We start from the raw sequence: 112,858 nt of genomic DNA, 5'->3' as shown, positions 1-112,858 counted from the left end.
TTCGAAGTGCGCAAAGGCGCGGTCAACGTGCTGGTCGGCGAAAACGGAGCCGGCAAATCGACGCTGATGAAGATCATCGCCGGCGTCGAGCAACCGACGCTCGGGCGCATCCTGCTGGACGGCGAGGAGGTTTCATTCTCGTCTTCCGGTGATGCCGTGAGCCGCGGCATCGGCATGGTTTTCCAGGAGCTGAATCTGTTCGGCAATCTGACTGTCGCCGAAAATATTTTCGCCACCCGCGAGATCACCAACCGCTTCCGCAAGATCGACCGCAAGGAGCAGGAGCGCCGCGCGGCGGAGTTCCTTGAACGCCTGGAAGCCGGCATCCGGCCCGACATGCTGGTCGAGGATCTGCGCATCGGCCAGCAGCAGTTGGTCGAGATCGCCAAGGCGGTTTCGCTCGATGCGCGCATCCTGATCATGGATGAACCGACCTCGGCGCTCAGCGCGGCGGAAGTCGAGATCCTGTTCAAGGTGATTGCCGACCTCAAGGCACGCGGCGTGGCAATCGTCTACATCTCGCACCGGCTCGAGGAGCTGATCCGCATCGGCGACACCATTACGGTGCTGCGCGACGGGCGCATCACCGGCCAGGCGGAGATGAAAGACGTCGACACCCAGTGGATCGTGCGGCAGATGATCGGCTCGGACGCCAAGGACTTCGCCAAGGCCGACGGCCATGTGCCGGGCGAGGAAATATTCCGCGCCGAGGACATCTGCCTGCCGCGCGTCACCGGCGGGCTTGCGGTCGATCACGTCTCGCTATCGCTGCGCGCCGGCGAAATTCTCGGCATCTATGGCCTGATGGGCGCCGGACGCAGCGAGCTGTTCGACTGCATCATGGGCCGCCACGGCCATTCGACGGGCACGATATTCATTGCCGGCAAGAAAGTGCACGAGCGCGACACGACGCGGCGCATCCGGCGCGGCCTGGCGCTGATCCCCGAAGACCGCCAGCGCGAAGGGCTGGTGTCAATCCTCTCCGTCGCCAGCAATCTGACGCTGGCCAGCCTGTCGCGGTTCGTGCGCCTGTTCCACATTCGTGGTGCCGCCGAAAGACAGGCGGTGGCCCGGACGGTGCGCGAACTGGCGATCAAGGTCGCCGATCCGGCGCAGGAAGTCTCGTCGCTGTCAGGCGGCAACCAGCAGAAGGTGGTGATCGGCAAGGCGCTGCTCACCGGGCCGAAGGTGCTGTTGATGGACGAGCCCAGCCGCGGCATCGACGTCGGCGCCAAGGCCGACGTGTTCCGCACCATGCGCAAGCTGTCGCGCGACGGCCTGGGGATTCTGTTTGCCACCTCCGATCTCGACGAAGTGATGGCGTTGTCCGACCGCATCGCGGTGATGAGCAATGGAAAACTGACCGGCATGTTCGACCGCGCCGAGGCGACGGAGGCCGCACTCGTCGCTGCCTCCGCCTTCGGCCACGGACCGGTCCCGCACGGAGAGCAAGACGCATGACTGACATCCCAGCCAAGGCGGCGGTCAACTCCATGTCGGGCGGCTCGGTCCTGCTGACGCTGATGAAGGCGAGGACGTTCATCGCGCTGATCGCCGTGCTGTTATTCTTCTCGATAGCCGCCCCCAATTTCCTATCGGCCGCCAATCTTATCCTGATGTCGAAGCATGTGGCGCTGAACGCATTCCTCGCAATGGGCATGACCTTCGTCATCATCACCGGCGGCATCGACCTGTCGGTCGGCTCGATCGTCGGCCTGTGCGGCATGGTGGCCGGCTATCTCGTGCTCAACGGCATCGACCTGCAGGTCGGCTATACCATCTATTTCAACGTCTTCGAGATCGCGCTGATCACGCTTGCCGTCGGCATATTGATCGGCGCCGTCAACGGCTTGCTGATCACCAGGCTCAACGTTGCGCCGTTCATCGCCACGCTCGGCGTGCTCTATGTCGCGCGCGGCCTGGCGCTGCTGTCGTCCGACGGCCGTACTTTCCCCAATCTCGTCGGCAAGCCGGAGCTCGGCACCACCGGATTCGGCTTTCTCGGCGCCGGCCGGTTGCTCGGCCTGCCGGTCGCGCTCTGGATTTTGCTCGTCGTTGCGCTAGGGGCGGCCTATCTCGCCAAATACACCCCGCTCGGCCGCCACATCTTCGCGGTTGGTGGCAATGAACGGGCGGCGCGGATTTCGGGCGTCCGCGTCAATATGGTGAAGATGTTCGTCTACATGTTCTCCGGCTTCTGCGCGGCGATCGTCGGGCTGATCATCTCGTCGGAGCTGATGGCGTCGCATCCGGCGACCGGAGAGAGCTTCGAGCTCAACGCCATTGCCGCGGCGGTGCTCGGCGGCACCTCGATGTCGGGCGGTCGCGGCACGATCGGCGGCACCATTGTCGGCGCCTTCGTAATCGGCATTCTTTCGGACGGGCTGGTGATGATGGGAGTGAGTTCGTTCTGGCAGATGGTGATCAAGGGCCTCGTCATCATCGTCGCCGTCGTCGTCGACCAGGCACAGCGCCGGCTGCAGAGCCGTGTCACGCTGATGCAGATGGCAAAGGCCGGCTGACATGGCGGAACTGCGTGGAGCGCTGATCGGCTGCGGCTTCTTTGCCATCAACCAGATGCATGCCTGGCGCGATATAGAGGGCGCCTCGATCACCGCCATCTGCGACCGCGATCCGGACCGGCTACGGATCATTGGCGACCAGTTCGGGGTCGCACGGCGCTATACCGACGCGGCAGCGCTGTTTGCCGGCGAAAGGCTGGATTTCGTCGACATCGCCACCACGGCACCAAGCCACAGAATGCTCGTGGAGATGGCGGCGCAGCACGGCGTTCCGGCAATCTGCCAAAAACCGTTTGCGCCGACGCTTGCCGACGCCAAGGCGATGGTAAAGGCCTGTGCTGACGCCGGCGTGCCGCTGATGGTGCATGAGAATTTTCGCTGGCAGTCGCCGATCCAGGCGGTGCGTACCGTGCTCGACAGCGGCGAAATCGGCACCCCCTTTTTCGGACGGATCTCGTTCCGCTCTGCCTATGACGTGTTTTCCGGCCAGCCTTATCTGGCGACGGGAAAGCGCTTCATCATCGAGGATCTGGGTATCCACATCCTCGACATAGCCCGCTTCCTGCTGGGCGACGTCTCGACCGTCACTGCGCGAACGGCGCGCATCAATCCAGGCATTGCCGGGGAGGACGTTGCGACGATGCTGATGGACCACACGGGCGGAGCCACTTCCGTGGTCGACTGCAGCTACGCCAGCAGGCTCGCGACAGAGCCGTTCCCCGAGACGCTGATCGAGATCGACGGCAGCGACGGCACGATCCGGCTGGCGCAGGGCTACCGCCTCACCGTCACCGGCAGGAGCGGGACAGCTGTGAGCGACGTCTCGCCGCCGCTGCTGGCCTGGGCATCACGGCCGTGGTACAACATCCAGGAAAGCGTCGTCGCCATTCAAAAGCATTGGGTCGACTGCCTGACCAAGGGAACCGAGCCCGCGACCTCGGGCGCGGACAACCTCAAGACACTAGCGCTGGTCGAGGCTGCGTACGCTGGCGCCGCAAGCCGGGAGCCGGTGCAACTCGACGCCTTGCTGAAATGACAGCCGACGCCTTCCTCCTCTACGGCACACGTGCCGTTGAAGCCGAACCGGTCAAGCTGCGCGCCGGCGCGCTGACGGCGGACTTCGTCAACGGCAATCTGCGCACCATCCGGCATGGCGGCACCGAGGTTCTGCGCGCCGTCGCCTTCATCGTCAGGGATCGCGACTGGGGCACCTACGAGCCGGCGCTCACCGATTTAATCATCGACCAGGGCGATGACGCTTTCTTCGTCAGCTATTCGGCAGGTTGTTTCGGACCAGAGGGAAGCCGGCTCGACTTCCGTGCGACCATCAAGGGCTCGGCCGATGGCCAGCTGATCTTCGACGTGAGCGCTCTTCCCGACAACGATTTCGAGACCAATCGCTGCGGCTTCTGCATCCTGCATCCAATTGCCGGGCTGGCCGGCAGCCCGGTCACGGTCGAGCATACCGATGGCAGCGTGGTCGCGACGCGGCTTCCAGAGCTGATCGATGCCTGGCAGCCTTTCAAGGATCTGCGGGCGATCACCCATGAGATCCGGCCGGGCGTCACCGCCGAATGCCGGATGCAAGGCGACACGTTCGAGATGGAGGACCAGCGCAACTGGTCGGATGCCTCCTACAAGACCTATGTCCGGCCGCTCGCGCTGCCATGGCCCTATGTGCTGCCTGCCGGCAAGACCTTCCGCCAGACCACTAGTTTGCGGATAGAGGGTCGCGGGAAAGTGCCGGCCGCTGCGGCAATCGCGGACCCAGTTCGCGTCACGCTCGGCCAAGCCGGACCGGCGCTGCCGGATGTTGGCGTGATCATCTACCCGGATGAGGTCGAGGCGGCGCTGGGCAAGCTGCCGATGCTGTGCGAGCTTGGTCCGCAGCAATTGATGTTCCACTACGACCCGACGCGTGGCCATGGGCTCGACGCCTTGCGATCCTACGCCCGGCTCGCCGCCGCCTATCCGGTCCGGACAACGCTCGAATGTGTCATTGCCGGCGACGGCGATCTCGACGCCGAGCTTTCAGGCGTCGCCGACAGGGTGCGCCAGGCCGGGCTCAAGCTTTCGGCCATTGCCGTCTCGCCTTCGGTCGACCGGCAGTCGACGCCACCGGGCAGCGCGTGGCCGCACTGCCCGCCGCTCGAAGACGTCTACGCCGCGGCGCGGCGCTCCTTTCCCGACAGCCGCCTCGGCGGCGGCATGTTCAGCTATTTCACCGAACTCAATCGCAAGCGTGTGCCGGCCGACCCGCTCGATTTCGTCACGCATTGCACCTGCCCGATCGTGCACGCCGCCGACGATCTCAGCGTCATGCAATCGCTGGAAGCATTGCCTTTCATCACGGCGTCAGTACGAACGATCTTCGGAACAATACCTTATCGGGTCGGGCCGTCGACCATTGCCATGCGCCAGAACCCTTATGGCGGCGCGACCAAGGCCAATCCCGACAATCAGCGCATTGCCATGGCCGACCGCGACCCTCGCCATGCCGGGCTGTTCGGGGCCGCATGGACGATCGGCTATGCGGCGCGCGTCGCGCCGGCCGGGCTCGAAATGCTGACGCTCTGCAGCTTCACCGGACCACTCGGCGTGCTGGCCTCGTCGGGCGAACCTGTCAAAGAAGGTACACCCCGGCCGATTTTCCACGCGGTGAAAGGACTTTGCGATCTGGCCGGCCATGCGCATGTGGCGGCGACAACGACCGATGAGACGCGGGTGCTGGCACTGGCCGGCCACTCCCAGACAGGCAAGATCATCGTCTGGCTGGCGAACCTTACTCCGGACGACCTTCCAGTCGATGTTTCCGGGCTCGGTTCCGATCAGGGTTTTCTGAATATCTGGGATGGACGAACGTCACGCCAGATTCAGCGCGACGCGTCGGGCCGAGACCGTCTTGTCATGACGCCCTACGCAATCGTCCGGATTGGCTGAAGTCACGCCGGGGTTCATGAATCGCCGCAGTTCCGCAGCGGTTGCCCGTAGCCGCAGCACTTCCGCTGCCGACTTGTCACCGGACTTGCTTTCGAAACTCGCCTGGTGCCATTCCAGTTGTCTTGGAAAAAAGACGGCTGAACGAAGCGACGTCCTGATATCCCACCCGATAGCAGATTTCTGAGACGCTCAGTTTCGTTTCCTCAAGCATGGACCTTGCCAACTCCAGCCGCCTTTCCTGGATCCATTTTCCCGGCGTTGTCTGGAGCTCGTCGAAAAACCTGCGAGACAGGGTTCGCGAAGACATTGCCAATTCGGTTGCAAGAAATTTCAAATCGATTTCTGACATCTTGTCGTTCGAGAGCTCGCGCAGCTTGTTCTCGAATGGGCTGGCGTCGTTCGAAATTTTGTCGAGAAGAAATTCGTAGGGACTCTGGAATTTGCGCGGCGGAGGAAGAACCAGAAGTTTTCGAATGATCCGCTCTTCCTTCTCGAAGCCCAGATCGATCAGCAAAGCCCTGGCGAGTTCGAGTCCGGAAAACCCGCCTCCACATGTGTAAAGGCGGTCCTGGCGAATGAGCAGGCGGGAAGCGTCCCATCGCACTTGCGGAAACCGGCGGCTTGCCTCGTTCTTCAGCCACCAGGATATCGTTGCGCGCTTGCCGTCCAACAATCCCGAAGTGGCGAGCAGATAACACGCGCCGCAATGTGCTGCGATGATTGCGTCCTGCTGCTGCGCGAGCGCGATCAGCGGTTTTGAATGCTCACTCTCCTCGTCGAGCGAGCGCAGAAGCTCCGGAATCTCGACACCCGGCATGGCAATGAGAATCAGGACATCCATTTTCCGGGATGGTTGAGCCTTTGTCGGGAAGGAAATTCCGGTGCTCGATGCCGACGGCGCGCTCCTTGAAACGAACTCACAGGAGAGAACCTGCGAACGGCAGACGTCATTCACAAGCTGAAACATTTCCACGAGCGTCGAGACGACGGCCGAATAGAAATTCGACGGCAGCCAGATCACAACGTGGAGGCCCCTGTCAGCCATTGCGGTACTCCAGTATCGTTCTCGGATGGCAAGCCTAGCATAGTCTTTGCAAGAATTGCCAATCCCAGAACAAGCGCGGCGCCTCCAGGAGGGCCTATGCGGGCTTGCTGACGAAAGCGGGCCGCGGAAATCCATGGCTGGGAAGATGCAAATGCTGAAATCGTTGAATGAAAACACGCGGCACATACATCGGATTCAGACGCAATAGAAAACTGCGTCGGTCCGGGCTCAGGCTGATCTGTGGTCAGTCAGTAGGCCGAGAGCAAGGTGCCGGCCGCTGCGGTCGGGACCTTGCTCTTGATTTTCAGCTGCCGGAGTTCATCACGTAAAGCGCACGCGAGCGTTCGAGGTGCTTGATCATCGCCTTCTCGGCGCCATCCGCATCCTTGGCCTCGATGCGTCCGATGATCTCTTCGTGCTCGGTCAGCGTGAACTTTTCCTTGCCGGTCCAGATCAGCATTTCGGTGTGGTATTCCTTTAGCCAGCCAAGCATTGCCTCGCTGACGGCGACATAGATCGGGTTGCCGGATATTGCCGCGATCTGGGTGTGGAATTTCATGTCGGCGGATATAAAGGCTTCCGAGTCGCCACGATGGCTGCGCTGCTCGGCAACCGTTGCGCGCAACCGCTGCACGTCCTCGGCGGTTGCCTTCTCTGCGGCTTCCCTGACCATGCCGCGCTCGAAGAAGATACGCGCGTTCTTGAGGTGCTCCAGCGTGTCCTTCGACGACGACAGGATGATCTTGGCGGCGCCGTCGACCTGTTTGATGATCGACTTGGCGGTCAGCTGCAGCACTTTCGCCCGCTCGCCATGCGAGATCGCGACGAGGCCCATATTGCTCAACGCCTGCATTGCCTCGCGGATCGCCGGCCTGCCGACCTCGAAGCGCTCCATCAATTCGCGCTCCGACGGCATGTCGTCACCCGGCAGCAATTCGCCGCTGGTGATCAGGCGCTTCAGTCTCAAGAATACTTCGTCGGAAAGCTTGCGCCGGACGATCGGCTCCGAACGGTTCATCGTCGCGAATCACTCCTTTGACCGGCCCCTATCTAGCATTTCCGCCGTGAATTCCGGAACGCCTGCTGCCGGCTCGCCCTTACCGCCAAGCCGGATAGGGCTTGCAAAGCTTATGTACTCATTATACCAGATTTCAAGGGCCAAGGAACCTTTTTCGAACCACCCGGCAGGCCGCGCGAATATGATTGTTCTCACCTATCGCATCGAAACGCCGGGCAATATCGAGGCGCTGGCGGCCAAGATCGCAAGCGACCAGTCGACCGGAACCTTCGTCGCGCTGGCCGGCGAGACCGAAGAGCTCAAGGCCAGGGTCGCAGCGCGAGTCCTGGCGATACGGCATCTGCCGGATGCGGATCGGCCGTCTCTTCCCGAAACCGGTCCCGAAGCGCGCAACGGCCCGGTCAAGCGCGCCGACGTCGACATCGCGTTTCCGCTGGACGCCATCGGTACCGACCTGTCGGCGTTGATGACCATCACCATCGGCGGCACCTTTTCGATCAAGGGCCTGTCCGGTATCCGGGTCGTCGACATGAGGCTACCAGAGGAGTACCGGCGCGCGCATCCGGGCCCGCAATTCGGCGTCACGGGCAGCCGCAGGCTGACCGGTGTCGCGGATCGTCCGATCATCGGGACCATCGTCAAGCCGGCGCTGGGGCTCCGCCCGCCCGAGACGGCCGCAATGGTGCAAGAGCTGATTGCGGCCGGCGTCGACTTCATCAAGGACGACGAGAAGCTGATGAGCCCGGCCTATTCGCCGCTGTCGGAGCGGGTGAGGGCAATCATGCCGCTGATCCTCGATCACGAGCAGAAGACCGGTAAGAAGGTCATGTATGCCTTCGGCATTTCACATGCCGATCCCGACGAGATGATGCGAAACCACGATCTGGTGGCAAAGGCCGGCGGCAATTGCGCGGTGGTCAATATCAATTCGATCGGTTTCGGCGGCATGGCTTACCTTCGAAAACGCTCCAGCCTTGTGCTCCATGCCCACCGCAATGGCTGGGACATTCTCACCCGTCATCCCGGCCTTGGCATGGATTTCAAGGTCTGGCAGCAGTTCTGGCGTCTGCTCGGCGTCGACCAGTTCCAGATCAACGGCATCGCCTCAAAATACTGGGAACCCGACTGGTCCTTCGTCGAATCCTTCAAGGCGGTGACCACGCCGATCTTTTCGCCGGCCGATTGCGCATTGCCGGTCGCCGGCTCCGGCCAGTGGGGCGGGCAGGCGCCTGAAACCTTCCAGCGAACCGGCCGGACGGTCGATCTTCTCTATCTCTGCGGCGGTGGCATCGTCAGCCACCCGGACGGGCCGGGCGCCGGCGTGCGCGCCGTGCAGCAGGCCTGGCAGGCGGCGGTCCAGGACATTTCGTTGGCGGATTATGCCTTGAGCCATGTCGAGCTGGCGCGGTCGATCGAGAAGTTCGGCGGCGGCGAGGCGGCCTGACGCCATGCAAAACCTGCTTCTGAGTTACTATGGCGACGACCTGACCGGCTCGACCGACGTTATGGAGGCGCTCGAGCTCGGCGGCGTGCCGACCGTCCTGTTCATGCGCCAGCCGGACGAAGCGCTGCTTTCGCAATTTGCGCATTGCCGCGCCCTTGGGCTGGCCGGCACCAGCCGCAGCGAGACGCCGCAGTGGATGGACACGCATCTGCGAGATGCCTTCGCCTGGCTGAAGACCGTCAACGCCGAGATCTGCCACTACAAGGTCTGCTCGACCTTCGATTCCAGCCCGGCAATCGGCAGCATCGGCCGGGCGATCGAAATCGGCCGCTCGGTTTTCCGGCAAGACGGCGTGCCGCTGGTGGTCGGCGCGCCGCAGCTGAAGCGCTACACCGCCTTCGGTCATCTGTTCGCGGCCTATCGCGAAAAATATTTCCGCATCGACCGCCATCCCGTGATGAGCCGCCATCCGACCACGCCGATGGACGAATCCGACCTGCTGATCCATCTGTCGCGCCAGACCAGCCTCGCCTCGGGCCTGGTCGACCTGGCGACGCTGCAGTCCGCGTCGCGGTCGAAAGCATTCGACCGGCTTGTGGAGAATGGCTCAGGTATCGTGCTTGTCGATGTCGATAGCCTGGAAACCCAGGCACTTGCCGGCAAGGAGATTTGGCGCGCTCGCAAGCCGGGCGGTTATTTCGTCGTCGGCTCTTCAGGCATCGAATATGCCTTGCTGGTCGAATGGGCATCGAACCGGATCGTGGATACCAAATCCGCCTTTTCGCCGCCGGGCGCTGCCGACAGGATCGCCGTGGTCTCGGGGAGCTGCTCGCCGACGACGGAACGACAGATCCGTCATGCTCTGGCCGACGGCTTCGACGGGATCGAGCTCGACCCAGTCCAACTGGTTTCTGAGGCTTCGAACGACGCGATTGCGCGCGCGGTGGCAACCGGCCGCTCCAGCCTACGGGCCGGGCGCAGCGTCGTCCTCTACACCGCGCTCGGGCCTGCGGCCGACCGCGGTGCAGAAATCGATCTCCGGGAAGGCGCCCGCCATAAGCTCGGCTACGGCCTTGGCGAGGTTCTCCGCGAACTGACGCTTCAAGAGAAGCTACTGCGCGTGGTCATCGCCGGCGGCGACACGTCGAGCCATGCACTTGGCCAGATGGGCGTAGACGCGCTGACTGTGCGAATGCCGCTGCCGGCATCGCCGGGCTCGCCACTTTGTGTGGCGCATTCAAGCATTAAGGCGATCGATGGGCTGGAAATTGCCCTCAAGGGTGGGCAGGTCGGAACCGACCGCTATTTCTCCGCTATTCGCGATGGGGTCGGCGGTTGAGAGCGGGGAATGTCAGGTCAAATCGGTGATGCTCGATCGGGATCGAGGATACTAGCCGGCAAACCAGAAATCTCAGGCGTTCAGATCAGCGGCAATGCCACTCATCACGCTATCTGCCCATTGTCCTGCCTGGATGATACTGACGGGCGTAGGCGACACAGGCGTCTACCGTGCTGACACAGAGCGCATCGCGGTTGTTCGGCAGGTTGTTGTCGCCGGCGTAGGCAACCTCGGCAACATGACCGTCAACCATTCGAATTTGCGTGTTGCAATAGCCGCCGGGGGCGACGTTGACGGAACCCCCCAGCGCCGGGACGGGGCCAATGGCGACGGTCGGAACGACAATGTTGAGATTGCCGCGTTGAACGACGCGCTGATAGGTCCAGATCTGGCCGGATTTGCCGACATCGGCAGTGGCGGTAGGAAAGCCGGCGCACATTCGAACGTCCGCCTCGCTAAGGCCGACCATCTCCCTGCGGGCTGCCGCCGCCGTGGCGTCTTCCTTCGCAGTGCTCGACGTGTCGTCGGGCATGACGCAGGAAGACAGGATGGCGGCGCTTGCCGATAGAAGGAGAAGGGCAAGCTTTCGGGTGTGGAAAGATGTCATACCAACTTCGGATTGCACGGGAGGCCCGAATGCAAACCTAGGAAGTGGGCCAATCGAGTCAACCGGCAGAAAATTCACGAAGTCGTTGGTCCGCCATTCCGCCGCACGCATCTGCTGGAAGAGGTTAGGCTGCCGCCGTGACCCTCGCGCCCTATCTTCCGCCTGGGCATCGGATTTCCAAATCCGACCCCTTCTTGTCAGATGTACTGGCGCACGGTGCTGTGACTTTGGTTCGGCCGACGGTGTGCTAGTTTCCAGCCAATTGCTCCGGAGACGTCATGCCTATCAAGCTGCAAGAAATCGCCCTCGCTCTTCTGCTGTTGGTTGCCGGAACTGGGTTCGGTCATGCGGAGACGGCCCAGCGGCCGCCGCCCACAGGCGGGGTTCTCTCGCTCCTGCCACCGCCGCAGACTTCCGATCATTCGATCGTCATTGCCGGACGCACGCTCGATTACGAGGCCAAGGCCGGCACGCTGTCATTGCCGTCCGGCAAAGGCGATATCACCGCCGAGATTTTCTATGTCGCCTATGCTCTGCACGCAGGGAAAGAAACGGGACCGGATCCGCGTCGCCCGATCACCTTCGTGTTCAATGGCGGTCCGGGAGCAGCTTCCGCCAATCTCCATCTCGGCGCGCTCGGTCCGCGGGTTCTGGCGACAGCGGCCGATGGAAGTTTCCTGCCGTCGCCGCAGAGGCTGTTCGATAACCCCGACACCTGGCTCGACATGACCGACCTGGTCTTTGTGGACCCTGTCGGAACCGGTTACAGCCGTGAAGCGCCCGGCACGGAAGCACACAGCTTCTGGGGCGTCAGCCAGGACGCCGCGTCGATAGGCGCGTTTATCCGACTCTATCTGGCGCAGACGAACCGTACGGCATCGCCTGTCTTCCTGGCTGGCGAAAGCTATGGCGGCTTTCGAGCAGCATTGCTCGCCAGGAAGCTTCAGGAAGACATCGGCATCAGCCCGAGTGGTGTCGTGCTGATTTCGCCGGCGCTCGAATTCACGCTGGTGCGCCCGGACGAGTTCCAGCCGCTCCACTGGGCGCTGGAACTGCCGTCGCTGGCGGCAGTGCGCCTACACAGCGAAGGCGTTTCCGGCCCGGCCCTGCAGGAGCGGCTGGCGGAAGTCGAACGCTATGCGCTCGGCGATTATCTGGCCGCGCTGGCCGGTGGGCTGGAGCAGGGTGGACGCCTGGCGAGCCAGCGTGTCGCCGCAATCACCGGTCTGCCGCTCGATCTCGTCCAGCGGCACTTTGCACGCATTCCCATAGGGCTGTTCGCCAAGGAGTTTGCACGGGCAAAGGGCAATGTTCTCAGCGCCTATGACGGCAACATCGCGACAGCGGACGTGGCGCCAGAGAGCCTGGGAGTCGAGGGTCCCGATCCGGTGCTCGACCGAAGCGTGCCGGCGCTCACCTCCGCTTTCGTCGGCTATGTGCGTGATGAATTGAACTTCCGCACGGATATCAGCTATCGGCTTCTCAACCGTGAAGTCAGCGGCAATTGGGACTATGGGACGAGCGCGACGCGTCAGGGCTATGCGGGTGTCATGGACGACCTTCAACAGGCGCGCGTGCTAAACCCCAGCCTCGGCGTGCTGATCGTCAACGGCTACAGCGACCTGGTGACGCCGTACATGGGCTCGCGCTACCTGCTTGGTCAAATTCCTTCGCTTGCCGGCGCAAAGCCCATTCGCACCGAGGTGCTGGAGGGCGGGCACATGATGTATCTGAGGCCGGATGGACGGGCGGCACTGAAGCAGGCCGCGTCCGAGCTTTACCGAACGACGCAATGAGACGGTTTGCCCAAAAAAGCGCCGGATACGCTGTTCGCCCTCTCATCAGGCCCTAGTTCCATCGCGATTGATCGGTTACACACCTAGGATGGCGTCTTTCAGCGACGTTCGACAACGGATTAGCCGGCTCTCCAGAATCGCGCCACTGGTGCGGCGTGCTGCCGAGCGGGCCATTCGGAACACCAAGCCACACAGGCTGACAAGCCTTGTTGACCGTTGGAATGCGCTGTCGCTGGCAACGCAGTTCCTGCTCGCGGGCGGTCTATTTTCCCTGTCAGCCATGGTGGTGGTCGGGATTTCCGTCACGAATCATATAGAAACCGTGGTCACGCAGAATTCGGCTTCCGCAACGGCTCTTTACGTGGACAGCGTCATCGCGCCGCTGCTTCCGGATATGCGCAAGAGCGAAGTGCTCGACGAGAGCGTCGCCCACGCGCTCGATGAAACGCTGGGACAAGGGGCACTCGGCACAAGGCTCGAATCCTTCAAGCTCTGGCGTCGCGACGGAACCATCCTGTATTCGACCGACAAGACATTGATCGGCAAGCGCTTTGAACCCAGCGACAATCTCCGGGCGGCATTCGCAGGCCAAATGGTCTCGGAGTTCGACAAGCTGGACGATTCGGACAGCGAGGCCGAAAGGGCCAGCGGCTTGCATCTTCTCGAGATCTACAATCCGGTGCTGCAGCCATGGTCGGGGGAAGTGGTGGCCGTTTCAGAATTCTACGAGGTCGCCACTGATTTTGAAAGAAACCTGCATCAGGCACTCATTCGAACCTGGCTGGACGTTGCCGCCGTCACAGCGGCCTTCTTTCTCGGGCTGTCGGCAATCGTGTTCCGTGGCAGCCGCATGATCAGTTCGCAGAGCCGCTCGTTGAAGCAGCGCATTGCCGAGCTTTCCGATCTGCTTGCGCAAAACAGACTGTTGAGGCTGCGGGTGCAGCGTGCCTCGCAGCGTGCCACCGCACTTAACGAACGCTATCTCAGGCGCATCGGTGCGGACTTGCACGATGGCCCGGCGCAATTGGTTGCTCTCGCGGCGCTGGGGATCGACAGCCCCGTCATTGCCGATCCCGCTACGTCGCAATCGAAGCGTGCACAGGAATTGCTGGCCATCAAAGCACATCTGGACGATGCCATGCGCGAGATCAGGAGCATCAGCAAGGGCCTTGTCCTGCCGCATATCGAGCATGCCGAACTGGGTGAAATTCTCCAGCTTGCCGTACGGGCGCACGAAGAACGAACCGGCGTCAAAGTGATGCTATCGATGACCGGCGGCCATGCGCCATTGTCGCCGGCGGCCAAGATCTGCATCTTCCGCTTCGTCCAGGAGGCGCTGAACAATGGATTCCGTCATGCCGGAGGTGAAGGTCAGTCGGTCGAGAAACATTTCGACGGCGAGCGCGTTTGTATCGAAGTGGCCGACGCCGGCGCCGGCTTTGACCCGCAAATCGTGCGTCCCGAGAGGCTGGGACTCGTAGGGCTGCGCGAGCGTGTGGAAAGCCTCGGGGGCCAGTTTACCGTGACTTCCTCACAGAGTGGCACAGTCGTAAGAATGGCCCTCAACATCGTTGAAATGGGGCAGACATGACAGTAGCCATCAAGCTCGCCATCGTCGACGACCACCCGCTGTTCAGGGAAGGCGTTGTGCGCACGCTCGATCAGATCGGCGGGTTCGAGATCGTCGGTGAAGGAAGCAGCAGAGACGATGCCCTGCGGATAATCGAAGACCAGCGGCCCGACATTCTGCTGATGGACATATCGGTTCCTGGAGGTGGCCTTGGCGTGATCGGACCGGCCCTTGAGCGGCATCCGGCACTGAAAATTGTGATGCTGACCGTTTCGGAAGAAAACCAGCACGTGATGACCGCGTTGCAGAGCGGGGCAAGGGGCTATGTTCTGAAGGGGGTCGGGTCGAGGACGTTGGCTGCGATCCTGCGCACGGTAGCGTCGGGCGAACGATATGTCTGTCCACAATTGTCGGCGCGCCTGTTGGCCGATCTCTCGGCTCAATCAAAAGAGCCGGCGAAAGCTGACGGACTTGCCGACCTCACCAGCCGCGAAAGGGAGATCCTGACGCTGGTTGCCGCGGGACTGAGCAACAAGCGGATCGGGCTTCGGCTGAACCTCCATGAAAAGACGATAAAGCACCACATGACGCGAATCCTGGCCAAGCTCAACGTCAGCAACAGGACCGAAGCTGCCATGACCTTGCGCGACGCGACTGAGCGCCGCCATCCGCCTGTTCGCGATCATGCTTGAGCCGAAATTGCCGCACTGCGCTGCCATGTGAACTGGCCCTCAGTTGATCATTCCAAGCAACCTGTCCCGATCGGAACGCGTCGCCAGGCGCCGAATGATGATGCGGCCCTCGGCATCCCGCATTTCATATTGGTCGCTGTCGATGCGTTCGCTGAGTCCGTTCGAATGCACCACGCCAATGCTCGGGCCGCTCACCTCGACCCGGTCTCCTGTGGATGCGTTGACAAAGAGTTTTGGCTTGCTATCGGGGTTTACCGCAGGGGCGGGATCAGGGAGATTGTCGTCCTGCGACTTTGCTTTGCCCTTGCCGGCACCAGCGTTCGAGTTCGAATTGCCGGAGTTTCCACCCGAATTGCCCGAATTGCCGTTCCCATTCCCGTTCCCGTTCCCGTTCCCGCCATTGCCGTTCCCGCCATCTTTGGCCCAGGCAGCCTGCGGGCCGAGCGGCTGCGATGATCCATCGAACACGACGCGATAGGGGCTTACGACGAGAATGAAGGTCAAGACGACTACAGAAATGCCGACACGACGTCCTCGTGAAGATCCGGTCCTTCGTTTCCGGGTCGTCATCAATGAACTTGCCAGTCGCATGTCGGAACTCCCCTTAATCATACGGCTCTGTCGTACTGCCTCCTGTTCGAATTCGTGTGATGCTTAAAACAATGGTTTGCGTCCGGAACGTCAAGGCCCACCAGTCCCACGATGGTAACTGGTGGGTCTCGCTAGCGCAGGAAGGGACTATTTACTGCGCAAGCCTTTTGCCTTCCCGTGGTTGCGTCTCTCCGCGATAGCGCCGAGTTCCCACTGTCAGCCAACAATAAATCCAATGGCCGCGACCCCGAAACACAGGCCAAATAACGGAAAAAGCAGCCAACGTGCCTGGTGAATGCTCGGGTCCATGGCGGCCTCCTATAACAGTCGGCATCGCAACGGGGCTCCTCGGAACTCAGTTCCTGAAACTCTCGCATTTCGGGCTTTTGCGATAGCAGCCTCGGACCAAAGTTTGGCTGTGCGGGTCCTTGGTCGATAGGCCTACAGACTGAAGTCCCTATGCCAGGAGCCACCCTGCATTCGGCGACCTTTGTGTCCAACTGGCAGCTGCGATCCACCGCCCCCTTCGAATGCTTTGCGTTTCTGGCTCTATGGCAGCAACGCCGTTGGTCTACTGCCGCATCGTTGAAACGCCACCAATACAGACCCATATGCGAATTGCGTCGGATGTCTCCTCCCATTGCGTCCGGCGCGTTCCCCTCTGGAGGTTATAGACCTTCACACTTGGCCGGGCTTAACAGTCCGGCCTTTTCTTTTGGCATTTTGCGCAATCCGCCTGATGGCCCTAATTTGCGAGACATCGGTAAAATCGATTTGCAAATGCATTCATGTGCTCATAACCTGTCACCATGAGCACGATTTCCAAAGTTGCCACGCGAGCGGGCGTGTCGCGCACGACCGTGTCGCATGTCATCAACCATGCGGACCGGGTATCGAAATCGCTGCGTGAGCGCGTACAAGCGGCGATCGACGAACTCGGCTACACCCCGAACCCGCAGGCGCAGAGCCTGCGCACCGGCCGTACCAACATTATCGCGATGCTGATCCCGGACATCCGCAACCCGTTCTATCCGGAGCTGGTGAAAACGGCGCAGTCGACGCTCGAAGTGGTCGGCCTCGACATGCTGATCTTCAACACCGACGTGCCGGGCGGACATTCACAGGATCACGGCCGCGAGTATTTGCGCCAGATCGGGCGCAAGCGGGTCGACGGCGTCATCGTTGCCGACTTCGCGCTGCACGGCATGCACAGCGAACTGCTCAGCCTCGATCTGCCCGCCGTCTTCATCGGCCATCTGCCGAACCATGCTGTCGACAGCGTCCAGCTGGACGATTTCGGCGGCGGCTATCTGATGGGCGAGTATCTGGCGAAGAGGGGCCATCGCCGCATCGCCCATGTCACCGGGCCATCCTTTTTCAAGGAGGCGATGGCGCGTGCCGCCGGTTTCGAAAAAGGGCTCGCCGACAATGGCGTGCCAATCTCCGCCGATCTGCGGTTCGAGGGAAGCTATCTTGCCCCGTCAGGGCGGGAAGCGGTCACCTGGCTCAGGGAGAAGCACGGCGGACACCTGCCGTCGGCGATGTTCTTCGCCAATTATCTGATGGCCTCCGGTGCGCTGACCGAATTCTACGACCATGGGATCAATATCCCTCAGGATATCGCCATCGCAGTCTTCGATGACCTGCCTCAACTGGAATATGTCAGGCCGAAGCTGACCTGTGTCGGCAACAGTCCGACAATGCTTGCCAAGCGCGCCACGGAAATGCTGCTCGAACGGCTGGGTGGCAAAGTCGAGGGCGCGCCGCGCACCGAAGTGATCCCATGCGCGTTGAGCCCATTCGACAGCGCGTGACGCAGATGCCGGCAAAGGGAACGGAGGTCCCTTCGCCAACGTTCGACCGAACAACATCCAAGGGAGGAATTGATGACTGACAAAACGACCCGCGACCGGCCATTGGCCAGCCTGAACCGCCGTCGGCTGATCCAGGGCGGCGCCACTTTCGCTGCCGCCGGCCTCACAGGCTTCCCGTTCATCAACAGGATGGCCGTGCGCGCTCAGGAAGCGCCGCTGAAATTCTGGCAGTTCTATGCGCCTGGGGGAGACGTGAAGCCGCAGGTCCAGTGGTTCGAGAAGCTGGTGGCCGACTGGAACGACGGCCACGACCAGAAGGTCGAGCTCGAATATGTCGTCAACAGCGAATACATCTCCGGTTCCAAGCTGGCAACGGCCTTCGCGTCGGGCGAGGGCCCTGACATCTTCCTCATCAGCCCCGGCGATTTCCTGCGTTATTACAATGGCGGCGTACTTGCCGACCTGACGCCGCATATCGAGGATGCCGCCAAGGCCGATTTCCCGGAAAGCGTCATCGCCAACCGCATGGTGGACGGCAAGATCTACGGTGTGCCGATGGAAGTCGAGCCGATGGCCTTCTACTATTCGGTCAAAGCGTTCGAGGATGCAAAGCTCAACGAGAACGACGTGCCGAAGACCTGGGACGAGCTGTTGGCGGTCGCCAAAAAGCTGACGACGCCCAGTCGCTACGGCGTGCTGTTCGAAACGACTCCCGGCTATTACCAGAACTTCACCTGGTATCCGTTCCTGTGGCAGGGCGGCGGCGAATTCCAGGGCAAGGACGGCAAGAGCGCCTTCGATTCGCCGGCCACCGTCCAGGCGCTGAAACTCTGGCAGGATGCCATCAATACCGGCGTGGCGCCGCGTCAGGTGGTCGGCGGCGGCTTCGACATAGTCGCCAATCTCGGGGCAGGGCTGTGCGCCATGCAGAACTGCGGCATCTGGGGTATTTCGGCGATGGACAACAACGCCAAGGACGTGCCCTACGGCATCTTCAAATTGCCGACACCGGCCAATGGCAAATACGTCACCGTCGGCGGTGGCTGGGCCTTTGTCGCCAATGCCGGAGGCAAGAACCCGGATGCTTCCGCCCAGTTCTGCGCCTGGGCGCTGGCCTCAATGGATCCGGCATCGATCGACCGGGTCGTCAACTGGTGCACTGTCGCCAAGAGCGACATGCCGCCGCGCAACAGCGCGCTGAAGGCCGGCGCCGATGTCTTCAGCACCGGCAAGTTCGGCACCTTCGCCAAGGAGATCCATCCGGGGACGCGCGCCGAGCCGCGGGTTCCGCCGGAGGCCTACAAGATCATCTCCGACGCCATCCAGTCGGCACAGCTTGGCGGGGTTGATGCCCAGCAGGCGGCGACGACGGCCAGTCAGCAACTCGATGCGTTCCTCGCTTCCTATTCCGGCGCGCCGATCCTTTAGGCCCTTTCCAGCATGGATCAGATGAAACCGCCAGCCGCGGGCGCGAATTCCGCCCGCGGCCTCACCGCCAAGCAAAGGGAGCGCTGCGCCGCATGGCTGTTCGTCCTGCCCGATGCGGTTGGCCTGCTGGTGTTCGTCGGCGTGCCGATGCTGCTGTCGCTCGCCGTCGGGTTCTTCGAGGTCAACGGCTTCGGCGGCTACAGGTTCGTCGGGTTCGGCAATTACAGGCGCATGTGGGGCGACCCGCTGTTCTGGTCGTCCGTGAAGGTGACGGTAGCTTATGCCGTCATGCTGGTGCCGGCGCTCTACGTCGCCGGACTGGGACTGGCGCTTCTGGTGCAGAAGACCAACCGCTTCAACGCGGTCATGCGCTCGATGTTCTTTGCGCCGCAGATGGTCAGCCTGGTCGTGGTGGCGCTCGTGTGGCAGCTCATGCTGGTCGAAAAGGTCGGCATCGTCAGCCGGCTGGCGCCGCGCGTCGGCCTCGGCGGAATTTCGCTGCTCGGCGATCCAAATCTGGCGCTGTTCACGCTGGTGCTGGTCAGCGTCTGGTTCCTGATGGGTTTCTACATGCTGATCTTCCTCGGCGGGCTCCAGGACATCCCGGCAGAGTACTACGAAGCCGCAAAGATCGACGGTGCCGGGCCGGTGACAAGCTTCTGGTACATTACTTTGCCCCTGCTCAAGCCGACCAGCTTCTTCGTCCTCCTGGTCTCGCTCGTCGCGGCTGTCGCCGGCGGCCAGGTCTTCGACCTGATCTATGTGATGACCAAAGGCGGTCCGGTCAATTCGACCTCGGTGCTGATCATCTACATCTACAAGCAGGCATTCCAGTTCGGCGCGTTCGGCTATGCATCGGCAATGGCATCGCTGCTGGTGCTGGCGCTGATGCTGGTCACGGTCTTCTTCTTCGTGCTGACGCGCGGCGGACGTTTCGAGCATGACTGACGGCCGAACTCCTTCCGGCCGTTCGCAGATACGAGCGGCGAGACTTGCCTGGATGCTGGCAACCGCCGCACTTGGCCTGATGACGGTATTCCCGCTTGTCTGGATGCTGGTCATCTCGCTCAAGCCGGCGAGCGACGTCTTCACGCCGAGCCTCATTCCGGAACGCCCGACGCTCGGCAATTTCCTCTATGTGCTGACCGAGGTGCCGTTCCTGCGCTATCTCTTCAATTCGTTCTTCGTGTCGGCGACGGTGACGGTCGCCGCGCTGTTCTTTCATTCGATGGCCGGCTATTCGCTCGCACGGCTGCGTTTTCCGGGCCGCGACACGCTGTTCCTCGCCATGTTCTCGACCTTTCTGGTGTCGCTGCCGGTAATCATCGTGCCGCTGTTCATCCTGACGCGGATGCTGCACATGCTGGACAGCTATGCCGGGCTGATCATTCCGGCGATCTTCAACGCGTTCGGCATCTTTCTGCTCAGGCAATACTACCTGTCGCTGCCCAGGGAACTGGAAGAAGCGGCGATCATGGATGGTGCCGGCTACTGGCGCATCTATTGGAGCATCATCCTGCCGCTCAGCCGGCCGATCCTGTCGGCACTGGCGATCCTGTTCTTCCTCGCCAACTGGAATGCTTTCCTGTGGCCGTTGACGATCACATCGGACCTCGATCTCTGGGTGGTGCAGGTAGCCATTGCGAACTTCAAGAGCCAGTACGCCGCCGCCTGGAACTACGTCATGGCCGCCTCGACCATCGTCGCCGTGCCGATGCTGGTTCTTTTCGTGATCTTCCAACGCCAGATCATGGAATCGATCAAGACAAGCGGCCTGAAATAACCGCTGAAGCAAGAGGAGAAACACATGGATAATGCCGGCTTGTCGCCGCTTCGCGGGCTCGCCAAATTGCGCGACGCCAAAACCCGCCGGTTCTCGAGCTACGACCGCACCGGCGGCAATGACGACCGGCTGCATGTTGAACCCGGCCAGACGGTGGTGATTGCCGAGCATGACGGTGCCGGCATTGTCACGCATATCTGGGCGACGCTCGCCTGCAAGAGTGAGGACTTCCTGCGCAAGATCGTGCTGCGCGCTTACTGGGATGGCGAGGAGTATCCGAGCATCGAAACGCCGATCGGTGATTTCTTCGGCATGGGGCATGCCCGCACCCGCAATTTTGCCAGCCTGCCGGTCCAGGCAAGCCCCGAGGATGGCAAGGCCTTCAACTGCTACTTTCCGATGCCGTTTGCCAGCCACATGCGCTTCACCGTCGCCAATGAAGCTGAGGACGACCTGCTTTTCTATTACTATGTCGATCTCGAACTGCATGAGGAACTCGAGGAAGGCCTGGGCCGCTTCCACGCCCAATACAGTCAGCAGCGACCTGACGGCATAGACGAGACGGGATTGGCCAACGAGCAGGTCCTGTTTGGCGGGGAAAACACCGACGGGAACGGCAACTACACCATCCTGGAGGCGGAAGGTCATGGCCACTATGTCGGCGTACTCTATTCCGTCTATTCGCGGCGGCGTTCCGCACTATGGGACTGGTATGGCGAGGGCGACGACATGATCTTCGTCGATGGCGAGCCGGGCATTTCCGTGCCGGATACAGTGCGCAAGCCCGATCCGCGCATCGGACCGAAGGCCGAACTGATCGACGATCGCGGCGAGACCGGCCCCGGCGCCAACGATGCCTGGCCGCCGACGCTGCACGGCACCGGCACGGAAGATTATTTCAATACGGCATGGTGCCCGACACAGGACTACAGCGCGCCCTATCACGGCATCATCGCCGCCGGCGGGCCGAACTGGACCGAGCCGGTTACGCTCTATCGCTGGCACATAGAGGACCCGGTCATCTTCCACAAACGCATCCGGGTGACCATCGAGCACGGTCACGCCAATCGCCGCTCGGACGACATTTCGTCGGTCGCCTTCTGGTATCAGGCCGAACCGCACAAACCGTTCGAAGCGCTTGTCGATGTCGAGGACCGCATCCCCACCTATCGCGCGCCTTATCACAATTGGAATGCCGCCTTCGACGAGAAGAGGCGTTAGGCCGGGATGCGTTCGAATTGAACCGTGCATCCCGCGCTATCTGTGTCGGGGCACGACCCTGCCGCAGCGTGCCGCCTCAGCTGCGAGGTGGAAGTTGCTGGACAGACCAGGTGTTGCCGTCGGGATCCTCAAAGAAGACAAATCTGCCCCAGGGAAAATCCTTGATATCGCTGACCTCGATACCTTGAGCGGCCAGGTACCGGTGAGCCTCATCGATATCGGGCACGACGAGTTGCAGGCCCCTTATGGATCCCGGGGGGCTGTCGACGAGGCCCTTGCCCATGGCAATCGAACAGGCCGAACCGGGCGGCGTCAATTGCACGAAACGTATCTCGTCGCTTACGGTGTGGTCGTGATCGAGATGAAAGCCGACCTTCCCAACATAAAAGGCAATTGCTCTATCGACGTCCGATACGGGGACCGGGACCAGCTCCAGCTTCCAATCCATGACAGCCCTTTCGCAGCTTGATCGCCAAGTGGTGCCGAACACCGTGGGCGCCATCCCGCCGTCTTCCCAATGCCATTGTCGGCGCGGGCCGCTCAGTCAGTCAAGAGATACCCGGGCTCGGGCAACGTGAGGACCGGTCTCATTGCTGAGACGGCGTTCGGAACCGATGAGCACAAGCTCAGTTCGGGGGAGGACAACCACCTTTCGGATCAGCAAGGACGACTTCAATGACGGGAACGCAGGGCGCCGAATACAACTGTGGGAAGGTTGAACGGGCGTGGTTGACGCGCGAAGGGGTTGCTTGGAAGCGACGCTCGCCGAAGCCGGCAAGATCCTCGGGCGGTGAAGCCGAAGCGCAATATGCCGCGAACGCCTACGATTCGGCCTGCCTTCTCCTTGCCGCGATCAAAGACGCCAGCACTGCATCCAAGGGATATCCGAGCCGGCGCGACGTTCTGGCGGCGGTGCGCGATATCCGTTTCAGGGGAATCGCCTATCGCGAGCCGGTGCGGTGGGATGAAAAGGGCGACAATCTGGCCGCTGTGACTGCACTCAACGGGGTGAAAACGGCCGCTTCAGATCGCCGAAATCCAGCAGATGCAGAGTGTCGAGCAGACCTGACGCCGACAGGCTCTCCGACCGAACCGGTTTCCGCCGCTTTGCCAGGACGATTTTCACAGGACCACGAAACAATAATCTCCGGTCGCCGTTTCGCCCGCAGAACCTTTCGAGGAGGCGACGATGAGCGCAACCGGCTTGGACGTTTTCGACAAAACGCTGCAAATAACAAACATCTGGCTTGACGAGATCATGGCGGATCTTGGTCCGGATCGACACGTCGCCTGGCATACATTGGGCGCCGTTCTGCGAACCCTTCGCGACAGGCTGCAGATCGGACTGGCGGCCAAATTGGGAGCGGAACTGCCGCTGCTCGTGCGCGGCGCCTACTATGATCGCTATCGGCCCGCCGACATGCCCGACAAGACACGCTCGCTCGAGAAATTCCTGCAACACATCGCCGATGAATTGAAATCGACCCGTCCTGTCGATCCCGAGGATGCGGCACGCTCTGTGCTGCGTGTGCTTGCACGGCATATCGACCTTGGCCAGTCGGCAAAGGTGCGGGATGCGCTGCCAAAGGAAATCCAGGTCCTCTGGCCTGAAAGCGTGGGCGTCAAATAGCGACGATCCTGCTCATGCGGACGCGCGACGGACCAACTGCCACGAAACGCTGAAAAGGGTAGGTATTGCGCCCGGTGTTGCCGAGATCAATGAGATCAGATGATCGGCAAGATGGTCGTAGTGGGCAGTTTCGGGGCCGATTGTCGTCAATGCCGGATGACTGAATTCGCCCTCGTCAATATTGCCGCAGCCGATGACTGCAATGTCGCCGGGCACGGAGAGGCCGGCCTCCTCGAATGCGTGCAGGGCGGTCACGGCGGCAAGATCGGATTCGACGAAAAGCGCGGTCGGCCGATCCGCGCGGGCGGCCAGCGCCGTAGCATTGGCAAACGCAGCCTTGCGCGCCTCTGCACCGCCGATCACCAGGTCGTCTCGCAGCGGAAGGCCGCGTGCTTGCAGGAAGCTGCGATAGGCGGCGAGACGGCTCCCGTCCACCGCTTGCTCATGCACCATATAGGCGATGCAGCGATGGCCGGCTCGGTAGAGGTAGTCGAGTGCCTCGAAAACGGCCCTGCCGGTATGCTGGCGCACAACCGAGAAGCCTGCCGGCTCGATGGTCGGATGGAAGATCACCGCTGGCCGGCCCGCGGCCGCCAGGCGCGCGGCCAAAAGCATCACCTCGGGCTCGGAGAGATGCTGCCAGTCGGCGATAATGCCGTCTGCCAGCCCGCTCTCGATTTCCCTCACGATCCGGTCGGTTCGTTCGAACGTGTCTCCCGCGGTGATAATTGTCGAAAATCCCCTCAGCGCCGCTCCAGATTGGATATCCTGCGCGATCCGGTCGCTGAACGGCACGCCGAGACGAGGCAGTACAAGGCAGATTCGCTCGGCCTGCTGGCGGCGCAGCTGCCGCGCGGTGCGGTTTTGCACATAGTTGAGCTCAGCGACGGCCTCGAGGATGCGCTGCCGCGCCTCCTTGCCGACGAACTTCAGGCGCGTGCTGTCGCCGCTGAGCAGGTACGACACGGCAGCGGTCGATACATTGGCGCGCCGGGCGACATCGGCCATGGTCGGCGCCTTTCTGCGATCGGAACTTCTCTCGTGCATTGTTGGATCCGCTGCGCGACGTGACATGATCAGCTGTCGCTCAGCCGGATTTCATTCCAGCTTCCATGCCCGGCGGCAAGGATCTCGGGCCTTGCCTCGCCGGCCTCCTCCATCAGGGCAACGATGCGGCCTCGCAGCCATGCACGCGTCGCTGCGTGATCGGGCGAAGCTATGAGATTGATTAGTTCGTTTGGATCGGCATCGAGGTCGTAGAGTCTCGCCTCGACATAGAAATCGCTGCCGGAATCCCGCCAGCCGTCTTTTCCCGGTGCCTCGACCTCATATTTCCACCGTCTGGTGCGCAAGGCGCGGCCGACATGGTGCTCGCTGATTTGAATGAATATCTCGTCGCGCGGCGGCCGTTCGCCCTGCAGTGCGTCGAGCAGCGAGACGCCCTGCATCGAATTGGGCACTTTCAGGCCGGCCGCGGCGAGCAGGGTCGGCGCGAGATCGACGAGGCTGACCAGGCCTTCATATGTGCCGATGCGCTGGAAGCCGGGGCCGTGGAATAGCGTCGGCACGCGGATCGACGCCTCATGACAGGAACGCTTGTATTCGTTGTTGCGAGTCTTGAAGTGACATCCGTGGTCGGAGGTGAAGAGGATGATCGTGTCGTCAAGCCGGCCAAGGCTGTAGAGCGCCTCGATCAGCCGTCCAAACGCCTCGTCGAGGCGTGCGACCATGCCCAGATAGCCGGGGAAATGTTCCGCTGTCGTGCCGCCAAGTGCGGCGAGATCGCCGGGAATGGCGAGCTTCTTGCGGATCCTGTCCTCGTATCCGAGCGGGGCAGGGTAGTTGTCCGTCTGGTTCTGGTGATGCGGCTCGAGGAAGGACAGGAATAGAAAGAACGGCTCGTCTTCCCTCGATGCGACATAGCGGATTGCAGCGTCGGTTAGGGCATCGACGCGGTATCCCGGCAGCTTCACCGCCTTGCCGTCATTGTCGTGGACGACGGTGTCGAAGGGGCCGGAAGTGAACTCCAGGATGTTGGAGGCCAGCCAGTAGCGATAGCCGCCGCGTTGTTCCTGGGTGACCGGCTCGGCGGACCCCAGGTGCCACTTGCCGATGTAGGCGGTGTCATAACCTGCCGCGGTGAAATGATGCGCGAGCGTGCGCTCGCTCTTCGGCAGTGGGATGTCGTTGCGGTAGCAGCCGGTGATGGTCGGGTACCGCCCCGTCTGGAATACGGAGCGGGCGGGTCCGCAAACGGGCTGGCAGGTAAACGAATTCGCCACGAACGTGCCGGTCCCGGCGAGGCGGTCGAAATTTGGCGTAAGCTCGAGCGGATTGCCATGGACGCCAACGGTGTCCCAACGCTGCTGGTCGGTGAAGAAGACGATTACGTTCGGTCGGCGGGACGTCATAGGGTGCAATGGCTCCGAATGGTCATTTCATGCCTGCCAGCATCACGCTGCGGACGAAGTAGCGCTGCGTGAAGAGGAACAGCAGCAGGCTCGGGATGAAGAGAATGATCCCGCCCGTCGCCGTCAGGTTCCACTGGGTGAAGAATTCCTGGTTGAAAAGCGTCAGTCCCGTCGTGATCGGCCGCATTTCGGTGGTGTTGACGGCGACCAGCGGCCAGAGGAATTCGTTCCACTGGAACACGAAGGTGAGGAGGGCCAGCGTCGCCAGTGCCGGACGGACCTGCGGCAGCACGATGCGCCAGTAAAGGCCGAGTTCCGAGCAGCCGTCCATCCGTGCAGCGTCAAGCAACTCGTCGGGAATCGGACGGATGAACTGCCGCATCAGGAAGATTCCATAGGCGCTCATGGCGAATGGAAGGATAAGGCCCTGATAGGTGTTGAGCCATCCCATCCGCGCGGTGAGCACATAGAGCGGGATCATGCGGATGAAGAATGGGATCATCAGCGTAGACAGCACCGCGACAAACATGACGCGCTTACCGGCGAATTCCATCTTCGCGAAGACGTAGCCGATCAACGGATCGAAGATCAGATGGAGGAAGGTAATCCCGCCGGCGATGATGAAGCTGTTGAGCGTGAAACGCGCGAACGGCGCCTTCTGCCAGATGTCGATGTAATTCGTGAATTGCCACGTCTCGGGGATCAGAATCGGAATGCCGCTGAAGACGTCGGCATCGCTCTGCAGCGACAGCGAAAGCATGTAGAGGAACGGAAAGATCGACAGCGCCACGCAGAAGAGCAGCAGTAGGTAGGACGGGAGCGTTTTTGCCAATGTCATGCCAACCTCAATAGGTGGTTTCGCGGTTGAGCAGGCGGAACTGAACGAAGGTGATGGCCAGGATCAGCAGGAACATCAGGAAAGACAGCGCCGAGGCGTAGCCGATGTTGAGCTCGAAGAAGGCTGCCTCGAACACGTGCAGGCTGAAGAACCGCGTCGCGTCGGCCGGTCCGCCCTTGGTTATCAGGTAGGCCGGCGCCAGCTCCTGCAGTTGGCTGATCGTGCTGACGACCGCGATGAACAGCGTGGTCGGCGTCAACAACGGCCAGGTCAGATAGCGGAATTGCTGCGTCGGCGTGGCGCCGTCGATGGATGCGGCATCATAGAAGTCGGACGGGATCGACTGCAACGCGGAGAGGTAGATCAGCATGGCATAGCCGACATCCTTCCAGACCGTGATGGCGATGAGGGTCGGCAACGCGGTCGAGGTGTCGCCGAGCCAATTCTGGGTCGGCAGCCCAAGCTCGGCAAGGAAGCTGTTCAAGATGCCAGTGTAGGGATCGAGAATTGCCTGCCACATCAACGCGACGATCACGAAGGAGGTGATGTAGGGAAAGAAGATGATTGCGCGGATCAGAGTGCGCCCCGGGATCGGCCGGTTGAGCACGACCGCCAGTCCGAGGCCAATGGCGATGCTGGCCGCGGTGACGCCTATCGCGAAGGCCAGCGTCACGAAGAGCGACTGCCGAACGCGCGCGTCGCCGAGCGCAGCAACGTAGTTGTCCAGTCCGGCGAATCGGCTCTCGCCGATCAGCGGCTGGCCGCTGTACAGGCTCGCCCAAAACTCCAGTCCTATCGGATAGAAGAAATAGACCGAGAAATAGAGGATTGCTGGCGACAGCAGCAGGTAAGCGAGAAGCGTTTGTCTGGTGCGCCGGCTGAAGCGGGCAGCTCGCCGGGTCGGCATCGCGCCGACGCGAATGTCCGTATCGGCCGTATCGGTGCTGCCGCTGATAAACATCGGCCTAGTTGTTGGCCAGGATGACGTTGGCCTCGGCCGCGAATTTCGGCATGATCTCGGCTGCTGGCTTCTGATTGTAGATGATATCCTCGAGCGCACTTTGCAGAAGCTTCTCGATTCGCGCGTGCTTGCCGGTGAGGCGCAGCTCGGCGGTGACGTCTTGCGCGTAAGGCAGGCATTTGCTGAAGCTGCCGATGACCGGATCGGCCTGAACCTCGGCGTTTTCGGCCCAGGATTTGCGCGGCATCGTCATGCCCGCTTCCTTGGTAGCCGCTAGTTCCGTGTCGAGCGCGACGAGCCGCTTCAACAACTCCCAGGCCTCCTTCGGGTGCTTGGCGTCCTTAGGGATCATCACGCTGACGCCGCCCGCGAACGTCGCCTGCACCTTGTGCTTGAGTGATGGCGCAACCGCCCAGTTGAGCTTCGGGTTGCCCGAGCGGATCGGCTTCACGTCCCACGGACCGGTTATGATCATTGCGACCCGGTTGGCCGTGAACAGCTTTTGCGGACCCTCATAGTCAGTACCCGCCGCCGGCTTGGTCGCTGCTTTTTCCTTGTGGATCAGGTCGGCGAGGAACTGGATCGCTTCGATCGCCTCAGGACTGTCGAGATTGACCTTGTTTGTCTTGGGATCGTAATAGCTTACGCCGTTCTGCAGCAGCCACGACGAATAATATCCGATGCTCGGGTTGGGAGCGAAGCCGAAGCGGGCGCCGGTCGTCGTCGCCTTGGCAACCTTCAGGAACTCCTCCCAGGTCGCAGGCGGCGCGTCGAAGCCCGCCTGCTTCAGCATATCGACGTTGTAGACGAGGGTGGCGCAGGTGAGGTGGATCTGGATGCCATAGTACTGGCCGCCGAGTTTGTTGCGCTCCACGGAATAGGCTTGCCAGTCGTCGGGATAGCCGATCGCCTTGCCGTCTTGTTCGATGAAGTCGTTCAGCGGCCGCAGCAGATTCCGCTGGCCGAATTCCTGCACCCAGCCGCCGGGTTCGGCGACGAGATCGGGCGGGCTCTTCGCAGCAAAATCCGCCACCAGCTTGGTGCGCATATCCGGCCACTGGAATTTCTCCCACTGCACCGACCATCCGGGATGATCGGCCTCGAACTTTGCTATTGCGTCGGCATAAGCTTGATACGCGTGGCCGGCGTTCCAATAGAGCGTCAGGGTCTCGGCATGGGCTGCACTCGCGGTCGTCAGGGCCACGCCTAAAACCACACCGTGCAGGAACCCGACTGACTTGTAGCGGCGCATCTTGGTCTCCTCCAGGTTTGCCACCGCCTTCCTCACAATGGATGGCGACATATTATTCGATTAATATACCCGCTATACCGCCGTTTTTGTCAAGCTCCGACTGTAATGCAGTGCATAGTTCTGGCCGAACTCGGGCGGAGCTATCTACAGCGCGCGATGCCGAAGTTGCTGGTCTGGACGATCGCGGCCTAACCTGGAAAGATCGTGAAACCGCCATCGACGCGGATTACCTGCCCGTTGATGAAGCGCGCGCGCGGACCGGCGAGGAAGGCAACCGCTTCGGCGATCTCTTCAGGCTCCGCATACCGGTTCAGCGATTTCTTGCTCGAATCCATGCGCTGTGGATCGACCACGCGGCTCGCCTGGAACCGTGCGGTCTTGGTGGCGCCGGGGCTCACCGCATTGACGCGTACGCCATCGTCGATCAGTTCCTTGGCGAGGCAGCGCGTATAATGGACGACAGCCGCCTTGAGCGTCGAGTAGACCACCTCGGGCGAGCAGCCGATATGCGCTGCCGCCGAGGCGATGTTGATCACCGAGCCCGAGCCACGCTTGACCATCGGCGGAACGAACGCCTGGCAGACCAGCATCGTGCCGATGAGGTTGTTCTCGGTTAGAACCTTGATGTCTTCGTAGTCGATGTCCAGTGCGTTGTTGGGATTGGGCTTTACGCCCTTGGCGCCGATGTCGCCGCCGGCGCAGTTTACCAAGACGTGCACGTCGCCGAGCTCCGCCTCGATCTTCCTCTTCATTTCCGCGACAGCTTGCTTGTCGCCGATGTTGCCGGTGACCGCGGTGATGCGCGTCCCGTGCTTCTCCAAGCCCCTGGCAGAGTCGCCGAGGTCCGCGAATTCGCCATATTGAGATGGCCGGGCCCAATCGAGGTCGTGGACCGCGACGTTTGCGCCAAGTTCGGCCAAGCGGTCGGCCATCACGCGGCCGAGGCCGCGTCCCGAGCCGGTGACGAAGGCGGTCAGGCCGCTGAGTTCTCGGGCAGTCATGCTGATTTCTCCATTGCAATGAAATCGAATTTCATCATGTTGGCGGCGCTGCGCCGGATCATGTCGAGCTCGTACGAAACGAGCGCACCGTCATCATTGCGCTCCCATGGCGTGCGGTAGTCGGCGTCGTCCCCAAGGCGGTTCAGGCGCGCAGCACTCAGGCAGGCCGCGAATTCGCGGGCGGTCTTCGGCGCATATCCGTTCCACCAGTCGTCGGTGAGACAGCGAACGTGACGAGCCTCCAGCGCGCCGGGCTCAAGCACCGCCGTCAGCGTGTCGTGGTGCTCGCCAAGGATGGCTGCCAGTTCGGCGAAAGGCACGGCGCCGTCGCCGATCGCGCAGCGGACCAGACGGTAGCCCTCATCCGTGAACTGGACGCGATAGTCCTTGAGGTGAACGTGGCGGACATGGGGCGCGATCCGGCGCGTGAAGGCAAGCGGCGCCTCGCCGACAGGAAAGGTGTTGCCGGTGTCGTAGGTGATGCCGACACCCGGTCCGCCAAGTTCGCAGAACGCAACCAGTTCGTCGCTGCCGAAGTCCTGATGGTTCTCGATGCCGAGCACGCGTCCCTCGGCCGCCGCACGCGGCCCCCATTCCGTCAAGGCAGCGCGAATCGTTGCGTTGAACTCGCTCCATTTCGGACCCCACGCATTGCGGTCGCCGCACAGGACAGGCGTCAGTGCGATACGGATCGTCGTCGCCTCGAGCAGGCGCGCAGCCCGGAAGGCGGTGTCCAGCGGACCTGCCACCACCAGTCCGCCGCTCACCACCGGGACGATGTCCAGCGCGGCAAGACGCCTGCGCAGCGCGACGATTTCGGCGTCAGTCAAGTCGGTCAACCAGGGTTCGTAGATCTCGAGCGTGCGTGCGCCCAGTTCCTGCCCCAGCGTGATGAAGCCTTCCAGCCCCGCGCCGTGCGGATTGTGCCGCGGCGTGCCGCGGCCCTGCAGTCCGAGATGATAGGTCAGTCCGTAGGGGTTGAGGCCGAGACGAAGCATCAGCTTGGCGGTTCCAATGGAGAGCGGAGAGGCGTCACTAGCGCAGACCGGCATCGACGGTAATGGACTGTTTGGTGATCATGCGGCTGTCGTCGGCTGCCAGGAAGAGCACCGTGCGTGCAATCTCCTCGCCCAGCAGGACGCGGCGGATCAATTGCCGCTGCACCGTCTGGTCGACTGCCTCCTGCGTCTTGAACCACAGCTCGCGCTGCCGCTCGGTCATGACGGCGCCGGGTTCGATCGCATTGACGCGGATGTTATCCGGTCCGAACGACCGCGCCAACGCACGCGTCAGCGCCACCACGGCCCCCTTGGCGGTGGCATAGGCCACCATCTGGTCCGCTCCGAACCGCCAGGCAATGGAGGAGAAGTTTATGATCGAGCCGAAGCCGAGTTCCTTCATATGCGGATGCACTGCCTGCGCGGCGAAGAAGTGATGCCTCAGATTGACATCGAAGCTGCGGTCCCAATAGTCGGCCGTTATCGCGTCGACGGGATGGCGCTGATCATTGGCTGCGTTATTCACCAGGACGGCGACCGGACCAAGCCGCGCGCGCACGCCTGCTACCGACGCCTTTAGCGCATCGACGTCGGTCACATCGCAATGGAGATATAACGGAGCCTGCCCGGCGGCACCAGCGAGCTCGCGCACCAACGCCTCCGCTGGTTCGTCCTGCACATCGAGAAAGGCTATCCGGGCGCCGTTCGCCACGAAGGCGCGGACCATATCGGCGCCAATACCGGAGGCGCCGCCGGAGATCAGCACGACCCGATCGGTCAAGCTCGGATAAGTCGCGAATTGTACGGACATCAAACTACAGAAGCGCCTTGGTTGTTGGATCGAACAGACAGGCGCGTGACATGTCGATGCCGAGCGTTATCGTCTCGCCCATGACGGGAGCGTCATCCGGCTCGAAACGGCCGGTGATCTCCAGGTCACCCAGCCTGAGCACGGCAAGCGTCTCGGCCCCGGTAGGCTCGACCAATTCGACCGGCGCCTGCATGGACGCTACAGCAGGTTTGCGCGACTTCAGATCGGTCGTGAAACGGTAGATGTGTTCCGGCCGGATACCGAGCACGACGTCCTTTGGCGCGCCGGCGGGCATCGGCGCGGCAAGGGCGAGGCTGACGTCGCTGCCGTCAGCGGCGCGTACCGAGATGCTGGTCGAGCCCGTAAGCCGGGCGGGAATGAAATTCATCGCCGGCGATCCCATGAAACCGGCAACGAACATGTTGGTCGGCCGGTCGTAGATCCGTTTCGGCGTGTCGAACTGCTGTACCGAGCCCTGGTTCATCACCGCAATGCGGGATGCAAGCGTCATCGCCTCGACCTGATCGTGGGTGACATACACCGTGGTCTTGCCGACGCGATGGTGAAGCTTCTTGATTTCGGTACGCATGTCGACGCGCAGCTTGGCGTCGAGGTTGGACAAGGGCTCGTCGAACAGAAACAGCTTCGGGTCGCGCACGAGGGCACGCCCCATCGCAACGCGCTGCCGCTGGCCTCCCGAGAGCTGGCCGGGCTTGCGTTTAAGCAGCTGTTCGATCTGCAGGAGTGCGGTAACCCGCTGGACAGCTTCCGCCTGCGCCGCTTTTGGCACGCCGCGGCTCTCCATGCCGAAGGTGATGTTCTGGCGCACCGTCATGGTGGGATAGAGGGCGTATGACTGGAACACCATCGCAATATCGCGGTCCTTGGGTTGCACCGAGTTCACCAGCCGGTCGCCGATCCATATCTCGCCCGACGTGACGGTTTCCAGTCCGGCGATCATGGCGAGCAAGGTTGACTTGCCGCAACCCGACGGGCCGACAAGGGCGACGAATTCTCCGGTCTTAGCCTCGAGATCGATGCCGGCAAGAATCTCGAGCGAGCCGTAGCTCTTGTGAAGGTTGCGGATCATCAACGCGGACATGGGCGACGCCTCATTTTATGGCGCCCTGGGTGAGGCCGCGCACGAAGTATTTTCCACCAAACAGATAGATCAGCAGCGGAGGCAACGCGCCGATCAGCACGGCTGCGCTCATCACATCGTAAGCACGCGCGGTCGTGCCGCCGGCCGTGAGCGCGACCAGTGCCGCTGTGATCGGCTGCTGCTGGCCCGATGTGAAGACGACGCCGAACAGATACTCGTTCCAGATGCCGGTGAACTGCCAGATGACGGTGACGATCAGGATGGGCGGCGACAGGGGCAGGATGATCTTGCGGAAGATCCGCCAGAACCCGGCGCCGTCGATGCGTGCCGCCTTGATCAGGTCGTCCGGTATGCTGACGTAGAAATTGCGGCAGAACAGGGTGGTGAACGAGATGCCCTGGACGACGTGGATCAACACCAGCCCGTATGTGGAATTGGTCAGGCCGAGCTTGCCGAGCAGGAACGCCCACGGCATCAACGAAATCTGGCCGGGCATGAATACGCCGAGCAGCATCAGATTGAAGATCAGTTCGGAGCCCCTGAAGCGCCATTTGGAGAGGATGTAGCCGTTCATGGCGCCGAGAATGGTCGAGATGATGGTGGCGGGGATCGTCATGGCCAGGGAGTTGAAGAAATTGCGCTTCATTCCCTCGCAGGTACCGCTGACGCAGTAGGATCCCCAGGCCTGCGCCCACGCATCGAACCGGAAGCTGCGCGGTACGGAGATGAGGCCGTTGCGGGCAATCTCCGACTGCTCGCGCAATGAGTTGAAGATCACCACCAGTAGCGGCACGAGATAGACGACCGCGAAAAGCGTCAGCACGGCATAGACAAGGAAGCGGCTCCAGAAATGCCGGCGCGTGGCAGCGGCTTCTTCCGGATCAAAACGGGCATTAGGGCCAATTTCAGCCATTGCGGCCCTCCGCCCGCCGGCGCCAGACGATCCACAAGGAGTACGGCACCAGCACCACCGCGACCGCCGCGAGCATCATCATCGCCGCGGCGGCACCCTCACCGATTTGGCCGCGCTGGAACATCAGGTCGTAGACATAGATGGCTGGGAAGGTGGTGGACACACCTGGCCCGCCCCGCGTCAACGCCGCCACCAGGTCGAAGGTCTTGATGGCGAATTGTATCTGAATGACCGCCACCGCCAGGAATATCGGGGCGATGGTTGGCAGGATGACCCTCCGATAGGTCCGGAAAACCGACGCGCCGTCGATTTGCGCGGCCTTGACGAGATCCGGATCGACCGACCGCAGACCGGCCAGGAAAAGTGCCATTGCGAAGCCGGACGACTGCCAGATACCGGTTATGATCACCGCATAGATCGCAGTGTTGCGGTTGGCCGTCAGGGCGAAGCTGAAGTCGGTCCAGCCAAGCCCGCGAACGAAGGCCTGGATACCGTCGACAGGATTATAGAGCCAACTCCACACCGTACCGGTGACGATGAAGGACACCGCCAACGGATAGAGGAAGATGGTGCGCCAAACCGCCTCGCCGCGGACGCGCTGGTCGATCGCGATCGCGAGCAGCAGGCCAACGGCCATCGAGCCAACGATATAGAAGCCGCTGAACAGGAAGAGATTGGTATAGGCGATGTTCCAGCGCCGGTTTGCCCAGAGCGAAGCGTAATTGTCCAGGCCGACGAACCCATAGGTCGGCAACAGCGACGAATTGGACAGCGAGATGTAGAGCGTCCAGAGCGTGAAGACGAAAACATAGATGAAACTCGCCGCTATCGACGGCGCCAGCACCAGAATGGGCACCATCGTGCCCAGGCGCTCGCGCCACGGACGGGCCGCGGCAGCTGCGGCTGGTACAATCAGATCATGGGTGGACATCGGGCTGCTCCGGCGAGGTCTGGCCGGGAGCTTCGCCCCCGGCCATCATCGGCAGCGTCACTTCTGCGCTTCGGCCGCATCCGCCATCGCATTGGCCGCGTCCTGCGCACTCATATCCGGCGTTGCTACAAACTCCGTGATGCTATCCATTATTGCGCCGCGGACCTTTTGCGGAACCGTCATGTTGTGCGCCATCGAACGCACGAGCGTGCCGGCGGCGATCGAGGCTTGCAAATCCTTTTGCGAGAGTTGCTGGCAGGGATTGAAGCCGTTCGAAAGATCGACATCGAGGCGCGCCGGAATGGACCCTTTGGTCTGATTGAAAATGGTCTGGAATTCGGGCGACAGGATGATGCTGGCAAGCAGCTTCTGTCCCTCGATATAGTCCGGGTCCTTCTGCTTGAAGAACACGACCGAATCTGAATTCAGGATGAAGCCCGGCTTGCCCCAATCGGTCGGCGCCTGGGCGCAGACATAGTCGGTGCCCTCCTTGAAGCCGCCGGCCGTCAGCAGGCCGATCGTCCAGTCGCCCATGATGTGAAAGGCGGCCTCGCCGCGGCCGACCAGATGCGACATGGTATCCCAGTCACGCCCGTTCATGCCGGGGTCCATGTACTTCGAGGTCATGGTGCGGAACTGCTCGAAGGCCTTGACCATGCCGTCGCTGCGCATGGCGTCGACGTCGCCCTCGACGAAGGCTTTCTTGTAGAGATCGAGGTCCTGACCGTACACGACCACTTCGAAGACGGTCGAGTCGGTCCAGTCGGCGGTCGAGTGCGAAATGCAGATCTTGCCGCTGGCCACAATCTTGTCGCAGGCGGCATTGAATTCCGCCCATGTCTTCGGCATCTCGGTGACGCCCGCGTCCTTCATGACCTTCGGCGATGCCCACAGCCAGTTGATGCGGTGGATGTTCATCGGCGCGGCCACCCAATTCCCGGTCGGCTTCATCACCGGCAGCAATTCGGGAGCGACGACCTTCTCCCAATTTTCCGCTTTCGCCAGGTCGTCGAGATTGGCTGTCATGCCCGTCTCGTTCCATTCGGCGATCTCGGGGCCCTTTAGCTGCACAGCGGGAGGGGCGTTGCCGGCGATCACATCGGCACGCAGTTTGGCCAGGGTATTGGCCGTATGGCCCGCGATGGAGGTCTGCTGCCAGGTGCCACCCTTGGCGGTAAACATCTCGCCGAGCTTGGCGATAGCCTGGGCGTCCGATCCGGTGGCCCATTGATGCAAGAGGTTGGTCTTCGGCTCCGCGAGGGCTGTTCCGGTAATCAAGGTGAGGGCGGTAGCGGCCGCAAAGGCCGTCCTCAGGTATTTCATCGTTTCACTCCCATATATGATGCACGGTTCGTATCGACCGCTTGTGGCCCGCGATTTGAGGTCGTGGCCGGCGAGATGCAGTAATCTCCGTTCTTTCCAAGATGACATATCTGGGCTATCAGTCAACGTGCTTTGTGCCCATCATGAACAAACCTTCGCTTAGAAATTGGCTAATCGACAGGCCGTCCGCGTCGCCGGAGAGCCTGATCGTCCGATGCCTGCGCGAGCGCGGCGTGCTTTCTGCGTCGCAAATTACCCGCATTACCGGTTTGGCGCGGTCGACGGTTTCAACCGCGCTCAATGGCTTGAGAAAGTCGGGGATGGTAATCGAATCCCCGGCCCATCATGACGCGGCGAGGGGTATTGGCAGGCCTGCCACGACATTGACGCTCAATCCCGCTGCGGGCACCTGCGTCGGCATCCATCTGGGCCTCGACGAGATGCGGTGTGTCGTCGCTGACGTCTCGCATTCTTTCGTTGCCGAACAAACCATCCCCATGGGTCTGGACTACCAGCCGCAACAAGCGGCCCAGCTCGCCAAGTCAGTAATTGCCCGATGCTATGAAGAGAACGGTCTGCCGATGGCGGGGCTCCTGGGGGTTGGGGTCTCCGTCTCGGGCCCAGTCAGCCGCGAAGGAGTGGTGCTGCGCGCGAGTATCGTTCCGACCTGGGCCGGGGTCAACATCCGCGATGTGTTCGGGCCGGTCCTCGAACAGCCGATCTTCGCCGACAATGAGAGCAACTGCTCGGCCATTGCGGAGCTGATGTGGGGTGCGGCCGTCGGCCAGGACGACTTCGTGCTGTTCAAGGTCGATCTGGGCGTCGGCGGGGCCATTGTCCAGCACGGTCGGCTGGTGAGCGGCATCGCCGGCGGCGCCGGCGAATTCGGGCACATCAGCATCGATCCCGGCGGCGACCTTTGCCGGTGCGGTAATCGAGGATGCCTGGAGCTCTATGCCAGCTTTGCCCGACCGCTCGAGCAGATTTCGCGCATCGTGCGGCGGCCGGTCACGATGGACGACGTGATCATGATGGCCGAGCAGGGCGACGTGAGGGCGCTGCGGATGATCGAGGACACCGCCGAGTTCGCCGGCCGTGGCCTTGGCCTGATCGGTTCGGTTCTCAATCCGCCGCTCATCATCATCGGCGGCCGCATGGCCTTGGCGGGCGACATTCTCCTGGCGCCACTGATCGCATCATATGAACGCCACACGCTCATCAAGTCCCGCGATGTGGCGCCTGCGCTGCGCACGCGGATAATCGTTGGCAAGCACACGGAGAACGACGCATTGCTCGGCGCGGTCGGCCTCGTGCTGCGTCACAACAGCCGACTTCAGTGACCCGGCTTGCTTCGGGTGGCGCTCTGATTTTGCGAGCTGCTCGCCGAAGCAGCGGAACTGATGTTTGCCTACGCGACACGCACCGTGCGCTGTCTCGGCTTGATCGCGGTGGCGAGCAGCAGGCCGGCGATGATGAAGGCGGCGCCGGCGAGATCGTAGTCGTGCAAGCTTTCGCCAAGGACCAGATAAGCGAGAACGGCGACGAAGGCGGTCTGGAGATAGAGCAGCATGCTGGCGCGCCCCGCACCAAGCGTCTCGACGCTACGGTTGTAGAGATAGTACATCAGAGCACCGCCGGGGCCGGCAACATAGGCGAGAGCCAGAAGGCCGTTCGCATGCAGCGCCGAACGATCCCCGGAAAACAGTTCCCAGAGATAGAAGGGCAGTGCGGCCAGCGCGCCGGCTCCCAGCAGCAGGACCACCATCGGCAGAAGCTCGATAGCGAATTTGGCGCGACGCAGCAGCACGGTGTAGAGGCCCCAACAAAACGCGCTGCCGACGATCCACAACTCGCCGGAATTGAACTGCAGCTGCATCAGCGCGGCAAGGTCGCCGCGCGCCACGATCACCACCATCCCGGCCAGAGCGACCAGCGCTCCAAGCGCTTTCCAGACACCGAGGGGCTCGCCGAGCACGAAGCGGGCAAGCACCATGGTCATGATCGGCGACAGCGCCATGATGATGCCGGCGGTTGTCGCGTTGGTGTAGTTGAGGCCTGTGTAGATCATGCCCTGACACAAGGTTAGCCCGATAGTGCCGATGACCAGCACCTCGATCACCCGGGATTGGATCAGCACGAGCATTGCCCCGTGATGACGATGGACGATCGGCAGCAGGATCGCGCACGCGAGCGTCAGCCGCCAGAAGCAGAGCGCCCAAGGCGGCATCTCGGGGGCAACCCACTTGGCGGCGATATAGACGCCGGCCGACAGGAGCCAGCAGAGCGTCGCGAGGGAATAGGCGAGCGGAAGTGATGCGCCGGGTGTCGCCTTCGCTACACTTGGATGTGCTATCGGCAGCGATTGGATATCCGTCTCCTCCCACCGCAGACTTTAGCAGATTGGCAGCGTCTTGCTAAGCAGCAACAACAGCTGTTTCACCAGCTGGCGCAATCGGTGGGTCATTGTGGGTCCCGCCGTTCACGGTCTCCTTCCATTCGAACGCATGTTGGCCCATGAGCAACTCGATACCGAAAAGCGCAAGCCGTATCGATTTCGCGCGACACGAATGTGAGATTCATATCGCGCGACAGATATTCGCGCGGTTGCCACAATCTTCTCGCGCCATATTTCTACCGAGAGCAGATCTGTCGCGAATTCCTGGTTCCTAGGATCACGAGCGCCGCTGTTTCGAAGCAATTGGAAGAATAAGCCACTGACTTCCGTTTGCACAAAGAGCGCGACACAGATCCATGCGGAGGACGTCCGATGCATGCCGGCTTCCGAGGAAGCGTACTCGTAGCGGTGTTGGGCACCGTCATGGCAAGCTGCGCTGGGATTCCGGCGCAAAAAACCGGGGCAATAACCGGCTATGGCCCCAACCCCACTTTACCGAAACCAAGACCGACGCTGATCCCGACTGTTAACATCGCCGAGGCGAAAGGCTGGCAGAAAGAAGGTATGCCGACCCCGGCGAAGGGGCTGACGGTGAACGCCTTCGCCACCGGCCTCGACCATCCGCGCTGGCTACATGTGCTTCCGAACGGCGACGTGCTGGTTGCTGAAACCAATGCCCCTGCCAAGCATGATGAAGGCTTCAGTCTTAGAAAGGTCTTCATGGACCTGGCTATGAAGCGGGCTGGCGCCGCGACCAAAAGCGCCAACCGCATCACGCTCCTGCGCGACACCGATGGCGACGGCATTGCGGATGTGCGCACGACGTTCGCGGAAGGCCTCAATTCGCCCTTCGGCATGACGCTGTCCAAAGGCAAACTCTTTGTCGCGAATACCGACGCGCTCGTCGCTTTCCCCTACTCCAATGGCCAGACCCGAGTCAGCACGTCGCCGGAAAAGATCATCGACTTGCCGGCCGGGGACCTCAACCATCATTGGACCAAGGACGTGATCGCAACTCCGGATGGACGCAAGCTCTATGTCACCGTTGGTTCCAACAGCAACGTTGGAGAAAACGGCATAGCCGCCGAGAAGAACCGCGCCGCTGTCCTTCAAGTGGATCGGTCTACCCGCCGCATTCGGGTCTTCGCCTCGGGCCTGCGCAACCCGAACGGGCTCTCCTGGAATCCTGAGACTGGCCAGCTTTGGGTCGCCGTGAACGAGCGTGACGAGATCGGCGACGACCTTGTGCCGGATTACATGACCTCGGTTCGTGACGGCGCTTTCTACGGTTGGCCCTACAGCTACTACGGACAGAACGTCGACGAACGCGTCAAGCCGCAGCGCCCCGATCTCGTGGCGGCAGCGATCAAGCCCGATTACGCCCTGGGCTCTCATACCGCCTCGCTGGGACTGACCTTCTCCAAAGGCGCGCGGCTCGGTCCGGCCTACGGCAACGGCGCCTTCGTCGGCCAGCACGGCTCGTGGAATAGAAGCGTGCATAGCGGCTACAAGGTCATCTTCGTGCCGTTCCATGGTGGCAAACCGAGCGGTCCTCCGGAAGACGTGCTCACTGGCTTCATCGGGCGTAATGACGAGGCGATGGGCAGGCCGGTCGGCGTCGCTATCGATCAGACTGGCGCACTGCTCGTCGCCGACGACGTCGGTAATGTCATCTGGCGGGTCCGCCGGGCGAATGGCCGTTGAGCGCAGGTGGCCTTTCTGATTCCGATCTCACCAGCCTTCGGCTACAGCGCCACGCCCGATATGGCTGCATTCGGCGGAGGCGGATATCCTAAACACTTAGCTAGCAGCACGCCCGAAGATAGTCGTGTCAAACATGCTTGCGCCCGCCTGCCTCGCGGAACCAGCTGTCAGGATAGGGATACCACCAGCCCTGAATCTCCGGTCTGTGGTCGATGATGACCATCTTCGAGCGGCGGAATGCATCCAGACCCTGGCGGCCGAGCTCGCGGCCGAGGCCCGAAGCCTTCCAGCCCCCGAACGGCAACGCGTCATTGTCTATCAGCGGATTGTTGACCCAGACCATGCCGGCCTCGAGCCGCTCCGCGGCCTCATGCGCTTCGGCAAGATCGGTGGTGAAGACCGAGGCGCCGAGACCGAAGGGGCTGTCGTTGGCAAGCTCTATCGCCTCGTTGAAATCCTTGACCCGGCAGATTGCGGCGACCGGCCCGAAACACTCTTCGCGCACGATTGCCATATCGGCGGTGATGCCGGTCAGGATGGTCGGCTCGTAGAACCAGCCTACATTATGTGCCGGCGGAATGCGTCCGCCGGTGATCGCTTTGGCACCGCTGCGGATCGCACCGTCGACCAGCCGGATGACCTTCGCACGCGCGGCCTCGCTGACCAGCGGTCCGATCTCGGTTTTGTCGAGGCCGTTGCCGATACGCAGCGCGCGCGTTTTCTCGGCAAACAGATCGACGAAGCGGTCGTGAACGGCATCAACCACGAAGAACCGTTCGGCCGAAGTGCAGACCTGGCCAGTGAGATGGAAGGCAGCCGTGACGCTGCCGGCAGCCGCCACGTCCAGTGGGGCGTGTTGGCTGATGATCAGGGGATCGCTGCCGCCGGCCTCGATGACGCAAGGCTTCATGCGCTCTGCACATGCGACGGCGACAGCCTTGCCGGCGGCGACCGAACCGGTGAAAGCAACCGCATGCGTGCGGTCCGAGGCGATCAGCGCCTGCGCCGTTGCTGCTCCGCCTGGCATGCAGGAAACCAGGCCCTCCGGCAGGGAGCGAAACACGGTTATATAATCCAGCGTCGACAATGTTGTCGCTTCGGCGGGCTTGATCACGCAGGCATTGCCGGCGGCAAGCGAGGCGGCGACGGTCCAGCACATCAACAGGATCGGAAAATTGTAAGGCATGATGTGCACCGACGTGCCGTAGGGCTCGTAGCGGGCATACTGGAACGAACCGGCCTGCGTCGTGCCGGCGATCTTGCCGGCGTCGTCACGCGCCATTTCGGCGTAATAGCGGAAGATCGGCGCGCAATTGGCGATCTCGCCGATCGCCTCCGGATAGGGTTTGCCCATCTCGTGCACCATCAGCTCGGCGCAGCGCGTGAAGTCGGCCGCTTCGATGGCGTTCGCGACGGCGTGCAGATGCCGGGCACGGCTCTTGGCGTCGAGCTTTTTCCAGGCCGTTTGCGCCTTGGTCGCTGCGGTGAGCACGGCGTCGATCTCGCCGTTGCTGGCTGCGGTGATCGCGCCGACGGTTTCGAGCGTCGCCGGATCGATCACCGGTTTTGCCGCACCGGTCATTGGCCGATAATCCGGATTGACGAAGAAGGTCGGCCGGTCAGGTGAAAAGTCCATTCTGTCCTCCCGTGTGCACGGAAACTTTTTGAGAATTCACCCTGCCGAGACAGGCGGCGTGGTTTTCGAGAACCGAAGCGGAGCGGACATTAAAGTCCGTGAGCATCGGAAGCGGAGAAAACGGCGTCAGGTGTCCGGTAGGGTAGAATTATCGAGAAGGTTCAGCGGATCATGTAAACTTTCTTGATGGTCTCGTGGACGGTGCAGACGCCCTTCCAGTCCTGCGGAAAGAACGCTGCGGTGTCCGGTTCGATCTCGATCACCTCGCCGGATTCGTGGACATAGGTGCAGCGTCCCTCGAGGAAATGGCAGAACTCGTCGCGGGTGACGTGGCAGCGCCATTTGCCCGGCGTGCAGACCCACAGTCCGCATTCGGAGCGGCCCTCCGGCCCCTTGTGCAGCAGCTTGCCGGAAGTGCGGGATTCGCCCTCGATCAGGGTGGGGATGACGCCCCAGTCGACCAGGTCGGTGAGGGCGAGCGGCGATTTCATGATCGGTGTCGGCATGTCGGGAGCTCCAGTGGCCGGCTTTAGGCCAGCATGTAAACGTTGCGGATGGTCTCGTGGACGGTGCATTCGCCGGTCCAACCGGCCGGGAACATGACAACCGTGGCGGCGGATACCTCGATCACCTCGCCGTCGTCCGATCTGTAGGTCGCGCGGCCGGCAACGAAATGGCACAATTCGTCGCGCGGAATCGCCAGCCGCCAGCGACCGGGTGTGCAGACCCAGATGCCGGATTCCGGCTGGTTGTTCGGCCCCTTGTGCACCAGCCTGCCGGTGGAGTGCGAAGCGCCTTCCAGCGCGTCGGGCTGGGTGCCCCAGTCGACGAGGTCGGTGCGGGTCGAGGCTTGCTGGAGGTGTGGGGCTGAGATCACAGTAATTTCTCCAGCAAAGCAGCCGCTTTCTCCGGGCCGTTCTGCGACTGCATCTGGGCCGACGTCTTGGCCAGCTTGGCCTTGATTGCCGGGTCGGTCAGGCAGGTTTCGATCCTGGCGATGAGCTCGGCGTCGCTCCAGTCGTAGCGCGGCATGCCGAAGCCGTGGCCGGTCTCCTCGACCCGCGTCGCATTGTCGTGGCCGTCCCAGACGTAGGGCATGATGATCGCCGGCTTGCCGAAATACAGGCACTCGGTGAACGAGTTGTTGCCGCCATGATGGATCACCGCATCGACCTGCGGGATGACCGAGGGCTGCGGGAACCAGCTCTCGACGATGACGTTTTCGGGCACTTGCGCGTACTGCTCCTTGTAGCCGCCGACATTGACCAGCGCCCGGTAGCGCGTCTTGCCCAACGTTGCGACGATGCGCTTCAGCAGATCGACATCGCCGGCGCCAAGGCTGCCGAAGGAAACATAGAGCAGCGGCCCGTCATTATTCTTCGCAAAAACCGGCACGGTGTAGGGCTTCTCCTGCCGCACGCAGCCTTCCAGATATTGGAATTTTGCCGGGTCGAGCGGATAGCGGCGCATGAACTTCGCCGCCTCGGGATAAAGCAGCAGATTGAGGTACGGCGAGGCCTCGAAAAACTGGCCGATCGGATACGGCGCTTCGTTGTTCGCTTTCAAAAACGCATTGAAGTTGTCATGGATCGGCTTGATGACGGCGTTGAAATGGTCGCGGTAACGCCGATGGCAGGCGTGGTCGTTCTCGCCGCAGCCGGACAGATGTGGCGGGATGTCCTCGTCCTCGATCTCGTTTTCCGAGCAGGAGATGACGCGCACCCAGGGCTTGCCATACTGCTTGATTGCCGGGAACAGGATGACGTTGTCGACGCAGATGACATCAGGCTTGATCGTCGCAAGCACGCCAGGCAGATCCTTCTCAGCCCATTTGGCGCTGTCGACGATCGCCGTCCAGCAATCCTTCACGTAATTGTCGACCTGGTCGTAGGGCGATTTGCGGAAGTTCGGGATGTGGCCGTTGATGAAGTCTTCCCAGAACTTGGCCATCTGTTCCGGCGGCATCGGCTCGGACAGGTTCACCGGATGAGCCTCGAAGCCGTAGCCCTTGTAGACGTCGACGAAACCGGGGTCCGACAGGAACACCGCTCTGTGGCCGCGCGCCTCGATCGCCTGGGCTATGCCGACGGAATTGAGCGCGGGGCCATAGGCGGCCTCCGGAAAGAACGCGATCGTCTTCTGCGTCATGAGAGGTTCTCCTTCGATCAATCCGCGAAAATTCTGACGTCAGCCGCATCCCAGCCGAGCTCGACTGTATCGCCCGACGAGACCGGGCGGCGGTCGGCGGCGTCGGCGGTGACGCGCACCAGGAACGGCTTTGGCGACAGGGCGGTGCGGACGTGCAGCTGCAGATCGAGTCCCTGATAGGCCAGCGCCTCGACCGCGCCGAAGATACGGTTGGCCGTTTCTGCCGATGGGAACAGCCGGATGCGTTCGGGCCGCACTGAAGCTAGCGCCGCAGCGCCGGGCGAAATTGTTGCGGGAACATCGCCGGCGATCCGCACGCCGTTGCTTGCCAGCACGCCGTCGCCGGCGGCTTTGCCCGGTACGAAATTCATGACGCCGATGAAGTCGGCGACGAAACGGTCCCCCGGGTGCTCGTAGACCGCATGGGGTGTATCGCATTGCAGCAGCTTGCCGTCCCTGAGCACTGCCATACGGTCGGCCATGACGAGCGATTCCTCCTGATCATGGGTGACGATGACGAAGGTGATGCCGACCTCGTGCTGCAGCCGCTTCAGCTCCAGTTGCATGGCCCCGCGCAATTTCTTGTCGAGTGCACCAAGCGGTTCGTCGAGCAGAAGCAGCCGTGGTCGCTTGACCAGCGCTCGGGCAAGCGCGACGCGCTGCTTCTGCCCGCCAGACAATTGCTCCGGCTTGCGGTCGGCGAAGGCAACGAGTTCGGTCGTCGCCAAAATGGCGTCGACACGGGAGCGGATTTCCTTTGCAGGCAAGCGTTCCATTTCGAGGCCGTAGGAAACATTCGCCCTGACGCTCATATGCGGAAACAGCGCATAGGACTGGAACATCAGATTGACCGGCCGCTTATTGGGCGGGGTCCTGGCGATGTCACGGCCGTCGAGCAGGATGCGCCCGTCATTGGGCGTCTCAAAGCCGGCCAACATGCGCAGCAGCGTTGTCTTGCCGCAGCCCGAAGGTCCAAGCAAGGCGAAGAACTCGTTCTCGCGGATATCCAGCGAAACGCCGTCGACCGCCGTCACCCGGCCGAACTTCTTCGACACGTTGTCGATCGCCAGCAGCGTGCGGGGCTCGTTCATTGGCCGATCACCCCACGGTTGAGCCGCTGCGACAGGGTCAGCGCGGTGATTGAGACCGCCATGACGATAGTCGCCAAGGCATTGATCTCCGGCGTGATGCCGAAGCGAATCATCGAATAGATCTGCATCGGCAGCGTGGTCGAGGCGCGGCCGGCGCCGGCGGTGAAGAAGGCGATGATGAATTCGTCGACCGAAAGGGTGAAGGCGAGCAGCGCGCCGGCGACGACGGCAGGCAGGATCACCGGCAACATCACCCGCCGAAATGTGGTGAGCGCGGAAGCACCGAGATCGGCAGAGGCCTCGACGATCGACCAGTCGAAGCTTTTCAGCCGCGCGCGCACCACGGAGCAGACGAAGGCGAGATTGAAGACGACATGGGCGAGGATGATGGTGTGCAGGCCCAAGGTGAGATCAAGCATCGAGAAGAAGCTGAGCAGCGCGATCGCCAGCACGATGTCGGGAATGATCATCGGCGCAAAGATCAGCGCCTCGAGACCTTTGCCGTATTGCCGGCGTATTTCGACGCCGATCGCCAGCAGCGTGCCGAGCAGCGTGGCGATGGCGGTCGAGACAAGCGCCACGATCAATGTGTTGAGCGCGGCAGAAAGGATTGCGGCGTTTCCGATTAGCGAGACATACCATTTCAGCGAAAAGCCCGACCAGACGGTCGGCAGCCCGCCTTGGTTGAACGACAGCGCCACCAGCACGGCGATCGGGATGTAGAGGAAGGCCAGGACCAGTGAAAGCACGAGCCAGAGCGCGCGCCTCGTGGCGAGGGAGCGCTCACCCATCGGCGCCTCCTCTCGCTTCGGCGGCACGGCCCGAGGCGCGATCAGCAGCCAGGGCCTGCGCCGTCAGCACCAGCAGCATGATGGCGATCAGCACCATTGCCAGTGCCGCACCGAAGGGCCAGTCATTGGCGGTCAGGAACTGCTCGTAGACGACATTGCCGATCATCTGGAAGCGCCCACCGCCGAGCAGAGCAGGGGTCACGAAATTGCCGATCGACAGCACGAAGACGAAAACAGCGCCGGCGGCGATACCCGGCACGGTCAGTGGCAGGATGACCCGGCGAAATGTGGTCACGGCCGACGCGCCGAGATCGCGCGAGGCCTCTGCGAGCTCCGGATTGAGCCGCGACAGCGGCGCGTAGCAGGCCAGGATGACGAAGGGCAGATAGTTGTAGACCAGACCGGCGATGACGGCGCCTTCGGTATAAAGCATCGACGGCGGCTCGCCGGTGTAGCCGAACCAGCGCAGCAGTTGTGTGATCAGCCCTTCGCGGTTGAGCAGCACGATCCAGGCATAGGTACGGATCAGGTAGTTGGACCAGAAGGGCAAGACGGCAAAGAACAGAAACACCGGCTGCAGTTGCCGGGGTGCTGCCGCGATCGCATAGGCGGCGGCATAGCCGATCACCACCGCGACCAGGGTTGCCGTGCCGGCAATGCGCGCCGAATTGAGGAAGATGCCGGCATAGAGCGGGTCGAACACCAGCCCGAAATTCTCCAGCGTGAAAGTGTAATCGATGCCGCCATAGATGCCGCGCCGGAAGAAGGCGAGCGCCAGCACCAGCGCGCATGGCACGACCATCAAGGCGGTGAGCCAGGCCAGCGCCGGCGTCATCAGCAAGAATGAGCGAAGTCTTGTTTGGGACAAGATTGCGGTACCGCATTCAACGGTCGGCGGCGAAACCCCGCCGTCGACCGGGATCTCTGATTTTGATGTCGGTTATTGCGCGGCCTTGATTTCGCTGACGATCTTCGAGTAGTCGCGTTGGGCATCGCCGACATCGCGCAACTGCTCGAACTTGACCAACTCTGCCACCGGCATGCTCATATTGGGAAATTTGGCGAGAAAATCCGCCGGCAGGCTTTCCATAGCCGGCTTGTTCGGTACCTTGTAGTCGATGTTCTGGGCCGCCCAGGCGTGGTTCTTGGCGTCCAGCATGAAGTTGATGAACTGGAAGGCGGCGTCCTTGTTGGCCGATGCCTTCATCACGACCATCGTATCGACCCAGAGATCCGAGCCTTCTTTCGGTATGGTGTATTTAATTTGTGGATTCTCGGCGATCCCGTAATTGCACCAGCCATCCCAGGCCTGAACCATCAGCGCCTCGCCCGAGACCAGCTTTGAATAAAAGGTCGTGTCGTCATAGGCCAGCAAGGTCTTCTTGGCCGAGATCAGCAGGTCCTTGACTTCGCCGAGCTTTGCCGGATCGGTCTCGTTCACCGAATAGCCCTTGGCGAGTTGGCCGGCGGCAAGCAGCCAGCGGTCGGTCGCCAGCATCGTCGTCTTGCCCTTGAGCGCATCGGACGGGGCGAGAAGGTCGTTCCAGCTGACCGGCTCCGCCTTCACCAGATCCGAACGGTAGCAAAGGCCGGTGGTGCCCCAAGTGTAGGGCACGGAAAAATTGTTGCCGGCGTCGTGCGGCAGCTTCGCCGCCTCGGGATAGAGATTAGCGAGGTTAGGGATCTTGGCATGGTCGATCGCCTCGATCAGGCCGAGCTTGTTCAACACTTCGGCGAAGGGCGAGGAGACGAAGACCACGTCATAGCCCTTGCCGCCGGACGCGACGAGCTTGCCCATGATCTCCTCGTTAGTGGCGTGAACCACGACTTCACCGGAGACACCGGTCGCCGCCTTGAAAGCTTTCATGGCATCCGGCGCCATGTAGCCGTCCCAGTTGGAGATAACGAGGTCGGAGGCAGCCGCCGGCGCTGACAGCGCCAGGCCAAGGCCAAGTGCGATCAAGGACTTCCTTAACGGACGGTGCCGCAGGTGGGTGGTGGTCATGACAGACTCCCATTCTGGTTGATCATCGAACTAGTCGTCGGACCAGCGCCTGCAGCCGTAGCCGCTTTGATCCTGTTCCCCGGTCTTTTTATTGCCGATTGATCTCACAGTACTATTGCAGAAAAAAGTACGTCAATCCATAATTTGTCAAACTACGGTGAATCCCGGCCGATCGCATCCGCAAGGGCAATCGGCCAAACCTCAGCCGCCAAATCCTTCACGAGAATTGCCATGCAAGTTGCAGCTCGACGTCCCCGCACCAACCATCTCGACCTTGCACAGCGCATTCTCGATGTGGCCCGGAAACGCGGCTTTGAACCCGGCGCTCATCTCCCGGAGCAGCAGATCGCTTCGCTCTGCAACGTATCCCGAACTCCGGTGCGGGCCGCGCTGCGTCTGCTCACTGAAAAAGGCGTGGTTCGATGGGAGGCTGAGTCCGGCTATCGCTTGGCGGTAGACCTCACGAGCCAGGCGACCGTCGCCGCCGACCTGCCGAGCGCCGAGGAGGATGAACTTGCCGACATGATCCTGCGAGACCGCTCGGCGCGCCGGCTGGACCAGACGGTCACCGTCGGAGCGCTGATGCGACGGTATAATGCCGAGCGCAGGACGGTACTAAAATCGCTGAAGAAACTGGCCGAGGAAAATCTTCTGGACCGCGCGCCGGGGCAGTCCTGGCTTTTCAGGAGAGCGCCGGACGATCTTGGCGCACAAGGGGAGAGCTATGAATTCCGGCTGTTGCTGGAACCCGCCGCCCTTCTGGAGCCTGGGTTCCGACTGGATGGGACGCGCGCGGCAGCCTTGCGACAGGGCATGGAAATGCTGCTGGCTCTTCCCGACGCGGCATTCGATTCCAGAGAGTTCCAACGGCTGGACATCGATTTTCACGGGATGATCGCCGGTGGCTCCGCCAACCGCTTCGTCGCCGAGGCGTTGGCCGATCATCTCCGGCTGCGCCGGCTGCCGGGAACGTATGCCGGCGTCAATGTCTTCCGGCTGAAGCAATCATTGCGCGAGCATCTGACCATACTCGACCATCTGGAGAGCCAGCAGTACGAGGTTGCAGCCGATCTGCTTCGGGTCCATCTGCGGCTTTCACGCAGCCAGCGACCGCAGGCGGCTAGTCGCGGGGCGCCCGCGCTGTTCGGCATGATCAGCCGGCCGGAATAACGTGGATCATGCGCAAAGGCAGCCCGACCATCGCACTGTTTCCGGAAGCGAGCTTCGGCGCTGCGCTGAATTGCGTTGGCATAGCGCAGGCCCTGCGCGCTCGTGGCGCCCGCCCGGTGTTCATCTGCCATGCCGGCTTTTCTGGCGTGTTCGCCGACTATGGGTTTCAGGAATACCAGTTGCCGACTGATGACCCGTTGACCGACCGCGAACGCCAGAGCTACTGGCAGGCCTTCGTGCGCCGTCATCTGCCGCATTTCAGGCTGAGCCCCATCGATCAGCTCGAAACCTACGTTGCCCCGACCTGGCAAGCAATTGTAGACACTGCGGTCAACGCCGAGGCGCCACTGCGCCAATTGCTGGCGCGGCTGAAGCCGGACGCCGTGGTGCTCGACAACGTCGTCATGTTCCCGGCATTGGCGACCGCCGGCTGCCCGTGGGTGCGCGTCGTCTCCTGCGCCGAAACTGAGCTTCCAGATGCCAATGTGCCACCCTATCTGTCCGGTCTCGCCGCCGACGACCCGAGCCGCGCGGCGTTCGAGGCGCGCTACCTGGCAGCGGTCGCTCCAGCCCATGACCGCTTCAATCGGCTTCGGACCGACGCCGGTCTTGCGCCCTTGCCGACGGGTCTTTTTCTGGAACCTTCGCCCGCCCTCAATCTGCTGCTGACCCCAACGATTGTGCGAAGGCAGCGCGCCGAGCCGCTCGACCCTGCCAGCTTCGTCTATCTCGAAGGCTGCGTTCGCTCGGAAGGGCCGTTCGACGTGCCGGTTTTTCCGCGCGATGGCGGACCGCTGGTTTATGTCAGTTTCGGTAGTCTTGGCGCCATGGATGTCGGCCTGATCCAGCGGATGCTCGCCGTTTTCGACAGGCTGCCGGCCCGCTTCATTGTCAACGCCGGAGGTCTGCGCGACAGCTATCGCGCCGTTCCGGACAATGTCTATCTCGATGCCTGGTTTCCACAGCCTTCGGTCGTGGCGAAATGCGACCTCTTCATTCATCATGGTGGCAACAACAGCTTTTGCGAAGCACTGCGTTTCGGTGTGCCGTCGCTGGTCATGCCCTATTGCTGGGACGGGCATGACAATGCGCAACGTGCCGAGGAAACCGGCGTCGGGCGCCACATCAGCCGCGATGGCTGGACGGAAGACGAATTGGAGCGAAGCATTCTCGGCCTGATGGCCGATGCTGCAATGCGCGCACGCCTCCGGGAGAATGCAGTGCATATGGCGCTGACACCCGGAACGGACGTGGCTGCCGAAGCCATTCTCGCTCTCGCAAGGACCCGACCTGATGCTTGACACCACAACAACGGATGCCTCGACCATGAACGGCACCAACGACCCGAAAGACTGGTTGGCCGCTCACGCTGTCAGCGAGGTCGAGTGCCTGGTGCCCGACATGAACGGCGTGCTGCGCGGCAAGGCCCTGCCAGCGGCCAAGTTCCTCAAGGCGATCGAGGACCGAGCACTCTATCTGCCGAGCAGCGCGTTCCTGGTCAGCATCGACGGCCGCTATTCCGGTTCCGTCGACGAGGGGTTCGCCTACCAGGACCCCGACATGCGGATGGTGCCGGATGTCGCAACACTCTGTCTGGCGCCCGGTGGCGGGCCAGGCAAGGCCTATGTCTTCGCCGATGCGTTCCACATGGACGACCGGCCGTGGATGGCTTCGCCGCGGCACGTGTTGCGGGCCGTGCTCGATCTATATCGCCAGCGCGGCTGGCGGGCGGTGGTGGCGCCGGAGCTTGAATTTTATCTCACCGCGCCCAATCCCGATCCCGACAGGCCGGTGATGGCGCCGGTCGGGCGCAATGGCCGCTCCGAAAGCGTGCAGCATCCCTATGACATGGCGGCACTGGAGCAATTCGAGCCGGTGATCCGGCGCCTGTATGGCTATGCTGCGGCAGCCGGACTGCCGCTCGACACGCTCATCCATGAATCGGGCACGGCCCAACTGGAGATCAATTTCCTGCATGGCGACGCGCTGCCGCTGGCAGACAAGGTGTTGCTGTTCAAGCGAATGACGCGCCAGGCCGCGCAGGAAGGTGGCATGCAGGCGACCTTCATGGCCAAACCGATAGCCGCACAAGCCGGCAGCTCAATGCATCTCCATATGTCTGTCGTCGACGAGGCCGGCAACACGCTGTTTGCCGGGCGTGACGGCGCCGACACCGAGATGTTCGGGCATTTCATCGGCGGCCTGCAGAAATACATTCCCGAGGTGATGCCGCTGTTTGCGCCGAACGTGAATTCGTTCCGCCGCATCCGGCCGAACCACAGTGCACCCGCCAACATCGAGTGGTCGCACGACAACCGCTCCTGCGGTCTGCGTGTGCCGGCCGGCGGGCGCACCGCGCGGCGCGTGGAAAATCGGCTGCCCGGCGCCGATGCCAACCCCTATCTGGCGATAGCCGGCTCGCTGCTTTGCGGTTATCTCGGCGTCGAGGAGAAGATCGCTCGTTCGACGGAAGCGCCGGGCAATGCCTATCGCAGCAGGAGCACGCTGCCCAAAACCATGGAAGAGGCGCTCGACCGCTTCGCTGCGTGCGATCCGGTTCGGGCGGTGCTCGGCGAGGATTTCTTCCAGACCTATTTGCGCGTCAAGAGCGTTGAGCTCGACCTGTTCCAGAGCGTCGTCACCTCTTGGGAACGCGACCATCTGCTGCTCAAGGTGTGATGATGGGCTTCAATTCTGGGGGCTTCAACTCCGGCCTGGATATCGGCAAATCCTACTATGTCGCGACGGCCAATCCGGCTCCGGACCATCCGGCGCTGCAGGGCGACGTCGACGCCGATCTGGTGGTGGTCGGCGGCGGTTGTACCGGCCTCTCCGCAGCCTTTCATGCAGCCGAACGCGGCCTGAAGGTGGTGCTGCTCGAAGGCGGCAAGATCGGCTGGGGGGCGTCGGGGCGCAATGGCGGCCAGATGATCCCCGGCCTGCGCAAGGGCGCCAAGGGGCTGGTCAACCTATATGGGCCGGAACGGGGGAGGGCGCTGTTCGATCTCGCCTTCGAGGCGCGGGCCCTCGTGCTCGGTCTGATCGAGCGCCATGCCATCGATTGCGACCTCAGGCTCACCGGCCATCTGGCCGGTGCGGTCAACGGTTCCGACCTGCGCGACCTCGAAGAAGAGGCCGAGTGCCTTTCTACGGTGATGAACTTTCATGATGTCGAGATGCTGTCGGCAGCGCAGGCGCGCGGAATGGTGAACACACCTTATCACGGCGCGATGTACGAGAAGCTCGGTGGCCATATGCATCCGCTGAACTACACGCTCGGTCTTGCTCGCGCCGCGGCTGCGGCGGGCGTCACCATCCACGAGAATTCGGTGGCGCTGCGGCTGGAGCGGGAACCTTCCCCCCGGGTTTCGACGGCCAAAGGCTCGGTCCGGGCCAGGCATGTCGTACTGGCCGGCGATGCGCTGCTCCACGGGCTTGAGCCGCGCGTCAACAGCCGCATCATGCCGGTCGGCAACTACATCATCGCCACCGAGCCGCTGGGCGACACGACCGACGTCGTCCCAAGCAATGTGGCCGTCTCCGACACGCGCTTCGTCGTCAATTACTACCGGCTGTCGGCGGATGGACGCCTGCTGTTCGGCGGCGGCGAGCGCTATACGCCGTCGCCGCCCGCCGACATTGCCGGCTTCGTGCGGCCGCACATGGAAGAGACCTTTCCGCAATTGCGCGGCCGCCGCATCGATCACGCCTGGGGCGGGCTGGTCTCGGTGACGACATCGCGCCTGCCGCATGTCGGTCGCTATGGCGACGTCTATTTTGCGCATGGCTATTCGGGCAAGGGGGTGATCCTGTCGACGTTGTCGGGCAAGCTGCTCGCTGAGGCGATCACCGCGGATGCTTCGCGGCTCGATCTGTTTTCGACCCTAAGCCCGCTGCCGTTCCCCGGCGGTACGGCGCTGCGCGGCCCGCTCTATGTGCTCGGCATGCTTTGGTACGCAATGCGTGACCGCATCAAACATTGAGCGCAGGCATGCGCAATGAGGCCGAGCGCCGCCACCAAGCGATTAACGGCTGATTTCGCGGCGGCGTCCGACTTGATCGATGCTTGAATATGGTCCGCAGGCAATGGTCGCGAGTCGGTTCGTGCCCTGCTCCCGAAGCCTGAGCGCCGATAGACCTGCCTGCTATTTCCTCAGCTAATAGATCGATATGATTGCAGGATTAACTGTTTCATAGCCCAGGCGCGGCTCCGATTTGTCTTTCGAAATCGCGCTGGAGACAGTTCCGGTTGAACTGCAATCCAATTTTGTTTCCCTGTTTTTCTTGATCGTGCTGCCCGACAGGTCGGCGCCGGCCGACGTTACTTCTGTACTGACCACTCTCTTTTTCTCGTGCGCAACGGCGGCGGTGGATACGGCAATCACAATTGCCGCGCAAACAATCGTCAATCTCATTGTTTCCCCCTTAGAGCACCGCAAAAATGTGGTCGACTGCCTTAAGACGCCGGCGAAGGCGGTATTCGCGCCTGGCCGGCCCATGCAGCTTCCGACTGCACAAGATTGTAACTACATTAGCTGCAGCGCAAGTAACCATTTCGGACTAGGGAACGGGTTCCCCTTCGATCGAAAGCGCTGGGCTGCCGGCGAAAAAGCAGGCGTTTTAGACTAGCCGTTCTCGCCGCCGAGCGCCTTCCAATTTTGGGACAGAGGTTGGCTGATGCCCTTAAACTCACGGCTACGCATTGGTTGGATCTATGCAGCGACAAGGCCAACCTTGGCAAAGCCTCTACATAGTCACCTTCGGGCAGCACCAGTCTTGGAATTCACGCCCTCAAGCAAGGCGAGCAGGCCTTTCAGAATTTCGATTGGCGGCGGCGGACAACCTGGAATGTGCAGATCGACAGGCAAGGCCTCGGACACTCCGCGCACCACCGCATAGCTGCCGGCGAAACAGCCGCCATTGCCTGCGCAATCTCCCAGTGCGACCACCCATTTTGGGTTGGGTGTTGCGTCGTAGGTCCGCTTCAATGCCTCGCGCATGTTTTTTGTGACCGGCCCGGTGACGAGCAGTACATCGGCATGGCGCGGTGATGCGACGAACCGGATCCCAAAACGCTCGATGTCATAGAAGGCGTTGTTCAGCGCGTGCATCTCAAGTTCGCAGCCGTTGCAGGAACCGGCATCGACCGCCCGGATCGACAGGCTTCGCCCCAATCGTTTGTGAGCAGCCCCATCGAGCGCGCGTGCGAGTTCGTCGACTGCCGTGCTGCTTGCCAACGGCGGACGCTCGGTGAGAGGGGGGCGTATCAGGCTTTCAAAAAGAAGCTTGCGCATGACAGCGTGCCTTCAGAGATCATGGCCCGAATAAGAGCAGTTGAACGATTTGTTGCACAGCGGAAAGTCGGCAACGATGTTTCCTTCGATCGCCGCTTCAAGGAGCGGCCATTGAAACCATGACGGATCACGGAGGTGACAGCGCTCGACCAAGCCGCCCTTGCCAATGCGCAGCCAGGCCAGAATGTCGCCGCGGAAACCTTCGACGAGCGCCATGCCTTCATGCGATCGGTTTGTCTGCGCGAAATCGACGCGGATCGGCCCCTCTGGCAGTTGTCGCAGGACTTGTTCGATCAGGGACAGGCTCTGTTCGACCTCGTGGATACGAATCCATACACGGGCGTTCACATCGCCTTCCTGGAGGAGAGGTACATCGAAGGCGAGTTCGCCATAGGGTGGATAAGCGAGATTGCGTCGGGCATCGAAGTCCCGACCGGAGGCCCGGCCAACGTAGCCTCCGGCGCGATATTGACGAGCGAGTTCCACCTTCAGCCGGCCAGTTGCGACAGTCCGATCCTGCAGCGACGCCGTGTTGTCGTAGAGCTCGACCAGCGCGGGAAACCGCTGCCTGATCTCTGCGATCAGGGACCTGAGCGCTGTCGTGCCCTCATCGCTCAGGAAGCTTGCCACGCCTCCGGGCACGATGCAGTCGCGCATCAAACGATGACCGAAGGCAGCATCGCTTGCCCGCAATACGCGCTCACGCAGCACCCCACAGTGGGCATGCATGAGCGCGAAGGCGGCATCATTGCAGATAGCGCCGATGTCGCCCAGATGATTGGCCAGGCGCTCCAACTCGGCCATGAGCGCTCGCAGCCAGACCGCGCGTGGGGGAACCTGGACACCCAGCGCCGCCTCGACCGCGCGGGCAAAAGCGAGGGAGTATGCCACGGTACTGTCGCCAGAGGTTCTGCCCGCCAATTTGGCTGCACGGTCGATGTCGGACCCCGCCATCAGGCCTTCTATACCCTTGTGCGCGTATCCGAGGCGCTGCTCCAGCCGGACGACCGTTTCACCGCTCGCCGTGAACCGGAAATGGCCCGGCTCGATGATGCCGGCATGCACGGGCCCGACCGGGATCTGATGCAGGCTCTCCCCCTCGGCAGGCAGGAAACTGTACGGGAAGGCTGTCGCGGCAGACGTCCGGACGCGGGTACTCAACGGATAGCTGACACCCCAATGGCCATGATCAAGCCACCGTCTCGTATCAGGCGCGCCTTGTGGCAGGAGCCCGAACAGGTCAGCAGCCGCACGTTCGAGCCGCAATGCGGGCGGATGCAGCCGGCCGACCGATGGGTAGCGGCCACTGGGGCATTCCAGGCTGACGACGCCGATGTCCCCGGCGCTTTCATCGAGAAGTGCCATGTGGACGGCGCCTGGCTCACCCCATAGGCCGAGCAAGCTCCAGTGGCCCTCGGCCAGTTGCTCGACGGCAAAGCCCCATTTTTTCGGAGTCACCACGGCGCGTGACCACGGGAAATGATTTTCGACACGTTGGCCAGCAAGGATGAGGTCGATCAGCGCGGGCATGCTCTTTCTCTCCTCTGCTCACCCCAGGATACTTGCGACGTGCTGGAACCATGTGACCAGCGGTGGCGGCAGATAGATGCCGGCGGCAAACACCAACGCCAAGTGGGAATACATTGGAATGTAGGACGCCTCGGCGGGTGCAGTGCTGCCGCGCGGTTCGCCGAAAGCGACGCCGGTCAGTCGAAGCAGCAGGGCGCCGAAAGCGAGCAGAATCCCGAAAACCAAGGGCATCGCCAAAAGAGGGTGTCTTGCAAATGTCGAACTCACGACCAGGAATTCGCTCATGAAGATACCGAGCGGAGGGAGGCCGGCAATGGCAACGACGCCGATGACGAGCGCCCAGCCAAGGGCAGGATGTGTTTCCGTCAGTCCCCGGATTTCGGCGATGTTCTGTGTCCCCTTGACCTGGGCAATGTGGCCGACCGTGAAAAAGATCGCCGACTTGGTCAGGCTGTGCATGACCATGTGCAGCAGCCCGGCAAAATTGGCGAGCGGGCCTCCTATGCCGAAGGCGAACACGATGATGCCCATGTGCTCGATCGAGGAGTACGCGAACAGGCGTTTGATGTCGCGGCGGCGGTAGAGCATGAAGGCCGCGAAGACAAGCGACGTCAGTCCCATCGTGATCATCAATGGCCCAGGAGCGATCGCTTCCGGGCTTGCCGCGAGCAATAGCTTGAAGCGCAGCACGGCATAGAGTGCGACGTTTAACAGCAAGCCCGACAGCACTGCGGAAATCGGCGTTGGACCCTCAGCATGCGCGTCTGGCAGCCAGGCATGTAAGGGCGCAAGGCCGACCTTCGTCCCGTAGCCGAGCAGCAGAAAGATGAAGGCGACATTGAGCAGAGCCGGATCGAAGCGCGCGGCGTGAGCGATGAGCACCGTCCAGACCATCGCATTCGTCCCCTCGCCAACAACCGGCTGTGCAGCCATGTAGACGAGGATGGTACCGAACAGTGCGAGCGCGATGCCGACGCTGCCCAGAATGAAATATTTCCAGGCTGCCTCCAGCGCTTCGTGCGTGCGGTAGATGCCGACCATGAGCACGGTGGTCAGCGTGGCAAGCTCCACCGCCACCCACATCAAGCCAATATTGTTCGACACGAACGCCAGGTTCATGCCGAACATCATGACCTGGTACATTGCGTGATAAAACCGCAAGTTCGGGACTGTCAGCCGCCCGCTCTCCAGTTCGTGGGCAATGTAGGAAGCGCTGAAGACGCTGGTGGTGAAGCCGACGAATGTGTTGAGCACGATGAAGACGATATTGAGATCGTCGACGAGCAGATACTGCCCAGGCTGCGGGCGGTCGGTGACAAGAAGCGACAGTGCGGCGAGCAAGGTCAGCAAGCTCGCCGCGACATTGACGCCCGCCGATATCCGGTATTTCGGCAGCGCCGCCAGAAGTGCGGCCGCGAAGACCGGTATCAGCAAAATGGCGGCCACCGCATCGAGGGAAAACGCGGTCAACGGTGTTCTCCCCTGTAGTCGTCGAGCGCGCCGACATCCACCGAGTCGAACCTCTCGCGGATGCGGAACAGGAAGACTCCGATGACGATGAAGGCGATAAGGATCGAGAAGGCGACACTGATCTCGACGACCAGAGGCATGCCCTTGGCCCCCGTGGCGGCGAGGACCAGACCGTTCTCGAGCGACATGAATCCGACAACTTGGCTGACGGCGTTGCGGCGGGTGACCATCACCAGCAGCCCCAGCAAAATGATGGACAGCGCGAAAGCCAGGTCCTCGCGGGCGAGGGGATCAGCCTCGGGAGTGACGCGCAGCATCAGGACCATGGACAAGGTCACCAGGCCTATCCCCGCAAGCATCGTCGTACCGATGCCGACGGCGGTCTCGACGTCACGATGGATGCCGAGCCGCTGAATGATGCGATGAAGCCCGACAGGAATGACGATCGCCTTGAAGACGAGGGCGATTGCCGCCGTGACGTAGAGATGATGCGCGTCCTGAATGTATGCCTGCCAAGCTACGGACAGGGCCAGCACGATTGCATGAAGCGCAAAAACGTTGATCAGAGCAAAGAGGCGATCCTGATACAGCATCATGAAACTGACCAGCACCAGGCCGCCGGCGAGCAGGTGAGCGATGTCGAAGGTGAGGCCGTTCATCAGAGGCTCCGCGAGACGAACAGCAGGAGCGTGCCGAGCAGGGCCAGCATCAGCGCTGCCCCGAGGAAATCCGGGACGCGGAAGACGCGCATCTTGGCGATGGCAGTCTCAAACACGGCGAGGAGAACGCCACAGACGGCAAGCTTGCCGACATAGGCGACGACACCCGGAGCAAGGGATTCCAGTCCTGCACCGGCGCTCGCCAGTCCCCAAGGTAGGAAGACGCAGGAAATCAGCGACACATAGAGCAGAAGCTTGAGGAAGGCGGCAAACTCGATCATCGCCAGATGGCGACCGGAATATTCCAGCACCATCGCCTCATGAACCATGGTGAGTTCCAGATGGGTCGATGGGTTGTCCACGGGTATGCGGGCGTTTTCGGCGATCGCCACCATCACGAGGGCGATGAGCGACATCCCGAGCGACACCCGCAAGCCAACCTCCGGTGACCCCATGAAGGCGGCGACCGTTGAGAGTTGCGTAGCACCCGCGACGAGCGCCAGGCTGAACACGATGAGCAGCATGGCGGGTTCGGCCAGCGAAGCGATCATCACCTCGCGGCTCGAGCCGATGCCGCCGAAGCTCGTGCCGACGTCCATGCCTGCCAGCGCCAGGAAGAACCGGGCGCTTCCCAGCAGTGCGACAATGGCTATGAGATCGGCGGTCCAACTGAATGTGAGGCCGGCGGCGAATGTCGGGATGAGCGCCGCGCCGACCCAGGTGGTGGCAAAGATCAGATAGGGCGTCACGCGAAACAGCCAGGATGCGTTGTCCGCCAGAACGACTTCCTTGCGCATCAGCCGCAAGAGATCGCGGTAAGGTTGGATCAGGGAAGGACCCTGGCGGCGCAAGAGCCGTGCCTTCACCTTGCGCACGAATCCGGTCAGGAGCGGCGCCAGCAAAAGCACCAGCGCCATCTGCGCGCCTTGAACGGCCAACTCGAGAATCACGGCCATAGTGCGAGCACCAGGAGCAGGACAATGAGAAAGAGAAAGACGAGGGTCAGGTAGCGCCTGATCGTCAGGAACTGCAGATGGTTGAGGTGGTCGGTCGCAAAGTCGAGGGCCCGGCCGATAGGCAGGTACAGCGTCTCCCAGATCACATCATGCATTTCGACATTCAGACGAGCCGGACCGGTCTCGCCAGGTGCCGGCATTTCGACGGTTTCCCTTGCACGGAATACGAACGTGCCGAAGACGCGGCGGATAGGCTGCGCGAAGCTGACGGCCGTGTACTGCGAGCTCGGGACCACATCCGGGAAGCCACAACCCCAGGCGGGACCCCGACGGAGTGCATGTGATGCAAAGCGATGGATCACATATGCCGCAGCGGATGCGGAAAAGGCGATGAACAGGAACACCAACAGGCCGTTGTAGGAACTGCGGCTCGCTGCAATCGGCACGATAGACAGCCAGGGCTGGGCCACCTGCACAGGCATCCGACTGCCGATCAGTGGCAGTGTCACCGATGAGAGGCCGTCTATCACAAGACCGGGCAGAATGCCGGCCAGGAGACAAAGGGCAGCGAGAATGAACATTGCCGCCAGCGAGTAGCGGTCGACCTCATGCGCCAGTTCCACCGCGGCCGAGCGTGGCCGGCCGAGGAATGCAATCCCGAACGCCTTTACAAAGCAGGCCGCGGCCAGTGCCGCTGACAGCGCCAGCAGACCGCCAACGGCGGGCACCATGACCTTCAGTCCCCATTGTGGCAGATCGGGGCTCTGCAATATGGCCTGAAAGGCCAGCCATTCGGAGACGAAGCCGTTGAAGGGTGGAAGTGCCGAGATCGCGACGCAACCGACGAGAAAGGCAAAACTTGTAAAGGGCATGCGGTGGATGAGACCGCCCAGCTTCTCCATATCCCGCTCTCCGGTTGCCGTCAGCACGGCGCCCGCGCCGAAAAACAGCAGGCTCTTGAAAAAGGAATGGTTGAGGACGTGGAACAGCGCGGCGGTGAGCGCCAGCGCTGCAGCCGATGGCATGGCGTTCGCCTTGAAAGCGAGCGCGAGACCAAGGCTTACGAAGATGACGCCGATGTTTTCAATGGTGCTATAGGCAAGCAGTCGCTTCAGGTCCTTTTCCATCAGCGCGTAGAGGATGCCGAGAACCGCCGTCAGCCCGCCAAGGAAAAGCACGGCAACGCCCGACCACCATGCCGGCTCACCGAGCAGATCGAAAATAACGCGTATGAAGCCATAGACTGCGACCTTGGTCATCACGCCGCTCATCAGAGCCGAGACGTGGCTTGGCGCGGCCGGATGGGCGAGTGGCAGCCAGACGTGCAGCGGGACGAGTCCGGCCTTGGAGCCGGCGCCCAGCAGCATGAGAACCAGGACGAAAGCAGCGGCGAACGGGGTGGGATCGGCGGCTCGCATCGCGTCGAATGTGTAGGTTCCATCGGATCCGGCGAGCAGGCCGAACGCAAGCAGCAGCGCGAGTGTGCCGAAGCTCGCCATCACGAGATAGATGTAGCCCGCCCGCGCATTGTCCTGCTTGCGATGGTGCGCCATGACGAGCGCCCAGGAGGCGAGCGACATGAATTCCCAGGAAAGCAGGAAAGTGAAGGCGTCGTCGGCCACCACGACAAGGTTCATTCCGGCTAGGAAAGCCGGGAAGAACGGCAGCACCCGATGCGGCGCAGACTCATGCCTGCCGTAGCCGAGGCCATAAAGACTGGCCATGGAGCCGCCGAAGTTGACGACGATGAGGAAGAAAGTCGACAGCGCATCCAAACGGAAATGAGCGCCAATCCATGGCAATCCAAGAGGCAACACCACAGTCGACGGGGTGACGGGATTGTCGGCGATGCGGCTCGCGAGAACCATGAGCACGGCCGCCGATATACCTAGCGTCAAGCCGTAGATCAGGCGTGTTCCCGAGTCGGATCTGCGGCTTTCCGCAATCGCAAGCACCGCAGTCCCCAGGAGCGCAGCGACGCCCCACAGGAGGACCGCGGCCCCCGAAATCACGCCACGCTCCTCACGGGGAGTTTGGCATCCGTATCGACTCCGCCAAGGATTTTGGCGGGGTCAAAATCCGCTTTCAGTCGCACGCCGCGCCCACCGATTTGGCTGGAGGCGCCTTCAGCGATCAATTCCACACCGGCGAGGTCAAGTGCCCCGATCAGCTTCATGAGAGAATCGACGTTACCCCGAATAATCGACTCGCTGGCTTCCATGCGTTGAATTGTCGGCACGGAAAGACCGGACAATTCGGCAAGCCTGCGCTGGTCGATGCCAAGGAGCGCCCTCGCGGCACGCAACTGTGGAGCAGTTATCACGGTCGCGTCCCCCTTTTGATCAGCTTTGAGATATTATCTCTACGTCTTGCAGCATATATTAAAATGCGGCGCATTCAATTAGTGATGCGTGACGCATCTGTCTTGAGGCTGTAGAAAACCGGGCGATACGCCCTGCCTCGAACCAAAGCCATGCGGCCATTCCCGTCACGGCCAGTCTTGTCGCCAGCCATCTCGGATTTGCGCGTGATGGGGCTGGCAATGGGCCCTTATCTCGGCCGGCCACTCGATTGGAGCCGCCGCGGGCGCGTCGGCTATCTCTTCGACCTCACTCTACGCTATGAGTGGGTATGGCTGAGTTCGCTTGCTCTTGTCGTTGGGCCGATCTCATCGTGTTCGTGCTTCAGGATCGGCCAAAACAGATAGCTGCCGAAATCCAGGAACAGCGCCTTCGCGAATGTGCTGCCAAATCTGGCATGCGGCAAAGCTCTGCAGCGCTACTGCCAAAGCCGCCTCATGCGAACGGAGACGTCCTCCAGGACTGGCATGGAGGCCAGCACGAGGAGAATGGCCGCCAGAAACAACGTCGCCGCGAAGCCGACATGCTTGAAACCCACAGCGCCGACGACGCCGCCGAGAAAGAACAATGCTGGTCGTCACGCTCTCGCTTTATGCCATCCAGAACGCCCTGCTCAGCCGCAGCGGCGCCGGTCTGCGAGGCCCGGATGTCCTCCCCGCGATCAACCACCACCAGCCGGCTTGGCCGCTTCGGCCTCGGGCTGACGGCCATGATGGTGCTGGCTTTCCTCATGGCGCCGCTGATCATCATCGTGCTGTTCTCGTTCAAGAGCAGCGGCGATTTCACCTTTCCCATCACCGGCTGGTCGCTGAAATGGTACCGCGAGTTCTTCTCGATGCAGACCTGGATGGATGCCCTGCGCAACAGCCTGGTTCTGGCTGTCTCGACGACACTTTTGGCGACGCCGCTAGGCACCATGGCCGCGCTCGGCCTCGCGGCGCCTAATCTGCCAGGTCGGCGCACGATCTCCGCCTTGCTGCTGGTGCCGATGATCGCGCCGGTGGTCATCGTCGGCGTCGGCATGTATTTCGTCTTCTCGATGGCCGGCCTGACCGCGACCCTTCCCGGCCTCATCCTCGGCCATACCTCGCTCGCCGTTCCCTTCGTCGTGGTGACCATGATTGCGTCCACAGCGCTCGGCCGCTCGAATCGATAGCGCCGGCCGTCCCGACAAGGAACCCCTCGGCTTCTGGCCACGGGTTTGTCGATCAAACGCATGTTGCCCAAAACTGCACAGCGGCTCGGGACAGCGGCTCGGATTGAAACAGGAGCACAAAAGCGCGTCAGCGGATCGTGGTCTATCGCGTAATAAAGCCTTTCAGGAACGCGGCTAGCGATGGAAGTCGAGTTAATCCTGATCGTCCAGCAAAGCGATGGCATCGAACGGTTGTTCGCGCGGCACCCGGATTTCGGCGCCGATACTTTGAAGGCTGGCAAGGAGTGCCGACACCCTTTCGGGCTCTTCCGGGTTCTGTTTCAGCACGCCGCCGGCAAGTCGGGTCAGCGGGCTATGGAGGAATTGCCGCTAGCGGGCAAAGGTGATGCGGATCGCTCCATAGGGTCCGAAATCGGCAGCGATAGTGTCACTGTGGCGACACTCCACGGGCCGGATGAACGAGCCCGACAGCACGGCCTGTCCGGCGGATATCTGCATGCCGTACTGATGCAGCCGGTTGGCCAGCCAGGCGATGCCCTTCGCCGGATGATCGAGCACCCCGGCGCCGAGCCCGGTCTCTTCGACCTCGCCATTGCGCGACAGGATGGCGCCGATCCAGCGCAGGTCGGCCTCGCGCGGTCCGGCACGACGGCCGCCGACGACGACGCCGGCATTGGCGGCATTGTCGGAGATGGTGTCGAAGAAGGTCCGTATCCTGCCGCTCTCCTTGTTGACGCGCTCGATACGGGTGTCGAGGATCTCCAGCGCCGGCGTGATGTAGTCGGTGGCGTCGAGCACGTCGTCGATCGACACGTCCGGACCGGCCAGCGACGCCTTCATGACGAAGGCGATCTCGGCCTCGATGCGCGGCTGGATGAAGCGGCCGGCTGGAACGGTGCCGCCGTCATCGAAGAACATGTCGTCGAACAGCACACCGGAATCCGGAATGTCGATGGCGAGCGCCGACTGCATCGCCTTGGAGGTCAGGCCGATCTTCCAGCCTTTGATCGTCAGGCCCGAGGCCACTTTTCGTTTCACCAGCGCCGCCTGGACGAGATAGGCGTCATCCATCGTCGCCCCGGGGAAATCAAGGCTGAGCAGCCTGATCTGGCGGCGGTCGCGCTCGGCCTCGAACAGCCTCGCGGCCGCGTCTTCGACCTGTTCTGGCGTCATCATCGGCCGGTCCCTTCGTCGACGACGCCGTTGCTGAGCAAGCCAATGCCGTCGGCCTCGACCTCGATCACGTCGCCCGGCTTCAGCCAGATTGGCGGGTCGAACCGGGCGCCAGCGCCGGTCGGCGTGCCGGTGACGATGACGTCGCCCGGCGCCAGCGTGGTGAAGGTCGAGATGTAGTTGATGATCTTGCGGAAGGAAAAGATCATGCGGCCGGTGCGGTCCTGCTGGCGAACCTCGCCATTGACGCGCGTGGTCAGCGCGATGTCAGCGATCTGTGCCTCGTCGGTGAACGGCACAAGCCAGGGGCCGATAGAGCCGGTCCGGTCGAAGTTCTTGCCCTGCGTGACGTTGAACTTGGCATGCCGCACCCAGTCGCGGATGGTCCCTTCGTTGCAGAGCGAAAGTGCTGCGATATGGCCCAGCGCATCCGCCTCGGCGATCCTGCGGCCGCCCTTGCCGATGACGATGACGATCTCGCCCTCATAATCGAGCTGCGGCGATTCCGACGGCCGCACCAGGGGCGTGCCATGGCCGACGAAGGAGCGCGGGAAGCGGATGAACAGCGACGGGTTCGAGGGTGCGGCCTGTCCGTCCTTGTACTCCTCGTTGCGGTCCGGATAGTTGACGCCGACGCAGATGATCTTTTCGGGCGAGGGGACGGGTATCTCGTAGGCGATGGCATCGAGCGGGAAATCGGCGGCGAAAGCGTCCGCCTCTTCCGCCAGCCGTCGCAGTGCGCCGGCCTCTATCACCTCGCGCAAACTCGGCCACTGTGCGTGTCGCGCCGACAGGTCGACGCCGCCCTTGTCGGTGATTGCGCCGTAGCGCGTTTTGCCGCCAACGGTGAAGGTGGCGAGACGTGCCGCGCTCATTTGTTTCCCCTGCAGTTAGCCGACGTCACGGCGCGACGATCGGCGAGGCCGCCAGATCGGACTTGCGCGGCTCGACGCCGGCAAAGGTGCTGCCTTCCTCGAACCAGCTCTTCGGCGCCGGTGCGCCCCACAGCGTCTGGCGCTGCGGGTCCTTGAGGTCCCATTTGATCGGCTCTAGGTCGGGATCTACCGTCTGGTAGTCCGAGCAATAGATCTCGATGCGGTGATTGTCGGGATCACGGATATAGAGGAAGAAGGCGTTGGAGATGCCGTGCCGGCCGGGGCCGCGCTCGATGTTCGGCAGCCAGCCGGTGGTGGCCATCAGGTCGAGCAGATCGATGATGTTGAGCGGTGTCGGCACCCAGAAGGCGACGTGGTGCAGGCGTGGGCCAATGCCGTTGGTGAAGGCGATGTCGTGGACACCGCCCTTGCGGTGCGTCCATGCCGCCCAAAGTCTTCCGGTCGCGGCATCCTCCGTGTACTCGGTCACGCGGAAGCCGAGCTCGTTGTAGAACGCCACCGATTCATCGACATTGGGCGAGAAGCAGTTGAAGTGGTCGATGCGCAGCGGCTTGACGCCCTTATACAGCGCATACTTCTGATGGATCGGCGGCAGCCGCTCCATTCTGGAATAGAATTCGAGCGGAATGCCGTGCGGGTCGCGGGTGCGGAAGGTACGCGACTGGTAGGGCCGCTCGACCCATTTCACAGGCAGGCCCCTGGCTTTGAAGAAGTGCTCGGCCTTGTCGAGATCGTCGTCGGAAAACAGCTTGAAGCCGAGGTCGCGGGCTTCCGGCGCGGCACCTTTCCTGAGCACGATGCAATGGTGGCCGCGCTCTTCCATGGCGCGCAGATAGATGGCGTCCTTGGTCTCGTCGGTCACCTGCAGGCCGAGCGTGTCGACATAGAACGCGCGCGACTTACCGAGGTCCGTAACAGCCAGCTCGACGTGGCTGAGCCGCACGATGTTGAATGCCGGGTAGAGATTGGGTGTGGGCAAGGGCATCGTTGGGGTCTCCGGTCAGCCGCCGAGCTTCTGGATGGAATGCGGCGCCGTGGCGAACGCGATGTTCTTGGTTTCCATGTAGAAATCGAACGACCAGTCGCCGCCGTCGCGGCCGATGCCTGAGTTCTTGGCGCCGCCGAACGGCGTCGGCAGGTGGCGCACATTCTCCGAATTGACCCAGATCATGCCGGCGTCGAGCGCGTCGGTGAAGCGGAAGGCGCGGGTGACGTCCGAGGTCCAGAGATAGCCGGTCAGGCCGTATTGCGTGTCGTTGGCCAGCGCCAGCGCCTCGGCCTCGTCCTTGAACGAGATGGCGGTCAGCACGGGTCCGAATATCTCTTCCTGGGCGATGCGCATCTTGTTGGTGGCGCCGACGAACAGCGTCGGGCTGACATAGCAGCCGCCGCCCGGACCGGCGAACTTGCCGCCGCCGGCGGCGACGACAGCGCCTTCCGACTTGCCGATCTCGATATAGGACAGCACCTTTTCCTCATGCACCGGATGGATCAGTGGGCCAACCACGGTTTCGGGGTCGAGCGGATGGCCTATCCTGATGCGCTTGGCCTTCTCCGCCACCAGCGCGGTGAACTTGTCGTAGATGCTTTCCTCGACCAGCAGGCGTGAGGACGAGGTGCAGCGCTCGCCGTTCAGCGAATAGATCATGAAGACGGCAGCGTCGGCCGCCCGCTCCAGATCGGCATCGGCAAAGACGATGACCGGGTTCTTGCCGCCGAGTTCGAAATGCACGCGCTTCAGCGTGTCGGCACCCTGCTTCATGATCATCGAGCCGGTGCGGCTTTCGCCGACGAAGCCGATCGCCTTGATGTCGGGGTGTTCGGTCAGCGCTCTGCCGGCGTCCTCGCCAAAGCCGTTGACGAGGTTCCACACGCCCTTCGGCAGGCCGGCCTCCTCGGCGATCTCGACCAAAAGCCGCGCGGTCAGCGGCGAGAACTCGGCTGGCTTGTGGACGATCGTACAGCCGGCGGCGAGCGCCGGCGCGATCTTCCAGGTCGAGAGCATGAAAGGTGTGTTCCACGGCGTGATCACGCCGACCGGGCCGACCGGCACGCGCGTCGTCATGTTGACCTGGTTCGGTGCGCGGATCGTGTGGCCGTCGCGGGCCTCCGGCGCGCGGTCGGCGTAGAAGCGGAAGTTCTCCGCGCCGCGCAGCGCTGCCTTGGCCATGAACTTCAATGACTGGCCGGTGTCCATGCATTCGACGAAAGCGATTTCCTCGGCCCGCGCGACGATGGCGTCGGCTATTTTGTGCAACTGCTTCTTGCGGGCGTCGCCTGATATCGCCGCCCAGTCGCGGAAGGCAGCCTTCGCCGCCTTGGCGGCGCGGTCGATGTCGGCGGCCTTGCCGCGTGCCACCTTGGCGATCGGCTTCAGGTCGATTGGCGACAGCGTCTCGTATGTCGAGCCGTCGGCGGCCGGCACGGTTTCGCCGCCGATCTGGTTGAGCACGCCAGCGCTTCTGAAGCGCTCGAGATAGGCCTCGGCCTTTCTCAGATTGTCGTCCAATGCCGCCATGATATGGGTTCCTGTCACTTGCCGCGCAGGCGCGGGTGGATGGCATTCTTCTTCCAGCTTAGTTCGGCATCGATCTCGCGGATCTCCAGCGACAGCGCGAAATGCGGCGTCGTGAACAGAGATGCGAGATGATCCGAAACAGTAGTGAAGATCGCCTCGCCGGTGCGTTTCTTTTCCTCGGCGCTGCGGCCCTTGCCGATGCGGAAGTTCATGTCGATGAACCCGTTCTCCGGGAGGCGATCGGCGATCGCGTATGCCTCGGCGCGAAAAGCGCGTACCCTCACCGCGCCATGTTCGAACAGGCCGGTTTCGAGGATGGTGCGAGCGACCAGCGTGCAAAGCGCGCTGATGTCGACCTTGGCGTCGAGATTCGCCGAATATTCGATCGCCATATGTGGCAAGGTTTCCTCCACCTTGTAATTAACATGTGAATTACATCTTGACGGCGGAATGTCAAGTGTCGTTCTCTATGCAGATACAGCTCTCGATGGTGGGATTGCCGCCCCCGGCGAAATCGCGGATATAGCTGCGATCCGAGTCTCATTGTGTGGTGCGAGTCGTACCGGAATTGGAATTTTTTGGAGACCTGACCTTGCTACCGCCCAGCACCCGCCGCTCCCTGCCCATGGCTCTGCTTCGCGCCCGCGAAGTGATCATGGCGCATTTCCGGCCGATGCTTGCCCGCCACGACATCACTGAGCAGCAGTGGCGCGTGCTGCGTGTGCTTGCCGAAGCCGGGCCGCTCGAGGCAACCGAACTTGCCCATCGCGCCTCGATCCTTCCGCCCAGCCTGACCCGCATCATCAAGGCGATGGAGGAACGGCAGTTCATCACCCGCAACAAGGTCAAGGATGACGGTCGCCGGGCGCTGCTCGCAATCAGCCCGGCCGGGCTGGCGCTGATCGAGGATTTGTCGCCCGAGCGCATCGCCATCTACGATGCGATCGAGCAGCGCTACGGCGCCGAACAGCATGAGCACCTGCTCGACCTGCTCGAAAGCCTGATCCAGTCGGAATCTTCCGAAAACCAGACTTGACAGCCTCTACCCGCCAAAACTGCCGAGTGCGCTCGGCTGCATGTAGTTGCGGCCGACATAGAGCAGCGCCGCCTCGTCGCTGCCGTGGCGGATGTCGACGACGCGGCCGAACATCACATTGTGCGTGCCAACCTTGTTCACGTCGCCGATCTCGCAATCGAAGCTGACGATGGCGTCGAGCAGCGCCGGCATGCCGGACGGCATGGTCTGCCATCTTGCCGCATTGTAGCGCTCGCCCATGTCGCGGATCGTACCGGCGAACTTTGCCGCCAGATGGGTGTGTAACTGCGTCAGCACGTTGACGCAGAAACGCTGGTTGGCGAGGAACAGACCGGTCTGCGCCGAGCGCTCGTTCATGCACACAAGCAGCGTCGGCGGATCGTCGGAAACGCTGCACATGGCGGTCGCAGTGAAGCCGCCGCGGCCGGCCGGACCATCAGTCGTGACGATGTTGACCGGCGCACAGACCCGCGCCATCGCCTCACGGAACTCCAGCCTTGCAACTTGTGGCTCCATGGCCGGGACCTCAGCTTGCGCCAGCCGGCAGCGGCGGCAGCCAGGTGTCGCCAGTCCAGCCCTTTTCGTCGTAGTCGGCCATGCAGGTGTCGACCAGTTCCTCCATCGCCCTCAGGCGCCCGCCGCGCTCAGCGCCCTTCAGCACCTGCAGCCGCACCTCTTCCGGCGCACCGGCATAGTTGAGCTCATAGAGCGCGTGGCGGCCGCCGAACTCGGTGCCGGTCGCATCCCACAGCAGCTTCATGATCTTGATGCGTTCGACATGGCCCATGTCATTGGAGCCGCGCACGTACTGGGCAAGGTACTTGTCGATCTCCGGATTGTCGAAATCCTTTGCCGAGGACGGCAGGTAGATCAGCCCCGAAGCGATGACTCGGCGCACCGTATCGATAACGCGCGGATAGGCCTCCGACATGAAAGTGCGATAGGCGAGCGCCGCTTCGAGATTGGGCAGCACGGCGCCGTTCGCCCATGGGATCGGGTTGTGCGCCATGGCGTTGGAAAAGCTCCAGAACATGTGGCGCAGCGCAATTACTTCGCCGAGGGCCGCCTGGTTGCCGCGGAAGGCATCCCCGCCCGTCGCGCGCAGCGCCTTCGCCAGCAGGCCTGCGAGGAAGTCGAGCTTGACGGCGAAGCGCGTGCAGCCCTGAAAACAATAGCCGTGCATGAAGCCCGACGCCGGGTGGAAGGAGAGGATCTTCTGCGCATCGCGCAGCACCAGCACGTCCTCCCAGGGGATGAAGACATTGTCCAGCACCAGGATCGCATCGTTCTCGTCGAAACGAGACGACAGCGGATAGTCGAAGGGATGGCCGACCGTGTTGGCCGTCTGCTCGTAAGAGACGCGGCAGAACATCTTTATCCCCGGCGCGTTCATAGGCACGATGAACATCACCGACAATGACGGGTCCTCGGTGACCGTCGCCGAGCTCTGCGCCAGGAAATTGTAATGGGTGAGCGCTGACGACGTCGCCACCACCTTGGCGCCGGACACCCAGATGCCGGCGTCGTTCTCCTTCGTGATGTGCACGAACACGTCCTTCACCTGCTCGGCCGGCTTGTGGCGGTCGATCGGCGGGTTGACGATGGCATGGTTCATGAACAGGGCCGCTTCCTGGGCGCGTTTGTGCCAGGCGAGTGCATTTCCCCTGAACGGGCCGTACCACTCGGCATTGGCGCCGAGCGTGTTCATAAGTGCTGCCTTGTAATCGGGCGTGCGCCCCATCCAGCCGTAGGACATGCGCGACCAGTCGGCGATGGCGGTCTGCTGTGCGGCGAGATCCGCGGCGGAATGGGCGACGCGGAAATATTTGTGCGTGTAGCCGCCAGAACCGGTGTCGGTCGGCGAGGTCAGCACCGCCTGCCGCGCCGGATCGTGCAAGGCATTGTAGAGGCGGGCCAGCGAGCGCGCCGAGTTGCGCATCGCCGGATGGGTGGTGACGTCGGCAATCCGCTCGCCATTGATATAGACCTCGCGCCCGTCGCGCAGGCTCTGCAAATATTCGGCACCGGTAAACGGCCGTTTCGTGTCGGCCCGGAAATCTTCCGATCGCATCATGATCCTCCTTTAACGCGTCAACTGTAGCGATCGTCGTGACAAAGGTTTATGGACGAAAGTATAGAACCACTTGGATTTTTTCGCCGTGATGAGCCAGACTGCCATTCTCGAATTCTTCGTCTACGGCGAACCGGCGCGTGCGCTCGACGTCGGATTCCTGCATGTCGAGACTGTTCTTGCGCGTGCCTCCGTGCATCGCGGCCAGGTTCTCGCGCACAAGCACCCGCAAATGGCGCAGATCACCTTCTGGACCGGCGGCAGCGGCATTTATCGGATCGAAGACGAGACCTGGAGTTTTTCGGCGCCGACGGTGAGCTTCATGCCGAGCGGCGTGGTCCACGGATTCAGCATCGAGACGGGCGCCGACGCCATCGTTGTCTCGGTCGCCGATGCTGCCCTTGCGGCGATCGCTGAGCAGTCCGCGCTGCCGCTCGACCAGCCGGTCTTCGTCACCGGACGCGGTGAAACGGCCCTCTGGGAAAGGTTGGGTGATACGGTTACGATGATCCAAGCGGAATATGCCGACAGGTTGCCCGGTATGGAGAAAATCCTGCCGCCGCTGATCGCCGTGGCATTGTCGGGCATCGCCCGCCTTGATGCGCAGTCGCATGCTGTCGCGGTGCCGGCGACGGTGGCGCTGGGCGGCCGGCTGCGGCGTCTGATCGACCGACACTTTCGCGACGACTGGCCGGTCGAGCGCTATGCCGCCGCGCTCGGCACCACGCGCCATCTGCTCGACAAGGCAGCGCGGCAGGTGCTCGGCGCGGGCGTACGCCAGGCGGTTGGTGAGCGGCGGCTGGTCGAGGCCAAGCGCCTGCTGCTGTTCACCGTGCGCCCGGTCGAGGACATCGCCTATGAGACCGGGTTCAACGACCCGGCTTATTTCTCGCGCTTCTTCCGCGCCGCCGTCGGCCTCTCGCCGGCGGCGTGGCGACGCCTGCGGCTCGGTCAGGACTGAGCGTCACCGTCGCTCAGGCGGCTGCCGTCAGTCCGGCGTCGAGAGCCTCGGCGATCTTTGCCACATCGGCGGACGAGATCACCAGCGGCGGCGACAGGATGATGGTGTTGCCGGAGACGCGCAGCATGACGCCGGCCTTGTAGGCGGCCTCTGCGGCGGCATTCATCGTCTTCTTGTCGGCCGGCTTCTTGGCGGCACGGTCGGAAACCAGTTCGAGCGCCGCCATCAGCCCTTGGTAGCGCACATCGCCAACCAAAGCGTGCTTCGCCTTCAGCGCCTCCAGCGCCTTGCCGAGCTCGACACCGCGCGCCGCCGCATTCTCGTTGACGGCAAGCCGCTTGGTCTCGGCGAGTGTGGCCAGCCCCGCCGCGCAGCCGACCGGATGGCCGGAATAGGTGTAGCCGTGCCCGATCGAGCCGAAGCTGGTCTTGTCGGCCTCGAAGACGTCGGCAACCTTGGCGCTGATCAGCGTGGCGCCGAGCGGGAAGTAGCCTGAGGTGATCGCCTTGGCGATGGTCATGAAATCCGGCTTCACTCCGGAGAGCCGCGAGCCCGACCAGGCGCCGGTGCGACCGAAGCCGGTCACCACCTCGTCGGCGATGAGCAGGATGTCGTGACGGTCGCAGATCGCCCGCACCATCGGCATGAAGCTCTCATGCGGAACGATCACACCGCCGGCGCCGAGCACTGGCTCCATGATGAAGGCGGCGATCGTGTCGGCGCCCTGGAAGGCGATCTCGTCTTCGATCGCCCGCGCGCAGAGTTTCGCCAGCTTCGCCGGATCGGTCTCGTCGAACGGATTGCGGTAGGTCCATGGCGCCGGTGTGTGGAAGACGCCGGGCAAAAGCGGCTCGTAGTTGCGCCGGAAATTGGCATTGCCGTTGACCGAGGCGCCGCCGAAATGCGTTCCGTGATAGCCCTTCTTCAGCGCCAGGAACTTCGTCCGGTCGCCCTGGCCCCTGATCTTCCAGTATTGCCGCGACAGCCGCAGTGCCGTCTCGACCGAGTCCGAGCCGCCGGAGGTGAAGAAGGTCCGTACCATGCCCTCGGGAGCGAACCAGTCGCACAGCTCATAGGCAAGCTCGATCGACGGTCCGGTCGAGGTGCCGCGAAAGCCGGAATAATAGGGCAGGGCGTCGAGTTGTGCTGCGATCGCCTTCTTGATCGGATCGCAGCTGTAGCCGAGGTTGACGTTCCACAGGCCCCCGACTGCATCGAGGACGGTGCGGCCTTCGGCATCGGTGACCGAGACGCCTTCGCCCTTCATGATGATCTTTGGCGGCGTCGCGCGCATCTCGGCCGGATGCGCCATCGGATGCCAGATCGGCTTGGCGTTGTTCTCGGTGAGGAAGTTGATGTCGCGCATCGGTGGGAACTCCGTTTCTTGAATTCTTAGGCCGCAACGCCGAAATGGCCGAGCGCCGCTGCATAGCCTTGCCCCGGTTGGGCGACGTCGAAATGCACGGCCAGCATGCCGGCGGCGACCGCGCCGTCGACGTTACGCTTCTGGTCGTCGACGAAGACGCAAGCCGCGGGCGGCAAGTGCAGTGCTTCGCTCACCATCGCATAAGCGCGCGGATCGGGTTTCAGGATGTGCGTGTAGGTGGCGTCGATGATGGTCTCGAACAGCGACAGCAGCGGCAGGCGCTCGCGAAAGCTGTTGCCGTAGAACAAGTCGAGCTCGTTGGAGAGGATGGCGAGCCGGATGCCAGCTTCATGCGCCGCACGGATCGCTCGTTCCGCCTCTGGCCGCACCACCGCTTGCGGGTCGGCGCCGCGCGCCCGCTGCACGAAAGTCGACATGTCGTCCCAGTCCTCGCCGACGAGACGGCCGACTTCACGCGTGCGCGTCTTCCAGTAGTCGCGCTCGCTGATCTCGTCGGCTTGCATGGAACGCCACAGCGGGTCGGATACCGGATCGAACGGCCCGCGCCAGCCGAGCATGCCGGGCGTCAAGTCCAATGCGCGTTCGGTCAACGCGTGCGTTTCGAACAGCGTGCGGGTGACGACGCCGCCGAAATCAAGCACCAGCGCCTTTGGCGATGGCCCGCTCATGCAGCTTGAGTTCCTTCCGGCGCGCCCAGCGGCACAATGCCTTCGGCGACCCAGCGGTCGAAGATCTCCAGTGCCTTGGCGCTGAAGGCGGCGTCGTTGATGTGCCCTGATATCTCGTGCAACTCGGCATTGCCGGGCACGCTCGAGCGCATCTCCTTGACAAAGGCCGACAGCGCCTCCGGTTCGTGCAGCGGCTCGCCCTCCTGGTCCCATTGCTGGATGCCGCCTGCCGGCAGGATGAAGGCGGTCGGCCCGGTTGCGGCGGCGAGCTTCTCGCCGATGGCGCGCGCGATCTCCTGGCGGGTTTCGCCGTCTGATGTCACCGAGGCGAGCAGGCGGTTGTGCGCATGGTACGGCCGTTCGAAGAAACGGGCAGGCACTGCTTGCCAGGTCGGAAAATCCACCATGTCGACGGCGCCAGGTGCCACGATCTGAGGGATGCCTTGCCGACCAGCATTTTCCAGCCGGTCGGAGCCCGAATTCACCACCGAGCCGGTCAGCTGGTTGGCGAGTTCCTGAAGGCTGAAATCCATCACCGCGACGAAGCCGCGTTGCGCGGCGATCGCCTCAAGCGCCCGGCCGCCCATGCCGGTGGTGTGGAAGACGATGACTTCATAGCCGCGCTTCTCCAGCTCCGGCTTCAGCGTCACCATATAGTGCAGGCAGCTTTTTCCCAGCGAACTCATGCCTATCCTGGGCCGCGTCGCGTCCGGCTTAACGACGGCGCGCGCGGCACCCACCACCGCTCCGCAGGCCTGCGACAGCACCGCCTTGCAGGCACTGTTGAGGCCATAGAGACCGCCCGCCCACAGGATCATCATCAGGTCTGTGGCGATCCGTTCTGGTGGCAGCAGATGTGAATAGGCAATGGTCGAGATGACGAATTTCGGCACGCCGAGCGGCAGCGCCAGCGCGACATCGAGGGCAAGGTCTGTGCCCATCGAGCCGCCGAGCGCGATGAAGCCGTCGATTTCGCCCTTGTCGCAGAGCGCGCGGGCAAGCCGCGAGGCGCCGAGCGCCATCAGCGTCATCGCCGAATTCTCGTCGCCGCTGGCGATGATCGCCTCGATGGTCGTGTCGGCAGCTTGACCCACCGCATGCTTGTCATGCGCCGGCTGGTAGGGCGGATCGCCGAGCACGCTCACATCCATCATCACGGCGACACCGCCGACCGCCTCGATGCGCTCGCGCATGAAGAGCAATTCGTCGGCCTTAGTGTCACCGGTGCCTATAACCAGGATTCGGCGTGTCTCCTCCACAGTCAATCTCCTTGCAGGGGTATTTGTTGTCATGCTCGCTTGAGGCCCGGCTGGCCCTGCCGTCCGAAAAGCCGCTCGCTGATAACGCGCGCAGCCGCCGCCACACTGGCGCCATAGCGCTCGATCTCGCCCTTCTGGACCCGCACCTTAGGCGCCGCGACGGCGATGATGCCAATGGCAAAACCGTCGGCGCCGAGGATCGGCGCCGCGACGCTGAGCACGCCCTCCTCGAAGCCTTGCGCGCCGGTCGAGTGCCCGCGCGCGCGGGCGGCGGCGACATGCTCGGCAAGTGTTTTCGCGTCGCCTATTGTGTGGGGCGTGAAGGCCGGCAGCGGTCCGGCCAGAACAGCGTCTCGGATACGCTCTTCCGTGAACGCCAGGAACGCAATGCCAGAAGCCGTCGCATGCATCGGCAGCACCTCGCCGAGTTGCACGCTGACGCGATTGGCCCTGGTCGATTCGACGACATGGACTGTGATCAGGCCGCGCTTCGAATATTCCGACAGGTGCACCGTCTCATTGGTTTCCGCCGCCAGCGCCTCGACCACCGGCACCGCCATGCGCAGGAAGGGGAACTGGGCTTCGCGCATCAGCGCCAGCCGCGCGACACCGGCGCCCAGCCGGTAAAGACGCGTGGCTTCATCCTGCTCGACCAGCCCATGCGCTATCAGGGAGACCAGCAGCCGGCGCGTTGTTGCCTTGTCATGGCCGGCGCGCCGGGCGAGGTCAGCCAACGCCGTCTCGGGCTCGCCGCGACCGAGCATTTCCAGCAGCGTGATGGCCTTGCTCACCGTACCCATGCGTATCTGATCCTCCATCTGATACTTAACGTGCGAATTAACTTGACAGGAAGCCGGTTCCTTTGCAAGTCTATATTCGAAATGTCGTTGCAAATAATGAAACGACAAGGCGGCCCGAAACAGGGCCTCGACATTTCAGGGACACTTGGCTTCCGCAGCGCGGAATTGGAGGGAAAGATGACGACAATTGAAGCCGGCGAAGCGAACCGGCTGAGGAAGAACAGCCTTGGCGTTGGCGCCATCACCTTCATGGTGATCTCGGCAGCGGCGCCTCTGACGGCTGTGGCTGGCGGCACGCCGCTCGGCATGCTGATGGGCAATGGCGCGGGCTTTGCCGGCACCTATCTGATCGTGACGCTGCTGCTGCTGTTGTTCGCGGTCGGCTATGTCGCCATGTCGCGCCATGTCGGCAATGCAGGCGCCTTCTATGCGTATGCGGCGCGCGGGCTCGGCGGTCTCGCCGGCGGCGCCACGGCGCTGATCGCAATCCTGTCCTACAATGCCATGCAGATCGGCGTCATGGGCCTTCTCGGTGCCGCGACCGCCGGGCTGTTCGCCGGCTGGGGCATCAACTTGCCCTGGTGGGCGTGGAGTTTCATCGCCATCGCCATCGTCGCCGTGCTCGGCTACAGGCAGGTCGACCTGTCGGCCAAGATCCTGACCGTTCTGGTGCTTGCCGAATACGTCGTGGTGCTGATCCTCGACATGGCGATCGTCAAGACCGGAGGCGATAGTGGACTGTCAGCGGCGCCGTTCAGTTGGAGCCAGATCACCAGCGGCGCGCCGGCGATCGCCATCCTGTTCTGCTTTGCCGCGTTCATCGGCTTCGAGGCAACGACGATCTATGCCGAGGAGGCGCGCGACCCCAAGGTCACCATTCCGCGGGCGACATATTTCTCCGTCATCCTGATCGGCGTCTTCTACATGGTCACCGCATGGCTGATGGCGGTCGGTGCCGGCGTTGATAAGCTGCTGCCGGCGCTGCAGGGGCTTCAGGATCCGACCACGTTCCTGTTCGGCCTGTCCGACCGCTACGCCGGAACGATGCTCTCGCACGCCATGAGCATCCTGTTCGTGTCGAGCCTGTTTGCCGGCGTACTGGCGTTCCACAATGCGGTCGCCCGCTACATCTATGTTTCCGGCCGCGAGAAGCTCCTGCCGCGGACCATCGGCGTGACCCATTCGACGCACCAGAGCCCGCATGTCGCCTCGGTCATCCAGAGCGTGCTTGCCGCTGTCGTCGTCGGGCTCTTCGCCGTGCTTGGCCTTGACCCGGTGCTGGCGCTGTTTTCGTGGCTGACCAACGTTGCCACTCTCGGCGTCATCGTGATGATGGCGGTGGCCTCGCTCGCCGTCGTGATGTTCTTCCGTGCCAACCCGTCCAGTCAGGAGAACGCGGTGAAGACCACAATCCTGCCGGGGCTGACCTTCATCGCCTTCGTCATCATCATCTATCTGATCGTCATCAATTTCGGCGGCCTGTCCGGTGCTGGCGGGTTCCTCGGCGTGTTCCTGCCGGCGCTGGTGCTGATCGCGGCCGTGGTTGGCCTTGTGCTGGCGAGCGCGTTGAAGAGCCGGGATCCGGTGGCCTTCGCCGAGCTTGGACAGCCTTTGAAGGACTGAGATCAAGAGGGGCGGCGCATGACGCCGCCCCCTTCTTCACCCTAGGGGAGTAGCGGCGTTGAGCTTTGCCGAGAGCATCACCGTTGAGGCGCTGGAAGCCGATCCGTATCCGATCTATGCTGAACTGAGGCGCAACGCGCCGGTCGCTTTCGTGCCGGCGGTCAACCTCTGGTTCGTCACCCGCTGGAAGGATGTCGAAACGGTCGCGAAGTCGCCCGACATCTTCTCCGCGGTTGTCGGGACATCCCCGGTCGAACGCTCCTTCGGCAAGCCGACCATCCTGACCACCGACGGAGACGTCCACAAGGATCTGCGCCAGGGCGTCGACCCGAAATACCGGCCGCGCACCGTCGCTTCCTATGCCGGGGATCTCGTGCGCTCGATCGCCGGAGCCTATCTCGACCGGATCGCCGAGCAGGGTGCGGCGGAACTGATGGCCGAGTATTTCGAGCCGGTGTCGACGCTCAGCCTGGCGCGCTCGCTCGGGCTGGCCGACATCGACATGCCGACCTTGCGGCGCTGGTTCTATGGCCTTGCCCAGGGCGCCATCAATTTCGAGAACGATCCGAAGCGCCAGGAAATCGCCGATGCGATCAGCGCCGAGGTTGGCGCCGCCATCCTGCCGACGCTGGAGAGGCTTGTCCACGCGCCTGACGACTCCGCCCTGTCGCACATACTGCATGACGGCATGCCGCAGGGTGCGACCCGCGCCATCGACTTCGTGATGCCGAGCATCAAGGTCATCCTGCTCGGCGGCATGCAGGAGCCCGGCCATGGCGCCGGCTCCATACTTGCCGGCCTGCTTTCGCATCCCGAGCAGATGCGGCAGGTGCTGGACGATCTGGAAACCTTGGTGCCGAAGGCGGTCGACGAGGGTCTGCGATGGGTCGCGCCGATCGGCACGCAGACGCGCCAGACGACGCGCGCGGTCGAGCTCGGCGGCGTGACCATCCCGGCGGGCGCGCCAGTCGCCGCGCTCGTCTCCTCGGCCAGCCGCGACGAAATCCGGTTCTCCGATCCCGACCGTTTCGACATCCTTCGTGATGAAGGCAACCACGCTGCCTTCGGCTTTGGCCATCACTTCTGTTCGGGTCGGTTTTTTGCGCGCGAGCAGATGTGCCTCGCGGTAAGGCTTCTGCTGGAACGGTTTCCGGATCTGCGGCTGGTGCCAGGCAAGGAACCGGTGTTCCGGGGCTGGGAATTTCGCGCGCCAACCACCCTGCATGTCGCCTTCGGAGCCGGTACCCAATGATCAACCAGAACACCATCGATATGCTGCGCAAGGCCGAGGTCGGCGTGCGAAACCTCTTCATCGATGGTGCGCAGACCGCAGGTGCAAGTGGCGCCACGCTGCCCGTGATCTCGCCGATCGATGGCCGCCCGTTCGCCAGCATCGCCGACGGCAACGCCGTCGATGTCGATCGCGCCGTGGCGTCGGCGCGCAAGGCGTTTGAGAAGGGCTCGTGGTCGCGCGCCGCCCCCGCCTTCCGCAAGAAGATTCTGACGAAGTTAGCCGAGCTGGTCGAAAAGCATGTCGATGAACTGGCGGTGCTTGGCGTCCGCGACAACGGCACCGAGATCGGCATGGCCTACAAGGCCGAGCCGTTATCGGCCGCGGGCACCATCCGCTACTACGCGGAGGCTATCGACAAGGTCTATGGCGAGATCGCGCCGACGGCCGAGAATGTGCTCGGGCTGATCCACAAGGAGCCGCTCGGCGTTGTCAGCGTCATCGTACCCTGGAATTTCCCATTGATGATCGGCGCCTGGAAGATCGCGCCGGCGCTGGCTGCCGGCAATTCCATCGTCGTCAAGCCGCCCGAGGTCGCTTCGCTGACGCTTCTGCGGCTGGCTGAGCTCGCTGCCGAAGCCGGGCTTCCCGCCGGTGTGTTTAACGTCGTTACCGGCCGTGGCGCGGTTGCCGGCGAGGCGCTCGGCCTGCACATGGATGTCGACGCCATAGCCTTCACCGGCTCGGGGCCGGTCGGCCGGCATCTGCTTGAGTATGCGGCGCGTTCCAATCTGAAGCGCGTCTTCCTCGAACTCGGCGGCAAGTCGCCCAACATCGTCTTTGCCGACGCCCCGGACCTGAAACAGGCCGCAATCGTCTCGGCCAACGGCATTTTTCGCAATTCCGGCCAGGTCTGCGTTGCCGGCTCGCGCCTGCTCGTCCAGGCGTCGGTCTACGACCGCTTCATGGACGAGCTCCTCGCAGCGACCACGCGGCTGAAGGTCGGCGATCCGCTCAATCTGACGAGCGACGTCGGTGCGGTATCAAGCGCCGAGCAGCTGGACAAGAATCTCGGCTTCGTCGAACGGGCGACAGCTGAAGGCGCCCGTCTGGTCACCGGCGGCGGACGGATCCTGGCCGAAACCGGCGGCAGCTACATGGCGCCGACGATCTTCGAGAACGTGACGCAAGAGATGCAACTCGCCCGCGAGGAGGTGTTTGGGCCGGTGCTCGGCGTGATGCGCTTCGAGACCGAGGAAGAGGCGGTGCGGCTTGCCAATTCGACGGTCTATGGCCTTGCCTCGGCGGTGTGGACCGCCAACCTCTCCACGGCGCATCGTATGGTGCGCAACATCAATGCCGGCGTCGTCCACGTCAACACCTATGGCGGCGCCGACATCACCGTGCCGCTCGGCGGCGTCAAGCAGTCCGGCTTCGGTCGCGACAAGTCGATGCATGCGCTGGACAAATACACCGATCTCAAAACGGCCTGGATTTCTCTCGGCTGACCGTTTCTCGCTAAGCGCTGCCGAGGATGAAATCGGCACAGCGGTCGGCGATCATGATCACCGGCGCGTTGGTGTTGCCACTGATGAGCCTGGGCATGACCGAGGCATCGCAGATCCGCAGGCGCGGCACGCCGCGGACGCGCAACCGCGGATCGACCACGGCACTGTTGTCATTGCCCATCCGGCAGGTTCCCGATGGGTGGTAGACCGTCTTGGCGTGTTCGAGGATGTGGCCGACGATCGCCTGGTCAGGAAGATCCGCGGCCGCGCCCGGCGAAAGCTCCTCCGCCACCATGGCCTGCAGCGCCGGCTGGCGCAGGATGGTGCGGGCGATCTTCATGCCGGCCAGCAGCAAGGCGAGATCGTCCGGATCGGACAGGAAGCCGGTGGTGAAGCGGATCGGATCGGCCGCATCGCGCGAGCGCAGCCTGACCGTGCCGCGCGACTTCGGCCTGAGCACACAAGGATTGATCTCCATGCCGTGCCGCTCGATCGAGCCGTGTTCGGCGCTCTCGATCATCACCGGCAGGACGTGGAACTGGATATCGGGACGGCCATCGCCATCGGCGTCGAAGAAGCCGCCGCTCTCGACCACATTCGAGGTGAGCAGGCCGGTGCGGAACATGAGGTACTGCAGGCCGTGGCGCAGCGCCCGCAGGCCACGGTCCTCACCAAGCAGCGAGATCGGCTGGCGCGTCAGCGCATAGACGGGAGCCGCGACGTGATCCTGCAGGTCGCGGCCGACCGCGGGCATGTCGCGGATGACGGGAATGCCCAGTGCGGTCAGATGTTCGGCTGGCCCCAGTCCCGACAGCATCATCAGCTTCGGCGTCGCCAGCGCGCCTGATGTGAGGATCACTTCGGCTTCCGCCGTCGCTGTATGGGTCTGTCCGTCCGATGTGGTGTAGGCGAGGCCGCTTGCCGCACCGTTTTCCAATGTCACGCCGGTGACAAGCGCATCGGTGACGACGGTGAGATTGGCATTGCCTGCCAAGGGCTTCAGGAACACCTTTGCCGCCGATTGTCTTTCGCCATTCGCGGTCGTCGTCTGGTAAAAGCCGACGCCTTCCTGCCTGTCCCCGTTGAAGTCGTCATTGAAGGGATAGCCGGCCTGTTGCGCGGCCCTGACATAGGCCAGAGACAGCGGATGGCGATGGCGGGGATCGGAGACGGGCAGCGGTCCGGTGGTGCCGTGGCGATCGCCGGCCAGCCGCTCGTTGCGCTCCAGCCGCCTGAACACCGGCAGCACCTCGTCCCAGCCCCAGCCGGGACAGCCAAGGTCGCGCCAGTCATCATAGTCCTGCGGCTGGCCCCTGACATAGAGCATGGCATTGATCGACGACCCGCCGCCCAGCGTGCGGCCCTGCGGCACCGGTAGCCGGCGGCCGCCGACGCTGGGTTCGGGATCGGATTCGTAGATCCAGCTGCGCGCCGTGCCGATCACCTTGGCGAAGGTGGCGGGCATGTCGATGAAGCGCGAATTGTCGGCCGGCCCGGCTTCGACGATCAACACGCGCTGGCCGGTATTGACCAAGCGGTTGGCCAGCGTGCAGCCGGCCGAGCCGGCGCCGGCGATGATGTAGTCGTACGCAGCGTTCATGGCGTCAGGCGTAGCGCATGATGACGGTCTTGGTCTCGAGATAGCCGTCGATCGCCGCGCGGCCGTGTTCGCGGCCGATGCCGGACTGCTTGAAGCCGCCGAAGGGTGCCGCAGGGTCCAGCGTGTTATGCGAATTGACCCACACCGTGCCGGCCTTGAGGCCGTGGACGGCGGTCATCGCCTTGCCCATGTCGCGGGTCCAGATCGAGGCCGACAGGCCATAGCGCGTGTCGTTGGCGATATGGATCGCCTCGTCGAGATCGGCGACCGGCATCGCCGCCACCACCGGACCGAACACCTCCTCACGCGCGATCTCCATGTCGGGCCTGATATTGTGCAGGATGGTCGGCGCGACATAATGGCCCCTGGCCGGTACCGACCGCGCGCCGCTGACGCGTTCGCCGCCGGCCGCCAGGCTGCGCTCGACAAAGCCCTCGACGCTCCTTCGATGCTTGGCCGAGACCAGTGGGTTGATCTGGGCTTCGGCATCGCGGCCGGCGCCCAGTGTCATGCCATCGGCGATCTCGGCCAGCCGCGCCAGCGTGCGGTCATAGATAGACTTTTCGATCAGCAGCCGCGAGGCCGAGGTGCAGACCTGGCCCTGGTTGAAAAACATGCCGAGCCCGGCGACCAGGGGCTCAATGCCCTCTTCCATGTCGGCAAGCAGGATCATCGGCGATTTCGACCCGAGCTCCAGCGTGAAGCGGGCGACATGGTCGACGGCCGCGTGGCCGACGCGTTTTCCCACTTCCGTCGAACCGGTGAAGGTCAATTTGTCGATGCCGGGATGACGGATCAGCGCCTCGCCGGTGACGCTGCCGCTGCCGGTCACGATGTTGATGACGCCGGGCGGGAAGCCTGACGCCTTGATCAGTTCTGCGAGCCTGAGCAGGCCGAGCGGCGTCTCCTGCGGCGGCTTCAACACCACGGTGCAGCCGCAGGCGAGCGCCGGCGCGATCTTCCACATGCCGATCAGCAACGGGAAATTCCACGGCACGATGGCGCCGACGACGCCGACCGGTTCCATTATGGTCATCGCTTGATGCCTGGCGCCAGGCGGCACCGGAATGGACACCTGGAAGGTCGAGCCCTCGATCTTGGTCGCCCACCCGGCATAATAGCGCAGCCAGTCGACGCTGCCGCCGGCGCTAAGCATGCGGGCGACACCTAGCGACTTGCCGTTCTCGATGCTTTCGATCTCGGCCAAGAGATCGGCATCGGCCTCGATGGCGTCGGCGAGCTTCAGCATCAGGTTCTGGCGGTCGACCGGCCGCATTGAGGCCCACGGGCCTTCAAGGGCTGCACGCGCAGCACGCACCGCCTGGTCGACCAGTTCGGGACCGCTCTCGGGCACATGCGCGACGATCTCGCCGGAGGCGGAATCATCGACAGCGAGGCCATTTCCCGCCAAGCCGTCAACAAAGCGTCCATTGATGAAGGGCCGGTGCGGACGCGCCAGGAAAGCGGCGGCAGCAGTGCTGATCGGCGGCACGGTTCTCTCGTTCACGCCATCCTCCTCGATTGCTGGTGAACACGTTGCATCAGGGTTATGGAGCGTGTCGGCTGGCTTCAAGCGGCTGATGGTGCCAGTGCACGCTCAGTCAAAACAAAGTTCCCGCTTGGACAAGACGCCCCGCAGTCGACTGGCCTAGACCAAAGTCGCATCGAGCAGCGTGTTTTGCGCAGGCTTCCCGGTTGTCAAAGAGGTGTCGACGATTGAGTGCGTTGCTGGGCAATCCGATGGTCACCACTGCTGCGCTGCCACTCGCGCTCGGCACGGTGATGGCGCTGTTGGCAAGGGTCGCACTGCCGGGATCAGTGCTTTCTCTGCTGTGGGCCGCTTTGATTTTGTTCTTCTATTGGGACACGCTCGGGCCGCCTGTGGTGCCGCCGGTCGCCGCCAGCCAGAAGCTGATCTATCTCGCCTCTGGCGGCATCGTCGTGGGCCTGTTGCCCGAACGCCTGTTGAGCGCTGCCGTTGCGGGCAAGCTTGTCGCCGCCGCGCTTGCGGTAGCCTTGCTGTGGCTTGGCTGGCGCCGCCTGGCCGGCGGTTCACTCGACCTGCAGATGGTCGCCGCCCTCATCGCCGGCCTGTTGGCGATCGTCGGCGCCGCGATGCTGCTGTCGGCGCGGTCCTCGCCATCGTCGTCCGCCGAAGCGCCGTTCCTGGTGCCGGCGGCGATGCTCGCTTTTTGCCTGGCCGGCGCCATCATCTCGGTGCTTGGCGCCTCGATCGTCACCGGGCAATTGCTGGGATCGCTTGCCGCGCTCGCCGGCGGCTGGTGTCTTGTCCAGTACATCACAGTGCTGCGCGGAGGCTCCGCCGTTGCCTGGAGCAAGGGCACTGAACTGCTGCTTATCTACGCCGCAGCCACCGTGCAGATCCAGGTCGCGCTGCTGGCGCCGAAGGCTAATCCGGTCGCGCTGGTGCTTTCATCCTTGCCGCTGATCGTGGCCATGCTGATGCCCGGTCCGCTGCGGGGCCTTGTTCCCGGCGTCCGGCCGTTGCGGCCGCCGATTGCCGGTCTGCTGATCGCCACACCGGCGATATTGGCCATCCTGACGGCGATCCTATGGGCGCCGCATGGAGCCGCCCTCGGCTTTTCCTGAGCCAAAGAACGACAACCAACAATGGGGAGAGTTACGTGACGATGAGAAAACTGACGGCCGCGTTGGCCTTTGCCTCGGTGTGCGCATTCGCATCGGCAGCACATGCCGACACCTACGAGATCGACGGCCAGCACGCCTGGATCACCTTCACCATAAAGCACGGCATCTACGGCATCGCGCATGGCCAGTTCGATGCGGTGAAGGGCGCCATCGTGATGGACAAGGCCGATCCATCGAAAAGCAGCGTCAAGGCCGAGATCGATGTCGGCTCGGTGCACACCGCCTATGACCAGCGCGACAGCGATTTGAAAGGCCCCGACTTCTTCAACGCCGCCGAATTCCCGGCGATCTCCTTCGAAAGCACCAAGGTAGAGAAGGTCAGCGACAAGACCGGCAAGGTCACCGGCAATCTCACCATCAGCGGTGTGTCCAAAGAGATCACCCTCGACGTGACGCTGATCAACGAGGCGCCGGCGCCGTGGGATGCGACGCTGACCAAGGCGGCGTTCAGCGCCACAGGCAAGGTCAGTACGGCCGACTTCCCGATGGCCAAGGCCGCGGCCGGCTTCGGCCTTGGACCGGATGTCGACATCGTCATGGATTTGGAAGCGGTGAAAAAGTAATCCGGCGAGAGAGTGCCGCGCGCAAGGTCGCGCGGCACTTCATCGGACAGGGCGCAAAGTGCGCACTCAGTCAAAACAAAGTTCTCGCTCGGACAAGACGCAGATTGGCCGGTGCCGCATTATTCCCAGCGAAGATCGGCACATAGCCGGCGCGCTTACCAATCGGGATGGAACAATGCGATTTTCGGGAAAGACGGCTTTCATTACCGGCGGCGGCACCGGGATCGGCGCGGCGGTGGCCAGGCGCATGGCGGCCGACGGCGCCAAGGTGGTCCTGATGGGCCGGCGGCGCGAGCCGCTGGAAGCTGTGACCAAGGATATTGGCGGTCTGGTGGTGCAGGGCGATGCCGCCGATCCGAAGGCGGTGCGTGCGGCGCTTGCCGAAGTGCATGAAAAAATCGGACCGGTCGACATCCTCGTCGCCAATGCCGGCGGCCATGGTGTCGGCCCGACGATTTCGATGAGCGACGAAACCTGGAGCCTGGCGACGCGCACCAATCTCGACACCGCTTTCGTCTGCGCCCGCGAATGCCTGCCGGACCTGATCGCGCGGAAGGGCAACATCGTCGTCGTTGCCTCGATCGCCGGCCTGTTTGCCGGCCCGGACGCCGCCGGCTACGTCACCATGAAGCATGCCTGCATCGGCTTCGGCAAATCGCTGGCGCGCGACTATGGCCGCAAGGGCGTGCGCACCAACATCATCTGCCCGGGTTGGGTCTCGACCGACATGGCCGACGAACAGATGGCGGTGATCGTCGAGAAGCACGGACTTGGCTCGATCGACGATGCCTACCGGCTGGTGACCAGGGACGTCCCGCTCGGCCGGCCGGCGACACCGGAAGAGGTTTCCAACGTCGTCTGCTTCGTCGCTTCGAGCGAGGCGGCCATGATGAACGGTTCGATCCTGACCGTCGATGGCGGCGCCACCGTCGTCGACCTGCCGACATTAGCTTTTGTCGATTGATTGGGAGAGTGCGATGAACGACCAGAACAGGCCGGCGGACTGGAAGCATTTCGACGATTTCGCCGCCGGCATCGCCACCAACCGGCTGGCGACGACATCAGCGTTGCGCGGCCAGACCTTCAAGATCACGCTCGACACGGGGCGCACAATCGACCTTGCCTTCACGTCGCCCGACACGGTGGCGTGGAGCGAGGGCAGCGAGGCCGGCGCGGACTGGTACGAGGCGCTCGAAGTCGCCGCCAACGTGTTCTTCATCAACATGACTTTCGCCGCCCGGCCGACCGAGGATGAGGCCTACATCGTCAACACCAGCACGCGCCGCGTGCTGTCGGTGCGCGAACGGGTGCGTGAAGCAGGCGAAGCGCCCGGCGAGCCGCGCGTCGCGCAGACCTGGTCGGCCGGCGTGCTCGGGGATCCCAGCAACGCGCCGACCGGTATCAAGCCGGCGCCGACCCGGGACCTGATCGGGCTCACCGCGCACTACACATACAGCCCCAACCACGTCTACGAGCACATCTATCTGAGCTCCGAGCGCTATGCCTGGCAGAACCTCGTCGGCATCCAGCGTGGCCATGGCGACGTCGACCTGGCGACCACCTGGAAGTTTGCCGACAACCAATATGTGTTCGGCTTCCGCGAGTTCATCATCCCGGTCGCCTCGCTGTTCTTCTACAATTGGGACGTCATGCGCTCGACCGGGAAATTCCTCGGCGTGACCATTCTGGGCAAGGTCGAGAACAAGCCGGCCGGCGCTCACATCGAGAAGAAATCCAGAACCGTCTACGACGAAGGCAAGGCGCCGGTCTGACCGCGCGGGAGAACGCGATGAACAAGAACTACGAAGCGATCAAGGCCCATTACGCCGGTTCCGATGCCAAGGACCTATCTGCGATGATGGCGCCAATCACCAGCCGCACCGCCTGGACCGAAATGGCGGGCTTCCCCTATGCCGGCACCTATGTCGGCCCCGACGCCATCATAGCGGGGGTCTTCAAGCGCATCGGCGAGGAGTGGGACGGCTACACGCTGACGCTCGAAAGACTGGTCGACGGCGGCGCCACCATCGTTGGCATCGGCACCTATTCGGGCACCTACAGGAAGACCGGCAAGCAAATGTCGGCGCGCGTCGTCCATGTCTGGGAGATGGACGACGGTAAAGCCGTGAGTTTCGAGCAGTTCACCGATACCAGGCTGGTCGCGGCAGCGACGGTCTGAGGCATGCGGGCGGGCGCCGATGCGTCCGGCCGATGAAACAACCTGGGAGGATGCAATGGGAAACAATCTGAAGGCAATGCTGGCGGGCCTGGTGCTGTCGACCGCACTTGCGGCCGGCGGCACAGGGGTCGCGAATGCCGCCGGCGACGAGATCGTCATCGGCGCTCCGATCTCCTTGACCGGGCCGCTGGCCGGCGACGGCAAGGAGCAGAAATGGGCCTATGAGCAAGCGGTGGCCGACATCAACAAGGCCGGCGGCATCATGCTCAAGTCGGCCGGCAAGAAGCTGCCGGTGCGCCTCGTCGTCGCCGACGACGAAAGCTCGGAAGGCAAGGTCGCCTCGGCGCTGGAAAACCTCATCAAGGTGCAGAAGGTCGACGCGCTGCTATCGACCCATTCCGGGCCGATGAACATCGCCGGTGCCATCGTCGCCGAGAAATACAAGAAGTTCTACATGATCACGACGGCGTTCCCGTTCGAGTGGCAGCCGTTGAAGCTCAAATACTCGGCCCTCTTCTTCTTCCACCCGGGGCCGGGCGCCGAGGTGCCATTCGAGATCTGGAACAAGCTGCCGGCCAATGAGAAGCCGAAGAACCCGGCACTTGTCACCGAGGATTCGCCCGACGGCAAGGGCTTTGGCGGCGCCTTCGAGGCGGCGGCCAAGAAATATGGCTACACTTTCGCGGTCGACGATCCCTGGGCGATCGGGGCCACCGACTATTCGGCGCTGATCACCAAGCTCAAGGCCGCCAATGTCGACGCCATGCTGGTGTTCGGCTCGCCGGCCGACACGGTGACGCTGCTGCGCCAGATGAAGGAGCTCGGCTTCTCCGTGCCTTATCTGCATGGCTGGAAGGGCACCTGGACGGGCGAGTTCCACGAAGCGCTCGGAGCGGATTCGGACTACATCATGACCGACGGTTTCTGGTCGTCGAGCTATCCCTATCGCGGCGCCAAGGAACTCGGCGATCGCTACGAGGCCGAATTCAAGAAGGACTCCGTCACAGTCGGCGCCTTCTACGCTAATGCGCAGGTGCTGGCGCAGGCGATCGAAAAGGCGGGAACCACCGATGCCGCCGCGCTGCATGACGCGGTCTTCAACCAGGAATTCAAGGACACCGTCGTCGGCGATCTCAAATTCGACCAGACCGGCTTTGCGCTGATCCCCAGCGTTGCCACGCAATGGTGGCAAGGCAAGCACCAGCTGATCTTCCCGAATGGCAACTGGACCTACAAGCCGGCGCCGGCCTGGGACAAGCGCTGAGCGGCGAGGGCACGGGCTCCGACGTTGCCGCCTGCCCTTCTCCCCGTCCTACTCGGGGAGAAGGCCGGCAGGGCGATGAGGGCGGCGCTGACCTCGATAGATTGCGCGGATAGCTTCCCCTCGAGAAACGGAAACACACGATGCAGCCTGACGAAACCTTGCTTCGCCTCGAGGCGATCCAGAAGCGGTTCGGCGGGCTTGTCGTGCTCAACAACATCGACATCGCCGTCGGAGCCAATGAGCTGATCGGGCTGATCGGTCCCAACGGCGCCGGCAAGTCGACACTGTTCAACGTAATTACCGCGCTCTACACCCCAACCCAGGGCCGTATCCGCTTCCGTGGCGAGGACATCACCGGCACGGCCCCGCATCGCATCTGCCGGCTCGGCATTGCCCGCACCTTCCAGCTGGTGCGCACGTTCCTGACCATGACGGCCTTCGAGAACATCATGGTAGGTGCCGTCTATGGCTCGGGCGGCCGCGTCAAGCATGCGACGGCAGCCGCCGAGGAGGCACTTGAACTGGTCGGGTTGACCGCCAAGCGCGATGTCCGCACCGCGCATATGACGTTGTCCGACCGGCGGCTGCTGGAGATCGCGCGAGCCGTTGCCTCCAGCCCGGGGCTGCTGTTGCTGGACGAACCGATGGCGGGGCTGAACCCGACCGAGATCCAGCGCACGGTCGATGTCATCCGCCGCGTGCGCACAGACAAGGGGGTCTCGATCCTGTGGGTAGAGCACAAGGTCGATGCCATCATGAAGGTATGCAGCCGGGTGATCGTGCTGGACCATGGCGAGAAGATCGCCGACGGCACGCCGCGCGAGATCGTCGCCAACCGCAAAGTGATAGAGGCCTATCTTGGCGAACCGGCTGCTTGACGTCACCAATCTGGAAGTCGCCTATGGCGACGTCGGAGCGCTGTGGGGCGTGTCGATCCACGTCGACGCCGGCAGCATCGTCGCCATTGTCGGCGCCAACGGCGCGGGCAAGACGACGCTGCTGAAGACCATCTCCGGTCTGCTGAAGCCGAAGCGCGGCGAGATCTTCCTCTCCGGCGCGCCGCTGGCCGGCAAGGCGCCGGAGGAGATCGCGGCGATGGGCATCGCGCATGTACCGGAAGGGCGCGGCCTGTTCCGGCAGATGACCGTGCTGGAAAACCTCGAGCTCGGCGCCTTCCAACCCAAGGTGCGGAAGCGCTTCAAGCAGTCGCTGGAGAAAGCCTACACGCTGTTTCCGCGGCTAAACGAGCGGGCAGGGCAGAAGGCCGGTTCGCTCTCCGGCGGCGAGCAGCAGATGCTGGCGATCGCGCGCGCCACCATGTCGGACCCGTCGCTGCTCATCCTCGATGAGCCGTCGCTGGGGCTCAGCCCGATCGTGGTGCAGCAGATGTTCGCGCTGATCGAGACCTTGCACAAGCAGGGCGTCACCATCCTCCTGGTCGAGCAGAACATCCATCAGGCACTGAAGGTCGCCGACTACGCCTTCGTGCTGAAAACCGGCGAGCTTGCCATGCAAGGCACCGGTGCCGAGCTCATCGCCGATCCCGAAATCCAGAAGGCCTATATGGGCGTGTTGGAGGTGCAATGATGCAGAACATTCCGCCTCCCGAAATCCTGCTGCAGCTGTCGCTCAACGGCGCGCTGGGCGGCGCCATGTACGGCGTTGCGGCGGTGGGCCTCAGCCTCATCTTCGGCACCATGCGGCTGATCTTTCTGGCGCAGGGCGCGATGATCATCCTGTCCGCCTATTTCGTACGGGCGCTGTTCTACGGCGTCGGCATCGACCCTTTCGCGTCGCTTCTGATCGTCGTGCCCGTCGGGCTCGTCGTCGGCTGGCTGGTCTACCAAGGCCTGTTTCGCCGCGCGGCGGCAGCGGAGGACCGCAACATCTCACTCTTGATCGCGGTCGGTCTGATGTTCCTGATCCAGAACCTGATGACGGTTATCTGGGGCGGCAACACCGCGGCCATCGTCACCTCCTACACGGCGAGCGGCATCGAGATTTTGGGCGTGCGCACCTCCTTCACCCGCTCGATGGGCTTCGTGATTGCGCTCGCCGGTACCGGCCTGGTGGTGCTATTCCTGCGCAAGACATTGGTCGGTAAGGCGGTGCGCGCGGCCTCCGAGGACATGAAGGCGGCGATGCTGATGGGCATCAGACCGCACCGCGTCAACGCCATCGCCTTCGCGATCGGCATCGCACTCGCCGGAGCGGCCGGCGTCGCGGTGGCGACGACTTTCCCGTTCAACCCGTTCGCCGGCTTCATCTTCAGCCTCAAGGCGCTGGTGGCGCTGGCGCTGGGCGGGATCGGCAATGTCGCGGGTGCACTTGCCGGCGGCATCATCCTCGGCCTGATCGAAGCCTATGTGCAGTATTTCATCTCGGGCGGCTGGACCAACGCCATCGCCTACGGCGTGTTCCTGGCGGTGCTGATGTTCAAGCCGGAAGGCCTGTTCAGCCGGCCCTACAAGAAGGCTTGAGCGTCATGATGAAGAAAGCCTTGCCGGAACAATTCTGGATTGGGATCGCAATTGCCCTGGTCGCTGCCCTCGCGCTGGCGCCGCTCCTGCCCGGCGCGATCGATTCTTATGCCTTCTCGTTCCTGTTCTTCGTTTTCATCTACGCCACTATGGCGCAAGGCTGGAACCTCGTTGCCGGCTTCGGCGGCCAGATCAGCCTCGGCAACCATGCCTTCTTCGGGCTCGGCGCCTACACCACCGCCATTCTGTGGAGCGGCAATTATCTCTGGGGCACGTTCTATGACGCCTATCCGCGGATCTACTATTTCGACCCGGTGACGATGATGCTGGGTGGGCTGGTCGCGGCCGTCGCCGCCATCATCATCGGCCTGCCGCTGCTGTCAAAGCTGCGCGGCGACTATTTCGCGCTCGGCACGCTCGGCTTCGGCGAGATCATCAAGGTGATGTTCATCAATGGCGGTGATTTCACCGGCGGCGCCTTCGGCGTCGTGGCGCCCGCCGGCACCTTCGATACGCTCTTGCCGCACTATCTGGTCGGGCTCGGCCTGATGGTGGGCACGGCGCTTGCCATCCGCTTGCTGATGCGCTCGCGCTACGGCCTGGCGCTGATCGCCGTGCGCGACGACGAGATGGCGGCTTCGGCCAACGGCATCGACACGCTGAGGGTCAAGGTCGCCGCCTTTGCTGGCAGCGCCTTCATCGCCGGCGTCGCCGGCAGCCTCTACACCTACTACATCTTCCATGTCGGCCCTGACTCCGTCTTCGACCTCGACTGGATGCTTTTGCCGCTGATGATGACGGTGGTCGGCGGCACCGGCACCCTGCTCGGCCCGATCCTCGGCGCCTTCGTCATGTACGCGGTGTTCGACCTGGCGCGCATCGTGGTGCCGGATTACCACCCGGTGATTTCGGGGCTGACCATCATCTTGGCGATGCTGTTCTTGCCGAAGGGGCTGATGCGGAGTTTGCGGGCAGGGCGGACGGCTTGAGGTCTGGGTACAGCCCTGTTGAAGCGTCAGCGCTGCAAGTCGGGAGTGAGAGCCCTCGAAAAATTATGGAAGGTGAGGATACAATGTGCCTCATATGGGCGCAAAACAATTTGCTGTATCTGATAAAGGTACGGCTAACAGCACCTTCCTAATGCACCACCATACGCACTCGCTCCCGCAAATCTCTCGGCGCCACGTCATACTTGCTTCTGAACGCCCGCGAAAAATGTGCGCTCGAATTGAACCCGCAGGCAAACGCGATTTCCGAGATGGAGGCTGAGGCGCGGGCGGGCGACAGCAGCTCCTCCTTGCTGCGCTCCAGCCGCCTATCCCACACGAACCGCTCCAGTGTGGTGCCTTCGCCTTCGAAGGCGCGGTGCAGATAGCGGCGGGAGCAGCCCATGTGGCGGGCTATGTCCTCGGCCGACAGGTTTGAGCGCGCCAGGTTGGCGTCGATATAGGCGACGATGCGTTCGCGCAGCGCTTCCAGCGGCGAGCGGCGGAAGTCCGGCGCCGTCGGCTTTGCCTGGATCAGTCCGTTGACGAGTTGTATCAAGCTTTCTCCGACACGGCGGCAGCCGGCCTCGTCGAGCTTGTGAGCGGTGCCGATCGCCATCTGCATCAGACCGGAAACGATATGGGTGAGGCTGTCGTCGTTGCCGGGCAACGGCACCGGCGCCGAGAGCCGCGCCAGCGTCCCGTCGCCGAAGGTCGAGCGCGGCACCTGCAGGATGAGCTGGTCAACATCCGACAGGTTTTGCAGCGAATAGCTGCGCATTGGATCATAGATGATCGCAGCGCGTGGGCCGAGATCGACCGCGACCTCCTGCTGCTCGAAGCGGCTGTGACCGCTGAGCTGCATCAGGATCTTGATCGCGTCGGGATCGAAGCTGCGCCAGAAGGTACGGTCGCTGACGACCAGATGCGACTTGGCCTTGATCTCGGAAAGCCGGCAGGAGCCGAGATGCACGGAAACGAGCTTCGGCAGCGACGGCGCCTCGCCGCGTGAGAAACGCTGGGTGATCGGGCCGAACAGCATCCGCGACGCAGATAGGAAAGCCTCGCCGTCGGCGACGCTCACGTGGTGGGCGATCATAGTCTCCTCCACATTCTCGTTGTTCCCGTCTTGTCGCGGGATTGTGACGCAGCGGCAGCGCCACGCCATCCTTAACATGATAAGCATCTTTGCCGCAACGGCGGAGGTGCTTCACGCCGCGCCGGACGAAGTCGGCCGGCATCCTGGTGTCCGCGTTACTGAAGGGCCCCATGCCGCTGCCGTGCGGAAAGGCCCGATCTTGCGGTCGAGCCGTTTCAAAGGCCGGTACCCGGTCGCCGTCGGCGAGATAGCCGTGCACGTCGGCGCGATAGCCGGTCCGCTCGGTGGCCAAGCACTGGAAGACACATTCATCAGGGCGTCCATGCCGGCACAGGGAAGGCGTTCCGCCTCGGTCTATTCGACTTCGGACGCGCGAGCACGGCCAGCAGATCGCCGCCGTTCTCCTCGGAGGACCCTTCATAGGTCCTCCGGATCAGATCGAATTGGCGCTCATCTCAGCCCCACTTCATCTCGCCCTTCGCGACCTTCGAGCCGATGTCGAGGGCGACGCCCATGCCGAGGCCTGGGAAGCGGGCCTCCATCGCGCTCTTCAGCGCCGCGGCGTCCGCGGCCTTGGCGAGTTCCTGCTCGAAGGCCAGAAGATAGGTCTTGGTGTATTCGACAGCGGAGATGTCGACCGGCGACTCAGGCGTCATGTGCCCCGGCACGACGACGGTCGGTTTGCGCGCTGCGATCTTGTCGAGATTGGCAATCCAGACCGCGCGTGATTCCCTGGTCGGGGTGTCGGCGGTCCAAACATGAACGCCGGCGAAGACCAGGACGCCGCCAAACACCGCGTTCAGCGAGGGCGCCCAGAGATAGCGGCGATTAGCGAGGCCCTCGGCGGCGACGAACTCCACCGTCTCACCATCCACAGTCAGTGACGGACCGTCAAACGCATCGGGCAGGACGATGTCGGCCAGCGTCTGCGGACCGTTCTCCTTCAGTTGGGGTCCCCATACATCGAGCTTCTTCTTGACCGACGCCTTGATCGCGGCAACCGTGTCCGAGGCGGCGACGACCTTGGCCTCGGGGAATGCCTCACGCACCGGCTTCAGGCCGAAATAGTAGTCCGGGTCCGACTGGCTGACATAGATCGTGGTCAGTTTCTTGCCGCTGGCCTTGATCTCTTCGGCCAGCGCGCGGCCGTCCGGATAGGTGAAGCCGCCGTCGATCAGCAGCGCCTCGGTGGCGCCGGAAAGCAGGACGGGGGCGCGGAAAAAACCGTTTGGGCCGGCCGGGAAATGCTTCCAGGCAAGTCCGGTTCCAGCCGCACGGCCGATATCGGCAGGGGCGAAGACGGCAGCGGCGCTGATGGCAAATGTGGTTTTCATGACTTGTCTCCTCGTAAGCATGTGGGTGTCCTCTCGGATTGGATGGCGCTGAAGAAATCGGGGTGCGCGCGATATTGAGATCGAGTCGGCCGGGTCCAGCCGCCGGATAAATTCAGGAAGCTCAGATAGGGCCGAGTGATCGTGGTGTGGACGATACCGTTCTCGCAGTCCCCGACATGGACCCACGGTCGTCCCGGCAACCTCGGTCCAGACCATGAACACCCCTGGCCGAACTTCCAGCGCCCGGTCGCGGACGGCCTCCGCCTTGGCGAACTTGGCCGCCTCCGGAGGCAAGCGCATGAAGGTGCCTCGGCATCGAACTGCAGATGGAAGGCGAGGTCGCCGAAGCGAGCCTCGTAGACGTGGCCCATTGCGGGAAAAGCCTCGATCGTCACTCTGCTTTTCCTCCTGCGCGGACCCGGTTGCCCGACGCACAGAAGGATGGACCGTTTCGATTGGACGATAAATATCGATGAATTGGATTCAATGTGAGGTATAAGCGCACAATCGGAGCAGGCGAGCATGGAAGCGATCAACCTCAACAGACTGGCGTACTTCGCGGCCGTGGTGGACATGGGCTCGTTCACTCGCGCGGCCGATCGGCTAGGCGTCAACAAGACAGTCGTCAGCCAACAGGTTGCGCGGCTTGAAGCGGAATTGAAGACAAGCCTGCTGCTGCGCACGACGCGCAGGGTCGAGCCGACCGAGGCAGGCCGGCAGCTTCACGCGCGATGCGTGATGATCCTGAGCGAGGCAGAAGAGGCCTTCGCCGAACTTGCCCAGACCAATGCTCAGCCGTTGGGCGTACTGCGGATCACCGCGTCCAACGATTACGGCGCGATCACCGTCGCGCCACTGGCAGCCGAGTTCTGTCGAATCTATCCGGCATGCCGGGTCGATCTCATCCTCTCGGACGCCAGGATGGATCTGGTCGCCAACCAGATCGACCTCTCGATTCGCGTAGGTTGGCTTACCGACTCCAGCCTGCAGGCGCGCCGGATCAGCTCATTCCGGCAATTTCTGGTCGCCGCGCCCGACATAGCCGGAGACTTGTCCCCGAGCGAGCCCGAGGAACTGTCCGGCCTCCCCTTTGTCGCGAATGTCGCGCTGAAGGAGCCGCTGGTGTGGCGGTTTACCCGGGGGGATCATGAACTGCGGACAGTCCGCATGAAGCCCGGCATGACGATCAACAGCACCCCGGCCGTGCTGGAGGCAACCCTAGCGGGCGCCGGTATGTCGATCCTTCCCGATTTTCTTGTCGGCGATCATATGGCGGCTGGCCGGCTGGTGCCGATTCTGCCTGCCTGGACGCTGCCTACCGGCGGCATCCACGCCGTGTATCCGGCCGGCCGGTTCCGCCCGCCCAAGGTTGCACGGTTCGTCGAGATGCTTTCTCAGAACGGCAGGCAGCGGCCTCGAAACCTCTTCCGCAACGGCTGATGTCTGCTCGCGGGCGTCGTCTCGCCACCGTGTACAGCGAAGTCGCCCCGAGTTCCTCTTTCGAGAAAGTCCGTCCAACGCCCTGAGCGTGTTCCGACCAGCCGGTCGAACCGATCGGAAACTGATCTTTGGGCAGCAGAAATCTGACCGCCGGCTATATGAGCCGCTCGCGGCATTGCGCGAGCGTCTTCGCTCTGCGGATATCCGGGCGGAGGGCAGCCGCTCGTTCCGCCCGATTTTGCGAGATTATGGCGCAAGGGCATGCCCGATGCATCCGTCGCGGAGATGCAAGGCTAAGGTTCGCCGGTGAGACGCGCCGTGATCAACCGTGCTGCCTTGATTGCTGCCCTGCCCTGTGTGGCTGCGGTCGCGTCGTCGACGCGTGAGACGGGCGAAGCCACCGCCAAGGTGCCGATCGGCTGGCCGTCAGCGCCGAGGATCGCCGCGGCGATGCTGTGCACGCCTTCCTCATAGCCCTGTGCGCTGCGAGAGTAACCGCGCCTGGCGGCAAGCCGTATCGCCTCCACAACCTTGTCCGGCCGCGTCACCGTATGCCGGGTGAACACCTGCAGCGGCTTTTTGAAATAGGCGCCGACCACATCCGGGCTTGAAGCGGCCAGGAAGGCGACGCCGGACGCTGTGCCGTGCAGCGGCAGCACCTGGCCAACATCGACATTGACGCGGTTGGCCTTGGTGGAAAGCTCAACATGGACGGTCAGCAGCGCCCCGGCGCTGAATTCCGACAGATGCACGGTCTCGCCGGTTTCGAGCGAAAGCTCTCGCGCCACAGGCGCCGCGACGCGGACGAAAGGGAAATGTGCGTCGCGAATGCGGGCCAGCCGCGACAGGCCGGCGCCCAGCCGGTAGCGGCGACTCTTCGGCTCCTGCTCGATCAGCCGGTGGTTGGAAAGCGCTACCAGCAGGCGCCTTGCGGTGGCTTTGTCGAGACCGGCCTTGCGGGCGAGGTCGGAGAGGCCGATCTCCGGTTCACCCACCGTGAACAGCTCCAGCAGCGAAACCGCCTTGCCGACTGTGCTCATTATCGATTCTCCGAGATACTTCGCGTGTGAATTAACTTGACAGCAGCCAACCCGCCTTGCAGTCTATAACATACAAAATGCTGGTTCAAATAGTGAACCAGATTGGAACGCGCGCGCCCCAAAATAATCGCGCGGCAGGGAGAGTTAAGCGCTGTGATGGCTGCCAGCAGAAGCGATTCGCATTCAACGACCATTGGTGAGCTGCTCGACCGCGAGCAGGCGCGCTTCAGTGACACGCATCCGCGCTCAGCGGCGGCCTGGGAAGAGGGCAAGCAGCGTTTCCTCTATGGCGGACCCTCGCACTGGATGCGGCGCTGGGCCGGCGGCTTCCCGGTTTATGCCGCGTCGGCCAGCGGCGCCCATATAAGAGACATCGACGGTCACGACTATGTCGACTTCGCCCTTGGCGACACTGGCGGCATGTGCGGCCACGCGCCGGAGGCGGTGACTTGCGCCGCACTGCGCCAGTTGCAGAACGGCACAACGATGATGCTGCCCACGGAGGACAGCCTGTGGGTTGGCACTGAGCTGCATCGTCGCTTCGGACTGCCCTACTGGACGCTGACCACCTCGGCCACCGACGCCAATCGCGGCGCCATCCGCATCGCCCGCATGATCACCGGCCGCGACAAGGTGCTGGTTTTTTCCGGCTGCTATCACGGCAGCGTCGAGGAAGCGCATGTCGAGATCCGCGACGGCCGTGTCGGCCTGCGCAACATGATCCATCCCAACGGTGTCGACCATTCGGCCGTATCGAGGGTGGTCGAGTTCAACGATGTCGCTGCGCTCGGAACGGCACTCTCGGCTGGCGACGTCGCCTGCGTGCTGACCGAGCCGCTGATGACCAATTTCGGCATGATCCCGGTCGCCGACGGCTTTCATGACGCCCTGCGCGAGATCACCCGCCGCACCGGCACGGTCTTGATCATTGACGAGACGCATACGATCTCCAGCGGACCCGGCGGTTATTCGTCCGAGCATGGGCTGGAGCCGGACATTCTGGTCGCCGGGAAGGCCATCGCCGGCGGCATTCCGGCCGGCATCTTCGGCGTCTCGCAGGCGATCGCCGAGCGGTTGTGGGCCATCGTGCCGATGGTCAATCCGCGCGTGCGCCAGTCGGCGCATCTCGGCATCGGCGGCACGCTGGCCGGCAACGCACTCACCGTAGCCACGATGCGCGCTGTGCTGGAAGAGGTGCTCACGCCCGCCAACTTCGAAATCATGATCGGCAGAGCCTCGCGGCTGGCGGAGATGGCACGTGGCATCATAAACGCCAATAAGTTGCCGTGGCATGTGACGCAGATCGGCGCCCGCGCCGAGATCATGTTCATGCCCGATCCGCCGCGGAACGGCGCCGACGTCATCGCCGGCCGGCGCGGCGATCTCGAGACGCTGCTGCACGCCTTCTACATGAACGAGGGCATATTGGTGACGCCCTTCCACACCATGTTCCTGATGTGTCCGGCGACGACCGAGGCCGATGTCGACCGCCACGCCGAGGTCTTCACCCGTTTCATTGATCTCGTGCGTGGCGCCGGAGTCGTCTGAGCGATGGCGAAACCATTCGATCTCAGCGGCAAGGTGGCGCTGGTGACCGGCGGCGGACGCGGCATCGGTGCTGCGATCGTCACCCGCTTCGCCGAGGCCGGTGCTAGTGTCGTCATCGCCAATCGAACGTTCGATATGGCAAAAGCGCTGGCCGCCGAATTGTCCGCCCGCAAGCTTGATGTGCGTGCGGTTCCGCTTGCTGTGCTCGACCGCGCCAGGCTGCACGCACTGGTCGGCGACATCGTACGTCAGGCGAGCCGGCTCGACATCGTCGTCCACAATGCCGGCGGCTGTCCCTGGGCCTCGATTGAGGATCTTGACGAGGACAAGCTCGATGAAGCGCTGGCGCTTAACCTCAAGCCTTGCTTCTGGCTGGCGCAGGCAGCAGTGCCGGTGATGCGCAAGAACGGCTTCGGCCGCATCCTTGTCACCTCTTCAGTGTCGGCGCGCTTGGCGATGGCCGGCGGCGCGCATTACTCGGCCGCCAAGGCCGGCGTCAACGCCTTCATTCGGGGTGCCGCCTTCGAATTCGCGCGCGACGGCATTACCGTCAACGGTGTCGAGCCGGGCTTCATAGCCAAGCCGGGCAGGGGCACGATGAGCGCGCCGGAAGTTGCCGGGCGCCTCGGCCAACACATCCCCGTTGGCCATCTCGGCGAGGCGGACGACATTGCCTATGCCATGCTCTACCTCGCCTCGGAGCAGGCCAAATACACTACCGGCCAGACGATCGTCGTCGACGGCGGCTCAACGCTGCCGGAAACCGGCTTCGCCGTCGAGCGCCATTGGGGGCTGACATGAGCCGATGCCTCGAAGGCCGCAAGGCGCTGATCACCGGTGCTGCCACCGGAATGGGCCGCGCCACTGCCGAATTGTTCGGCCGGCACGGCGCCGAAGTCATCGCCTTCGGCCTCGGCGGTGAGGGACTGGACGGCGCCGTCAAGGCGAGCGGCGGTGCCGCCGTGCTCGGCGACATCACCAGCGCAGACGATGTCGCACGTGCTATCGACGCCTGCGGCGGGTGTCTTGATATCGTCGTAAACGCCGCCGGAGTGATGATCCTCGACGAGCCGGAGAGCCTGAGCGATGAGACCTGGGCGCGCAGCTTTGCGGTCAATGTGACGGGCGCCATGATGGTCTGCCGCGCCGCACTGCCGCTCATGAAAAAGCGCGGCGGCGCGATCGTCAACATCGCCTCCGTCGGCGCCTTCAACGCCAGCGGCCAAAATGCCGCCTATTCGGCCAGCAAGGCAGCACTCGTCTCCTACACCCGCTCGCTCGCCTTTGCACATGGCCCCGACGGCATCCGCGCCAACGCGTTGGCGCCTGGCTGGGTGCGCACGCCGATGAGCGTCTACGAAATGGAAGTGGCGGCAGCGGCCAACGGCTCGACGCCCGACGAGGAGTTCACCGCGCTCACCGGCCGTATTGCGCTCAGGCGTGTCGCCGAACCGTCTGAGATCGCCAACTGCTGTCTGTTCCTGGCTTCCGATGCCGCCTCCTTCGTCACCGGTGCTGTGCTCGTCGCCGACGGCGGCGGCCGTGCACCAACGCAAAACAGGGCAGTGTGATGCGACCTGACCAGTGAGGCTTGTCACAGGCGAATGGCCAGGATACCGGCGCTCTGATAAGCGGCGCCACTTGTCTCACGCTGCTGCCTCTACCGACATTCAGATAGGGAAGACCGCGTTGATTTGCCCCGCCGCGCTTTTGGCTGCAATTCAGGCAGCCACGATGGCGCCAACGGTCGAACAGGCCAGGACTTGCTTTACACCCGCGTTCATAAACACCCAGAACGCGCGGCGATGGCAGGAATGGTCGATATGGTCGCGCGGATTGCCGTGCGAATACATGCACAACGCGCGTTTCGCTTTGCCTTCCGCGGTAATCGAGGCATCTGAACAGAAAGCATATCCGACAATATTGCCGCGGACTGCCTTCCGGACGCCCACATAGGTGAACAAGTACGCTCCCGTGGTGAACCCGACCCAAAGCGCTTCTCCCACTGGCGAAGAGACTGCACCATCAAGGTCCGGTGTCAAACACCCAGTTTCGAACCGGCTCTCAGACCGCCTGCTGCTGGAGCCGCATGTTCTCGCGGTACAGGCTGATGTGGTCCTTGAAAATACCGCCGACACAATCCTGGAAGGTCGGCAGCGTCGCGATGTCGATGGCGGCGCCCTTGGCAAACCAGGCGATGATCTCGTCGGATTCCGTCATATACTGTCCCGGCGTTAGCTCGACAGTTGGAAAGCCGACCTTGGGCAGGTGCGCGGCGAGCTTCTCTGTGATCTGGCACTTCTCTTTGCTGCCCTGTTCGACCAGCCGGATGTCGACCTGGTCGAGCAGTCTCGCCTCAAGCAGGAACACGCGAACCTTCATGCAGAACGGGCAGCCATGGAGCAGGTAGACGATGGGCTTGAACACGGTATTGGTCATGGCAAATGCCTTTTGCCGGATGCACTGCGGGTTGGCCGTGGGGCGGCTATGCGCGCTCGAATATGCCGCCGCATGACCCCGTTCGGCCGCCGGCGTTGCAAGCGCACCGGCAGGCCGATATTCAGACATGCGGAATGATCAAGCCAAAACAGCGATTTCCGCTGCGAAGTCGCGATAGGAGCGCAGCGGGCGACCCAGCATGCCGGTCAATCGATCAACATCCCCTGCCTCAGGGACCATGCCAACCACAAGGAAGCGCTCGGCCATGAGACGCATGTCGAGCGCCATCCAGCTCGGTGCGTAATTTCGGAGGTTTTGCTCGAACCCAGCGGTATCGTCGCCGCCATAGTGGATCGTCCGCCCAAGAACATTCGACCAGATGGCGGCGACATCGGCACCGGTCAGCGTGTCGGGACCAACGACATTGATCCGCTTGAGAGGAAGCGGCTCGCTTGCCTGCTCACGGCGAACCAGCTCGATGGCTGCGATCTCACCGAGATCGCGCGCGTCGACCATCGCGATGCCTTTGTCACCGATCGGCATCGGATAGACACCGTGACCGAGCACCACGTCCTTCACCGAATAGTCGTTGTTGATGAAGTATGCAGGCCGCAGGATGGTGGCGTTGAAGCCCAGCTGCTCCAGCATGCGTTCGACACTGAACTTACCGGCGAAATGCGGCACGTTCACGTAGATGTCGCTGTGAAGCACGGACAGATAGACGATCCGCTTGATCCCGGCCTCATGGGCCAGATTGAGGGCGATCAGCGCCTGGGTAAACTCGTCGGGCACCACGGCGTTGAGCAAGAACAGGGTGGACACGCCCGAGAAGGCCGTGCGCAGCGCATCGACGTCAAGCAGATCGCCTTCGGCGAGGGCAACGGCGGCTGGTAAATTGGCCTTCGAGGGATCGCGGACGAGCGCGCGCACATTAGCGCCGCGCTTGATGAGCTGATCGACGACATTGCGGCCGACGGTTCCGGTTGCACCGGTGACGAGGATAGTCATGTGGTCACTCCTGCTTTTATCAGATCGTTAGCGCTATTTAGGAGTCCACAAACGCACCGGAAGCTGCCATTTGTAGACACCCTGTCTCACTGGTGGAACACATGGACCTGCTCGCCCTAGCCGACTTCAATCTGGTTGCACGTCATGGTGGATTCGGGCGAGCCGCGCGCGCCACAGGGCGCCCCAAGGCGACGCTCTCGCGGCGCGCCGCAGAACTGGAGAATAGCTTGGGCCTACGCTTGTTCGAGCGCGGGGCGCGTACCCTGAAGCTCACGCAGGAGGGAAAGGACCTGCATGAGCGAACCAGTCGCTTGCTGACGGAAGTGGAGGAGACGGCCGCAGCGATTGCGTCGGGAGACCGGGAACCGCGTGGAAATTTGCGGATCAGTGCACCGTTGCTCTTCTCTCAACTTGCGATGGGTAAGCTGGCGGCAGGCTTCTCGCTCAAATATCCCGACGTTATCCTTGAAGTCACGACCGAAGACCGTGCAGTCGACATGGTCGAAGAAGGGTATGACCTGGCCATTCGCGTCAATCCGCGTTCCGATGAAAGCCTGGTGGGACGGGTCTTCATGCGTGATCGGCTTGTGATCGTGGCGAGCCCGCAAGTGGCGAGACCGCGAGACGGAGACGCCGCTCCCGCTGTCGTGCGGAGCTCGGACAGAGGACTCTCGTTGTGGAATATCAAACCGGACACGGGGCCGACGACGATCGCGTTCACCCCGGTGCTCAGCCTGTCGTCGATCATCATGGTTCGCGATGCGGTCGTCATGGGCGTGGGTGCGGCACGGTTGCCGGTATCGCTCGTGAGTCATGATCTGGCCGCCGGCACGTTGGTGCATTGGGGGGACGTGGATGGTCCCGATACGGCACTGTGGACGCTCTACCCGTCGCGGCGCCTGTTGAATGCCCGCGTTTCCGCCTTTCTCGACCATCTGAGAGGAGCGTTCCCAAAAGGAACTCCCGACGAATTGGCAGCGTTCATTCGGATTTGAAGCCGCCACGGTTACCTTCTGTCGGCCAACGCCATCACCCACGTCGCGGGCCAGCTTGATCCAATAACGCAAGCGACGACCGCCAGAAGGTGGCTGCTGCAGTCCGATGAACTACAGCAGCCGACGCATCAGCCCGCAAGCCGCGGATAGTCCGTGTAGCCGGCCGCGCCACCGCCATAGAAGGTGGATGGATCGGGCTCGTTGACGGGCGCGCCCAACCGCAGACGCTCGACGAAGTCGGGATTGGCCAAAGCCCAACGGCCGATCGAGGTCATGTCTGCCTGGCCCGAGACGATGTCCTGGTCCAGGGCTTCGCGTGTGCGGCCAAGCCGCAGCACCATCAGGGTCGTGGGCCACGCACGGCGGATGTCGGCGAGGAACTCGTCGCCCCCGCCATACATCAGATGGAGATAGGCCAGCTTCAGTGGTGCCAGCGCGGCGACCAGTTCGCGATAGAGCGCAGGACTCTCCGGACCTTCATCAAGCCCGCCCAAAGGCAGGCCTGGCGAAAGGCGGATAGCGGTGCGATCGGCGCCGATCTCATCGGCGACAGCCTGCGCCACTTCGACGGCGAACCGAATGCGGTTAGCGATCGGCCCGCCATAGGCGTCGGTCCGGTGATTGGCGTTCGGCGCAAAGAACTGATGGACGATATAGCCGTTGGCGCCGTGAATCTCGACGCCGTCGGCGCCGGCATCGATAGCCAGCCGCGCGGCCCGCCGGAAGTCCTGCACCGTGGCGGCGACTTCCTCGGTCGTCAGCGCGCGCGGCTCGGGGATGGGCTGCATGCCGCTCGCAGTGAACATCTGCTCACCGGGCGCGACGGCCGATGGGGCGACGGGCTGACGGTGATGCGGCGTGTTGTCCGGGTGCGACATGCGGCCGACATGCATGAGCTGCAGGAAGATCTTCGCGCCTTTTGCGTGAACCGCATCGGTGACCTTGCGCCAGCCGGCGACATGTTCGGGTGCGTGGATCCCCGGCGTCGCGAAATAGCCCTGGCCATCGGCCGAGGGTTGCACACCCTCGGTTATCAGCAGGCCAAGGGAGGCGCGCTGGGCGTAGTATTCAGCGGCGTGCTCGCCCGGTACGCCGTTGAACTCGGCACGGCTGCGAGTCATCGGGGCCAAGGCCAGGCGGTGGGGCAGGTCCATTTGGCCCACGCGGACCGGACTCCAGATAGTCGTCATGATAAACTCCTTGAAAGTTGAAAACTTGGTGATCAGCGGGTGAAATCAGCGACGATCTTGCCGGGTGCGTGGCCGGTGCGATTGCGCTCGATTGCGGAAGCCAAATCATCGAAGCCCACCACGTCGGCGATCGTCGATCGCAGGGCGCCGACGGCGACCTGCTGGGCGATCGCGGTCAGGCGCGCGGTATCAGGTTTGTTCGATAAAAAGACGCCGCGGCGGCCTGGCGGCGTACGTGATGCGAGGTCCGTGGCGGCGATGCTTACGAGAAGGCCATCGGGCGACAGGACTGCCCAGGAGCGGTTCACGACCTCACCACCGACGAGGTCGACGACGAAATCGATGTCGCGCGCAAGCAGCTCGAAGTTCTGCTGCCGATATTCGATCACCTCGTCCGCGCCGAGCGCCCGGACATGTGGCAGGCTATTGGTCGAGGCCGTGGCAAAGACCGTCGCTCTGGCCGCCTTGGCGAACTGGACGGCAAAGCCGCCCACGCCGCCGGCTGCGCCATGGATCAGCACCCGCCGTCCGGAGAGGTCGAAATCCGCCGCCTGAATGACATGCCAGGCTGTCATCGCCGCCACCGGAATGGCCGCCGCCTCCACGTCGGACAGTGATGCCGGCGTCAGGACGAGCTTCTCGGCGTTGATGACCAGATGGTCGGCGTAGGCTCCGACGCCACCGATGGCGGCCATAACCCGATCCCCGGGCTTCACGCCTGTGACGCCGGGGCCGGTCCGAAGCACGACGCCGGCCATTTCGATGCCAAGCGTCGCGGGCAGGGTCAGCTTGAAGCGCTCGCGGAGGTAGCCTTCACGGATTTTCCAGTCGATACCGTTTACCGCGGCGGCCTTGACCGACACCAAGACCTCGCCCGGACCCGGCTCGGGCGCGGATACGCTATCGACTGTCAGCGATTCGGGGCCGCCATAGGCTTGAAGACGTAAGGCTCGGCCGGGGGCAAGCGGTTCGGATGTGGAGGCCCCGCGCTTGAGATCAGCGGATTGGATCATGTAGGTTCTCCTTCTTGGCAGAAGGTATGCGTTCGAAATCCGCGCCATAAGTCATCGAAATAAGACAGTCTGTCTCGCTGGAGAGACACCTAATGGCCTTCCGGCGTCTCCAATTTCGTATTTGTGGCCTTATCCGTACGGTGCTTTTCGGCCAGGCGGAAAAGCGGTCGGCCGACGGCGACCTTGTAGCGGCGCGTGATCGGGCTCGTCGATCATCAGCGCCAGGATCAGATGGGCCATGAGCCAGCTTCGGACGAGCCGCTCATCGCGTGCAGGAAGCTTATGGGTGCCCATGCCGCTCTTGAGCCGCTTGAAGGCGAGTTCTGCCAGTGTCTCGATCGAATACTAACCATAGCCTTCGGCCGGGTCCGCAGAGTGCACAGCCGCCGATCTCCATTGGCCGTCGGGCGCCCGTCCTCAGCCGGCGTGATATTCGAGCATGATGTCGATCAGCGCTCTGACTTTGCGTGGCGGGAAGTCGCCGGGAGGACGCACCACATAAAGCCCTGCCGCGACCACCGTGTGGTCGGCAAGCAGGGGGATGAGCGCACCGGAGGCGATGTGGGGCTCGATCAGGAAATCCGGCAGGGCCGCCACGCCGAGTCCGGCCAGCGCCGCCGAAAGCAGCGCTTCGCCGTTATCCGCCTTGAAACGACCGTGAGGATGGACCGCGATCGTTTTGCCTCCCTCGACGAACCGCCATGCTTCGGTCCCCTGCAACAGGCACTCGTGATCCGCGAGTTGGCCAAGCGTTTGCGGTGCCCCATGCCCGGCGACATAGGCGGGGCTGGCGACAAGCATGCCGGATATGGGCCGAATGCGTCTGGCGATCAGGCTCGAGTCAGGCAGAAATCCCGCCCTGATTCCCGCGTCGAAGCCCTCGGAAATCAGATCCACGAAACGATCGCTGTAGGCTGCATGAACATGCAGCAAGGGATGGCGTCGAGCGAGTTCGGCAAGAACCGGGGCGACAAGCCTCGGCCCGCCAGACAGGGGCGCGGCGATACGCAGCAGCCCGCGCACCGCGCCATCGGGTGCTATTGCATCCTGTGCCGCCTCGAACTCGCCGAGGATGCGAGTGGCGTGGTCGCGGAACGTCGCGCCGGCCTCCGTCAAGGCGGCGCCGCGAGTCGTGCGAGAGAGCAACTGGCTTCCGAGCGTTTCCTCCAGCCGAGCCAGTCGGCGGCTGACGACGGATTTTGCGACGCCCAGCCGCCGCGCGGCAGGCGATATGCCTCGCCCCTCCGCGATCTCCACGAAAGTCCTGACGTCCTCAATCTCCATAGCGTTCCGCTTTCAGCAACAATCAATCGCAAAACCGGAGGCTATCTTAAGCCGACAAGGAACGCCATCCTTTGTGGGTCAGTTCATCCGGCATAGCCGCGCCGGACCAACCCCATGGAGAAATAGATGAGCGTGCAAGACGTGTGGAAATACGAAGAATCTGCGCTGGTGCTGATCGACTACCAGCCGGAAATGTTCAGCCAGATCCGATCCGAAACGCCGGCCAACCTGGTCGAGCTCAACGTGCGGCTACTGATCAGGGCTGCACGGGCTTTCGACATGCCCATTATTCTCTCGACGGTCGGTGCAAACATGGGTGTCAACGGCCCCACGGTTCCGGCGATCCTCGCCGAACTGCCCGGCATCGAGGTGATCGATCGCTCGACAATGAACTCGTGGGAAGATCCGGCCTTTCGCGCCGCGGTCGAGAAGACCGGCCGCAAACGGCTGATCATCGGTGCCCTCTGGACCGAGATCTGTCTTGCTTTCCCGGTCATCGATGCGCTCAAGGACGGCCATGACGTGGCTTTCCCGGTCGACGCCGTCGGCGGTCGGTCGCAGCTTGCCCACAGCACGGCGATCCAGCGGCTCACTCATGCCGGGGCGGTCCCCAGTACGGCCTTGGCTGTCGTTACCGAACTCTTCCGCGACTGGGCGGGGCCGGTGGCCGACAAGGCCCGCACGCTGGTGTACTGGTATTACGAGGAGCTTGCGAAGCTGCAGGGTCCGGCCGCAAAGGCCGCCTGAAGCGCCAGGCCGAGCACGGTTGGAGCGGCGGGGACGCCTCTGACAGGGCCGATTTTTCCCGCCTGTTCTATCGGCAGCACCGGCGAGCCCCGCATAGTCGGCTCTCCCGCCGCCAATCTCCCTATTTTCGAAAAGGACGATCAAAATGAAAACTCAAACCGGCGCCGTTCGCGGCCCCATCAATCGTTGGAGCCTGGCGCTGTGGATCGCACAGGCGCTCCTGGCTCTCCTCTATCTGGCAGCCGGTGGCGCGAAACTGACACAGCCCATCGACGCGCTCGCCGCGAGCATGAGCTTCGTCACCCATGTACCGGAAGCCGTCACACGGCTGATAGGCACTCTCGAAGTGCTGGGCGCTGTCGGTCTCATCCTGCCGGCCGCGACGCGGATCAAGCCTTGGCTGACGCCGCTGGCGGCTGTCGGGCTTTCACTCATACAGGTGGGGGCGATCATCACGCATGCGCTGCTCGGCGAGACGGCCAAGATGCTGCCCATCAACCTGACGCTGCTCGCCTTGTCCTTGTTCATTGCTTGGGCCCGGCTGCGGAAAGCCAAGATCCCGGCTCGCTGAGCATGGCGAGTCACGAAGAGGGTAGGCCGGCCCGCCACTCGCGGATCACGACCCGTTGACGCAGACATCTACCGACATCGAGCCCCTGGAGCTTCAAAATGCAGTTCGGAATCTTCTCTGTCAGCGACGTAACGCGCAACCCGATCACAGGCGTCACGCCGAGCGAGGCGCAGCGGATCGATGCGATCGTCAAGATCGCGAAGCGGGCGGACGAGGTCGGGCTCGATGTCTTCGCCATCGGCGAGCACCACAACCCACCCTTTTTCTCGTCCTCGCCGACGACTCTGCTCGCCCATATCGCCGCGCAGACGCAGCGCATCATCCTCAGCACCGCCGTGACGCTCATCACGACCAACGACCCGGTGAAGATCGCGGAAGACTACGCGATGCTGCAGCATCTCTCGAAGGGGCGGACGGACCTGATGCTCGGCCGCGGGAATACAGTGCCGGTCTATCCCTGGTTTGGGAAGGACATGCGTGACGGTGTCGCACTGGCGCTCGAGAACTACAATCTGCTCCACAAGCTGTGGCGCGAGGACGTTGTCGATTGGCAAGGCAAATTCCGGACCCCGCTGCAAGGCTTCACGTCGATCCCGCGTCCGCTCGACGACGTTCCTCCCTTTGTCTGGCACGGCTCGATCCGCACTCCGGAGATCGCCGAGCAGGCGGCTTTTTACGGGAACGGCTATTTCGCCAACAACATCCTTGCGCCCAACCTGCACTTCCTGCCGCTGGTGAACTTCTACCGCGAGCGGTTCGAGCATTACGGACATGGCACCAAGGAGCAGGCCGTCGTCGGGCTTGGTGGCTATGCCTTCATCGCGAAGCGCTCGCAGGACGCATACGACCGATTCCGGCCCTATTTCGAAGGCAGCCCCATCTACGGAAAGACCTATCGGCTGGAAGAATATTCGCGCGATACGCCGCTCAGTGTTGGCAGCCCGCAGGAGGTCATCGACAGGACGCTGAGCTTCCGGGAAGCCTTCGGCGACTATCAGCGGCAGCTGTGGGTTCTCGACGCCATGGGGCTGCCGCTGGAGATGGCTCTCGAGCAGGTCGAGCTGCTGGGCACTGAGGTGGTGCCCGTGCTCCGCAAGGAGATGGCGGCGCGACGCTCGCCGGGCGCCGCCAGAGCCCCGACGCACCGGAGCCTGGTGGAAGTCAAGTATGGAGACCAGCCGCCGCGCCAGCCGCGTCCGAATGCCAATCGCGGAGACAACCTGACGGATGTCCGGCCGTATCACGATAACGACAAAAGCGAATCGGCCCGCTCTCCGTTGGTCGTGGGGCAGGCCGCCCGGTCCGGCAATGTCGCAAAGCGGTAGGCCCCCGGTGGTGTCTTCAGGGAAAGGATTAGAGAGATGACGAAGACCATCGAGAACAGGGGGAAGCCCATACGGCTCGTCGTGGTGAACGCAGGCGTAAATGATCCCTCCACAACGCGGATGCTGGCCGACCGCATCGCACAGAAGAGCATCGAACGTATCACTGGTACGGGAAAGACCGCCGTCCTTAGCGTCATCGACCTGGCTCCGCTTGCAGTCGATATTGCGCGTGCCGTGGTGGCCGGATTTCCCGAGGCCAAGGTGCAGTCCGTAATCGAAACGCTTGCCGGCGCCGATGCCGTCGTTGCCGCCACGCCAGTCTACAAGGCCGGTGTCAGCGGGCTGTTCAAGTCGTTCATCGATATCCTCGACAACGACTTGCTCATTGCCAAACCGGTGATCCTCGCCGCGACGGCCGGCACCGCCCGCCATGCGATGGTCGCGGACGCGCAGATGCGCCCACTTTTCGCGTTTCTGCGCACTTTTCCCGTGCCGACGTCGATCTTTGCTGCCCCGGAGGATTGGGGGTCGCCGGAGCTCGGCGGTCGCATCGATCGAGCTGCTACCGAGCTCACCCAGTTCCTGTTGAGTGGCACCAGCCGATCCATCGCGGACGCGGCATGGAAAGGCTATCAACACCAGTTCGCAGGCAATGCGGCGCGCGCGGAGCGCAGCGCTGCCGATGTCAATTTCGACACCGATCTGATGAAGCTGGCCGCAGGAGGGACGGCTGTAGAGCGGATGATCGTCAGAGGCTGAGGGAGCTGAATCTCCTTGCCCAATCCTTTGGCCTAGTTACCGCTTGCGGCCGCATCTGCATGCACAGGAAGAAGATCAACGTCTCGACCGTGCTCGCCGGTCAGAGGCTGGGAATCAAGGAGATCGACGACGGCATTTGGCTCGTCAGCTTCATGCATTACGATCTCGGGTATATCGACTTGGAACAGAGGACCTTGCAGACCATCGACAACCCGTTCGGCACGAGGTTGTCACCCATGTCTTAAGTACAATCTGTTACCCATGTCTCCGGGTTGGACAAGGTAGTGATGGTAGCGGGAGAGGGATACCGCCAATACAGTGCGGCCACTGAATTCGTTTGCTAACCCGATTGACCGCTCAAATGCGGATGTTCGCAGGGATATCCGCGAACCTCATTGTTCGCCGCCGCGTCCAGTTAGGCTGGGGAACCTGGACGGCAGTCCAAGTTGATTTGACGCCTTGAAATCATATAAATCTCTGTAGTTATTGGCCTTTTTCACCCAAATTTGTAACACACAGGCCGTCCATGTGGAGCAATTATGGCGCGTTCAAGCTACCTTTTACGGCGTGGGGCGTCCTACTATGCTCGCGCTCGCGAGCGGCGCCGAAGGGGATGAAGCGGCCGGCGAAGCAATGGGTGAAGCCTGGCATCATCGGCCGCGTGAAGCATCTGCGCGGCGAGGAGGATCTGCGGCACGCGTCGTTGCAGGATTTTCGGGAGGATTAATCCCCTTTCTTTTTGCGGCTGCAGAAATCCTTGACCATTTGCCATTTCGTCGGTTCGGACGCAAAGCCCTTATGCCATTGCTCATAGTCCTTCGGGTCCGGGAGCAATTCCTGCACCTCTGGCGCGGAATAGTCAGCCTTGGCAACTTTCGGCAACCGCCAGAAAATGTGATGCCAATATTTCCTGCGAACCCCTTGGCCGTGCTTAGTCAGGGCCTCGGCCAACTCTTTGCAAAAATGAATGCAATCGTGGCAATAGCTTTCAATCGCAAAAAGCATCTGTTTGTATGTCTCATCCGCACCACCTTCGAACGGAATGCCGAGATAGCGGATCAGGATTTCATCGTCTGGCCTCGCAGGCCCTTCGTACCATTTCGCTATCATGTCGTTTCGGGCCGTTGTCGATGTGTTGAGTGCGTCAATCGCAGTACTCACCGCGATCACTAGCGACAGCGTTTTCGTATCGAGCGTGAGTTTTTCAAAGACTATGGTCTCCAACCGATCCATCGGCACTTTCGAGATCGGCAGGGTATGCAAGTCTGCCTGAAACAGAAATTTCTCCGGTTGCTCGGCTTCCTTCGCTGCCTGCCTTTTCTCCATGAACTCAGCGAACTGCTTTTCCATTTCGCGGAACCGGGCAAGCATCGCAACCAAATGCTGCTTCTTCAGCGCCATAAAGCTGTTTCCGATTGAGAAACACAGCGCTTGCGCGGCGTTCACGGCTCTCAACGTAGCCACTACTTCTCGACGCTGATCTCGGCGAAAAATTGCGACCTGCGCCCCCCATGCGCCGGCATATGAGGCTGCTGCACCCGCCACCACCACGGGCACGAAATTGGGGCTGGAAATTAGAGTATGCCAAAGGCTTGTAACCTGGCTCATGGGAACAGCAACTCGTTTAGCATCGTCACTGCTCCCGGATCGGTCTTGTCTTTATTGGCTTTGAGCAATTTCCAATAAAAGTCCGCCACGTCCAAGTCTGTCATGACACCCTCCCACATGGCTATTTACGATGGCGATTTCGATAAGGTCCTCGGTTTCGGCCGGCGTGAAATCAGTGAACTTATTGAGTTGAACAGTTACCGGAACCTCAGATGAGCGTCCACTGCGTTGGACCTGGACCAAGAACTTGCTTCCGAAATTATTCTCGCAAGTTGGGGATAACAGCGTCAGTAACTAGCATCAGGCGATGACAACTTGTATCTTCCGCCGCATGGCTGGATGCACTGCACCAATAAGAGGCCACATACGCGGCGGCGGAGCGGACTGCCCAGTGTGCGGCCCCCGCTATCGCGGCTATAGGTCGTCTTACACCTCGCCCTATATCCCGTCCTACACAGCTTCTTACTCATCGTCGGGAAGCAGTGGAGGCGGTCGGAGTAGCGGTGGCGGGTCTCGTCGTACCGCAAAGCCACGCTGGTCAGGATCTGGCTCGAGCCAGTTCTACACGCCTGAAGAAGTGCGGGCGCTCACCCCTATCCGCGAAACCGTAGAAAGACGAGCGCCGCTACCCGATCTTCGGCACATCTTCTTGTGCCACGCATGGGACGATCGGCAGGGGGCCGCCAAGGATCTGAATGACCTTCTCGTTGGGCAAGGGGTGTCGGTTTGGTTTAGTGAGAATGACATCGGACTTGGTGAGCCATTTCTCCGCGCTATCGACAAGGGGCTGGCGAAGTCGCGGATTGGGATCGTGCTAGTGACTCCCTCTCTGCTGAAGCGCCTTCCGTCTGGGGGCGTCGCAGACAAAGAGCTTTCGGTGCTCCTGCAGCGCGATCAACTTGTTCCCATCATCCATAACACCACCTATGACGCTCTCCGCGAAGTCAGCCCTATGCTCGCCTCGCGGAACGGGCTGGACACAGCAGAAATGCCGATGACAGACGTAGCGGCCAAGCTAGCTGAACTGGTCACCACCTAGCGTCAACGCGCCGGGTGGGCGCACTGGCGCCCGGTGCCAGAGCCTTCGCGAGCATCACTCTAAAACGGCTTGCCTGCGCGCATCATGGCCCGAGCAATCGCCAGTTGAGTTTCAGTCCTGGCGTTCTCCTTCTGGGTCACATTGTCCGCCGCGATCAGCCGCCTCAGGGATCGCAGGACTTCGCCTCGTGTCCAACCCACTTCAAGCATGCAATCGACGATGGCTTGAAAACCGGGTTCCATCGCCTCCTGGCAGTCGATAACGCGGTCTGGATATTCGCCCGTTCGTTTTGGTTTACTGATCATCTCGTCCCCGCCAAATGCCTGTCACCGTGTTCGCAATGCTCGAAACAGAAGCAGTGCGATGGCTGTCTCGGGCTTTGCAAATCCGAACGGCGCACACTTCGTGCATCCCTCGAACTGGTAGACGTGGTTTTCGATCCGCGCGGGTGGGCGCGGGACCGCCGTCATTGCTTCGGCAAGCCGGGCAGGTTCATCACTCATGGCTAAAAGATTCCATAAGCCGCCTTGACGTTCAAGGAAAATGTTCCTTTTCTGTTCTCATGGCGCACGATCCAATCGACACGCTGGGCAAGGCGACCCGGCACAATATGCTCGTCAAGGCGGAATGTAGCTGCGGCAATGTCCGCTACTGCCGTTCGGCCGATCTGACAGCGCGTCTCGCATTGGAGGCGAGCCGGGCTGCAAAGGGCGATATACGACGCTCGCCGTTTTGATTTGCGGTGGCTCTCCGGGCCGAATGAAATCGCGGACTATGAGCTGCCGATCCCCCTCGAAAACTACGACAGAGCCTTCCGCCGAGATTCGTAAACGCGACTCCGAGCGCGCTGAGCACATCCGATTGGCCGGCGGGCCCAAGCCATCCCCCCGAGAGCGCGCTGTCGCATTTGCCCGTGAAAAGGGTGAAGTGCGGACGCGCGACTTGACTGAGATCGGAGTTTCCCCCTGCTATCTGGCCCACAGGCGCGGCGAGGGGCTGCTCATCAAGGTATGCTACGGGACCTATCGCGCCATAGATCGCGAGCCGGCCTCAATGACACGCTGTTCTCGACACTGGCCGAGGCCGGCAGCGCCATCAACTCATGGAAGGAGGATTACAATCCTGTTTCATAACACCCATCTGTCTATGTCGTTGAAGTGAATAGGTTTTGCTGATCTGGATGCGATCCCGTGGGGTATT

107 protein-coding genes and 1 pseudogene (1 of these 108 cut by a window edge) are annotated in these 112,858 nt (G+C 62.7%); 49 read left to right on the top strand and 59 right to left on the bottom strand.

What is annotated here, in order from left to right:
* The 4 genes in view from NKH59_RS18735 to apnL are tightly spaced (at most 1 nt apart) and all read left to right on the top strand, a layout consistent with a single transcriptional unit that may run on beyond the window.
* Positions 1–1,461: the 3' portion of a sugar ABC transporter ATP-binding protein gene (locus NKH59_RS18735; protein ID WP_352469590.1), read on the top strand. The gene continues 84 nt to the left of window position 1, outside the view; the window shows 1,461 of its 1,545 coding nt (coding positions 85–1,545); the start codon falls outside the window, past its left edge; it ends in the stop codon at positions 1,459–1,461.
* Positions 1,458–2,522 (top strand): ABC transporter permease, encoded by a 1,065-nt coding sequence (locus NKH59_RS18730; RefSeq protein WP_023675478.1) that lies wholly within the window; start codon positions 1,458–1,460, stop codon positions 2,520–2,522. Before NKH59_RS18735 ends, NKH59_RS18730 begins: the two co-directional genes overlap by 4 nt.
* 1 nt (position 2,523) lies before the next feature.
* Positions 2,524–3,558, top strand: a complete 1,035-nt coding sequence (locus NKH59_RS18725; RefSeq protein ID WP_352539316.1) for a Gfo/Idh/MocA family protein — start codon at positions 2,524–2,526, stop codon at positions 3,556–3,558.
* Entirely contained in the window at positions 3,555–5,462 is a 1,908-nt protein-coding gene (apnL, locus tag NKH59_RS18720) for a D-apionate lactonase (protein WP_352539315.1), read from the top strand. Before NKH59_RS18725 ends, apnL begins: the two co-directional genes overlap by 4 nt.
* A 76-nt stretch (positions 5,463–5,538) precedes the next feature.
* On the opposite strand, the gene NKH59_RS18715 is transcribed toward apnL, so the two are convergent.
* Together NKH59_RS18715 and NKH59_RS18710 are read right to left on the bottom strand one after the other, a co-directional pair.
* Complete coding sequence (locus NKH59_RS18715) at positions 5,539–6,507, bottom strand: GlxA family transcriptional regulator (protein WP_352539314.1); 969 nt, start codon at positions 6,505–6,507, stop codon at positions 5,539–5,541.
* Positions 6,508–6,811: 304 nt separating this feature from the next.
* Positions 6,812–7,525, bottom strand: a complete 714-nt coding sequence (locus tag NKH59_RS18710) for a transcriptional regulator NanR (protein ID WP_292663135.1) — start codon at positions 7,523–7,525, stop codon at positions 6,812–6,814.
* Positions 7,526–7,706: 181 nt separating this feature from the next.
* Between NKH59_RS18710 and oiaX the strand changes: the two genes are divergently transcribed.
* On the top strand, positions 7,707–8,969 hold the full coding sequence (gene oiaX, locus NKH59_RS18705) for a 3-oxo-isoapionate-4-phosphate decarboxylase OiaX (protein WP_352539313.1): 1,263 nt from the start codon (positions 7,707–7,709) through the stop codon (positions 8,967–8,969).
* 4 nt (positions 8,970–8,973) lie between these two features.
* Entirely contained in the window at positions 8,974–10,308 is a 1,335-nt protein-coding gene (locus NKH59_RS18700) for a four-carbon acid sugar kinase family protein (protein WP_352539312.1), read from the top strand.
* A gap of 109 nt (positions 10,309–10,417) precedes the next feature.
* On the opposite strand, the gene NKH59_RS18695 is transcribed toward NKH59_RS18700, so the two are convergent.
* On the bottom strand, positions 10,418–10,915 hold the full coding sequence (locus NKH59_RS18695) for a hypothetical protein (protein WP_352469597.1): 498 nt from the start codon (positions 10,913–10,915) through the stop codon (positions 10,418–10,420).
* A 278-nt stretch (positions 10,916–11,193) separates the two neighbouring features.
* Between NKH59_RS18695 and NKH59_RS18690 the strand changes: the two genes are divergently transcribed.
* The 3 genes from NKH59_RS18690 to NKH59_RS18680 all read left to right on the top strand — a co-directional run bounded on the left by NKH59_RS18690 (position 11,194) and on the right by NKH59_RS18680 (position 14,973).
* A complete protein-coding gene (locus NKH59_RS18690; RefSeq protein WP_353022689.1) occupies positions 11,194–12,711 on the top strand; it encodes a S10 family peptidase in 1,518 nt (505 codons plus the stop codon).
* Positions 12,712–13,072: 361 nt separating this feature from the next.
* On the top strand, positions 13,073–14,302 hold the full coding sequence (locus NKH59_RS18685; RefSeq protein ID WP_352539311.1) for a sensor histidine kinase: 1,230 nt from the start codon (positions 13,073–13,075) through the stop codon (positions 14,300–14,302).
* On the top strand, positions 14,299–14,973 hold the full coding sequence (locus NKH59_RS18680; RefSeq protein ID WP_352448141.1) for a LuxR C-terminal-related transcriptional regulator: 675 nt from the start codon (positions 14,299–14,301) through the stop codon (positions 14,971–14,973). Before NKH59_RS18685 ends, NKH59_RS18680 begins: the two co-directional genes overlap by 4 nt.
* 39 nt (positions 14,974–15,012) lie before the next feature.
* Here NKH59_RS18680 and NKH59_RS18675 read toward each other — a convergent pair whose 3' ends face one another.
* Entirely contained in the window at positions 15,013–15,564 is a 552-nt protein-coding gene (locus tag NKH59_RS18675; protein ID WP_352539310.1) for a hypothetical protein, read from the bottom strand.
* An 809-nt stretch (positions 15,565–16,373) separates the two neighbouring features.
* Between NKH59_RS18675 and NKH59_RS18670 the strand changes: the two genes are divergently transcribed.
* The 5 genes from NKH59_RS18670 (at position 16,374) to NKH59_RS18650 (ending at position 21,810) form a co-directional block, all read left to right on the top strand.
* Complete coding sequence (locus NKH59_RS18670) at positions 16,374–17,378, top strand: LacI family DNA-binding transcriptional regulator (RefSeq protein WP_352469815.1); 1,005 nt, start codon at positions 16,374–16,376, stop codon at positions 17,376–17,378.
* Between the two features lie 72 nt (positions 17,379–17,450).
* A complete protein-coding gene (locus tag NKH59_RS18665) occupies positions 17,451–18,806 on the top strand; it encodes an ABC transporter substrate-binding protein (RefSeq protein ID WP_352539309.1) in 1,356 nt (451 codons plus the stop codon).
* 21 nt (positions 18,807–18,827) lie between these two features.
* A complete protein-coding gene (locus NKH59_RS18660) occupies positions 18,828–19,754 on the top strand; it encodes a carbohydrate ABC transporter permease (protein ID WP_352539308.1) in 927 nt (308 codons plus the stop codon).
* On the top strand, positions 19,747–20,589 hold the full coding sequence (locus NKH59_RS18655; RefSeq protein ID WP_352469604.1) for a carbohydrate ABC transporter permease: 843 nt from the start codon (positions 19,747–19,749) through the stop codon (positions 20,587–20,589). The genes NKH59_RS18660 and NKH59_RS18655 overlap by 8 nt, the downstream gene beginning before the upstream one ends.
* Positions 20,590–20,613: 24 nt before the next feature.
* The gene (locus tag NKH59_RS18650; protein WP_352539307.1) at positions 20,614–21,810 is read left to right on the top strand and encodes a glycoside hydrolase family 172 protein; all 1,197 of its coding nucleotides are present in this window, start codon (positions 20,614–20,616) and stop codon (positions 21,808–21,810) included.
* A 76-nt stretch (positions 21,811–21,886) separates the two neighbouring features.
* Here the strand turns inward: NKH59_RS18650 and NKH59_RS18645 are convergent, their stop codons facing one another.
* Entirely contained in the window at positions 21,887–22,312 is a 426-nt protein-coding gene (locus NKH59_RS18645; protein ID WP_352469607.1) for a VOC family protein, read from the bottom strand.
* A 173-nt stretch (positions 22,313–22,485) separates the two neighbouring features.
* Between NKH59_RS18645 and NKH59_RS18640 the strand changes: the two genes are divergently transcribed.
* The gene (locus tag NKH59_RS18640) at positions 22,486–23,061 is read left to right on the top strand and encodes a type 1 periplasmic-binding domain-containing protein (RefSeq protein WP_352539306.1); all 576 of its coding nucleotides are present in this window, start codon (positions 22,486–22,488) and stop codon (positions 23,059–23,061) included.
* Positions 23,000–23,440: a DUF2267 domain-containing protein gene (locus NKH59_RS18635; RefSeq protein ID WP_352448133.1), complete on the top strand. Its 441-nt coding sequence runs from the start codon at positions 23,000–23,002 to the stop codon at positions 23,438–23,440. Before NKH59_RS18640 ends, NKH59_RS18635 begins: the two co-directional genes overlap by 62 nt.
* A 12-nt stretch (positions 23,441–23,452) precedes the next feature.
* Here NKH59_RS18635 and NKH59_RS18630 read toward each other — a convergent pair whose 3' ends face one another.
* From NKH59_RS18630 to NKH59_RS18575, 12 genes are all read right to left on the bottom strand, one after another.
* Positions 23,453–24,448 carry a LacI family DNA-binding transcriptional regulator gene (locus NKH59_RS18630; protein WP_352539305.1) on the bottom strand — a complete coding sequence of 332 codons (996 nt, stop codon included), beginning with the start codon at positions 24,446–24,448 and terminating at the stop codon, positions 23,453–23,455.
* Between the two features lie 68 nt (positions 24,449–24,516).
* Positions 24,517–25,851, bottom strand: a complete 1,335-nt coding sequence (locus tag NKH59_RS18625) for a sulfatase family protein (RefSeq protein WP_352539304.1) — start codon at positions 25,849–25,851, stop codon at positions 24,517–24,519.
* 22 nt (positions 25,852–25,873) lie between these two features.
* The gene (locus NKH59_RS18620; RefSeq protein WP_352539303.1) at positions 25,874–26,689 is read right to left on the bottom strand and encodes a carbohydrate ABC transporter permease; all 816 of its coding nucleotides are present in this window, start codon (positions 26,687–26,689) and stop codon (positions 25,874–25,876) included.
* A 7-nt stretch (positions 26,690–26,696) separates the two neighbouring features.
* Positions 26,697–27,650: a carbohydrate ABC transporter permease gene (locus NKH59_RS18615; protein ID WP_023675501.1), complete on the bottom strand. Its 954-nt coding sequence runs from the start codon at positions 27,648–27,650 to the stop codon at positions 26,697–26,699.
* Between the two features lie 4 nt (positions 27,651–27,654).
* Positions 27,655–28,902, bottom strand: a complete 1,248-nt coding sequence (locus tag NKH59_RS18610) for an ABC transporter substrate-binding protein (protein ID WP_353022686.1) — start codon at positions 28,900–28,902, stop codon at positions 27,655–27,657.
* A 188-nt stretch (positions 28,903–29,090) separates the two neighbouring features.
* Positions 29,091–29,903 carry an SDR family NAD(P)-dependent oxidoreductase gene (locus NKH59_RS18605; protein ID WP_352448128.1) on the bottom strand — a complete coding sequence of 271 codons (813 nt, stop codon included), beginning with the start codon at positions 29,901–29,903 and terminating at the stop codon, positions 29,091–29,093.
* A complete protein-coding gene (locus tag NKH59_RS18600; protein WP_352539301.1) occupies positions 29,900–30,901 on the bottom strand; it encodes a sugar phosphate isomerase/epimerase family protein in 1,002 nt (333 codons plus the stop codon). Before NKH59_RS18600 ends, NKH59_RS18605 begins: the two co-directional genes overlap by 4 nt.
* Before the next feature lie 37 nt (positions 30,902–30,938).
* Positions 30,939–31,712 carry an SDR family NAD(P)-dependent oxidoreductase gene (locus NKH59_RS18595; protein WP_352469617.1) on the bottom strand — a complete coding sequence of 258 codons (774 nt, stop codon included), beginning with the start codon at positions 31,710–31,712 and terminating at the stop codon, positions 30,939–30,941.
* A gap of 4 nt (positions 31,713–31,716) precedes the next feature.
* Positions 31,717–32,814, bottom strand: a complete 1,098-nt coding sequence (locus tag NKH59_RS18590; protein WP_352448125.1) for an ABC transporter ATP-binding protein — start codon at positions 32,812–32,814, stop codon at positions 31,717–31,719.
* A gap of 10 nt (positions 32,815–32,824) precedes the next feature.
* The gene (locus NKH59_RS18585) at positions 32,825–33,727 is read right to left on the bottom strand and encodes a carbohydrate ABC transporter permease (RefSeq protein ID WP_352539299.1); all 903 of its coding nucleotides are present in this window, start codon (positions 33,725–33,727) and stop codon (positions 32,825–32,827) included.
* A complete protein-coding gene (locus NKH59_RS18580; protein WP_352466746.1) occupies positions 33,720–34,658 on the bottom strand; it encodes a carbohydrate ABC transporter permease in 939 nt (312 codons plus the stop codon). The genes NKH59_RS18585 and NKH59_RS18580 overlap by 8 nt, the downstream gene beginning before the upstream one ends.
* 57 nt (positions 34,659–34,715) lie before the next feature.
* Positions 34,716–35,981, bottom strand: a complete 1,266-nt coding sequence (locus NKH59_RS18575) for an ABC transporter substrate-binding protein (protein ID WP_352539298.1) — start codon at positions 35,979–35,981, stop codon at positions 34,716–34,718.
* Between the two features lie 101 nt (positions 35,982–36,082).
* Here NKH59_RS18575 and NKH59_RS18570 point away from each other — a divergent pair, with 101 nt between their 5' ends.
* Complete coding sequence (locus NKH59_RS18570; protein ID WP_352469619.1) at positions 36,083–37,321, top strand: ROK family transcriptional regulator; 1,239 nt, start codon at positions 36,083–36,085, stop codon at positions 37,319–37,321.
* A 68-nt stretch (positions 37,322–37,389) separates the two neighbouring features.
* On the opposite strand, the gene NKH59_RS18565 is transcribed toward NKH59_RS18570, so the two are convergent.
* Positions 37,390–38,349 carry a DMT family transporter gene (locus NKH59_RS18565; RefSeq protein ID WP_352539483.1) on the bottom strand — a complete coding sequence of 320 codons (960 nt, stop codon included), beginning with the start codon at positions 38,347–38,349 and terminating at the stop codon, positions 37,390–37,392.
* A gap of 399 nt (positions 38,350–38,748) precedes the next feature.
* Here NKH59_RS18565 and NKH59_RS18560 point away from each other — a divergent pair, with 399 nt between their 5' ends.
* A complete protein-coding gene (locus NKH59_RS18560; RefSeq protein ID WP_352539295.1) occupies positions 38,749–40,080 on the top strand; it encodes a PQQ-dependent sugar dehydrogenase in 1,332 nt (443 codons plus the stop codon).
* Positions 40,081–40,207: 127 nt separating this feature from the next.
* Here NKH59_RS18560 and NKH59_RS18555 read toward each other — a convergent pair whose 3' ends face one another.
* The 8 genes from NKH59_RS18555 to NKH59_RS18520 form a co-directional block, all read right to left on the bottom strand.
* Entirely contained in the window at positions 40,208–41,716 is a 1,509-nt protein-coding gene (locus NKH59_RS18555) for an aldehyde dehydrogenase family protein (protein ID WP_352539294.1), read from the bottom strand.
* Between the two features lie 161 nt (positions 41,717–41,877).
* Positions 41,878–42,222, bottom strand: a complete 345-nt coding sequence (locus NKH59_RS18550; protein WP_352452935.1) for a cupin domain-containing protein — start codon at positions 42,220–42,222, stop codon at positions 41,878–41,880.
* A gap of 23 nt (positions 42,223–42,245) precedes the next feature.
* On the bottom strand, positions 42,246–42,593 hold the full coding sequence (locus tag NKH59_RS18545; RefSeq protein WP_352539293.1) for a cupin domain-containing protein: 348 nt from the start codon (positions 42,591–42,593) through the stop codon (positions 42,246–42,248).
* On the bottom strand, positions 42,590–43,864 hold the full coding sequence (locus NKH59_RS18540; RefSeq protein ID WP_352539292.1) for a glycosyltransferase: 1,275 nt from the start codon (positions 43,862–43,864) through the stop codon (positions 42,590–42,592). The genes NKH59_RS18545 and NKH59_RS18540 overlap by 4 nt, the downstream gene beginning before the upstream one ends.
* Before the next feature lie 17 nt (positions 43,865–43,881).
* Positions 43,882–44,955, bottom strand: coding sequence for an ABC transporter ATP-binding protein (locus NKH59_RS18535; protein WP_352539291.1), 1,074 nt, complete (start codon positions 44,953–44,955; stop codon positions 43,882–43,884).
* Positions 44,952–45,746, bottom strand: a complete 795-nt coding sequence (locus NKH59_RS18530; protein ID WP_352539290.1) for an ABC transporter permease — start codon at positions 45,744–45,746, stop codon at positions 44,952–44,954. Before NKH59_RS18530 ends, NKH59_RS18535 begins: the two co-directional genes overlap by 4 nt.
* The gene (locus tag NKH59_RS18525) at positions 45,739–46,581 is read right to left on the bottom strand and encodes an ABC transporter permease (RefSeq protein ID WP_352539482.1); all 843 of its coding nucleotides are present in this window, start codon (positions 46,579–46,581) and stop codon (positions 45,739–45,741) included. Before NKH59_RS18525 ends, NKH59_RS18530 begins: the two co-directional genes overlap by 8 nt.
* A gap of 105 nt (positions 46,582–46,686) precedes the next feature.
* Entirely contained in the window at positions 46,687–47,751 is a 1,065-nt protein-coding gene (locus NKH59_RS18520) for a polyamine ABC transporter substrate-binding protein (RefSeq protein WP_352539289.1), read from the bottom strand.
* Between the two features lie 231 nt (positions 47,752–47,982).
* On the opposite strand from NKH59_RS18520, the gene NKH59_RS18515 reads away from it, so the two are divergent.
* From NKH59_RS18515 to NKH59_RS18500, 4 genes are read left to right on the top strand one after another with little or no spacing between them, the layout of a single operon-like run.
* Positions 47,983–48,921, top strand: coding sequence for a GntR family transcriptional regulator (locus tag NKH59_RS18515; RefSeq protein ID WP_352539288.1), 939 nt, complete (start codon positions 47,983–47,985; stop codon positions 48,919–48,921).
* A 5-nt stretch (positions 48,922–48,926) separates the two neighbouring features.
* Positions 48,927–50,222 carry a nucleotide disphospho-sugar-binding domain-containing protein gene (locus tag NKH59_RS18510; RefSeq protein ID WP_352539481.1) on the top strand — a complete coding sequence of 432 codons (1,296 nt, stop codon included), beginning with the start codon at positions 48,927–48,929 and terminating at the stop codon, positions 50,220–50,222.
* Positions 50,215–51,600: a glutamine synthetase family protein gene (locus NKH59_RS18505; RefSeq protein ID WP_352539287.1), complete on the top strand. Its 1,386-nt coding sequence runs from the start codon at positions 50,215–50,217 to the stop codon at positions 51,598–51,600. The genes NKH59_RS18510 and NKH59_RS18505 overlap by 8 nt, the downstream gene beginning before the upstream one ends.
* Positions 51,600–52,904: an NAD(P)/FAD-dependent oxidoreductase gene (locus NKH59_RS18500; RefSeq protein ID WP_352539286.1), complete on the top strand. Its 1,305-nt coding sequence runs from the start codon at positions 51,600–51,602 to the stop codon at positions 52,902–52,904. Before NKH59_RS18505 ends, NKH59_RS18500 begins: the two co-directional genes overlap by 1 nt.
* A gap of 174 nt (positions 52,905–53,078) precedes the next feature.
* Here the strand turns inward: NKH59_RS18500 and NKH59_RS18495 are convergent, their stop codons facing one another.
* The 9 genes from NKH59_RS18495 to NKH59_RS18455 all read right to left on the bottom strand — a co-directional run bounded on the left by NKH59_RS18495 (position 53,079) and on the right by NKH59_RS18455 (position 61,758).
* Positions 53,079–53,336: a hypothetical protein gene (locus NKH59_RS18495; RefSeq protein ID WP_352539285.1), complete on the bottom strand. Its 258-nt coding sequence runs from the start codon at positions 53,334–53,336 to the stop codon at positions 53,079–53,081.
* Between the two features lie 339 nt (positions 53,337–53,675).
* Positions 53,676–54,215: an NADH-quinone oxidoreductase subunit B family protein gene (locus tag NKH59_RS18490; RefSeq protein ID WP_352452927.1), complete on the bottom strand. Its 540-nt coding sequence runs from the start codon at positions 54,213–54,215 to the stop codon at positions 53,676–53,678.
* A 12-nt stretch (positions 54,216–54,227) separates the two neighbouring features.
* On the bottom strand, positions 54,228–55,745 hold the full coding sequence (locus tag NKH59_RS18485; RefSeq protein ID WP_352539284.1) for a hydrogenase large subunit: 1,518 nt from the start codon (positions 55,743–55,745) through the stop codon (positions 54,228–54,230).
* An 18-nt stretch (positions 55,746–55,763) separates the two neighbouring features.
* A complete protein-coding gene (locus NKH59_RS18480) occupies positions 55,764–57,215 on the bottom strand; it encodes a hydrogenase 4 subunit F (RefSeq protein WP_023675518.1) in 1,452 nt (483 codons plus the stop codon).
* Positions 57,212–57,874, bottom strand: coding sequence for a hydrogenase-4 component E (locus NKH59_RS18475; RefSeq protein WP_023675519.1), 663 nt, complete (start codon positions 57,872–57,874; stop codon positions 57,212–57,214). Before NKH59_RS18475 ends, NKH59_RS18480 begins: the two co-directional genes overlap by 4 nt.
* On the bottom strand, positions 57,874–58,830 hold the full coding sequence (locus NKH59_RS18470) for a respiratory chain complex I subunit 1 family protein (protein ID WP_023675520.1): 957 nt from the start codon (positions 58,828–58,830) through the stop codon (positions 57,874–57,876). The genes NKH59_RS18475 and NKH59_RS18470 overlap by 1 nt, the downstream gene beginning before the upstream one ends.
* On the bottom strand, positions 58,821–60,842 hold the full coding sequence (hyfB, locus tag NKH59_RS18465; RefSeq protein ID WP_502904263.1) for a hydrogenase 4 subunit B: 2,022 nt from the start codon (positions 60,840–60,842) through the stop codon (positions 58,821–58,823). Before hyfB ends, NKH59_RS18470 begins: the two co-directional genes overlap by 10 nt.
* A complete protein-coding gene (locus tag NKH59_RS18460; RefSeq protein ID WP_023675522.1) occupies positions 60,839–61,153 on the bottom strand; it encodes a helix-turn-helix domain-containing protein in 315 nt (104 codons plus the stop codon). The genes hyfB and NKH59_RS18460 overlap by 4 nt, the downstream gene beginning before the upstream one ends.
* 455 nt (positions 61,154–61,608) lie before the next feature.
* Complete coding sequence (locus tag NKH59_RS18455; protein ID WP_352469632.1) at positions 61,609–61,758, bottom strand: hypothetical protein; 150 nt, start codon at positions 61,756–61,758, stop codon at positions 61,609–61,611.
* Between the two features lie 78 nt (positions 61,759–61,836).
* Between NKH59_RS18455 and NKH59_RS18450 the strand changes: the two genes are divergently transcribed.
* Positions 61,837–62,346, top strand: a complete 510-nt coding sequence (locus NKH59_RS18450; RefSeq protein WP_352539283.1) for an ABC transporter permease — start codon at positions 61,837–61,839, stop codon at positions 62,344–62,346.
* Positions 62,347–62,715: 369 nt separating this feature from the next.
* On the opposite strand, the gene hpaH is transcribed toward NKH59_RS18450, so the two are convergent.
* From hpaH to NKH59_RS18425, 5 genes are read right to left on the bottom strand one after another with little or no spacing between them, the layout of a single operon-like run.
* Entirely contained in the window at positions 62,716–63,522 is an 807-nt protein-coding gene (hpaH, locus tag NKH59_RS18445) for a 2-oxo-hept-4-ene-1,7-dioate hydratase (protein ID WP_352539282.1), read from the bottom strand.
* Positions 63,519–64,394, bottom strand: coding sequence for a fumarylacetoacetate hydrolase family protein (locus tag NKH59_RS18440; protein ID WP_352469636.1), 876 nt, complete (start codon positions 64,392–64,394; stop codon positions 63,519–63,521). Before NKH59_RS18440 ends, hpaH begins: the two co-directional genes overlap by 4 nt.
* A gap of 25 nt (positions 64,395–64,419) precedes the next feature.
* Positions 64,420–65,400 carry a 3,4-dihydroxyphenylacetate 2,3-dioxygenase gene (gene hpaD / locus NKH59_RS18435; RefSeq protein ID WP_352469637.1) on the bottom strand — a complete coding sequence of 327 codons (981 nt, stop codon included), beginning with the start codon at positions 65,398–65,400 and terminating at the stop codon, positions 64,420–64,422.
* 15 nt (positions 65,401–65,415) lie between these two features.
* On the bottom strand, positions 65,416–66,933 hold the full coding sequence (gene hpaE, locus NKH59_RS18430) for a 5-carboxymethyl-2-hydroxymuconate semialdehyde dehydrogenase (protein WP_352539281.1): 1,518 nt from the start codon (positions 66,931–66,933) through the stop codon (positions 65,416–65,418).
* A 14-nt stretch (positions 66,934–66,947) separates the two neighbouring features.
* Complete coding sequence (locus NKH59_RS18425; RefSeq protein ID WP_352503132.1) at positions 66,948–67,334, bottom strand: 5-carboxymethyl-2-hydroxymuconate Delta-isomerase; 387 nt, start codon at positions 67,332–67,334, stop codon at positions 66,948–66,950.
* Positions 67,335–67,558: 224 nt separating this feature from the next.
* Here NKH59_RS18425 and hpaR point away from each other — a divergent pair, with 224 nt between their 5' ends.
* On the top strand, positions 67,559–67,969 hold the full coding sequence (hpaR, locus tag NKH59_RS18420; protein ID WP_352539479.1) for a homoprotocatechuate degradation operon regulator HpaR: 411 nt from the start codon (positions 67,559–67,561) through the stop codon (positions 67,967–67,969).
* A gap of 6 nt (positions 67,970–67,975) precedes the next feature.
* On the opposite strand, the gene NKH59_RS18415 is transcribed toward hpaR, so the two are convergent.
* Positions 67,976–68,485, bottom strand: coding sequence for a flavin reductase (locus NKH59_RS18415; protein ID WP_027027471.1), 510 nt, complete (start codon positions 68,483–68,485; stop codon positions 67,976–67,978).
* Between the two features lie 10 nt (positions 68,486–68,495).
* The gene (locus NKH59_RS18410; protein ID WP_352539478.1) at positions 68,496–70,040 is read right to left on the bottom strand and encodes a 4-hydroxyphenylacetate 3-hydroxylase N-terminal domain-containing protein; all 1,545 of its coding nucleotides are present in this window, start codon (positions 70,038–70,040) and stop codon (positions 68,496–68,498) included.
* A 91-nt stretch (positions 70,041–70,131) separates the two neighbouring features.
* Here NKH59_RS18410 and NKH59_RS18405 point away from each other — a divergent pair, with 91 nt between their 5' ends.
* A complete protein-coding gene (locus NKH59_RS18405) occupies positions 70,132–71,001 on the top strand; it encodes a helix-turn-helix domain-containing protein (protein ID WP_352539280.1) in 870 nt (289 codons plus the stop codon).
* A 13-nt stretch (positions 71,002–71,014) separates the two neighbouring features.
* On the opposite strand, the gene NKH59_RS18400 is transcribed toward NKH59_RS18405, so the two are convergent.
* From NKH59_RS18400 to NKH59_RS18385, 4 genes are read right to left on the bottom strand one after another with little or no spacing between them, the layout of a single operon-like run.
* Positions 71,015–72,367, bottom strand: coding sequence for an aspartate aminotransferase family protein (locus NKH59_RS18400; RefSeq protein WP_352503133.1), 1,353 nt, complete (start codon positions 72,365–72,367; stop codon positions 71,015–71,017).
* A 26-nt stretch (positions 72,368–72,393) separates the two neighbouring features.
* Positions 72,394–73,056 (bottom strand): HAD family hydrolase, encoded by a 663-nt coding sequence (locus tag NKH59_RS18395; RefSeq protein WP_353022684.1) that lies wholly within the window; start codon positions 73,054–73,056, stop codon positions 72,394–72,396.
* Positions 73,053–74,348, bottom strand: a complete 1,296-nt coding sequence (locus NKH59_RS18390) for a Tm-1-like ATP-binding domain-containing protein (protein ID WP_352539279.1) — start codon at positions 74,346–74,348, stop codon at positions 73,053–73,055. Before NKH59_RS18390 ends, NKH59_RS18395 begins: the two co-directional genes overlap by 4 nt.
* Positions 74,345–75,115: an IclR family transcriptional regulator gene (locus NKH59_RS18385; protein WP_353022683.1), complete on the bottom strand. Its 771-nt coding sequence runs from the start codon at positions 75,113–75,115 to the stop codon at positions 74,345–74,347. Before NKH59_RS18385 ends, NKH59_RS18390 begins: the two co-directional genes overlap by 4 nt.
* 177 nt (positions 75,116–75,292) lie before the next feature.
* On the opposite strand from NKH59_RS18385, the gene NKH59_RS18380 reads away from it, so the two are divergent.
* From NKH59_RS18380 to NKH59_RS18370, 3 genes are read left to right on the top strand one after another with little or no spacing between them, the layout of a single operon-like run.
* Positions 75,293–76,738: an APC family permease gene (locus tag NKH59_RS18380; protein ID WP_352685377.1), complete on the top strand. Its 1,446-nt coding sequence runs from the start codon at positions 75,293–75,295 to the stop codon at positions 76,736–76,738.
* Between the two features lie 58 nt (positions 76,739–76,796).
* Positions 76,797–77,990 (top strand): cytochrome P450, encoded by a 1,194-nt coding sequence (locus tag NKH59_RS18375; protein ID WP_352685378.1) that lies wholly within the window; start codon positions 76,797–76,799, stop codon positions 77,988–77,990.
* Positions 77,987–79,477, top strand: a complete 1,491-nt coding sequence (locus NKH59_RS18370) for an aldehyde dehydrogenase (RefSeq protein WP_353022682.1) — start codon at positions 77,987–77,989, stop codon at positions 79,475–79,477. Before NKH59_RS18375 ends, NKH59_RS18370 begins: the two co-directional genes overlap by 4 nt.
* Positions 79,478–79,487: 10 nt before the next feature.
* On the opposite strand, the gene NKH59_RS18365 is transcribed toward NKH59_RS18370, so the two are convergent.
* Positions 79,488–81,077: a GMC family oxidoreductase gene (locus tag NKH59_RS18365; protein WP_353022681.1), complete on the bottom strand. Its 1,590-nt coding sequence runs from the start codon at positions 81,075–81,077 to the stop codon at positions 79,488–79,490.
* A gap of 4 nt (positions 81,078–81,081) precedes the next feature.
* Positions 81,082–82,584, bottom strand: coding sequence for an aldehyde dehydrogenase family protein (locus NKH59_RS18360; protein WP_353012889.1), 1,503 nt, complete (start codon positions 82,582–82,584; stop codon positions 81,082–81,084).
* Between the two features lie 209 nt (positions 82,585–82,793).
* Here NKH59_RS18360 and NKH59_RS18355 point away from each other — a divergent pair, with 209 nt between their 5' ends.
* The 10 genes from NKH59_RS18355 (at position 82,794) to NKH59_RS18310 (ending at position 91,222) form a co-directional block, all read left to right on the top strand.
* Positions 82,794–83,687 carry a hypothetical protein gene (locus NKH59_RS18355; RefSeq protein WP_352469651.1) on the top strand — a complete coding sequence of 298 codons (894 nt, stop codon included), beginning with the start codon at positions 82,794–82,796 and terminating at the stop codon, positions 83,685–83,687.
* Positions 83,688–83,728: 41 nt separating this feature from the next.
* A complete protein-coding gene (locus tag NKH59_RS18350) occupies positions 83,729–84,310 on the top strand; it encodes a YceI family protein (protein WP_352539477.1) in 582 nt (193 codons plus the stop codon).
* A 175-nt stretch (positions 84,311–84,485) separates the two neighbouring features.
* Entirely contained in the window at positions 84,486–85,274 is a 789-nt protein-coding gene (locus NKH59_RS18345; protein WP_352469653.1) for an SDR family NAD(P)-dependent oxidoreductase, read from the top strand.
* 13 nt (positions 85,275–85,287) lie between these two features.
* Complete coding sequence (locus tag NKH59_RS18340) at positions 85,288–86,082, top strand: MoaF C-terminal domain-containing protein (RefSeq protein ID WP_353022679.1); 795 nt, start codon at positions 85,288–85,290, stop codon at positions 86,080–86,082.
* Between the two features lie 17 nt (positions 86,083–86,099).
* Positions 86,100–86,489, top strand: a complete 390-nt coding sequence (locus NKH59_RS18335; RefSeq protein ID WP_353012897.1) for a nuclear transport factor 2 family protein — start codon at positions 86,100–86,102, stop codon at positions 86,487–86,489.
* A gap of 55 nt (positions 86,490–86,544) precedes the next feature.
* On the top strand, positions 86,545–87,753 hold the full coding sequence (locus tag NKH59_RS18330) for an amino acid ABC transporter substrate-binding protein (RefSeq protein ID WP_352539272.1): 1,209 nt from the start codon (positions 86,545–86,547) through the stop codon (positions 87,751–87,753).
* A gap of 140 nt (positions 87,754–87,893) precedes the next feature.
* Positions 87,894–88,631, top strand: a complete 738-nt coding sequence (locus NKH59_RS18325; protein WP_027027454.1) for an ABC transporter ATP-binding protein — start codon at positions 87,894–87,896, stop codon at positions 88,629–88,631.
* A complete protein-coding gene (locus tag NKH59_RS18320; protein ID WP_502908709.1) occupies positions 88,612–89,340 on the top strand; it encodes an ABC transporter ATP-binding protein in 729 nt (242 codons plus the stop codon). The genes NKH59_RS18325 and NKH59_RS18320 overlap by 20 nt, the downstream gene beginning before the upstream one ends.
* Positions 89,337–90,233, top strand: coding sequence for a branched-chain amino acid ABC transporter permease (locus NKH59_RS18315; protein ID WP_353012900.1), 897 nt, complete (start codon positions 89,337–89,339; stop codon positions 90,231–90,233). The genes NKH59_RS18320 and NKH59_RS18315 overlap by 4 nt, the downstream gene beginning before the upstream one ends.
* Positions 90,234–90,238: 5 nt before the next feature.
* Complete coding sequence (locus NKH59_RS18310; protein ID WP_352767259.1) at positions 90,239–91,222, top strand: branched-chain amino acid ABC transporter permease; 984 nt, start codon at positions 90,239–90,241, stop codon at positions 91,220–91,222.
* Positions 91,223–91,370: 148 nt separating this feature from the next.
* On the opposite strand, the gene NKH59_RS18305 is transcribed toward NKH59_RS18310, so the two are convergent.
* Both NKH59_RS18305 and NKH59_RS18300 read right to left on the bottom strand, forming a co-directional pair.
* On the bottom strand, positions 91,371–92,318 hold the full coding sequence (locus NKH59_RS18305) for a helix-turn-helix domain-containing protein (RefSeq protein WP_352767497.1): 948 nt from the start codon (positions 92,316–92,318) through the stop codon (positions 91,371–91,373).
* A 455-nt stretch (positions 92,319–92,773) separates the two neighbouring features.
* Entirely contained in the window at positions 92,774–93,673 is a 900-nt protein-coding gene (locus NKH59_RS18300) for an MBL fold metallo-hydrolase (protein ID WP_352539269.1), read from the bottom strand.
* A gap of 501 nt (positions 93,674–94,174) precedes the next feature.
* Here NKH59_RS18300 and NKH59_RS18295 point away from each other — a divergent pair.
* A complete protein-coding gene (locus NKH59_RS18295; RefSeq protein ID WP_352469662.1) occupies positions 94,175–95,092 on the top strand; it encodes a LysR family transcriptional regulator in 918 nt (305 codons plus the stop codon).
* 293 nt (positions 95,093–95,385) lie between these two features.
* Here NKH59_RS18295 and NKH59_RS18290 read toward each other — a convergent pair whose 3' ends face one another.
* Complete coding sequence (locus NKH59_RS18290) at positions 95,386–96,132, bottom strand: IclR family transcriptional regulator (RefSeq protein WP_353012904.1); 747 nt, start codon at positions 96,130–96,132, stop codon at positions 95,386–95,388.
* 156 nt (positions 96,133–96,288) lie between these two features.
* On the opposite strand from NKH59_RS18290, the gene NKH59_RS18285 reads away from it, so the two are divergent.
* From NKH59_RS18285 to NKH59_RS18275, 3 genes are read left to right on the top strand one after another with little or no spacing between them, the layout of a single operon-like run.
* Positions 96,289–97,680 (top strand): transaminase, encoded by a 1,392-nt coding sequence (locus NKH59_RS18285; RefSeq protein ID WP_352539266.1) that lies wholly within the window; start codon positions 96,289–96,291, stop codon positions 97,678–97,680.
* Between the two features lie 3 nt (positions 97,681–97,683).
* Positions 97,684–98,481: an SDR family oxidoreductase gene (locus tag NKH59_RS18280; RefSeq protein WP_352539265.1), complete on the top strand. Its 798-nt coding sequence runs from the start codon at positions 97,684–97,686 to the stop codon at positions 98,479–98,481.
* Complete coding sequence (locus NKH59_RS18275) at positions 98,478–99,251, top strand: SDR family NAD(P)-dependent oxidoreductase (RefSeq protein WP_352767268.1); 774 nt, start codon at positions 98,478–98,480, stop codon at positions 99,249–99,251. The genes NKH59_RS18280 and NKH59_RS18275 overlap by 4 nt, the downstream gene beginning before the upstream one ends.
* A gap of 150 nt (positions 99,252–99,401) precedes the next feature.
* On the opposite strand, the gene NKH59_RS18270 is transcribed toward NKH59_RS18275, so the two are convergent.
* The 3 genes from NKH59_RS18270 to NKH59_RS18260 all read right to left on the bottom strand — a co-directional run bounded on the left by NKH59_RS18270 (position 99,402) and on the right by NKH59_RS18260 (position 101,127).
* On the bottom strand, positions 99,402–99,644 hold the full coding sequence (locus NKH59_RS18270) for a hypothetical protein (protein ID WP_352469668.1): 243 nt from the start codon (positions 99,642–99,644) through the stop codon (positions 99,402–99,404).
* Positions 99,645–99,744: 100 nt separating this feature from the next.
* Complete coding sequence (locus tag NKH59_RS18265) at positions 99,745–100,119, bottom strand: glutathione S-transferase N-terminal domain-containing protein (RefSeq protein ID WP_352685387.1); 375 nt, start codon at positions 100,117–100,119, stop codon at positions 99,745–99,747.
* 138 nt (positions 100,120–100,257) lie between these two features.
* Positions 100,258–101,127, bottom strand: coding sequence for an NmrA/HSCARG family protein (locus NKH59_RS18260; RefSeq protein ID WP_352469670.1), 870 nt, complete (start codon positions 101,125–101,127; stop codon positions 100,258–100,260).
* Between the two features lie 101 nt (positions 101,128–101,228).
* On the opposite strand from NKH59_RS18260, the gene NKH59_RS18255 reads away from it, so the two are divergent.
* Positions 101,229–102,122 (top strand): LysR family transcriptional regulator, encoded by an 894-nt coding sequence (locus NKH59_RS18255; protein WP_352469671.1) that lies wholly within the window; start codon positions 101,229–101,231, stop codon positions 102,120–102,122.
* 128 nt (positions 102,123–102,250) lie between these two features.
* Here NKH59_RS18255 and NKH59_RS18250 read toward each other — a convergent pair whose 3' ends face one another.
* The 3 genes from NKH59_RS18250 to NKH59_RS18240 form a co-directional block, all read right to left on the bottom strand.
* Positions 102,251–103,312 carry an alkene reductase gene (locus tag NKH59_RS18250; protein ID WP_352469672.1) on the bottom strand — a complete coding sequence of 354 codons (1,062 nt, stop codon included), beginning with the start codon at positions 103,310–103,312 and terminating at the stop codon, positions 102,251–102,253.
* Between the two features lie 32 nt (positions 103,313–103,344).
* Positions 103,345–104,373 carry an NADP-dependent oxidoreductase gene (locus NKH59_RS18245; protein ID WP_352539261.1) on the bottom strand — a complete coding sequence of 343 codons (1,029 nt, stop codon included), beginning with the start codon at positions 104,371–104,373 and terminating at the stop codon, positions 103,345–103,347.
* A 369-nt stretch (positions 104,374–104,742) separates the two neighbouring features.
* Positions 104,743–105,609, bottom strand: a complete 867-nt coding sequence (locus tag NKH59_RS18240; RefSeq protein WP_352539260.1) for a LysR family transcriptional regulator — start codon at positions 105,607–105,609, stop codon at positions 104,743–104,745.
* A gap of 126 nt (positions 105,610–105,735) precedes the next feature.
* Between NKH59_RS18240 and NKH59_RS18235 the strand changes: the two genes are divergently transcribed.
* The 5 genes and pseudogenes from NKH59_RS18235 to NKH59_RS18215 all read left to right on the top strand — a co-directional run.
* Positions 105,736–106,356 (top strand): isochorismatase family protein, encoded by a 621-nt coding sequence (locus tag NKH59_RS18235; RefSeq protein ID WP_352767278.1) that lies wholly within the window; start codon positions 105,736–105,738, stop codon positions 106,354–106,356.
* Between the two features lie 145 nt (positions 106,357–106,501).
* Positions 106,502–106,927, top strand: a complete 426-nt coding sequence (locus NKH59_RS18230) for a DoxX family protein (protein WP_352767280.1) — start codon at positions 106,502–106,504, stop codon at positions 106,925–106,927.
* A 98-nt stretch (positions 106,928–107,025) separates the two neighbouring features.
* On the top strand, positions 107,026–108,252 hold the full coding sequence (locus NKH59_RS18225) for a CE1758 family FMN-dependent luciferase-like monooxygenase (protein WP_352994470.1): 1,227 nt from the start codon (positions 107,026–107,028) through the stop codon (positions 108,250–108,252).
* Between the two features lie 36 nt (positions 108,253–108,288).
* Positions 108,289–109,011 carry a CE1759 family FMN reductase gene (locus NKH59_RS18220; RefSeq protein WP_352469679.1) on the top strand — a complete coding sequence of 241 codons (723 nt, stop codon included), beginning with the start codon at positions 108,289–108,291 and terminating at the stop codon, positions 109,009–109,011.
* A gap of 32 nt (positions 109,012–109,043) precedes the next feature.
* Positions 109,044–109,256: pseudogene (locus NKH59_RS18215) on the top strand (transposase); the annotation flags it as partial.
* A 478-nt stretch (positions 109,257–109,734) separates the two neighbouring features.
* On the opposite strand, the gene NKH59_RS18210 reads toward NKH59_RS18215, so the two are convergent.
* Positions 109,735–110,619: a hypothetical protein gene (locus tag NKH59_RS18210; RefSeq protein ID WP_353022676.1), complete on the bottom strand. Its 885-nt coding sequence runs from the start codon at positions 110,617–110,619 to the stop codon at positions 109,735–109,737.
* A 649-nt stretch (positions 110,620–111,268) separates the two neighbouring features.
* Between NKH59_RS18210 and NKH59_RS18205 the strand changes: the two genes are divergently transcribed.
* Positions 111,269–111,658 (top strand): toll/interleukin-1 receptor domain-containing protein, encoded by a 390-nt coding sequence (locus NKH59_RS18205; protein WP_353022674.1) that lies wholly within the window; start codon positions 111,269–111,271, stop codon positions 111,656–111,658.
* Between the two features lie 59 nt (positions 111,659–111,717).
* Here the strand turns inward: NKH59_RS18205 and NKH59_RS18200 are convergent, their stop codons facing one another.
* Positions 111,718–111,963, bottom strand: coding sequence for a hypothetical protein (locus NKH59_RS18200; protein WP_353022672.1), 246 nt, complete (start codon positions 111,961–111,963; stop codon positions 111,718–111,720).
* Between the last annotated feature and the right edge of the window lie 895 nt (positions 111,964–112,858).

The organism is Mesorhizobium sp. M0998 (assembly GCF_040318885.1).
Lineage (GTDB): Bacteria > Pseudomonadota > Alphaproteobacteria > Rhizobiales > Rhizobiaceae > Mesorhizobium.
Note: the sequence above shows the minus strand (reverse complement) of the source record. Positions and strands in the feature narration are given on the sequence as shown.

Bases quoted from the DNA above. Each gene is read 5' to 3' on its own strand.
- NKH59_RS18730 (WP_023675478.1), top strand. From the start codon at position 1,458: ATGACTGACATCCCAGCCAAGGCGGCGGTCAACTCCATGTCGGGCGGC.
- NKH59_RS18725 (WP_352539316.1), top strand. From the start codon at position 2,524: ATGGCGGAACTGCGTGGAGCGCTGATCGGCTGCGGCTTCTTTGCCATC.
- apnL (WP_352539315.1), top strand. From the start codon at position 3,555: ATGACAGCCGACGCCTTCCTCCTCTACGGCACACGTGCCGTTGAAGCC.
- NKH59_RS18715 (WP_352539314.1), bottom strand. From the start codon at position 6,507: ATGGCTGACAGGGGCCTCCACGTTGTGATCTGGCTGCCGTCGAATTTC.
- NKH59_RS18710 (WP_292663135.1), bottom strand. From the start codon at position 7,525: ATGAACCGTTCGGAGCCGATCGTCCGGCGCAAGCTTTCCGACGAAGTA.
- oiaX (WP_352539313.1), top strand. From the start codon at position 7,707: ATGATTGTTCTCACCTATCGCATCGAAACGCCGGGCAATATCGAGGCG.
- NKH59_RS18700 (WP_352539312.1), top strand. From the start codon at position 8,974: ATGCAAAACCTGCTTCTGAGTTACTATGGCGACGACCTGACCGGCTCG.
- NKH59_RS18695 (WP_352469597.1), bottom strand. From the start codon at position 10,915: ATGACATCTTTCCACACCCGAAAGCTTGCCCTTCTCCTTCTATCGGCA.
- NKH59_RS18690 (WP_353022689.1), top strand. From the start codon at position 11,194: ATGCCTATCAAGCTGCAAGAAATCGCCCTCGCTCTTCTGCTGTTGGTT.
- NKH59_RS18680 (WP_352448141.1), top strand. From the start codon at position 14,299: ATGACAGTAGCCATCAAGCTCGCCATCGTCGACGACCACCCGCTGTTC.
- NKH59_RS18675 (WP_352539310.1), bottom strand. From the start codon at position 15,564: ATGCGACTGGCAAGTTCATTGATGACGACCCGGAAACGAAGGACCGGA.
- NKH59_RS18670 (WP_352469815.1), top strand. From the start codon at position 16,374: ATGAGCACGATTTCCAAAGTTGCCACGCGAGCGGGCGTGTCGCGCACG.
- NKH59_RS18665 (WP_352539309.1), top strand. From the start codon at position 17,451: ATGACTGACAAAACGACCCGCGACCGGCCATTGGCCAGCCTGAACCGC.
- NKH59_RS18660 (WP_352539308.1), top strand. From the start codon at position 18,828: ATGAAACCGCCAGCCGCGGGCGCGAATTCCGCCCGCGGCCTCACCGCC.
- NKH59_RS18655 (WP_352469604.1), top strand. From the start codon at position 19,747: ATGACTGACGGCCGAACTCCTTCCGGCCGTTCGCAGATACGAGCGGCG.
- NKH59_RS18650 (WP_352539307.1), top strand. From the start codon at position 20,614: ATGGATAATGCCGGCTTGTCGCCGCTTCGCGGGCTCGCCAAATTGCGC.
- NKH59_RS18645 (WP_352469607.1), bottom strand. From the start codon at position 22,312: ATGGCGCCCACGGTGTTCGGCACCACTTGGCGATCAAGCTGCGAAAGG.
- NKH59_RS18640 (WP_352539306.1), top strand. From the start codon at position 22,486: ATGACGGGAACGCAGGGCGCCGAATACAACTGTGGGAAGGTTGAACGG.
- NKH59_RS18635 (WP_352448133.1), top strand. From the start codon at position 23,000: ATGAGCGCAACCGGCTTGGACGTTTTCGACAAAACGCTGCAAATAACA.
- NKH59_RS18630 (WP_352539305.1), bottom strand. From the start codon at position 24,448: ATGGCCGATGTCGCCCGGCGCGCCAATGTATCGACCGCTGCCGTGTCG.
- NKH59_RS18625 (WP_352539304.1), bottom strand. From the start codon at position 25,851: ATGACGTCCCGCCGACCGAACGTAATCGTCTTCTTCACCGACCAGCAG.
- NKH59_RS18620 (WP_352539303.1), bottom strand. From the start codon at position 26,689: ATGACATTGGCAAAAACGCTCCCGTCCTACCTACTGCTGCTCTTCTGC.
- NKH59_RS18615 (WP_023675501.1), bottom strand. From the start codon at position 27,650: ATGTTTATCAGCGGCAGCACCGATACGGCCGATACGGACATTCGCGTC.
- NKH59_RS18610 (WP_353022686.1), bottom strand. From the start codon at position 28,902: ATGCGCCGCTACAAGTCAGTCGGGTTCCTGCACGGTGTGGTTTTAGGC.
- NKH59_RS18605 (WP_352448128.1), bottom strand. From the start codon at position 29,903: ATGACTGCCCGAGAACTCAGCGGCCTGACCGCCTTCGTCACCGGCTCG.
- NKH59_RS18600 (WP_352539301.1), bottom strand. From the start codon at position 30,901: ATGCTTCGTCTCGGCCTCAACCCCTACGGACTGACCTATCATCTCGGA.
- NKH59_RS18595 (WP_352469617.1), bottom strand. From the start codon at position 31,712: ATGTCCGTACAATTCGCGACTTATCCGAGCTTGACCGATCGGGTCGTG.
- NKH59_RS18590 (WP_352448125.1), bottom strand. From the start codon at position 32,814: ATGTCCGCGTTGATGATCCGCAACCTTCACAAGAGCTACGGCTCGCTC.
- NKH59_RS18585 (WP_352539299.1), bottom strand. From the start codon at position 33,727: ATGGCTGAAATTGGCCCTAATGCCCGTTTTGATCCGGAAGAAGCCGCT.
- NKH59_RS18580 (WP_352466746.1), bottom strand. From the start codon at position 34,658: ATGTCCACCCATGATCTGATTGTACCAGCCGCAGCTGCCGCGGCCCGT.
- NKH59_RS18575 (WP_352539298.1), bottom strand. From the start codon at position 35,981: ATGAAATACCTGAGGACGGCCTTTGCGGCCGCTACCGCCCTCACCTTG.
- NKH59_RS18570 (WP_352469619.1), top strand. From the start codon at position 36,083: ATGACATATCTGGGCTATCAGTCAACGTGCTTTGTGCCCATCATGAAC.
- NKH59_RS18560 (WP_352539295.1), top strand. From the start codon at position 38,749: ATGCATGCCGGCTTCCGAGGAAGCGTACTCGTAGCGGTGTTGGGCACC.
- NKH59_RS18555 (WP_352539294.1), bottom strand. From the start codon at position 41,716: ATGGACTTTTCACCTGACCGGCCGACCTTCTTCGTCAATCCGGATTAT.
- NKH59_RS18550 (WP_352452935.1), bottom strand. From the start codon at position 42,222: ATGCCGACACCGATCATGAAATCGCCGCTCGCCCTCACCGACCTGGTC.
- NKH59_RS18540 (WP_352539292.1), bottom strand. From the start codon at position 43,864: ATGACGCAGAAGACGATCGCGTTCTTTCCGGAGGCCGCCTATGGCCCC.
- NKH59_RS18535 (WP_352539291.1), bottom strand. From the start codon at position 44,955: ATGAACGAGCCCCGCACGCTGCTGGCGATCGACAACGTGTCGAAGAAG.
- NKH59_RS18530 (WP_352539290.1), bottom strand. From the start codon at position 45,746: ATGGGTGAGCGCTCCCTCGCCACGAGGCGCGCGCTCTGGCTCGTGCTT.
- NKH59_RS18525 (WP_352539482.1), bottom strand. From the start codon at position 46,581: ATGACGCCGGCGCTGGCCTGGCTCACCGCCTTGATGGTCGTGCCATGC.
- NKH59_RS18520 (WP_352539289.1), bottom strand. From the start codon at position 47,751: ATGACCACCACCCACCTGCGGCACCGTCCGTTAAGGAAGTCCTTGATC.
- NKH59_RS18515 (WP_352539288.1), top strand. From the start codon at position 47,983: ATGCAAGTTGCAGCTCGACGTCCCCGCACCAACCATCTCGACCTTGCA.
- NKH59_RS18505 (WP_352539287.1), top strand. From the start codon at position 50,215: ATGCTTGACACCACAACAACGGATGCCTCGACCATGAACGGCACCAAC.
- NKH59_RS18500 (WP_352539286.1), top strand. From the start codon at position 51,600: ATGATGGGCTTCAATTCTGGGGGCTTCAACTCCGGCCTGGATATCGGC.
- NKH59_RS18495 (WP_352539285.1), bottom strand. From the start codon at position 53,336: ATGAGATTGACGATTGTTTGCGCGGCAATTGTGATTGCCGTATCCACC.
- NKH59_RS18490 (WP_352452927.1), bottom strand. From the start codon at position 54,215: ATGCGCAAGCTTCTTTTTGAAAGCCTGATACGCCCCCCTCTCACCGAG.
- NKH59_RS18485 (WP_352539284.1), bottom strand. From the start codon at position 55,745: ATGCCCGCGCTGATCGACCTCATCCTTGCTGGCCAACGTGTCGAAAAT.
- NKH59_RS18475 (WP_023675519.1), bottom strand. From the start codon at position 57,874: ATGAACGGCCTCACCTTCGACATCGCTCACCTGCTCGCCGGCGGCCTG.
- NKH59_RS18470 (WP_023675520.1), bottom strand. From the start codon at position 58,830: ATGGCCGTGATTCTCGAGTTGGCCGTTCAAGGCGCGCAGATGGCGCTG.
- NKH59_RS18450 (WP_352539283.1), top strand. From the start codon at position 61,837: ATGTCCTCCCCGCGATCAACCACCACCAGCCGGCTTGGCCGCTTCGGC.
- hpaH (WP_352539282.1), bottom strand. From the start codon at position 63,522: ATGATGACGCCAGAACAGGTCGAAGACGCGGCCGCGAGGCTGTTCGAG.
- NKH59_RS18440 (WP_352469636.1), bottom strand. From the start codon at position 64,394: ATGAGCGCGGCACGTCTCGCCACCTTCACCGTTGGCGGCAAAACGCGC.
- hpaD (WP_352469637.1), bottom strand. From the start codon at position 65,400: ATGCCCTTGCCCACACCCAATCTCTACCCGGCATTCAACATCGTGCGG.
- hpaE (WP_352539281.1), bottom strand. From the start codon at position 66,933: ATGGCGGCATTGGACGACAATCTGAGAAAGGCCGAGGCCTATCTCGAG.
- hpaR (WP_352539479.1), top strand. From the start codon at position 67,559: ATGGCTCTGCTTCGCGCCCGCGAAGTGATCATGGCGCATTTCCGGCCG.
- NKH59_RS18415 (WP_027027471.1), bottom strand. From the start codon at position 68,485: ATGGAGCCACAAGTTGCAAGGCTGGAGTTCCGTGAGGCGATGGCGCGG.
- NKH59_RS18410 (WP_352539478.1), bottom strand. From the start codon at position 70,040: ATGCGATCGGAAGATTTCCGGGCCGACACGAAACGGCCGTTTACCGGT.
- NKH59_RS18405 (WP_352539280.1), top strand. From the start codon at position 70,132: ATGAGCCAGACTGCCATTCTCGAATTCTTCGTCTACGGCGAACCGGCG.
- NKH59_RS18400 (WP_352503133.1), bottom strand. From the start codon at position 72,367: ATGCGCGACATCAACTTCCTCACCGAGAACAACGCCAAGCCGATCTGG.
- NKH59_RS18395 (WP_353022684.1), bottom strand. From the start codon at position 73,056: ATGAGCGGGCCATCGCCAAAGGCGCTGGTGCTTGATTTCGGCGGCGTC.
- NKH59_RS18390 (WP_352539279.1), bottom strand. From the start codon at position 74,348: ATGACAACAAATACCCCTGCAAGGAGATTGACTGTGGAGGAGACACGC.
- NKH59_RS18385 (WP_353022683.1), bottom strand. From the start codon at position 75,115: ATGGGTACGGTGAGCAAGGCCATCACGCTGCTGGAAATGCTCGGTCGC.
- NKH59_RS18380 (WP_352685377.1), top strand. From the start codon at position 75,293: ATGACGACAATTGAAGCCGGCGAAGCGAACCGGCTGAGGAAGAACAGC.
- NKH59_RS18370 (WP_353022682.1), top strand. From the start codon at position 77,987: ATGATCAACCAGAACACCATCGATATGCTGCGCAAGGCCGAGGTCGGC.
- NKH59_RS18365 (WP_353022681.1), bottom strand. From the start codon at position 81,077: ATGAACGCTGCGTACGACTACATCATCGCCGGCGCCGGCTCGGCCGGC.
- NKH59_RS18350 (WP_352539477.1), top strand. From the start codon at position 83,729: ATGAGAAAACTGACGGCCGCGTTGGCCTTTGCCTCGGTGTGCGCATTC.
- NKH59_RS18345 (WP_352469653.1), top strand. From the start codon at position 84,486: ATGCGATTTTCGGGAAAGACGGCTTTCATTACCGGCGGCGGCACCGGG.
- NKH59_RS18340 (WP_353022679.1), top strand. From the start codon at position 85,288: ATGAACGACCAGAACAGGCCGGCGGACTGGAAGCATTTCGACGATTTC.
- NKH59_RS18335 (WP_353012897.1), top strand. From the start codon at position 86,100: ATGAACAAGAACTACGAAGCGATCAAGGCCCATTACGCCGGTTCCGAT.
- NKH59_RS18330 (WP_352539272.1), top strand. From the start codon at position 86,545: ATGGGAAACAATCTGAAGGCAATGCTGGCGGGCCTGGTGCTGTCGACC.
- NKH59_RS18325 (WP_027027454.1), top strand. From the start codon at position 87,894: ATGCAGCCTGACGAAACCTTGCTTCGCCTCGAGGCGATCCAGAAGCGG.
- NKH59_RS18315 (WP_353012900.1), top strand. From the start codon at position 89,337: ATGATGCAGAACATTCCGCCTCCCGAAATCCTGCTGCAGCTGTCGCTC.
- NKH59_RS18310 (WP_352767259.1), top strand. From the start codon at position 90,239: ATGATGAAGAAAGCCTTGCCGGAACAATTCTGGATTGGGATCGCAATT.
- NKH59_RS18305 (WP_352767497.1), bottom strand. From the start codon at position 92,318: ATGATCGCCCACCACGTGAGCGTCGCCGACGGCGAGGCTTTCCTATCT.
- NKH59_RS18300 (WP_352539269.1), bottom strand. From the start codon at position 93,673: ATGCTTACGAGGAGACAAGTCATGAAAACCACATTTGCCATCAGCGCC.
- NKH59_RS18295 (WP_352469662.1), top strand. From the start codon at position 94,175: ATGGAAGCGATCAACCTCAACAGACTGGCGTACTTCGCGGCCGTGGTG.
- NKH59_RS18290 (WP_353012904.1), bottom strand. From the start codon at position 96,132: ATGAGCACAGTCGGCAAGGCGGTTTCGCTGCTGGAGCTGTTCACGGTG.
- NKH59_RS18285 (WP_352539266.1), top strand. From the start codon at position 96,289: ATGGCTGCCAGCAGAAGCGATTCGCATTCAACGACCATTGGTGAGCTG.
- NKH59_RS18280 (WP_352539265.1), top strand. From the start codon at position 97,684: ATGGCGAAACCATTCGATCTCAGCGGCAAGGTGGCGCTGGTGACCGGC.
- NKH59_RS18275 (WP_352767268.1), top strand. From the start codon at position 98,478: ATGAGCCGATGCCTCGAAGGCCGCAAGGCGCTGATCACCGGTGCTGCC.
- NKH59_RS18265 (WP_352685387.1), bottom strand. From the start codon at position 100,119: ATGACCAATACCGTGTTCAAGCCCATCGTCTACCTGCTCCATGGCTGC.
- NKH59_RS18260 (WP_352469670.1), bottom strand. From the start codon at position 101,127: ATGACTATCCTCGTCACCGGTGCAACCGGAACCGTCGGCCGCAATGTC.
- NKH59_RS18255 (WP_352469671.1), top strand. From the start codon at position 101,229: ATGGACCTGCTCGCCCTAGCCGACTTCAATCTGGTTGCACGTCATGGT.
- NKH59_RS18250 (WP_352469672.1), bottom strand. From the start codon at position 103,312: ATGACGACTATCTGGAGTCCGGTCCGCGTGGGCCAAATGGACCTGCCC.
- NKH59_RS18245 (WP_352539261.1), bottom strand. From the start codon at position 104,373: ATGGCGCGGATTTCGAACGCATACCTTCTGCCAAGAAGGAGAACCTAC.
- NKH59_RS18240 (WP_352539260.1), bottom strand. From the start codon at position 105,609: ATGGAGATTGAGGACGTCAGGACTTTCGTGGAGATCGCGGAGGGGCGA.
- NKH59_RS18235 (WP_352767278.1), top strand. From the start codon at position 105,736: ATGAGCGTGCAAGACGTGTGGAAATACGAAGAATCTGCGCTGGTGCTG.
- NKH59_RS18230 (WP_352767280.1), top strand. From the start codon at position 106,502: ATGAAAACTCAAACCGGCGCCGTTCGCGGCCCCATCAATCGTTGGAGC.
- NKH59_RS18225 (WP_352994470.1), top strand. From the start codon at position 107,026: ATGCAGTTCGGAATCTTCTCTGTCAGCGACGTAACGCGCAACCCGATC.
- NKH59_RS18220 (WP_352469679.1), top strand. From the start codon at position 108,289: ATGACGAAGACCATCGAGAACAGGGGGAAGCCCATACGGCTCGTCGTG.
- NKH59_RS18210 (WP_353022676.1), bottom strand. From the start codon at position 110,619: ATGAGCCAGGTTACAAGCCTTTGGCATACTCTAATTTCCAGCCCCAAT.
- NKH59_RS18200 (WP_353022672.1), bottom strand. From the start codon at position 111,963: ATGATCAGTAAACCAAAACGAACGGGCGAATATCCAGACCGCGTTATC.